General features: G+C 65.7%; 90 protein-coding genes, 2 tRNA genes, 1 pseudogene and 2 riboswitches (2 of these 95 cut by a window edge). Of the genes and pseudogenes, 50 read left to right on the top strand and 43 right to left on the bottom strand.

Annotated features, from left to right (window positions below; genetic code table 11):
* Positions 1-1,245: the 5' portion of an ABC transporter ATP-binding protein gene (locus F8O09_RS10310; RefSeq protein WP_158055224.1), read on the bottom strand. It extends 1,230 nt beyond the left edge of the window; 1,245 of the gene's 2,475 nt are visible here — the first part of the coding sequence; the start codon lies at positions 1,243-1,245; its stop codon lies off the left edge, out of view.
* A 184-nt stretch (positions 1,246-1,429) separates the two neighbouring features.
* Here F8O09_RS10310 and hisS point away from each other — a divergent pair, with 184 nt between their 5' ends.
* The 8 genes from hisS (at position 1,430) to F8O09_RS10270 (ending at position 9,787) form a co-directional block, all read left to right on the top strand.
* A complete protein-coding gene (hisS, locus tag F8O09_RS10305; RefSeq protein WP_158055223.1) occupies positions 1,430-2,785 on the top strand; it encodes a histidine--tRNA ligase in 1,356 nt (451 codons plus the stop codon).
* Positions 2,786-2,944: 159 nt separating this feature from the next.
* Positions 2,945-4,021 (top strand): methionine ABC transporter ATP-binding protein, encoded by a 1,077-nt coding sequence (locus tag F8O09_RS10300; RefSeq protein WP_158055222.1) that lies wholly within the window; start codon positions 2,945-2,947, stop codon positions 4,019-4,021.
* Positions 4,018-4,764, top strand: coding sequence for a methionine ABC transporter permease (locus F8O09_RS10295; protein ID WP_158055221.1), 747 nt, complete (start codon positions 4,018-4,020; stop codon positions 4,762-4,764). The genes F8O09_RS10300 and F8O09_RS10295 overlap by 4 nt, the downstream gene beginning before the upstream one ends.
* A 53-nt stretch (positions 4,765-4,817) precedes the next feature.
* The gene (locus tag F8O09_RS10290) at positions 4,818-5,639 is read left to right on the top strand and encodes a MetQ/NlpA family ABC transporter substrate-binding protein (protein ID WP_158032116.1); all 822 of its coding nucleotides are present in this window, start codon (positions 4,818-4,820) and stop codon (positions 5,637-5,639) included.
* A 336-nt stretch (positions 5,640-5,975) separates the two neighbouring features.
* Entirely contained in the window at positions 5,976-7,253 is a 1,278-nt protein-coding gene (gene eno / locus F8O09_RS10285) for a phosphopyruvate hydratase (protein ID WP_158032115.1), read from the top strand.
* A gap of 15 nt (positions 7,254-7,268) precedes the next feature.
* Positions 7,269-7,772: an FtsB family cell division protein gene (locus F8O09_RS10280; protein ID WP_158032114.1), complete on the top strand. Its 504-nt coding sequence runs from the start codon at positions 7,269-7,271 to the stop codon at positions 7,770-7,772.
* A 41-nt stretch (positions 7,773-7,813) separates the two neighbouring features.
* Positions 7,814-8,293, top strand: a complete 480-nt coding sequence (locus F8O09_RS10275; protein ID WP_158032167.1) for a DUF501 domain-containing protein — start codon at positions 7,814-7,816, stop codon at positions 8,291-8,293.
* A 75-nt stretch (positions 8,294-8,368) separates the two neighbouring features.
* Positions 8,369-9,787 carry an NAD(P)/FAD-dependent oxidoreductase gene (locus tag F8O09_RS10270; RefSeq protein WP_158055220.1) on the top strand — a complete coding sequence of 473 codons (1,419 nt, stop codon included), beginning with the start codon at positions 8,369-8,371 and terminating at the stop codon, positions 9,785-9,787.
* Positions 9,788-10,070: 283 nt separating this feature from the next.
* On the opposite strand, the gene F8O09_RS10265 is transcribed toward F8O09_RS10270, so the two are convergent.
* Together F8O09_RS10265 and F8O09_RS10260 are read right to left on the bottom strand one after the other, a co-directional pair.
* On the bottom strand, positions 10,071-10,967 hold the full coding sequence (locus F8O09_RS10265) for a M48 family metalloprotease (protein ID WP_158055219.1): 897 nt from the start codon (positions 10,965-10,967) through the stop codon (positions 10,071-10,073).
* An 8-nt stretch (positions 10,968-10,975) separates the two neighbouring features.
* The gene (locus F8O09_RS10260) at positions 10,976-11,578 is read right to left on the bottom strand and encodes a LemA family protein (RefSeq protein ID WP_158055218.1); all 603 of its coding nucleotides are present in this window, start codon (positions 11,576-11,578) and stop codon (positions 10,976-10,978) included.
* A gap of 108 nt (positions 11,579-11,686) precedes the next feature.
* Between F8O09_RS10260 and F8O09_RS10255 the strand changes: the two genes are divergently transcribed.
* Positions 11,687-11,760, top strand: a tRNA-Leu gene (locus F8O09_RS10255).
* 153 nt (positions 11,761-11,913) lie between these two features.
* Here the strand turns inward: F8O09_RS10255 and F8O09_RS10250 are convergent.
* The 3 genes from F8O09_RS10250 to F8O09_RS10240 all read right to left on the bottom strand — a co-directional run bounded on the left by F8O09_RS10250 (position 11,914) and on the right by F8O09_RS10240 (position 15,349).
* A complete protein-coding gene (locus F8O09_RS10250; RefSeq protein WP_158055217.1) occupies positions 11,914-13,548 on the bottom strand; it encodes an MFS transporter in 1,635 nt (544 codons plus the stop codon).
* Entirely contained in the window at positions 13,548-14,561 is a 1,014-nt protein-coding gene (glsA, locus tag F8O09_RS10245) for a glutaminase A (protein ID WP_158055216.1), read from the bottom strand. The genes F8O09_RS10250 and glsA overlap by 1 nt, the downstream gene beginning before the upstream one ends.
* Positions 14,562-14,656: 95 nt before the next feature.
* On the bottom strand, positions 14,657-15,349 hold the full coding sequence (locus tag F8O09_RS10240; protein WP_158055215.1) for a hypothetical protein: 693 nt from the start codon (positions 15,347-15,349) through the stop codon (positions 14,657-14,659).
* A 212-nt stretch (positions 15,350-15,561) separates the two neighbouring features.
* On the opposite strand from F8O09_RS10240, the gene F8O09_RS10235 reads away from it, so the two are divergent.
* On the top strand, positions 15,562-16,356 hold the full coding sequence (locus F8O09_RS10235) for an NADPH-dependent oxidoreductase (protein WP_158032107.1): 795 nt from the start codon (positions 15,562-15,564) through the stop codon (positions 16,354-16,356).
* A 46-nt stretch (positions 16,357-16,402) separates the two neighbouring features.
* Here F8O09_RS10235 and F8O09_RS10450 read toward each other — a convergent pair whose 3' ends face one another.
* Positions 16,403-16,834 (bottom strand): helix-turn-helix domain-containing protein, encoded by a 432-nt coding sequence (locus F8O09_RS10450; RefSeq protein WP_225733005.1) that lies wholly within the window; start codon positions 16,832-16,834, stop codon positions 16,403-16,405.
* 599 nt (positions 16,835-17,433) lie between these two features.
* On the opposite strand from F8O09_RS10450, the gene F8O09_RS10225 reads away from it, so the two are divergent.
* Positions 17,434-20,748 carry an immunoglobulin-like domain-containing protein gene (locus F8O09_RS10225; protein ID WP_192497657.1) on the top strand — a complete coding sequence of 1,105 codons (3,315 nt, stop codon included), beginning with the start codon at positions 17,434-17,436 and terminating at the stop codon, positions 20,746-20,748.
* 120 nt (positions 20,749-20,868) lie between these two features.
* Here F8O09_RS10225 and F8O09_RS10680 read toward each other — a convergent pair whose 3' ends face one another.
* Positions 20,869-21,198 carry a helix-turn-helix transcriptional regulator gene (locus tag F8O09_RS10680; protein WP_192497656.1) on the bottom strand — a complete coding sequence of 110 codons (330 nt, stop codon included), beginning with the start codon at positions 21,196-21,198 and terminating at the stop codon, positions 20,869-20,871.
* A gap of 659 nt (positions 21,199-21,857) precedes the next feature.
* Between F8O09_RS10680 and F8O09_RS10215 the strand changes: the two genes are divergently transcribed.
* The 7 genes from F8O09_RS10215 to F8O09_RS10185 all read left to right on the top strand — a co-directional run bounded on the left by F8O09_RS10215 (position 21,858) and on the right by F8O09_RS10185 (position 31,944).
* Positions 21,858-22,850 carry an iron-siderophore ABC transporter substrate-binding protein gene (locus F8O09_RS10215; protein WP_158055211.1) on the top strand — a complete coding sequence of 331 codons (993 nt, stop codon included), beginning with the start codon at positions 21,858-21,860 and terminating at the stop codon, positions 22,848-22,850.
* 365 nt (positions 22,851-23,215) lie between these two features.
* Positions 23,216-25,231 carry a hypothetical protein gene (locus F8O09_RS10210; RefSeq protein ID WP_192497655.1) on the top strand — a complete coding sequence of 672 codons (2,016 nt, stop codon included), beginning with the start codon at positions 23,216-23,218 and terminating at the stop codon, positions 25,229-25,231.
* Positions 25,228-26,079: a hypothetical protein gene (locus F8O09_RS10205; RefSeq protein ID WP_158055209.1), complete on the top strand. Its 852-nt coding sequence runs from the start codon at positions 25,228-25,230 to the stop codon at positions 26,077-26,079. The genes F8O09_RS10210 and F8O09_RS10205 overlap by 4 nt, the downstream gene beginning before the upstream one ends.
* 218 nt (positions 26,080-26,297) lie before the next feature.
* Positions 26,298-28,664, top strand: coding sequence for a YncE family protein (locus F8O09_RS10200; RefSeq protein WP_158055208.1), 2,367 nt, complete (start codon positions 26,298-26,300; stop codon positions 28,662-28,664).
* 57 nt (positions 28,665-28,721) lie between these two features.
* Complete coding sequence (locus F8O09_RS10195; protein ID WP_158055207.1) at positions 28,722-29,840, top strand: FecCD family ABC transporter permease; 1,119 nt, start codon at positions 28,722-28,724, stop codon at positions 29,838-29,840.
* Entirely contained in the window at positions 29,837-31,033 is a 1,197-nt protein-coding gene (locus F8O09_RS10190) for a FecCD family ABC transporter permease (protein ID WP_225732994.1), read from the top strand. Before F8O09_RS10195 ends, F8O09_RS10190 begins: the two co-directional genes overlap by 4 nt.
* The gene (locus F8O09_RS10185) at positions 31,030-31,944 is read left to right on the top strand and encodes an ABC transporter ATP-binding protein (protein WP_158055206.1); all 915 of its coding nucleotides are present in this window, start codon (positions 31,030-31,032) and stop codon (positions 31,942-31,944) included. Before F8O09_RS10190 ends, F8O09_RS10185 begins: the two co-directional genes overlap by 4 nt.
* A gap of 409 nt (positions 31,945-32,353) precedes the next feature.
* Here F8O09_RS10185 and F8O09_RS10180 read toward each other — a convergent pair whose 3' ends face one another.
* Positions 32,354-33,079: an SDR family oxidoreductase gene (locus F8O09_RS10180; protein ID WP_158055205.1), complete on the bottom strand. Its 726-nt coding sequence runs from the start codon at positions 33,077-33,079 to the stop codon at positions 32,354-32,356.
* The gene (locus F8O09_RS10175; RefSeq protein ID WP_158055204.1) at positions 33,076-33,717 is read right to left on the bottom strand and encodes an isochorismatase family protein; all 642 of its coding nucleotides are present in this window, start codon (positions 33,715-33,717) and stop codon (positions 33,076-33,078) included. The genes F8O09_RS10180 and F8O09_RS10175 overlap by 4 nt, the downstream gene beginning before the upstream one ends.
* Positions 33,718-34,310: 593 nt before the next feature.
* On the opposite strand from F8O09_RS10175, the gene F8O09_RS10170 reads away from it, so the two are divergent.
* From F8O09_RS10170 to ilvA, 4 genes are all read left to right on the top strand, one after another.
* The gene (locus F8O09_RS10170; RefSeq protein ID WP_158055203.1) at positions 34,311-35,666 is read left to right on the top strand and encodes an enterochelin esterase domain-containing protein; all 1,356 of its coding nucleotides are present in this window, start codon (positions 34,311-34,313) and stop codon (positions 35,664-35,666) included.
* Positions 35,667-35,675: 9 nt separating this feature from the next.
* Positions 35,676-36,239, top strand: a complete 564-nt coding sequence (locus tag F8O09_RS10165) for a nitroreductase family protein (RefSeq protein WP_158055202.1) — start codon at positions 35,676-35,678, stop codon at positions 36,237-36,239.
* A gap of 80 nt (positions 36,240-36,319) precedes the next feature.
* Entirely contained in the window at positions 36,320-37,633 is a 1,314-nt protein-coding gene (locus tag F8O09_RS10160) for an AI-2E family transporter (RefSeq protein ID WP_158032093.1), read from the top strand.
* A 177-nt stretch (positions 37,634-37,810) separates the two neighbouring features.
* Entirely contained in the window at positions 37,811-39,055 is a 1,245-nt protein-coding gene (gene ilvA / locus F8O09_RS10155) for a threonine ammonia-lyase (RefSeq protein WP_158055201.1), read from the top strand.
* 2 nt (positions 39,056-39,057) lie between these two features.
* Here ilvA and greA read toward each other — a convergent pair whose 3' ends face one another.
* Entirely contained in the window at positions 39,058-39,546 is a 489-nt protein-coding gene (gene greA / locus F8O09_RS10150; RefSeq protein ID WP_158032091.1) for a transcription elongation factor GreA, read from the bottom strand.
* A gap of 85 nt (positions 39,547-39,631) precedes the next feature.
* Positions 39,632-40,033: a DUF4307 domain-containing protein gene (locus F8O09_RS10145; protein WP_158032090.1), complete on the bottom strand. Its 402-nt coding sequence runs from the start codon at positions 40,031-40,033 to the stop codon at positions 39,632-39,634.
* 216 nt (positions 40,034-40,249) lie between these two features.
* On the opposite strand from F8O09_RS10145, the gene mca reads away from it, so the two are divergent.
* On the top strand, positions 40,250-41,299 hold the full coding sequence (gene mca, locus F8O09_RS10140) for a mycothiol conjugate amidase Mca (protein WP_225732993.1): 1,050 nt from the start codon (positions 40,250-40,252) through the stop codon (positions 41,297-41,299).
* A 53-nt stretch (positions 41,300-41,352) separates the two neighbouring features.
* On the top strand, positions 41,353-41,763 hold the full coding sequence (locus F8O09_RS10135) for a hypothetical protein (RefSeq protein ID WP_158032089.1): 411 nt from the start codon (positions 41,353-41,355) through the stop codon (positions 41,761-41,763).
* 452 nt (positions 41,764-42,215) lie between these two features.
* Here the strand turns inward: F8O09_RS10135 and F8O09_RS10130 are convergent, their stop codons facing one another.
* Entirely contained in the window at positions 42,216-42,992 is a 777-nt protein-coding gene (locus F8O09_RS10130) for an isoprenyl transferase (protein WP_158032088.1), read from the bottom strand.
* Positions 42,993-43,327: 335 nt separating this feature from the next.
* Here F8O09_RS10130 and trhA point away from each other — a divergent pair, with 335 nt between their 5' ends.
* Positions 43,328-43,939, top strand: a complete 612-nt coding sequence (trhA, locus tag F8O09_RS10125; protein ID WP_158032164.1) for a PAQR family membrane homeostasis protein TrhA — start codon at positions 43,328-43,330, stop codon at positions 43,937-43,939.
* Between the two features lie 15 nt (positions 43,940-43,954).
* Here the strand turns inward: trhA and F8O09_RS10120 are convergent, their stop codons facing one another.
* The 11 genes from F8O09_RS10120 to xseA form a co-directional block, all read right to left on the bottom strand.
* Entirely contained in the window at positions 43,955-49,114 is a 5,160-nt protein-coding gene (locus tag F8O09_RS10120; RefSeq protein ID WP_192497654.1) for an NAD-glutamate dehydrogenase, read from the bottom strand.
* 324 nt (positions 49,115-49,438) lie between these two features.
* Positions 49,439-50,020 (bottom strand): GNAT family N-acetyltransferase, encoded by a 582-nt coding sequence (locus tag F8O09_RS10115; RefSeq protein WP_158055199.1) that lies wholly within the window; start codon positions 50,018-50,020, stop codon positions 49,439-49,441.
* Positions 50,021-50,061: 41 nt separating this feature from the next.
* Positions 50,062-51,543: an aldehyde dehydrogenase family protein gene (locus F8O09_RS10110; protein WP_158055198.1), complete on the bottom strand. Its 1,482-nt coding sequence runs from the start codon at positions 51,541-51,543 to the stop codon at positions 50,062-50,064.
* A 337-nt stretch (positions 51,544-51,880) separates the two neighbouring features.
* On the bottom strand, positions 51,881-52,957 hold the full coding sequence (gene ychF, locus F8O09_RS10105; RefSeq protein ID WP_158055197.1) for a redox-regulated ATPase YchF: 1,077 nt from the start codon (positions 52,955-52,957) through the stop codon (positions 51,881-51,883).
* Positions 52,958-53,323: 366 nt separating this feature from the next.
* On the bottom strand, positions 53,324-53,944 hold the full coding sequence (locus tag F8O09_RS10100) for a hypothetical protein (RefSeq protein ID WP_158055196.1): 621 nt from the start codon (positions 53,942-53,944) through the stop codon (positions 53,324-53,326).
* Positions 53,945-54,559: 615 nt separating this feature from the next.
* A complete protein-coding gene (locus F8O09_RS10095) occupies positions 54,560-55,861 on the bottom strand; it encodes a PhoH family protein (RefSeq protein WP_225733004.1) in 1,302 nt (433 codons plus the stop codon).
* Between the two features lie 600 nt (positions 55,862-56,461).
* The gene (locus F8O09_RS10090; protein WP_225732992.1) at positions 56,462-57,853 is read right to left on the bottom strand and encodes a class II fumarate hydratase; all 1,392 of its coding nucleotides are present in this window, start codon (positions 57,851-57,853) and stop codon (positions 56,462-56,464) included.
* A gap of 67 nt (positions 57,854-57,920) precedes the next feature.
* Positions 57,921-58,592, bottom strand: coding sequence for a carbonic anhydrase (locus F8O09_RS10085; RefSeq protein WP_158032081.1), 672 nt, complete (start codon positions 58,590-58,592; stop codon positions 57,921-57,923).
* Positions 58,593-58,636: 44 nt separating this feature from the next.
* A complete protein-coding gene (locus tag F8O09_RS10080) occupies positions 58,637-59,305 on the bottom strand; it encodes a DUF4245 domain-containing protein (protein WP_158055195.1) in 669 nt (222 codons plus the stop codon).
* Positions 59,292-59,612 carry an exodeoxyribonuclease VII small subunit gene (locus F8O09_RS10075; RefSeq protein WP_158055194.1) on the bottom strand — a complete coding sequence of 107 codons (321 nt, stop codon included), beginning with the start codon at positions 59,610-59,612 and terminating at the stop codon, positions 59,292-59,294. Before F8O09_RS10075 ends, F8O09_RS10080 begins: the two co-directional genes overlap by 14 nt.
* A 10-nt stretch (positions 59,613-59,622) precedes the next feature.
* On the bottom strand, positions 59,623-60,882 hold the full coding sequence (gene xseA / locus F8O09_RS10070) for an exodeoxyribonuclease VII large subunit (protein ID WP_158032078.1): 1,260 nt from the start codon (positions 60,880-60,882) through the stop codon (positions 59,623-59,625).
* A 254-nt stretch (positions 60,883-61,136) separates the two neighbouring features.
* Here xseA and F8O09_RS10065 point away from each other — a divergent pair, with 254 nt between their 5' ends.
* Complete coding sequence (locus tag F8O09_RS10065) at positions 61,137-62,150, top strand: 4-hydroxy-3-methylbut-2-enyl diphosphate reductase (protein ID WP_225733003.1); 1,014 nt, start codon at positions 61,137-61,139, stop codon at positions 62,148-62,150.
* A 153-nt stretch (positions 62,151-62,303) separates the two neighbouring features.
* Here F8O09_RS10065 and F8O09_RS10060 read toward each other — a convergent pair whose 3' ends face one another.
* Positions 62,304-63,815, bottom strand: a complete 1,512-nt coding sequence (locus tag F8O09_RS10060) for a DEAD/DEAH box helicase (RefSeq protein ID WP_158055192.1) — start codon at positions 63,813-63,815, stop codon at positions 62,304-62,306.
* Between the two features lie 182 nt (positions 63,816-63,997).
* On the opposite strand from F8O09_RS10060, the gene F8O09_RS10055 reads away from it, so the two are divergent.
* Positions 63,998-64,762 (top strand): ferritin-like fold-containing protein, encoded by a 765-nt coding sequence (locus F8O09_RS10055; RefSeq protein WP_192497653.1) that lies wholly within the window; start codon positions 63,998-64,000, stop codon positions 64,760-64,762.
* A 63-nt stretch (positions 64,763-64,825) separates the two neighbouring features.
* On the opposite strand, the gene F8O09_RS10050 is transcribed toward F8O09_RS10055, so the two are convergent.
* The gene (locus F8O09_RS10050) at positions 64,826-65,050 is read right to left on the bottom strand and encodes a DUF3107 domain-containing protein (protein ID WP_158032074.1); all 225 of its coding nucleotides are present in this window, start codon (positions 65,048-65,050) and stop codon (positions 64,826-64,828) included.
* A gap of 207 nt (positions 65,051-65,257) precedes the next feature.
* Between F8O09_RS10050 and F8O09_RS10045 the strand changes: the two genes are divergently transcribed.
* Positions 65,258-68,647 (top strand): ATP-dependent helicase, encoded by a 3,390-nt coding sequence (locus tag F8O09_RS10045; protein WP_158055190.1) that lies wholly within the window; start codon positions 65,258-65,260, stop codon positions 68,645-68,647.
* Entirely contained in the window at positions 68,644-71,940 is a 3,297-nt protein-coding gene (locus tag F8O09_RS10040) for an ATP-dependent DNA helicase (protein ID WP_158055189.1), read from the top strand. The genes F8O09_RS10045 and F8O09_RS10040 overlap by 4 nt, the downstream gene beginning before the upstream one ends.
* Positions 71,941-71,979: 39 nt before the next feature.
* Here the strand turns inward: F8O09_RS10040 and F8O09_RS10035 are convergent, their stop codons facing one another.
* Positions 71,980-73,272 (bottom strand): phosphotransferase, encoded by a 1,293-nt coding sequence (locus F8O09_RS10035; protein WP_192497652.1) that lies wholly within the window; start codon positions 73,270-73,272, stop codon positions 71,980-71,982.
* 22 nt (positions 73,273-73,294) lie between these two features.
* On the opposite strand from F8O09_RS10035, the gene F8O09_RS10030 reads away from it, so the two are divergent.
* On the top strand, positions 73,295-74,968 hold the full coding sequence (locus F8O09_RS10030; RefSeq protein ID WP_158055187.1) for an ATP-dependent helicase: 1,674 nt from the start codon (positions 73,295-73,297) through the stop codon (positions 74,966-74,968).
* On the opposite strand, the gene F8O09_RS10025 is transcribed toward F8O09_RS10030, so the two are convergent.
* Both F8O09_RS10025 and F8O09_RS10020 read right to left on the bottom strand, forming a co-directional pair.
* Positions 74,937-76,049 carry a hypothetical protein gene (locus F8O09_RS10025; RefSeq protein WP_158055186.1) on the bottom strand — a complete coding sequence of 371 codons (1,113 nt, stop codon included), beginning with the start codon at positions 76,047-76,049 and terminating at the stop codon, positions 74,937-74,939. The two genes, F8O09_RS10030 and F8O09_RS10025, sit on opposite strands and share 32 nt — an antisense overlap.
* 61 nt (positions 76,050-76,110) lie before the next feature.
* Positions 76,111-77,475: a zinc-dependent metalloprotease gene (locus tag F8O09_RS10020; protein ID WP_158055185.1), complete on the bottom strand. Its 1,365-nt coding sequence runs from the start codon at positions 77,473-77,475 to the stop codon at positions 76,111-76,113.
* A gap of 50 nt (positions 77,476-77,525) precedes the next feature.
* On the opposite strand from F8O09_RS10020, the gene F8O09_RS10015 reads away from it, so the two are divergent.
* Both F8O09_RS10015 and F8O09_RS10010 read left to right on the top strand, forming a co-directional pair.
* A complete protein-coding gene (locus F8O09_RS10015; RefSeq protein ID WP_192496759.1) occupies positions 77,526-78,338 on the top strand; it encodes a PDZ domain-containing protein in 813 nt (270 codons plus the stop codon).
* Between the two features lie 169 nt (positions 78,339-78,507).
* Positions 78,508-81,393 (top strand): UPF0182 family protein, encoded by a 2,886-nt coding sequence (locus F8O09_RS10010; protein ID WP_318655756.1) that lies wholly within the window; start codon positions 78,508-78,510, stop codon positions 81,391-81,393.
* 85 nt (positions 81,394-81,478) lie between these two features.
* On the opposite strand, the gene F8O09_RS10005 is transcribed toward F8O09_RS10010, so the two are convergent.
* The 6 genes from F8O09_RS10005 to F8O09_RS09980 all read right to left on the bottom strand — a co-directional run bounded on the left by F8O09_RS10005 (position 81,479) and on the right by F8O09_RS09980 (position 90,245).
* Positions 81,479-83,854, bottom strand: a complete 2,376-nt coding sequence (locus tag F8O09_RS10005) for a hypothetical protein (protein ID WP_158055184.1) — start codon at positions 83,852-83,854, stop codon at positions 81,479-81,481.
* A gap of 98 nt (positions 83,855-83,952) precedes the next feature.
* On the bottom strand, positions 83,953-84,300 hold the full coding sequence (locus F8O09_RS10000; protein ID WP_158055183.1) for a TraR/DksA family transcriptional regulator: 348 nt from the start codon (positions 84,298-84,300) through the stop codon (positions 83,953-83,955).
* 142 nt (positions 84,301-84,442) lie between these two features.
* Positions 84,443-87,157, bottom strand: a complete 2,715-nt coding sequence (locus F8O09_RS09995) for an ABC transporter permease (protein WP_158055182.1) — start codon at positions 87,155-87,157, stop codon at positions 84,443-84,445.
* A 1-nt stretch (position 87,158) separates the two neighbouring features.
* Positions 87,159-87,947: an ABC transporter ATP-binding protein gene (locus F8O09_RS09990; RefSeq protein ID WP_158032063.1), complete on the bottom strand. Its 789-nt coding sequence runs from the start codon at positions 87,945-87,947 to the stop codon at positions 87,159-87,161.
* Positions 87,948-88,119: 172 nt separating this feature from the next.
* Positions 88,120-88,914 carry a response regulator transcription factor gene (locus tag F8O09_RS09985; RefSeq protein ID WP_158055181.1) on the bottom strand — a complete coding sequence of 265 codons (795 nt, stop codon included), beginning with the start codon at positions 88,912-88,914 and terminating at the stop codon, positions 88,120-88,122.
* Complete coding sequence (locus F8O09_RS09980; protein WP_225732991.1) at positions 88,911-90,245, bottom strand: sensor histidine kinase; 1,335 nt, start codon at positions 90,243-90,245, stop codon at positions 88,911-88,913. Before F8O09_RS09980 ends, F8O09_RS09985 begins: the two co-directional genes overlap by 4 nt.
* A 542-nt stretch (positions 90,246-90,787) precedes the next feature.
* Between F8O09_RS09980 and F8O09_RS09975 the strand changes: the two genes are divergently transcribed.
* Positions 90,788-90,861: transfer RNA gene (locus tag F8O09_RS09975), tRNA-Met, on the top strand.
* A 298-nt stretch (positions 90,862-91,159) separates the two neighbouring features.
* On the opposite strand, the gene F8O09_RS09970 is transcribed toward F8O09_RS09975, so the two are convergent.
* Together F8O09_RS09970 and F8O09_RS09965 are read right to left on the bottom strand one after the other, a co-directional pair.
* Complete coding sequence (locus F8O09_RS09970; protein WP_158055180.1) at positions 91,160-91,579, bottom strand: hypothetical protein; 420 nt, start codon at positions 91,577-91,579, stop codon at positions 91,160-91,162.
* Positions 91,580-91,830: 251 nt separating this feature from the next.
* Complete coding sequence (locus F8O09_RS09965; RefSeq protein ID WP_158055179.1) at positions 91,831-92,538, bottom strand: TenA family protein; 708 nt, start codon at positions 92,536-92,538, stop codon at positions 91,831-91,833.
* Positions 92,535-92,646, bottom strand: a riboswitch (TPP riboswitch). (Overlaps the previous gene by 4 nt.)
* A gap of 67 nt (positions 92,647-92,713) precedes the next feature.
* Here F8O09_RS09965 and F8O09_RS09960 point away from each other — a divergent pair.
* Both F8O09_RS09960 and F8O09_RS09955 read left to right on the top strand, forming a co-directional pair.
* Positions 92,714-93,178 (top strand): hypothetical protein, encoded by a 465-nt coding sequence (locus F8O09_RS09960; protein ID WP_158055178.1) that lies wholly within the window; start codon positions 92,714-92,716, stop codon positions 93,176-93,178.
* A 191-nt stretch (positions 93,179-93,369) separates the two neighbouring features.
* Complete coding sequence (locus F8O09_RS09955; RefSeq protein ID WP_158055177.1) at positions 93,370-93,873, top strand: FBP domain-containing protein; 504 nt, start codon at positions 93,370-93,372, stop codon at positions 93,871-93,873.
* Between the two features lie 2 nt (positions 93,874-93,875).
* On the opposite strand, the gene F8O09_RS09950 is transcribed toward F8O09_RS09955, so the two are convergent.
* Positions 93,876-95,132 carry a cation:proton antiporter gene (locus F8O09_RS09950; RefSeq protein ID WP_192497651.1) on the bottom strand — a complete coding sequence of 419 codons (1,257 nt, stop codon included), beginning with the start codon at positions 95,130-95,132 and terminating at the stop codon, positions 93,876-93,878.
* Between the two features lie 103 nt (positions 95,133-95,235).
* On the opposite strand from F8O09_RS09950, the gene F8O09_RS09945 reads away from it, so the two are divergent.
* From F8O09_RS09945 to F8O09_RS09910, 8 genes are all read left to right on the top strand, one after another.
* Positions 95,236-95,544 (top strand): DUF4342 domain-containing protein, encoded by a 309-nt coding sequence (locus F8O09_RS09945; RefSeq protein WP_158055175.1) that lies wholly within the window; start codon positions 95,236-95,238, stop codon positions 95,542-95,544.
* A 125-nt stretch (positions 95,545-95,669) separates the two neighbouring features.
* Positions 95,670-95,810, top strand: a riboswitch (FMN riboswitch).
* 103 nt (positions 95,811-95,913) lie between these two features.
* Positions 95,914-96,549 (top strand): riboflavin synthase, encoded by a 636-nt coding sequence (locus F8O09_RS09940; RefSeq protein ID WP_158055174.1) that lies wholly within the window; start codon positions 95,914-95,916, stop codon positions 96,547-96,549.
* A complete protein-coding gene (ribB, locus tag F8O09_RS09935) occupies positions 96,546-97,313 on the top strand; it encodes a 3,4-dihydroxy-2-butanone-4-phosphate synthase (RefSeq protein WP_158055173.1) in 768 nt (255 codons plus the stop codon). The genes F8O09_RS09940 and ribB overlap by 4 nt, the downstream gene beginning before the upstream one ends.
* Positions 97,310-97,825, top strand: coding sequence for a 6,7-dimethyl-8-ribityllumazine synthase (gene ribH / locus F8O09_RS09930; RefSeq protein WP_158055172.1), 516 nt, complete (start codon positions 97,310-97,312; stop codon positions 97,823-97,825). Before ribB ends, ribH begins: the two co-directional genes overlap by 4 nt.
* A gap of 113 nt (positions 97,826-97,938) precedes the next feature.
* Complete coding sequence (locus F8O09_RS09925) at positions 97,939-99,240, top strand: Mur ligase family protein (RefSeq protein ID WP_158055171.1); 1,302 nt, start codon at positions 97,939-97,941, stop codon at positions 99,238-99,240.
* Positions 99,241-99,245: 5 nt separating this feature from the next.
* The gene (locus F8O09_RS09920) at positions 99,246-100,250 is read left to right on the top strand and encodes a type 1 glutamine amidotransferase (RefSeq protein WP_225732990.1); all 1,005 of its coding nucleotides are present in this window, start codon (positions 99,246-99,248) and stop codon (positions 100,248-100,250) included.
* Positions 100,251-100,393: 143 nt separating this feature from the next.
* Entirely contained in the window at positions 100,394-100,762 is a 369-nt protein-coding gene (locus F8O09_RS09915) for a DUF485 domain-containing protein (RefSeq protein ID WP_192496756.1), read from the top strand.
* A gap of 3 nt (positions 100,763-100,765) precedes the next feature.
* Complete coding sequence (locus F8O09_RS09910; RefSeq protein WP_158032051.1) at positions 100,766-102,382, top strand: cation acetate symporter; 1,617 nt, start codon at positions 100,766-100,768, stop codon at positions 102,380-102,382.
* Between the two features lie 146 nt (positions 102,383-102,528).
* On the opposite strand, the gene pnuC is transcribed toward F8O09_RS09910, so the two are convergent.
* A complete protein-coding gene (pnuC, locus tag F8O09_RS09905; RefSeq protein WP_225733001.1) occupies positions 102,529-103,335 on the bottom strand; it encodes a nicotinamide riboside transporter PnuC in 807 nt (268 codons plus the stop codon).
* Positions 103,336-103,423: 88 nt separating this feature from the next.
* Between pnuC and gluQRS the strand changes: the two genes are divergently transcribed.
* From gluQRS to F8O09_RS09890, 3 genes are all read left to right on the top strand, one after another.
* Entirely contained in the window at positions 103,424-104,383 is a 960-nt protein-coding gene (gluQRS, locus tag F8O09_RS09900) for a tRNA glutamyl-Q(34) synthetase GluQRS (RefSeq protein ID WP_158055169.1), read from the top strand.
* Between the two features lie 55 nt (positions 104,384-104,438).
* Positions 104,439-105,869 carry a dipeptidase gene (locus tag F8O09_RS09895; RefSeq protein ID WP_225732989.1) on the top strand — a complete coding sequence of 477 codons (1,431 nt, stop codon included), beginning with the start codon at positions 104,439-104,441 and terminating at the stop codon, positions 105,867-105,869.
* Positions 105,870-105,984: 115 nt separating this feature from the next.
* On the top strand, positions 105,985-106,848 hold the full coding sequence (locus F8O09_RS09890) for a carbon-nitrogen hydrolase family protein (protein WP_225732988.1): 864 nt from the start codon (positions 105,985-105,987) through the stop codon (positions 106,846-106,848).
* On the opposite strand, the gene F8O09_RS09885 is transcribed toward F8O09_RS09890, so the two are convergent.
* Positions 106,828-108,057, bottom strand: coding sequence for an aminotransferase class I/II-fold pyridoxal phosphate-dependent enzyme (locus F8O09_RS09885; protein ID WP_158055168.1), 1,230 nt, complete (start codon positions 108,055-108,057; stop codon positions 106,828-106,830). The genes F8O09_RS09890 and F8O09_RS09885 overlap by 21 nt on opposite strands.
* A gap of 105 nt (positions 108,058-108,162) precedes the next feature.
* On the opposite strand from F8O09_RS09885, the gene F8O09_RS09880 reads away from it, so the two are divergent.
* Both F8O09_RS09880 and F8O09_RS09875 read left to right on the top strand, forming a co-directional pair.
* On the top strand, positions 108,163-109,776 hold the full coding sequence (locus F8O09_RS09880) for a S1C family serine protease (protein WP_158055167.1): 1,614 nt from the start codon (positions 108,163-108,165) through the stop codon (positions 109,774-109,776).
* Positions 109,777-109,822: 46 nt separating this feature from the next.
* Entirely contained in the window at positions 109,823-110,116 is a 294-nt protein-coding gene (locus F8O09_RS09875; RefSeq protein ID WP_158037296.1) for a DUF3039 domain-containing protein, read from the top strand.
* A gap of 59 nt (positions 110,117-110,175) precedes the next feature.
* On the opposite strand, the gene F8O09_RS09870 is transcribed toward F8O09_RS09875, so the two are convergent.
* The gene (locus tag F8O09_RS09870; RefSeq protein WP_158032045.1) at positions 110,176-111,507 is read right to left on the bottom strand and encodes a nicotinate phosphoribosyltransferase; all 1,332 of its coding nucleotides are present in this window, start codon (positions 111,505-111,507) and stop codon (positions 110,176-110,178) included.
* A gap of 95 nt (positions 111,508-111,602) precedes the next feature.
* Here F8O09_RS09870 and rdgB point away from each other — a divergent pair, with 95 nt between their 5' ends.
* Positions 111,603-112,214, top strand: coding sequence for an RdgB/HAM1 family non-canonical purine NTP pyrophosphatase (gene rdgB, locus F8O09_RS09865; protein ID WP_158055166.1), 612 nt, complete (start codon positions 111,603-111,605; stop codon positions 112,212-112,214).
* Between the two features lie 10 nt (positions 112,215-112,224).
* Here the strand turns inward: rdgB and F8O09_RS09860 are convergent, their stop codons facing one another.
* Positions 112,225-113,925, bottom strand: coding sequence for a long-chain-fatty-acid--CoA ligase (locus F8O09_RS09860; protein ID WP_158055246.1), 1,701 nt, complete (start codon positions 113,923-113,925; stop codon positions 112,225-112,227).
* Between the two features lie 178 nt (positions 113,926-114,103).
* Entirely contained in the window at positions 114,104-114,955 is an 852-nt protein-coding gene (locus F8O09_RS09855; RefSeq protein ID WP_158055165.1) for a YdcF family protein, read from the bottom strand.
* Between the two features lie 308 nt (positions 114,956-115,263).
* Between F8O09_RS09855 and F8O09_RS09850 the strand changes: the two are divergent.
* A pseudogene (locus F8O09_RS09850) lies at positions 115,264-115,343 on the top strand (ABC transporter ATP-binding protein); it runs 672 nt beyond the window's last position.

The following is a 115,343-nucleotide window of genomic DNA, read 5'->3' as shown; positions in this document are numbered from 1 at the left end:
GTCACCTGATCGCGGGGCCGCTTCGACTGCCTCTTCGGGAACCTCAGCGGTGGGCTGCTCGGCGAACTCGGCTGCCGCATCGGCGACTGACGCATCACGGGGAGATGCCGCAGCCATACGTGCGGTCGCTGCCTCGAACGGCGAAGGCCGCGATGCGGATTTCGCTGCTGCAGCAGGCTCTGCCGTCGCAGGCGCCTCGCTCGCAGATGACTCAGCAGCTGCCGGTGCGTCGTCGAGCGAGATCGGCGTCGCAATCAGCGGAAGCGCCGACGGATGTGTATCGACGTCGACGTCTGGATCGTACGTCGGTGTGGTGCGGGGGGATCCGCCGAGCTGAGGCTGCTCGGTGTCGTCACTCTGCTGCGCGAGGAGTGCGCTCGCCGCGGCCTCTTGCGGGGCGATCGGATTCGGCTCGGTCACTGGGGTCGGTGCGTCTTCCTCTGAGTTCTCTGAACTCTCTGATTCCTTTAGGCGCTCTGGCGCCGGTGCTGCTGCTGCGGGCGCAGACGATGCTGCATTCGCAGAGGGCTCAGACGCTGACGCCTTTGCTGCTTCGCCCGTGGACGGGGTCGCGACAGCCGAGGCCAGGGTGCCTGCAGCTGCATCGCCGCTCTCGGAGGTCTGTTCCTCGACTGCTGTCACGTCATCGGGCTGTGTCTCAGCAAGGGTCGTCGAGGCCGCATTCGAGGTCTCTGAGGCATTGGGCTTGGCGGCATCGACGTCGGCGGGTTTCACCGCGTCAGCGACATCGGCCGCACCCTCATGATGCTCATGCAGCGGGTCGGGTGCTCCAGCGGGCCGGCGGGCGCGAGCCGCACGCAGGATGCGGGCAGCATCCGCCGCAGCCTGACCGCTGTCATAGACGGGGCGCTCGGGCATCGCCGGCGGAACGAACCGATCACCCGGCTGTGTCGCCGCACCGGAGACCTGCGGGCCGTGCGCGTCGAGGCCGGCCTCAGCCGCACTCGGCACGTCGGGCTTCTGCCCACCTGCGGCTGAACCGCCGTCAGCGTCGGCTTCGGGTACGTCGATCGACTGCGGGTCGACTGGGTCAGCGGATGCGATGAAGCCCTCGGGCTCGCCGATGGGCGCCGTCTGTGGATGCGGTTCGTTCGCAGGCCGATCGGCATCGACCGCGGAGGGGCCAGGCTCGGGCACCTCGACGGTCGTCTCGGCCTTGGTGCGCTTGCGCCAGCCGAAAAGACCGCGCTTGTGCTCGTGCGCGTCGTTCTCGTTGTTCGCCATGCTCCGCCTCACTGATCGGGTTCAGACACCTGTCTGAACATTCAGCCTAAGCATGAACCTCTGACATACTCTGTTCCTCTTCGGCGTGCCCCGCACATTCCGCGTGTGAAATCCACAGCGCGCAGGCGTTCTGCACCGGCTTTCGGAGCAGCCGACCGGTCGGCGCGTGGCATGATAGACAATCATGGCTCAGCAGATCAATCCGCCTCGCGGCATGCGCGACTTCCTGCCCGCTGACAAAGCACGCCGAGAGCGTGTGCTGTCCACGATTCTCGACACCTACCGTCGACACGGGTTCACCCAGATCGAGACGCCGGTGCTCGAAGAGCTGAGCAGGCTGACCTCGGGCATGGGTGGCGACAACGAAAAACTGGCCTTTCGCGTGCTGCGTCGCGGGCTCACCCCCGAGAAGCTGCAGCACGCGCTTGAGACGGGCGACGAAGCCGACCTCTCAGATCTCGGCCTGCGCTTCGACCTGACCGTGCCTCTGGCGCGCTACTACGCCTCGCATCACGCCGAGCTGCCTAAGGTGTTCCGTTCGATTCAGGCCGGTCCGGTCTGGCGGGCCGAGCGCCCGCAGAAGGGCCGCTACCGCCAGTTCGTACAGTGCGACATCGACATTCTGGGCGAGCCGAGCGTGCTCGCCGAGCTCGAACTCATCACCGCGACCTCGGCGGCGCTCGCTGAGCTGGGGCTCACCGGGGCGACCATCCGCATCAACGACCGCGGCATCCTCAATGCGATTCTGGCCGACTCGGGCTTTGCCGAGGCCGATACCGCTCGCGTGCTGATCAGCATCGACAAGCTCGACAAGATCGGTGCCGATGGCGTGCTCGCCGAACTGCGTGACGCCGGCCTTGGCGCCCAGGCAGAGCGTCTGGGAGGCTTTCTCGAGCGTGTGGAACAGCTCGGGCTGCAGCCGCTCAGCCGCGAGGCGATCACGACGGCGCTCGGCGACATTGAGGCACCCGCGGCGGTGGAGAATCTGGTCACCATCGCAGACGCACTCGCTGCGACGACCGCGGGCGACGCATCCGCCGCAACCACGGCTGCTGCCGCCGGTGTGCGCCGCAAGGGCGCGCCGGCAGCAGCGAAGCTCGTCTTCGACCCGACCCTCGTGCGCGGCATGGGCTACTACACCGGTACGATCTTCGAGATCTCGCACCCCTCGTCGAAGTCGTCCGTCGGCGGCGGCGGCCGCTACGACGGCATGATCGGACGCTTCTTGGGGCAGCAGGTTCCGGCAGCCGGGTTCTCGATCGGCTTCGAGCGCATCATCGATCTCGTCGACGATTCGGCGTCGGGCCCCGAGGGCGGCCTCGTGCTGCTCGCCGACCGCAGAGCCGCTGCCGCGAATCTCATCGTGATCAAGGCGCAGGCTCTCGCGCAGACCGACCACACACGTGTCGACATTGTCACCGAGCCCAAGAAGGCGGGCAGGCTGCTCGACGAGCTGGCGGCCGACGGGTACACGCACTTCGCACGCGTTCCGGCGGATGCCACGTCACTCGCCGAGATCGAGGTGCGCTCGCTGGGCTGAGCGCGATGAACGTCTGAACGACGACGGAATCTCGAGCTGCGTTCGTGCACGCCCGGCCTCCTGCTGCGTGCATCGTTCGCAGGTGCGGGAAACGTCACACTCCGTCACATTCTCGGTCGTGATTGGGGGCTCGTGGCCCAGTACGGCTAATCTTTGCGAGTGATCACCGCTTCTCATCTCTACAAAACCTACGGCTCGGGTGCTGCCGCCGTGCACGCGCTCGACGACGTGAGCCTCACCGTCGCCGACGGCGAAATCTTCGGGGTAATCGGGCAGAGCGGCGCTGGCAAGAGCACGCTGCTGCGCACGATCAACGCGCTGGAGCGCCCCGATCGCGGCAGCGTCATCGTGGGCGATCGCGAAGTCACCGCGCTGACCGGCAGTGCCCTGCGTGCTGCCCGTCATGAGATCGGCATGGTGTTTCAGCACTTCAACCTGGTGGGCAACCGAACGGTGCAGCAGAACGTCGAGTTCGCGCTCGAAGCCGTCGGCGTGCGCGGCCGTGAGCGTTCCTCGCGAGCTCGCGACATGCTCGATCTGGTGGGCCTTGCCGATCGCGGCGGGCACTATCCGGCGCAGCTCTCGGGCGGGCAGAAGCAGCGCGTGGGCATCGCACGGGCGCTCGCAGGCGAACCGAAGGTTCTGCTCTCTGACGAGGCGACGAGCGCACTCGACCCCGCAACCACGCGTTCGATTCTCGAGCTCTTTCGCCGCATCAATCGCGAACTCGGGCTGACCGTGCTGCTCATCACCCACGAGATGGACGTCGTCAAGGGGGTATGCGACTCGGCTGCGCTGATGGAGCACGGTCGCATACTCGAGCAGGGGCGGCTTCTCGATCTGATCGCGACTCCAGGGTCGAAGCTCGCGCGCGAGCTCTTCCCCCTCGGCGTCGATCAGGCGGAGGCATCGAGCGCGCTCGGGCAGACCGTCGTCGATGTCACCTTTGGCGGCGGTGAGGTCGGTCAGGCCGTCATCGCACGGCTCGCACGCCGACGCAGTCTCGACGTCAGCATCCTCGGAGCGATGATCGAGCGCATCGCCGGCCAGTCGGTCGGCCGCACACGGCTCGCGCTGCCTGTAGTCGGTGCCGAGGCAGAGGCCGCGATCGCAGAGCTCAAGGCAGAAGGGCTGATCGTCGATGTGCTTTCGGGCGGAGCCGCCGCGTCCGCGTCGTCCGCCGCGCACATCGCGAACCCCGAAACGGCGTACACCGATGAGGAGGCCGGCCGATGATTGACATGAACGACCCGAAATTCTGGCCGAATCTCTTCGACGTGGTGCTCGAAGGCACCGGCGAGACCCTGTACATGGTGCTGATCGCGACGATCATCACCGTGATCGTGGGGCTGCCGCTCGGCGTGCTGCTCGTGGCCACCGAACGCAACGGCTTTCTGAGCAGCATCTTCGGCTCGCGTGCGCTGGCTCGCGTGTTGAACGCCGTGCTCTCTTTCATCGTGAACCTGGGGCGATCGGTGCCGTTCGTGATTCTGATGATCGCGCTCATCCCCGTGACCCGGTGGCTGGTCGGGTCGTTCATCGGCACCGGCCCGGCGATCGTGCCGCTCACGCTGGTGGCGATTCCCTTCTTCGCGCGGCTCGTCGAGATCGCGGTCAAAGAGGTCGACCCAGGGCTGTTCGAGGCATCCGAGTCGCTGGGCGCGAGTCGCTGGCAGCTCGTGCGCCGTGTGATTCTGCCTGAGGCGATGCCGGCGATCGTGCTCGGCCTGGCCACCACGTTCACGTCGATCGTCAACTTCTCGGCGATGGTCGGCGTGGTCGGCGGCGGCGGGCTGGGCAACGTCGCGCTGAGCTATGGCTGGCAGCGCTACAGCTGGATGCATGTGGTCGTCGTGATCGTCGTGCTCTTCGCCATCGTGCAGATCGCCCAGCTCATCGCGAACTTCGCCGCCCGCCGGCTGAGCCGCCAAGACGCAGGACGCACCGAGACCGTGCAGAAAAACCTCGAGACCGCCTGAACGCCAGGCGCTCGAAACCCGTTCGACCAATAAGAAAACAGGAGAGACACATCATGAACAGACTCACCAAACGACTGCTCGCAGCCGGTGCCATCGTTGCCGCGGCGGTCAGCATGACGGCCTGCAGCAGTGGGTCTGGGTCGTCGAACGACGGCAGCAGCCTGGGCACGATCAAGGTCGGCGCGCTGCCCACTCCGGCCGGTGACATTCTCAAGTTCGTTGCCGACGGCCAGGCGAAAGACGCCGGGCTCGACCTGCAGTACGTCGAGTTCAGCGACTACAACACGCCGAACCCTGCGCTCGCAGACGGCTCGGTCGACGCCAACCTGTTTCAGCACCAGGCCTTCCTCGACAACTCGAACAAGAGCAACGGCACTGATCTGGTGAGCGTCGGCACGATCTACCTGCCGGCCGCCGGTTTCTACTCGAAGAAGGTTGACAGTCTCGACGCGCTGGAGAACGGCAGCACGGTGGCCATTCCCAATGACCCGACCAACGAGGGTCGCGCACTCGAGCTGCTCGCTGCGAACAAGGTGATCGAGATTCCCGAGGGAGCCACCTCGGCGAGCGAGATCTCATCGAACCCGCGAGAGCTGAAGTTCGAAGAGCTGGACAACCCGACACTGGCCCGCGCCGTCGACGATTCGAACATCGACGCGGCCTTCGTCACCTCGACGTTCGCACTGGGTGCGGGGCTGACCGCCGACCAGGCGATCATCCTCGAGACCACCGAGAAGTACGCCAACGTGCTGGCGACTCGTCCTGAGCTCAAAGACGACGCGCGCGTGCAGAAGCTGCACGAGCTGCTGACCAGCGATGAGACGAAGAAGCACATCTCTGACACCTGGCAGGGTCAGGTGCTGCCGCTCAGCTGAGTGCGCCGATCGTCTGATTGACGACGGATGCCCGGGGCACGTTCGCGTGCACCCGGGCATCTCTGCGTGGCGGGGCAGGCCTGGCGTGGCGTGGCGGGGCGAGGCGGTGCCGTGTGCGGGATGCGCAGGGCAACGTGCTCTGCGGACGGGCGCCGTGCGACGGGGGCCGGAGACCCATCGGTGGTGGGCCGGGTCTGGCGAAGACAACGTAGACTGTTGAGAGAACCCGTATCAGCATCGACTGTCGCTCTGCGGCGGCGCATGGCTGCCCGCGGGTTTCACACAGAGATCACGAGCCGAAGACATCACCTTCGGAGACCCTGAGAGGCATTCAGCATGGCAGGCATCGTTTCGGTTTCAGCACGCGAGATCCTGGACTCGCGCGGCAACCCCACCGTCGAGGCAGAGGTCACCCTCGACGACGGCACCCTCGGTCGCGCAGACGTTCCCTCGGGTGCGTCCACCGGCCAGTTCGAGGCTGTGGAGCGTCGTGACGGCGGCGACCGCTACCTGGGCAAGGGAGTGCTGGGCGCAGTCGAGTCGGTGAACACCGAGATCAGCGATCTGCTCGCCGGGCGTGACGCCGCAGACCAGCAGGGCATCGACGAGGCGCTCATCGCCCTCGACGGCACCCCGAACAAGGCTCGCCTCGGCGCCAACGCCATTCTCGGCGCATCGCTCGCCGTGGCACGAGCCAACGCTCTGTCGAAGCAGCAGGAGCTCTACATCTCGGTCGGCGGCGACGCCGCGGTCACTCTGCCCGTTCCCATGATGAACATTCTCAACGGCGGCGCACATGCCGACTCGAACGTCGATTTCCAGGAGTTCATGATCGCCCCGATCGGCGCGAAGAGCTTCGCCGAGGCGTTGCGCTGGGGCAGCGAGGTCTATCACACCCTCAAATCGGTGCTCAAAGAGCAGAAGCTCAGCACCGGCCTGGGCGACGAGGGCGGCTTCGCACCGAGCCTCGGGCACAACGCCGACGCCTTCGCCGTCATCACCGAGGCGATCGAACGTGCCGGCTACCAGCTGGGCAGCGACATCGCGCTGGCACTCGACGCCGCATCCAGCGAATTCTTCAGCGACGGCAGCTATCACTTCGAAGGCGAATCGCGTGATTCGCAGTGGCTCATCGACTACTACGACAGCCTGGTCAGCGAGTACCCGGTGGTCTCGATCGAGGACGGTCTCGATGAGAACGACTGGGCCGGCTGGAGCGCCCTGACCGCCAAGCTCGGCGATCGCGTGCAGCTGGTGGGCGACGACCTGTTCGTCACGAACCCAGAGCGCCTGCAGCGCGGCATCGACGACCAGGCGGGCAACTCGATTCTGGTCAAAGTGAATCAGATCGGTTCGCTCACCGAGGCGCTGCGTGCCGTCGAACTCGCTCAGACGAACGGCTACAGCGCCATGATGTCGCATCGCTCGGGCGAGACCGAAGACACCACGATCGCCGACCTGGCCGTCGCCACCAACTGCGGTCAGATCAAGACCGGCGCCCCGGCACGCAGCGAGCGTGTCGCCAAGTACAACCAGCTGCTGCGCATCGAGCAGCAGCTCGGCGACCGCGCGGTCTACGCAGGTGCAACGGCGTTTCCCCGGTTTGCGAAGTAAGCAGCGCGACTGCAGATGAGCGAACAGCGACAGGGGCGGCGGTTTCCAGCGTTCCCCGTGATTCTCACGGTGGCGCTGGTCGCCGCCGCCCTGCTGCTGACGCCGAACATTCGCCTCTACGTCGAGCAGCAGCAGCAGAAACAGCAGCTGCAGGCCGAGGTCGACCAGCAGCGCAGCGAACTCGGCGAGCTGCAGCAGGAGCGTGCACGCTGGGACGATCCCGCGTACATTCGCGCGCAGACGCGCCAACGCCTCTATTTCGTGGTGCCGGGCGAGACGACCTATGTCGTGGTCGACGGCGACCAGGCGAAGAGCGCCGATGACCGCGCGCACCAGACGCCGAGCCAGAGCGTGACCAGCAGCGATCAGAAGTGGACCGATCTGTTGGGGTCGTCGATCGTCCAGGCGGGTGTCGGAGACCAGCCACTCGACGGCGACCAGACGCAGAGCGGCGCCGGTCAGCCTCCCTCAAACGACGGCGACCAAGGCGGACAGAACGACCAGCAGGAGCAGCAGTGACCGAAGCACAATACGAGGTGAGCGAGCGCGACCTCGAGATTATGAGCGAGCAGCTCGGCCGGCCGGTACGGTCGGTCGTCGCGGTGGCCGCACGCACCGGCGACGGCACTCCCACCGTGGTCAGCACCGCCCCGCGGCTGGCCGATGGCACGCCGTTTCCGACCTTCTACTACCTGACGCATCCGGGGCTGACCGCTGCGGTCTCGAATCTCGAGGCCATCGGACGCATGAACGACTTCAACGAGATGCTCGCCGCCGACGAAGAGCTTGCCGAACGCTACCGACATGCGCATGCGGCCTATATCGCCGACCGCGAAGAGTTCGGCGAGGTGCCCGAGATCGCCGGCGTCTCAGCAGGAGGCATGCCGACTCGTGTGAAGTGTCTGCACGCGCTGGTGGGGCACGCCCTGGCCGCCGGACCGGGCGTGAACCCAATCGGTGACCTGGTGCTCGAACAGGTAGGCTGGGACAACCTCCATGGCACCTGCGCGCGGCCCCGCGTGCAACCTGATGCAATCTGAGACGGTCCCGAGACCTCGCAGGCGCTTTGGAGTAGATTGATCCATGTTCGTCAACAAGTCTGCAAAAGGAACGTCGTGACCAAGATCCTGATCATTGGTGGTGGCTACGCGGGTTTCTACACCGCGCGCACACTCGAGAAGCTGCTGAACCCCGGCGAGGCCGAGGTAACTCTGGTCGATGCTCGACCCTATATGACCTACCAGCCCTTCCTTCCTGAGGTCGCGGCCGGGTCGATCGAGCCTCGCCACGTCCTGGTGCCGCACCGTCGCCACCTGAGCCGTACGAACCTCATCAACGCCAAGGTGACCGCTATCTCGAACGCTGACAAGCAGGTCACCGTTCAGGCCGAGGGAGGTGCCCCCTACGAGCTGGACTATGACGTCCTCGTCGTCACGCTGGGCGCTGTCTCTCGCACCTTCCCGATTCCGGGCATCGCCGAGAACGCGATCGGTCTGAAGTCGGTCGAAGAGGCCGAGTGGATTCGCAACAAGATCACCACCAACTTAGACCGTGCGGCGAACCTCCCCGTCGGCCCCGAGCGTCAGCGTCTGCTGACCTTCGTCGTCGTCGGCGGCGGCTTCGCAGGTATCGAGGGCTTCGCAGAGGTGCGCGGCCTGGCCACCAAACTGCTGAAGTTCTACCCGCAGATCAGCGAGAGCGAGCTGGAGTTCCACCTCATCGAGGCCGCTGACCGCATCATGCCTGAGGTTTCGCTCGAAACCGCGAAGTGGGTCATCGACGACCTCAAGAACCGGCACGCGACGATTCACCTCGAGACGCAGGTGACCAGCGCGGTCGACGGCATCGTCGAGACCTCGAAGGGTGACAAGTACCCGACCGACGTGATCATCTGGACCGCTGGTCAGATGGCCAACCCGGTGCTGCGCAACAGCGACCTGCCGCTTGAGCCTCGTGGCCGTCTGCGCCTGCGCGCCGATCTGCGCGCCGAGACCGACGACGGCGTGCTCGAGAACGTGTGGGGCGCCGGCGACTCGACGCAGGTTCCCGACGTGACCGGTAACGGCCTGCCGTTCGACGGATCCTGCGTGCCGAACGCGCAGCACGCGGTGCGTCAGGCGAAACGCCTGGGCAAGAACATCGTGGCCTCACTGCGTGGCGATGCCCCCATCGACTATGTGCACAAGCCTGCTGGCGCGGTTGCCGGTCTGGGCGTCGGCAACGGCGTGTTCACGGGTGGACAGAAGAAGTTCTCGCTCAAGGGCTTCCCGGCGTGGGTGTTCCACCGCGGCTACCACGGTCTGGCGATTCCGATGTGGGAGCGCAAGTTCCGCGTGTTCGGCGACTGGTGGCACCAGATGTGGATCGGTCGCGACCTCGCGACCACCAGCCACGGCGTCGAGCCTCGTGCCTTCTTCGAGGAGTTCGCCTCGCGCCCGCGGCCGAAGCCGGCCGAGGCTGAGAAGCCGGCCGAGAGCAAGGCAGCAGACAAGGCCGCTGACGCCAAGCCTGCCGAGAAGGCCGCTGCGAAGTAGACCCTGCTGCCGGTAGCCACCGACGTAGGCGGTTGCAGCAGGTTCTGTCGAGCTGACGTGGAGAGGCCCCGCACTGTGAAGTGCGGGGCCTCTCCACGTTTGAGCGGGTACCCGGGCCCGCGCAGGGCTGCGGCAGGCGAAGTGGTCCAGCGCGAAGAACTCGTCCACACAGGTTTTGAACGGGTGAGCAGTATTCGTGGTTCTGCGCGTCGGTTCCCACACAAAGTGTCGATCGGACGCGCGCGTCACCGATGAGAGCTTCGGCTCTGCCCGACGTCAGCCTTCAGAACTTGTCGGCACTGTTCAGCAGGCGGCGTATGCGGTCGGGAATCGGCGGGTGCGTCGCGAACAGTCTGTCGACGAATCCGCTTTTCAACGGGTCTGCGATGTACATGTGAGCCATCGCCGAGTTCTGCCGCACCAGTGGCTGTGAGTACCGTTGCAGCTTGTCGAGCGCACTCGCCAGGGCCTCGGGGTCACGCGTGGTGAGCGCCCCGGTCGCATCGGCCAGATACTCGCGCTGTCGCGACACGGCCAGCTGCACCATCGTCGCCGCTAGGGGAGCCAGCACGGCTGCAGCGATGCCGACCACCAGCATGATCGGGTTGCCACCGCCGTTGTTGTTATTGCGGTTGCCGCCGGTCATCCCGCTCCAGAAAGACATGCGCATCAAGATGTCAGCGACCATGCCGATCGCCGCGACCAGCCCGAACACGATCATGTTCAACCTGATGTCGTAGTTGCGCACGTGTCCCATCTCGTGGGCCATGACCCCGGTGAGCTCCCGATCGGTCATCAGCTCGAGGATGCCGCTGGTCGCACACACGATGGCATGCTCAGGGTCGCGGCCGGTCGCGAACGCGTTGGGCGCGGGGTCGTCCATGATGTAGACCTTGGGCATCGGGGTGCCCGTGGTGATGGCGAGGTTCTCGACGATGCGCCACAGTCGAGGGTTCTCTGCCTTGGTGATCTCACGCGCCCCGCTCATGGCGACAGCAGCACGGCCCGCCATGAAGTACTGAATCACTGCATAGATGCTTGCTCCGACGAGAGCCCAGATGGTGATCGTCCAATTGCCGAAGAGCAGGCTCGCGGCGTATCCGAGCACCGCGATCAACACGATGAACATCAGGATGATGAACACCGTGTTGACCTTATTGCGGCGGATGGCTCGATACATGGATCAGGTCAGAACTGGACGCGCGGCGGCTCGGCGATCGCGCTGGGGTTGTCGACCTCGAAGAACTCGCGGCTGGTGAAGCCGAAGGCGCCCGCGATGATGTTGGTCGGGAAGGTCTGAATCTTGGTGTTCAGCTCGCGCACGCCTCCGTTGTAGAAGCGGCGTGACGCTTGAATCTTGTCTTCGGTGTCGACGAGCTCCTGCTGCAGATGCAGAAAGTTCTGGTTCGCCTTGAGGTCGGGATACGCCTCGGCCACGGCGAACAGACTCTTCAGTGCCTCCTGCAGATGCCCCTCGGCCACGGTAGCCTCTGCGGGTGTGGCTGCGTTGACCGTCTCGGAACGCGCCTGCGTGACGGCTTCGAACACGCCCTTCTCGTGTGCCGCGTACCCCTTGACGGTCTCGATCAGGTTCGGCAGCAGGTCGGCTCGCCGTTTCAGCTGCACGGTGATGTCGCTCCAGGCTTCGTCGACGCGCACGCGCAGACGAACCAGAGCGTTGTACGTGGCCCATAGCCAGATGCCGATGATCACGACGATCGCGATCACGACAATGAGGGTGATCCATCCAGCGCCCACAATGATCTCCTTGTTCAAGTCATCAGCGGACATGGTGCCCGCTAGCTTAACTCTACAGAGACCGTCTTTCGCAGCCACTAAGATGTCAGAGCAGGCGATGCGCTCGCAGCGGAATGTCGCTGCAGATCTCGCTCGTACCGGGCCCCCATAGCCCAATTGGCAGAGGCAGCCGACTTAAAATCGGCCCAGTGTCGGTTCGAACCCGACTGGGGGTACAGATCTGCCGCCCTCGAACTCTCCGGGCGAAGCCTTGGCAGCGCAAGCCTGGTCACAGCACCACGGCACCGCTCGTCAGAGCAGAGACTCCGACGGGAATGATTCGCTCAGAAAGCGACCCTCATCGTCCTCATCGTTCTCGGGCAGGCTGATCAGCTGCCTGTCGATGCGGCATCGGGAGCAGGAATCTCATGCGGTCGGTAGCGGGGCAGGCGTGAGGCGGGGAGGATGGCGATCGCACTGAGACCAGCGAGGATGAGCAGGCCCAGTTTGAGAGCGCGCAGACGCTGCTCCTCGTTGAGCTGAACCGCTGCCTCGACCTGAGCTCCGGTCGCGTCGGTCTGCGACAGGACCTCTTCGAGCCGATCGTTCGACACGAAGTTGACGCTGTCGAGATCGACCTGTGTCACGAGATCGTCAGGGAGTTCGGGGTGCTCCGCCACGGCGCGGCCGACGCCGACGCTCAAGAGAGCGACCAGCAGTGCGCCGACGACGGCGGTGCCCACCGCCGAGGCAAGGTTCTGCGTGCTTCCGCGAATCGACCCGACGTCTCCAGCGAGTTCGGCCGGTGCAGCGGTGACGAGAACGTTGAACATGAGAGTCACGAGGGCACCCTGGCCGATGCCGAAGACGATGAGTCCGAGGATGGTCGGCAGTGTCTCCCAATTGTTCGTGACCACGAAAGAGAGCCACACCAGCGCGCAGGTCGTGAGTACGAACGCTGCCATGCCGATGGTCCGAGGACTGAAGCGCTTGTAGAAGCGCACAACCAGTGTCGCAGTGATGAACACTGTCAGGTTGAACGGCATCATGGCAAGCGAGGTCTCGAACGGGGTGCGCCCCTGCACAATCTGGATGTACATGGGAACGGTGAAGTTCAGGGCCGCCTCAAGCGCGACAACGACGAACATCGCATACACGGCTGCTCGCTCAGATGGGGAGCCGAGCACCGAGAGGTCGACGAGGGGAACCTTGCCCTGACGCATCCGTCGCCGTGTCCATGCGAAGAATGCCTGGCCGAAGATGATGCCGAAGACGATGAGCATCGGCGCCGGGGAGATTCCCAGGACGTCGAAAGGCGCACCTGGTGTGGCGAAGAATGCGCCCCACCCGTTGAGATTGTTGAAGCCGAGGGTCAGCAGCATGATCGACAGACCGATGAGGGCCGAGGCGACGAGGTCGATTCTGATACCCGCATCCCCCTTGTCCGAGCGCAGCTTGAAGCTGAAGAGGAACACGGCGATCGCGAGAGCGAGCACGATCATGAAGACCGGTCGCCAGCCGACCAGCGTGCCGAGCGTTCCTCCGATCAGGAAGGCGCTGATGCCTGACAGCGCACGAGCCGACCCGAGAGAGCCGATCGCGGTCGCCTGCTGGTCGCCGCTGTAGTTCTCTGCGATCAGCGCGACCAGTGAAGGCACGATGATCGCCGCCGCGGCACCTGCGAGACACTGACCAGCGATCGCCCAGCCGACTGAAGGCGCCAGAATCATCATCAGCGACGATCCGGCGAACACGACGATGACGCAGCGAAAAATGAGCACCCATCCGACGCGCTGCCCGAGCTTTGCGCCGGTCATGACCAACGCCGCGACAACCAAGCCGTACACCACGATGGTGGTGCTCGCGGTGGTGGGCGGAACCCCGAAGTCAGCGACCATGCCGCCAATTGAGATCGGCAGCGCTGCAACGTTGAATGACATGAGAATCTGAGCGAGGAAGAGACCGATCAGAGGAACCCATGATCGCTTCGTCTCTGATTGAAGCGTCTCTGCGGTGGCGGTCATCAGGCGACCTTTCCTGTCTGTCGTTTGCTGTCGGAGGCGAAGAGATTCAGGCCCAGTGCCCGAGAGAGATATGCAATCGCACGCTGGCCGCGCACACTGTTTCCTGCGGAGTTCAGGCGCGGGGAGAACGCGCCGATGGAGCCCTTGCCGGGAGCGATCGCGACGATGCCCCCTGCCACACCTGATTTCGCAGGAATCCCGATCTCGAACAGCCATTCGCCTGACCGTTCGTACATTCCGCTCGCGGCGAGCACCGAGAGCGTGTCTCTGCAGACCTCGGCCGATACGACCTGCTCACCCGTCACCGGGTTCATGCCTCCGTCGGCGAGCGTCGCCCCCATCACTGAGAGATCGTGCGAGGTGACGAGCATCGCGCACTGCCGGGTATAGATGTCGACCATGTCCAAAGGGTCGTGGTCGAGGCGTCCATAGCTTTCGAGCAGTCGGGCGATGCCTTTGTTGCGAGAGTTGGTCTTCATCTCTGAGGCATAGACCTCACCGTCCATGGTCAGCTGGCGACCTGCGAAAGTCGAAAGGCCGGTGCGAATCAGCTCCCATTGCTCTGCGGGCGTGGCTCCGGGCATCATCGCGGTCGTCGCGATCGCCCCAGCATTGACCATGGGGTTCATCGGGTGGCCGCCGTTGAGTTCGAGTGCCATCACGGAGTTGAAAGGCAGACCGGTGTTGTCGACGCCGACTCTCTCTTTGACGACTGCATGGCCATAGGCTTCGCACACCAGTGCGTACACGAATGCCTTGGAGACCGACTGGATGGAGAACGAGTAGTCGCTGTCGCCAGCATCGTGTGTAGCGCCGTTCACCTCGCTGACTGACAGGCCGAACAGCGCCGGATCCGCCTTGGCCAGCGCGGGAATGTAGTCGGCCACCCGTCCGTCGTCCAATTGGCGATAGCGCTCATAGGCGGTGGTCGTCAGCGAAGCGACCTCGGCCTCCCCGGGAAGATGCCCGGTCGACACCTGTTGATCGACCGTCTGAGATTCTGAAGTGATCATGACTACGCCTCTTCGTATCCGTAAAACAGAGAAATGCGCTCGTGAGAATCGACGACTGAGGAGAAGTGCGCGGGGGAGATCTCTTCAGGCGCCGGTCAGCTGGCCTGACGCATCGGAGCGGTCTCTTGTGCCAGAATCCCCTGGGCTCGCGCACCGGGTGCGCCCGTGGACTGAGCCTCGTCGGTCGCGGCAGCCCCATGGGCATCGGCCTCTGTCGTGCCCTGCATGATGGCTGGCGTGCCGGATGTGTCGGGTGAGGCCGTGTTGCGAGTGCTGCGCGACCACCATGAGGTCCAGGAATGCGACCGCGGAGACTCCGCCTCTGCTGTGCGGCGCGCAGCACGGGTCTGTCCGGTGACCTGGGTCGCAGCTGCCGATGACGATGCGGATGCGGTGGTCGGCTGCACGTGGGACGGCGAGTTCGTCGCAGCTTGAGCCGGCGATGCGTGAGGGACTGAACTGGCGGCTGCCTTAGCCGCGGTCTTTCGCCTGGGTTTCTGCCAGACGCTCTTCTTTGCCTCAGTCGGGGCAGGAGTGACGGCTGCGGCACCGGCGGAGGCAGGTGCACGTGCACCTGCAGAACGAGATGTCTGCGCTGCGGCTTTCGCGCGCTTCTCGCGTTCGAGCCTGGCGCGACGCTGAGCCTTCTCGTGCTCGTATTCGCGCAGGGCGGTGCGTGTGCCAGACCGCACGGCTTCACGAATGACCACGTACATGAGCAGCAGCCCGACGACGATGACGAGCAGCGAACCGGCCACGATGAGCAGGATGAAAGCGACCGTAGTCACATCGTTGTTCTCCATAACTCGCCTCCCCGTCTGAGAAGAGTCTATGAGAAGCCTCTGACATTGCGCGCGACATGCCGACGACAGTGATCGAATCGTTACGGAACGACGTGTCGCACAGGTCGTAGAATCTGCTGCGTGACGGTTCGTCGCCGTCGCGCGACCAGCGCCGCGCCGTCCCGGGCGCTCAGACGACGTGATGAACGGAGAGCACAATGCCTGCACAGAAGTCGACATCGGCAGACGAAGTGAACTCAGCACCCAACGCGACGATCGCCGCGCAGCTCGCACACCGCAGCATCCGCGCGTACACGGCAGAGCCGGTCGACGAGTCGACCATGCAGACGCTGCTCGACGTCGCGTCACAGGCGGCGACCAGCAGCTTCTACCAGCAGCGAACGATCATCCGAGTGAAAGACCCAGAGGTGCGTCAGCGCATCTTCGAGTCGTCGGGTCAGCCCTACGTCGGCGGCGACCGGGGCGAGCTGCTCGTCTTCGTCGTCGATCTGTACCGCAACGCACAGATTCGCGAGCGGCAGGGACGAAGCCTCGATCCGCTCGAGACCACCGCCCTGTTTCTGCAAGGCGTCGAAGACATCCTGATCGCGGCGCAGAACGTGGTCGTGGCCGCTGAATCACTTGGACTCGGCACCGTCTACTTGGGCAGCATCGGGGGAGACCCCCGTAAAGTCATTGACGCGTTGCAGCTGCCGACTCGCACGTTTCCTCTGGTCGGACTGCTGATCGGCCACCCTGACCAGGAGCCGCAGCTCAAGCCGCGCCTGCCCAAAGAGATCACGGTCGGCGTTGACGCATACCCAGATCTCACCGACCACGATGACGCGCTCGCAGCCTACGACGAGATCGTGCAGACCTACTATGACCTTCGCGACACCAGCCGTCGCATCGATTCGTTCTCACACCAGATCGCCACAAAGCCAGGCAGCGGGGCGGCCGAGAAGGCTCCTCTGCTGGAAGTGCTCCACGAGCAGCGGCTTGCGCTGCGCTAGTAGCCGACGTGCGGCCAGCGCTTTGAAGAGCGACTGACGAAGGCGGTCAGGCTGAGCGGCGGATGTCCGAGTTCCGTTCGGCGGCCGGCTGCCGGGGCAATTCGATCAGCTCGCAACTCTGCCTCAGCAGTGCCGATGGCAACATCCCGATCTGCTGTCGAAATGCCTGGGCGAACGCTGAGGCCGAGGTATAGCCCGCGGCGGCCCCGAGCACGGCGAGATCAGTGCCGGCCGTCAGACGTTCGAGGGCGTACAGCGCGCGCGCCCGCTGACGATAGGCGCTGAAGGTCATTCCAGTCTCCCGCTGAAAGCTGCGCTGAACGGTCTTGCTGCTCACCCCGAGGGCTGCGGCGAATTGTGCGGCGGTACGACTGTCGGCGGGGCACTCGCGAAGCTGCTGTGCGATCCACTCGGCGTCTTCTGACCTCGCGCAGGGAACCTGTGCCGTGATGACCTCGCAGCTGCTTATCGCGGACATGAGTGCCTGCGTGCTGGCTCCGCACGCGCGCAGACACAGGCCGCGATGCTCGACTGAATCGCACCCGTGCAGCAGCTGATGAGAGATACGCTGCAGAATCTGATGCTGAACCTCGTCATCGACGAGCAGAGCTGTGAGCGATGAAGGCGCGAGATCGAAGAGGGACTCAGCAGTGGATGCGTGGGCGGTCACTGGCAGCATCGTCAAAGAGTGCGTGAGCTGCCCGTCGAGCTGGTCGGCAGCAGCGACGTCTGCGGGCACCCAGAGAACGACACGTGGGGTGACCACATGTTCGACAGAGGCAAGGGCGACTCGATGCTGCCCTTCGAGAGCGAGTATGACTGTGCCGATTCGATGCGCCAGCTCGAGTGTCCGATTGGCTTGATCTGGCTGTCGGATGCCATGCACCTGTGCTCGAGATGCAGAATTTCTTCTTATCGAGTTCACAGAGATGGCCTCCTTTGCCAAGCTGGTGCAGGTCCGTCCTGAGTTCTGAGGTAAGCCTCGCCTGCATGCACGCGCATCAATATAGCAAGGTCTGCCTCTCTAACGACAGAGGATTGTCGACTGCCAATACGAAAGAAGGAAGTGGCGTACAGATGACAGCTGTCAATCATGTGGGCTCTGTATCGAATCGACGAGGCAGATCATTCCTGCGTCGAGCCGGTGCGGGTACCCTCGGCCTCGCGCTTGCCGCAAGCGGCGCGCTAATCGCTCCACTGCAGGCGTCGGCTGCAGATGAGGCATCGCAGATCACCCCGGTCACACGTGACATCGCGATCACGTCAGAGAAGACGCAGAGCATCCCCGGGCAGTATCAGATTGCCTACTCGTCGTCGCAGGATGCGCTCTATGTCACGGGCTCGGTCGGACGACCGCCGATCGTGACCAGCACGATTGCCAAGCTCGATCCCAAGACCCTCAAGGTCGAGGCTCTCGCAGAGCTGCCGACCATTGCTCGTGACGAGACCAAAGACGGCGTCGTCTCGCACGCAGGCGTCAAGCGTCTGGGCGCATACGGCATCGACGTTGACGACGCGAACGGGCAGGTCTGGGTCACCAATACTCGAGACAACCAGGTGTCATCCTTCGACCTCAACACGCTGGGCAAGGTCTGGAGCAGCTACGACGAGAACTCCACCGTGCGCGATCAGGATGAGGTCGTGACGACGACTGACAATACTGGTGCAACGAAGTCGACGACCTACAAGGCCGGCACGACCAAGGTGGAGCAGGAACTCTCTCACCCGCGTGAAGTCATCGTCGATGAGAAGCGGGGCTTCGTCTACGTCTCTGCAGCTGCACGCGGCGGAGACAACAGCCATGGTGTCCAGGTGTACGACGCCAAGACGCATGAGCAGGTCAAGAGCATCGAGACCGGTGAAGGCACCGTGACCATGGGATTCGCTCTCGATGAGGCGAACGGCAAGCTCTACACGAGCGACATGTCACTGAACAAGATCTACGAGATCGATCTCGAGAAGCAGGAGATCTCGAAGAGAATTGATCTTCAGACGAAGACCGACGGCAAGACGTTCAGCTCGTCGAACGTCGCCATCGACGCGAAACTGGGTGAGGTCTACACCGCGAACCAAGGCGGTGGCGCACTCGCGCTGCAGGCGTACGACATCAACACCGGTGCGCTTAAGTACGAGGTGAATACCGGCAACAGTGCTCTGGCTGTGGCTGTCGATCAGGAAAAGCACCTGATCTATGCGGCAGACTTCAAAGACGGCACGGTCTCGGTCGTCGACGGTCTGAGCCACGGTGTCATCAACACGGTGAAGATCGCTGACAAATCAGCAAACCACCTCGTCGTGGCCGACGGCAGCGCCTTCGTCGTTGACAAGGCCGGACGAAACCAGAACGCGACCATTCCGTACGCGCTCGATATTCTCACTGGCAAGTCGATCAGTGCCAACACCGAGGTCAAAGGCTCAACGGCGGATCCCACGCCAGTCAACGCCGATGACATCACGAAGATCACTCCGGGCAAGACCACTGCTCGCGTCTATGCACAGAACACCAAGCAGGTCATCCCGGGCGATACCGAACAGCCACTTGTGGTCTCGGGCAGTGGATTCGAGCCGAACCAGCACCTTGCGGTGAAGATCGATCGTGATGCATACGGGCAGATCGCCGCGGATGACGGCGAGGACGCGCCCAATGCAACCCGCGCGCGAATCGTAACGGACGCAAACGGCAGCTTCACGAATGAGAAGATCACGGTTCCGGCGAAGACTTCGGCAGGCGTTCCTACGACTGCCGGCGAGCACACGCTCTTTCTGCTCGACAACGAGCCGGTGACATCTGTGCAGGCGCCGTTCCAGACCACGGCGGCAGCTGTGGCACCGGGAGAAACCCATCAGTCGAAGCCCTATGGCAATAATGAGCAGGGGAAGCTTCGCCAGATCACGTGGACTGACCAGGTGACCGCAGACGGCAATATCGTGGTGACCGGCAGCAACTGGCTGAACAAGGCAGGCACCGGTGGTGCCCGTGTTGCCTTCAAGGTCAAGACTCCAGCGGGTACCTTCCTCACTTCGAAGTATCCTGTGGAGAACACTGGTGAGAACGCAGCTCCAGATGATTGGAAAGCTCGTCAGGTCAATGCGATCGCTCAGGCAGACGGCTCGGGGAACTTCTCTGTGAGCATTCCTGTGCCGACAACGGCGAACTCGGACGTCTCGTCCGACCTCAAACCCGGAGACCGTTTTGACGTGCAGCTGCTTTCGGGGAGTCTGTCGGTGGACCAAACCGGGAACCTTCTTGACCCGCAAGGTGCAGGTGCCTTTGGGCCTGTTTCGGTGGTGAGCGAAGGCACCCCGCCTGTTCCGGGTGACGTCACTCCTCAGGGCTTCCAGCCCGCGACCTCCGTACCGACGATCATTCCGTTCCAGGGGTATCCCGAGTCGCTCACCGGAGGCCCTGACGTCACGGCTCCGGAGCTGACTGTTCCCGCCGATCAGACGGTGAACGTGGGCGATGCGTTTGATTCGAAGGCTGGTGTTTCGGCCAAGGATGCTGTCGATGGCGATCTGACTGACAAGGTCGTTGTTGAGGGTACGGTGGATACCTCGAAGGTGGGCGAGTATACGCTGACCTATTCGGTGAAGGATGCTGCCGGCAACGAGACGACCAAGTCGGTCACTGTCACTGTTGCTGACAAGACGGCTCCGGAGCTGACTGTTCCCGCCGATCAGACGGTGAACGTGGGCGATGCGTTTGATCCGAAGGCTGGTGTTTCGGCTAAGGACAACGTCGATGGCGATCTGACTGACAAGGTCGTTGTTGAGGGTACGGTGGATACCTCGAAGGTGGGCGAGTACACGCTGACCTATTCGGTGAAAGATGCTGCCGGCAACGAAACGAAGAAGTCGGTCACCGTCACTGTCGAGGTCATTCCGCCTACTGCCACGTATGCACACTCGGACGATCTGACAGATCAGAACCGTGGCGGTGTGTCGCTGGTATCCCTTAATGGCACGGTGGCAACGCTGAAGGTGGAGGCTCCCAACGTCCAGGAAGGCGAGTCGCTCTACGTCTACGGCTACTCGACGCCTCAGGGTCTCGGCTGGGCGAAGCTGACCGACGGTCAGATCGCGATCGACGTCGCGAAACTCGGCGTCGGCGATCACAAGCTTGCCGTGCAGAAGGCTGACGGAGACTTCCTCGGTTGGGCTGGCATCACTGTGCCTGAGACGGATGAGAATCAGGGCGCGACTCCTGACCAGAATGATTCTGGCGAGCAGGCCCCGGTCAAGCCCGGCCAGGATGGCAAGGATGCGACCGGCACGCAGAACTCGGGCACGCTTGCGCACACGGGTGCAGGCGTTGCGGGTGTGCTCGGAGGTGTGGCGCTGTTGATCGTTGGCGCCGGTGCTCTCCTGGCCGTGCGTCGTCGTCGCGCCTAGCCATTTGGGTCTCGCGCATAGGGTTGAACTGCCCTGAGAGCGTGTGACTCTCGGCACTCAAGTGTGGGGTCGAAGGTGTTCTCATCTTCGGCCCCACACTTTCTGTTTGGGAGGCGTCCGTTATTCGGGCTGCTCGTTGAAGGCGTATCCGTATGCTGCCGGAGGGGCCCCGAACGTTCTGCGGAATGCTGCGAGAAAACTGGTCGTCGACCTGTACCCGCATTGCAGCGCCACGTCTGTGAGTGAGACGTTCTGGTCGAGGAGTTTCAAGGCCAGGCGCATCCGCACCCGCAGAGTGTACTGTGCGACAGTGCAGCCGGATTCGGCTCGGAATCGGCGGAGCAGCGTGCGGGTGCTGGTGCCGCTATCTGCGGCCCACTGAGTCAATGAGGGCGGGGATGCCGGCTGCCTTTCGATGGCGATCGCCAGCTCGCGTGCGGTCGCGTTCACTGGCTGCGTGACTGATACCTGCGGTCGTCCGACCCTCCGTAGTGCATCAACTACAGGCTGCACGTCAAGCTGAGCGCCTCGAAGCCGGCCAGAAATGTACGTGAGAATGCTGGTCCGCAGATCCACGTCCACAGGAACGACTCTCGGCAGCTCTGGCAGGGACTGAGCGCCGTGCGCTACGGTCGGCACCGCGACTCGAAAGAGAGGGCTGTGCCGCGCTGGTTCGACGCGAAAACTCGTTGACGCCGGAACCCAGACGGCCTGTGTTGGTCCGGCAGGCCATCGCTCGGCATTGACGACGACCTCCAGCTCGCCCGTAGGCGGCCAGAACAACGAGTGCGCATGGGCTTGCACCTAATCAGGCTCCCGAACTGTCGGCGTCATCACCAGGCCGATGTGTAAGGAAGTACACACTGAGGTCGGATGATTCAAAAAATGTCTCTTTAGCATAGTCATTCTGTCGGATCAGAATCTACGGGGCCCTGGCCTTGGGAGCATCTTTCAGAACGGTTTGACTAGACCGGCATGTGTCTCTGCCTATAGGGCGGTGGTAGCCGTCAGGTGAGTGCCTGACAGGCTGAAGAATTGGAGGTCACAGTCTCGTGTCATCACGCCGTGAAGGTTCTGCAACTGCCCGACGCCGCAGAGGCGCAGCTCGAATGATCGGTCTCTTCGCCGCGCTTGCTGTCTCTTTGGGGCTCGCGGGCTGCGGTGTCGTCTCAGGTGGCAGCTCCGACAGCACCGCTGATGCACAAGGAAACCGCACCATCACAGACTCAACCGGCGCGGAGGTGACGATTCCGGCCTCCCCGAAGAAGGTCGTCACCCTGAGCGAGCCGACACTTGACGGTGCGCTCGCCTTAGATGTGACACCAGCGGGAACGACCTCAGGCCGCGGGCAGAAGACAGCGCCGGGATACCTCGGAGACCGCGCTGCGAGCATTCCGATCGTCAGCGATGTCGCGAACCCCAACTTCGAAGAGATCGGCAAACTCAAGCCCGATCTGATTCTCACCGATGGCACGAGCATCAACGACGATGCACAGATTCAGCAGCTCAAGGCGATCGCCCCCGTGGTGGTCGCAGGCGAGGCCGGTGGCTCTTGGCGAGACAACTTCGGCATCGTGGCCGATGCGCTGAACAAAGCCGATGACGGTAAGAAGGTCGTTCAGAACTACGACGACCATGTCCAGCAGGTCAAATCAGGTCTCGGCACCTACCAGGACAAGACGTTCTCCATCGTTCGCTGGCAGGGCAACACGGCATCGCTGATCTTGAAAGAGCTCCTGCCCGGGCAGGCTCTCGAAGACCTCGGCCTCAAGCGTCCCGAGAACCAGGACCGAGCTGGTGCCGGTCACTCCGAGCCGGTCTCGCTCGAGAACCTGAGCGAGATCGACGCTGACTACATGTTCTTCGGCACGCTTGGCGGCTCATCCGTCGGCAACGCGGATGCCGGCGGTGCGACCGACGAGCAGGGCGCGAAGGATGCGCTGCGTCAGGCCGTAGCCGTGCCCGGGTTCACCGATCTCAACGTCTACAAACAGCAGCATGTCTTTCTGGTCGACGGGTCCCGGTGGACATCGACCGGCGGTCCGATCCTGATGGACTCGCTGATCACTGATGTGCAGCAGAAACTCGACGGAGCTCAGTGATGCAGAAGAGAGTCAAAGATACGAGACACGACGTGAGCGTGCTCGACCGATCATTCACCGCCGTTCGCAACCTCACCGCATTCGCCGCAGCTGGCCTGTTGGCGCTTGGTGCGCTCGGCGCAATGCCGGCTTCGGCTGCGACGGGAGCGTCAGGAGAGACTGACGGTGGGAGCGTGCAAATCCTTGGCAGCGGATCTCCAGCGGAATCGCTGCAGACCATTCGAGCAGTGTCCGATAGCGCTGCAGCGCAGGATGATCGCTGCGAGGATCTGACAACGCAGGGCACCCCGAGACCAAACGGACAGGACCAGGGCTCTATCGCGGTTTCCAACTGTCGCAAGGTCAGCCCGGGCGATGCGATCACTGTGACCGGTCAGGGAATGGCTCAGCGCCCTGAAGGAACGGGGCAACTCACCTTCAAGATCGACGACGTCAATGATGATGATCACACGCGTTTGGCTGCCGAACAGCCGAACGGCAAAATCGATCAGGGTGGTGTGACAGTCACCGATACCCGATACCTGCCCAATGCGAACGGTGACATGTCCGTTGAGCTCAGGCTCAGCCCGAGTCTCTCAGATGGTGTGCACTGGGTGCGCGTCTTGGGCGGTTCCGGTGACGGTGGCGAGGGAGTCAGCCAGTACGCGAAGTTCCTGGTCGGGCCCAAACCCGACACGTCCAGCCCCTCCGTCGCGCCCGAACCTGGGAGTACCATCACCAGCGGCTACAGTGCGACGTTTGAGCTCAGCGGATTCACGAAATCTGCAGGGCAGACGGCCGCCCTCGTCCTCCAAGAAGACAGGCCCAACGGGCAGTCTTGGCCGCTGACCGCAGCAGACGTCGCGAAGACGGTGCTCTCGTCAGATGGCGCTGCAACCGTCGCTGTGACAATTCCCAAGGGGCTGGCCTCGGGCAGCTATCTTCTGACAGCCAAGACAGATGGAGAAGAAGCTGCGTCCCAGCCGTTCGCTGTGGAACGTGCGCAAGCACCCGTCTTCACCCAACGGATGCAGCCGCAGACCGTGGCCGACAAAGGCGATGGAAAGTTCGAGACTGAGGTGAACCTTGATGCGTCGCCGATCCCCAGCGTGGTGTGGGAGCGTTCGCACGATTCTGGCGTCACGTGGCAGAGGATTCAAGGCCCGGATTCGCAACGAGGGGCCCTGACTGCGAACCTCCCTGGGAGAATGTCACCCGATCAGAACGGCGATCTCTACCGGGTGACAGCGACCAATGACGAAGGGATAGCGCAGAACATCGCACCGTTGATTCTGGCGACCGGTGGCGGCTCGAACGGAGTATCCGGAGGAATCAGAGAAGAAGGTTGGAACTGCCGAACCCAAGACGTGACGACCGCAGCGGAGCCCCAGCTGAAACTCTGCATGGTCAAAGCCGTAGCCGAGCAAGGCCGACTCCACTTAGAGGGGCGGGGGTGGAAGACTGCGGACGGAGACCTTGGCTCATGCTTCGCTGTGAAGTTCGAGGACGGCAAGGTTGAGCCATCGAATCCGCCCAAGACGGACTCTTCCAATACCTGCAGCGGCGGTGGCACCGTCAGCAACATCTTCAGTTACTTCAAAGCCGATGACAACGGTGATTTCGTCGTCGATGTTCCGATTCCGACCCGGGCGAACTCTTCCACGCTCGCAGCCGCCGGCAGCGAGTGGAAGACCGGTGAATCACACGAGGTCACCCTGCTGACCGGTAGCTCACGCAGCGGCGATCGCGGCCGTTCCGTCAAACTCGAATTCGGCATCGGCACAGATTCGCCCGACCCGCGCCCGCAGCCGCAGGATGGCGGCGCGTCCGATACGGTCGTCGTGCAGCAGGCGTCAGGGAGCACCGGCAACAGCAACCTCACGCTGAAGGCGTCAGGCAACAGCCTCGTGAGCATCGGCGAAGCCGCGGCGGGGCAACGCCCGTTGATCACCCCGGCGGCTCCGGTGCTGGCCGAAGACGACCTGACCGATCTCAACCGTGGCGACGTCGAAGTTGAACAGGACGGCACGGTTCTGACGACCACGTTCAACAGTCTCGAACCTGGTGACTGGGTGTATCTGCACACATGGCCCGGCCCACAGGGAGTGGACTGGCTGCAGCTCGACGCAGAGAAGAAGGTGCGGTTCGACATCGTCGATCTTGAGCCGGGAGACCACAAGTTCAGCTTCGTCGGGCAGCAGGGAGAACTCGTCGGCTGGGTCGACGGCAACCTGCCAGGAGAGAGCAGCCGCAAGAGCTTCGAGAACACAAAGCCGGTTGCAGGGCTGGTCACCCCCACGAACTGGAACGGCCCGCTGCTTATCGCAGCCTTCGGAACGTTGGCCCTGGGGCTCGCGGCGACCACGATTCTCGGCATCGCACGCAGCAGGAGGTCGGCATGAGGCACAACAGCGATGAGACCCAAACGAACCGCGACCCGGCACGCAGCTGGGTGCGCATCGGCCGGCGGATGCTGGCTGCGGCGGCCGCGACGCTTGCGTTGACCTTCGGCGCCTCTTCGATTGCATCCGCTCTGCCTCCGGCGGGGGCGAGCCCAGACAGTCCGGGTACGAGTTCTACGGTCAGCTCTCGCTCGGTGAGCGCTGGGGAGCCTCTCTCATTCACTGTGACCGGGTTCCCCGCGAACCGTCAGATCAGTGTCAAGATCGCTGACGGCCAATACTGCGGCCAGGGTGTTCGCTATGGGTCGTGCGTCGTGACCCGCGTGCAGAGTGACGCCAGCGGGCGGGCCAGCGGAACGATCGTGATCCCGAATGATCTCACCGCTGGCTCTTATTGGCTGCGTTTTCTGACAGACACACCTGCGACCTCCAACCGTGGAAACAGCGAGTTCAAAGTCGTTCCCAAGAGCGCTTCGTCGGCACAGGGAGGAAGCGCGACGGTCGAAGGCGGCGGGTCGGCCATGACCCAGCAGGTCGAGCAGCAGAAGACCGTCGGCGACGGGGCCGTATTGATGGTGCCGGCTCCAGACCCGGCTCAGGCCGCCAAATCGGTGACCGACGACGAGCTGCCGATCGCGGGCGGGGCCTCCAACGGCGGAAGCAGCAGCGTGGATTCCTCGGCTGCTGCAGACAGCAGTGAGGCGGCACAGTCGGCAGATCACACGGCATTCTCCAAGCCCGGCTTTCCGTGGGCTGGCACGGTCGTCTTCGCCGTGACGCTGCTGCTGGTCGCAGCGGGAGTCATCGCGGTTCTCGTCTGGCCGGTGAGGTCGAAACGGCCTGAATGAGAGCAGTGGGGGGCTCACCGTCTATAGCGGACCGTACGGCCCAACAGACACGTGGTTCACGTCGAGAGCGTCAAGCTTGTGGAGAGCTCTGTCTGTGCACATATCGCAACCCATCTGCAACGCGAATTTCGCTCTGGCGCAGTCAGGGCTCGAGGCGTAGAGTCTCATCGTTCAGCGGCTGATAATTAGGCTGCACTAACTCATAGAAGTCGGGAATGATGTCAAAGAACACTACGCAGAACCGAACCGTTCGACGAAGTGCCGCGATCACCGGCGCAGGGGCGCTTCTCGCTCTCACCTTGACGGCCGGAGGCGGGCTGATCGCCAATGCCGCTCCCGTGAGCGGAGCATCCTTCGGCCCGGCGGCTGCTGCTGCAGAAGTCGCGGCCACGCCACAGATCACGCTCGACAAGACCAGCGTGGGTCTTGACGGCGCGACCATTCACGTCACTGGCACAGGGGTCGCTCCAGACCCAGAAGGCAACCCTCGTCAGTGGTTCGCCGTCAAACTGCTCACCGGCGGAACGGGCGTCGTGCTGCCGAACCAGGAAGCCGGCACATGGGATGCCAGTGGCTTCCTCAAGATCTCGGACGCGAAGTACCTGCCCGATGCCAACGGGAACTTCGCATTTGATCTGGTCGTTCCATCGCTGAAAGCCGGCAGCTACACCGTGCAGATCCTCGGCGGCAACGGCGGTGGGTCTTCGATGAATCCGAAGGCGACCTTCACCGCCGAGCCGCAGGCGACAGAGGCCACAATGTACCTTGACGAGGTTCTCGTTGCAGACAACAAGGTCAGCGTTTGGGTCTTCGGCAAGAAGCTGCCGAAGGATTCGAAGCTTACAGCGCAGTTGGACGGCAAGAAGGTTCCCGGTACGTGGATGCTCAACAGCAAACCCACCGACGTGATCGGCCCGGACAACGATGCAGGCGACTTCAACCATCGTGTGCTGCTCGACGCCGGGGCGGCTCTGGCAGGCTCAGAGCATGTGCTCACCATCACGAACTCGCTCGATAACAGCACGTACGACATCCCCTTCACCGCTGTGCCGTCCACGGTAGACAGCTCATTCAACACGCCGAGTCAGGGTGCTCAGGGCGATATCACCTTTGGCAACCTGCCTCAGGGGGCGAAGGTGACCGGAATCGGGCCCGACGGCGCAAACTGGCTGGGCACTGACCAGACTGCTGTCGCAGGCGCCGACAATCGTGCGAAGATCTCGTTCACGATTCCTGCGGATGCTCCTGTGGGCCAGGACATCAGGGTCGCGTATCGGGTGGGCGAGAAGAACCTGAGTGTCGACCTTGGGCAGAAGGTCACGCCCAACAACGCCGAGATCAACGCAGACAAATTCACTGTCACGCATGCGACTGGACCGCAGGGACTGTACCAGTTGGTGGACGACAAGAAGACCGGCAGCCTGTTCGCCACGTTCACACAGTGGGGCAAACAGACCGGCGTCGCCAAGATCGATCCGAAGACGCTCGCAGTGCTGCAGACCGGCCCGGCTGCAAAGACCGCAGAGGGTGCGGACATCCAGGTCTTCGGCATCGGCATCGACAACTCAGCGCGGAAAGTCGTCGCCAGTGCGACCAGCGGTAATGGCATCGTCGTCTACGACGCTGATGACCTGACGAAGGCGCCGGTCTACGTTCAGGGAGGTCCAGAGCTCAATCATGCTCGAGACGTCGCTGTGGACGAGACAAGTCACAAAGCGTATGTGGGGTCGTCACTGTCGAACACGATCGGGGTCTTCGATCTCAATGAGAACAAATATGTCGACACGATCGCTCTTGGAACCGAGGAGGAACCGTTCACTGGGGTTATGAGCTTCGACTTCGACGAGGCGACCGGTGATCTTTACACGACCTCGCTCTCAGGCGGTCGTGCAGCGAAGGTTGAGACCCGCAACGGCAACAAGGCGACCTACTATCAACTTGGAGAGCTGTCCAGTGCGTCAGGCACCGCCTTCGACCCGGTCAAGAAGCAGTTGTTCATCGCGGCTCAGGGCAACAGCGACGTCACCGTCGTCGACACGGTCAGCGGCAAGGTCGTCAAAAGCATTCCGACTGGTGGCGGCGCACTCAATCTCTTCTTCGATCCGGTGCATCGCTTCGTCTACTCGGCCAACCGCACCGGTGGCACCGTGAGCGTCATCGATGCCGACTCGTTGGAGCGTGTCGGCAACCTCGATGCGGGACAGTACCCCAACGATGTGACCGTCACTCCTGACGGCGTCGCGTACGCGGTCAACAAGGCAGACGAGAACAACCAGATCTTCCGCATCGATCCGACCGGCTTCCCCGTGAAGAAGGACGACGACAAGGAACACGACAACGGAGCGGGCACAGGCGACAATGACACGAAGCCTGACGCCAAGACACCCGCTAATGACACGAACCACGCTGACCTCAATCAGAGCGGCAACGCTGGTGACAACAGCAACGCCGCGCAGGCGAACGGCAGTGAGGGCAAACTGGCTCGCACCGGTCTCGATGAGGGGCTCCTCATCGCAGGTGGCGCAGCTGTCATCGCTGCAGGGGCCATCCTGGTCGCTCAGCGTCGCCTTCGCCGGCATGGCTGAGAGTATGTCTGCCGACTGGTCAGATGTTTGCACGGCTTGGCAAGGTAACATCCAACCATGACCCAAGTCGCACCCACATCGAGTGCCCGCGCCCCTGGCGCGGGCACTCCCGGGTCTGGCTCCCCGTCGAAGCCGAGCGCGACGACTGATCACAGACCAGGCCCCAAAGAGATCCATCGCCCAGGCGCCGTCAGAGTCGCCGCCCTTGCGGGTGTGCTCGTCGCCTTGGCGCTCGCCGTGCTGCTGAGCCTCTCACTCGGGTCGAAAGACATTCCGCTTGGCGAGACCTGGCGTCTGCTGCTCGCCCCAGACGGCAGCCAGAACTCGGTCGTGCTGCAGGAGCTGCGCATTCCGCGCACTGCGATGGGTCTCATCGTCGGCGTCGCGCTCGGCGTGGCAGGAGCCCTCATGCAGTCACTCACGCGCAACCCGCTCGCCGACCCCGGCATCCTCGGTGTCAATGCGGGCGCCTCGTTCGCCGTCGTGCTCGCCGTCGCGCTGACCGGCATCAGCGGCATCAGCTTCTACCTGTGGTTCGCCTTCGCCGGCGCCGCCGTCGCCTCGGCCGCGGTCTACGCGCTGGGTGCCAGCGGGCGCTCGTCTGCGACCCCGGTGCGCCTCGCTCTGGCCGGCGTCGCGATCAGCGCGGCACTGCAGGCACTCACCGAGGCCGTCATCCTCGGCAACCAGGTGGCCTTCAACGAGTTTCGCTTCTGGGTCGCCGGGTCGTTGGAAGGCCGCGGCTGGGATGTGCTCGTGCTCGTGTTGCCGTTCATCGTCGTCGGGCTGATCATCGCGCTGCTGCTGTCGCCCTCGCTCAACGCCCTCGCCCTCGGCGACGAGACCGGCAAGGCGCTCGGCGTGCGGGTCAAGAGCACCCGCGTGTTCACCATGATCGCCGTCACCCTGCTCGCCGGAGCCGCCACGGCCGCCGTCGGCCCGATCGGCTTCGTCGGCCTCGCCGTGCCGTTTCTCGCGCGCTGGCTGGTGGGCACCGATCAGCGGTGGGTGACCGTGTTCAGCGCGATGCTGGGCCCGGTCTGGCTGCTGACGGCGGATGTCGTCTCGCGTCTGCTGGTTCGGCCGGACGAAGTGCAGGTCGGCATCATCGCCTCACTGATCGGCGCCCCGATCTTCGTGCTCATCGTGCGCAGAAAGAAGATCGCAGCACTATGAGCCAGACACCCGTGAAACCCGCCGATCGCGGCCCCCAGCCGAAGGTGCCCAGCCAGGCGAAGGTGCCCAGCCAGCGTGACATGGCATCCGCCGCACACCTGTCGCTGATCACGCCGACGCCCGAACAGGAGCAGCAGGTCAGGGCCAGCCTGCGCCAGGCGCACTCGCACTGGAGCCTCGGCCCGATCACGCTGCGCTTCGAACGCCGAGGCGCGATCGTCTATCTGATTCTGGTCATCGCGATTCTGACCGTCGGCACCGTCAGCGTGCTGCTCGGCGACTACGACATCTCGGTCGGCGACGTGTTCGGCGCGATCTTCGGCACGCAGCGGTTCGATGACCCGCTGGTGCCCTACTTCGTGAACCAGGTGCGCCTGCCGCGCGTGGTCAGCGGCATTCTGGTCGGCATGGCGCTCGGCACCTCGGGCGCGATCTTCCAAGTGCTCAGCGGCAACCCGCTCGGTTCGCCCGACATCATCGGGTTCACCCGTGGCTCGGCCACCGGCGCGATTCTGGCGATCATGTTCTTCGGCGGCTCGACCCCGATCGTGGCGGCGGGGGCGATCGGCGGCGGCCTGATCACGGCAGCCATCGTGTACGGGCTCTCGTGGCGCGGCGGAGTCGCCGGCTACCGCCTCGTGCTGGTGGGAATCGGTGTGGGCGCGGTGCTTGCCGCGATCAATTCGCTGCTCATCGTGAAGGCCGATCTCGCCGCAGCCCAGAAGGCCCAGCAGTGGATGGCCGGGTCGCTGAATGCTTCGCTGTGGCCGCAGTCCGGCATGATCGCGGTCGCGCTCGTGCTGCTGCTGCCTGCGGCGTGGAGCCAGTTTCGTGCGATGACGCTGATGCCGCTGGGCGACCCGCTTGCGATCGGGCTCGGCGTGCGGGTCGAGCGCTCGCGTCTGGTGATGGTCGTCGTCGGTGTGGCGCTGATGGCCGTGGCCGTCGCGGCCGCCGGCCCGATCTCGTTCGTAGCGCTCGCCGCGCCGCACCTTGTGCGGCGCATCACTCGCACGCCCGGTGTCGGGCTGATCGGCGCAGGGCTCATGGGCGCGTTCTTGGTGCTGGTGTCAGACCTGATCGCCCGGCGCATCTTCGCGCCGAACGAGTTGGCGGTCGGCGTGGTCACGGGATCCCTCGGCGGCATCTATCTGGTTATCCTGCTGGCCATGGAATGGAGGAAACGCGTATGAGCGCATCCACCGAACACGCAGCGTCCCAAACGGGCGTGACCGCAGCGGCACAGGCGGGCCCGACCCCAGCGGCGCAGGCGAGTGGAGCATCCGCCGCAACGTCGCGGCTGCGCACTGAGAGGCTCGTCACCGGATACGGCAATGCGAAGACCGGGCGCGAGATTCTGCATGAGGTTTCCGTCGAGATTCCCGAGGGGGAGCTCACGGTCATCGTCGGGCCGAACGCGTGCGGCAAGTCGACGCTGCTGAAGTCGATGGCGCGGATGCTGCCGCCGCGCACCGGATCGGTGTGGCTCGACGAGCAGCAGATCACGGACTATGCGCCGAAGGAGGTCGCCCGACGGCTCGGGCTGCTGCCGCAGAACCCGATTGCGCCGGAGGGCATCATCGTGTCTGATCTGGTGGCGCGGGGGCGGTTTCCGCATCAGAACCTGCTGAAGCAGTGGACGCCTGCCGACGAGCGCGCCGTCATCGAGGCGATGGCCGCGGCGAACGTATCTGACCTGGCCGACCGCACGATCGACCAGCTCTCGGGCGGCCAGCGGCAGCGGGTGTGGATCGCGATGGCGCTGGCGCAGCAGACGCCGCTGCTGCTGCTCGACGAGCCGACCACGTACCTGGACATCGCTCACCAGGTCGAGGTGCTGAACCTGGCTCGTCGGCTGCACCGCAGCGGTCGCACGGTCGTGGCGGTGCTGCACGAGCTGAACCTGGCGTTTCGGTACGCGACGCATCTGATCGTGATGAAGGGCGGCATCGTGGTGACACACGGGGCGCCCCAAGAGATCGTGACGTCGGAGCTGATCGAAGAGGTGTTCGGGCTGCCCAACGCGATCATCGAAGACCCGATCAGCGGTACGCCCCTTGTGGTGCCGCGCATCGAGGAGTCTGACGAGCCGGCCGGGGAGTAGGGGGCGGCCGGTTCACTGCCGAAGAACTGGCTGAGGGCTTCTGCTGATCGGGTCATGGGGAGTGCTGGTCCTTTCCGATCGAGACATGGGTTTTGTCGCTCCAGACGATCGAGACATGCCAAGTTCCATGTCTGGATGCTCGGGGCCGACATTTGGGGCGACTGGGCAGCTGGACTCTGGATGGTGGGACGGCGGACGTGGGACATTTGGGGCGGCTGGACGCTGTGGTGCGGCTATGAGACGGACGGACGCTCTGCGCTGGGAGGCACCCGAGCATCCGCCGCCCGACCCGACTGCCCACCGACTGCCCACCGACTGCCCCCACCGACTGCCCCCACCGACTGCCCCACTAACTGCACGCGACTCGGACACCGACTGCGACCCCGCCGGCGATCGCCCCCGCGATCCGTCAGCGCTGGCTTGCGCCGCCGTCGACGATCAGCTCTTGCAAGGTGATGTGGCGGGCCTCATCCGAGACGAGAAAAGCCACTGCTGCGGCGATGTCGATGGGCTCGGCGATGCGTCCCAGGGGGATTCCGGCCTTGAACGCATCAGGCACCCCGGCGACGATCTGAGCCGGATTCTGCAGATCGCCGATCATCGGCGTGCGCGTCGTGCCCGGTGCGACGACGTTGCAGCGAATGCCATGCGGCCCCAGCTCGAGCCCGAGCGACCGCGTGACCTGGCTGGCCGCAGCCTTCGAAGCAGCGTAGGCAGCCATGTCGGCGCGCGGAACGACCGCCGAATTCGACGCGATCGTGATGATCACTCCGCTGCGGTGCTCGATCATCGGCCCGGCGACCGCCTTGGCGAACAGGAACGGTGCCCGGGCGTTGATTTCGAAGAGCCGGTTCCACGTCTCGATGTCGGTCTCGATCGCGGGGCCGTGTGCGAAGACACCAGCGCAGTTCACCAGCACGTCGACGCGGCCGTTCTGGTGCTGCGCCTCGTCGACGACGCGGGCGATCTCGTCTGGCTGGCGGATGTCCCCGTTCAGATAGCGCACGCCGTCGACCGGCGATGTCGGTGCGACCGAGTCGGTGCCGGTCACTCGAATGCCGTCGTCGTGCAGGCGACGGACGACGGCTGTGCCGATGCCTCCCGCGGCGCCGGTGATGAGGGCGTGGCGAGTCATTCTGTGCCACAGCTCAGCTCGGCGGCTGCGGTGTCAGCGTCGACGACCCGGGCGCAGCGTTCGGCGGCGTAGGCGAGTGCCTGCTGGTGGTGCGCGGCGGAGAAGTCGGCGAGGGCGTCGCCGATGAGGAACGGCTGGATGTCTTTCATGAAGGCAGACAACGCGGTGGCGAGGCAGCCGATGTGTGCATAGACCCCGACGACGATCAGCTGGTCTCGGCCGGTGCGCTGCAGCCGGTCGGTGAGGTCGGTGCGTTCGAATGCGTCGTAGCGCCACTTTGTCATGATTTGGGCCTCGTCGACTGAGCCGAGGGAATCGATGAGGCGAGCTTCGTCGTCGGTCTGCAGGCCAGGGCCCCAGAAGTCGGTCAGCAGGGCGCGACGTTGAGCATCCTGCGCTGGAGGCTGAGCGCTGTAGACCACCGGCACGCCGTGGGCGACGGCTATGTCGCGCAGCCGGACGATGTTATCGACGGCAGTGTTGAGAGCGGCCGACTCGGGTGGGTAGGACGACAGGAAATGCTGCTGCATGTCGTGCACGAGCAGCATGGCGCGTGCCGGATCGATGTTCCAGCTCACCCGGTTTGAGGGAAGTTCGGTCGGGCACGGTGGTACGTAGTCGACGATGGCATCCAACATGCGATCTCGGTCGCCTCTCGTGTGGGAAATATTGGACAGGCTCACCTTAGTCGACATTCGTGCTGCGGGCACCTGCCTCGGGTTGGGCGTCTGCGCTGTGGGCTGCGAGTGTGCAGAACGTGTTGAGCAGCCGTCGAGTGTGCAGAACGTGCGGGTGTTAGCGAGTGATGGGCACAGGTTCTGTACTTTCGCGAACGGTATCCCGGCTGCGAGCCGCGTCTGAGGATCGAGGGCACGGAAAAGTCGTCTCCCGGGATCGAGGCATGGGAAATGTCGTTTGTGGGCGTCGAGACATGCCAAGTTCCATGTCTGGATGCTGTGGTGCAGCATTTGGGGCGGCTGGATGCCAGGAGCGGGTCGATTGGGGGCAGGTGGCTGCCCGGCGTGGGGGAGTCGGGGCGGATGGGGGCTGTGAGCGGTTGAGCGCGGCCGAGTCCCGTTGAGCCCGGCCGAGTCCGGTTGCATGCGGTTGCACACTGCGAGGTGCATCTGCGCATGGCCAGAGCCCGACCACCGTGCCAGAATGAGCGGGTGAGCAAACAACGGGTGAATGCGCAGTGAAGAGCGTCGCCGAACCAACAGGGGAGCTGAAGATGAGCCCTGCCAGGCGGCATCCGCCGAAGACTCGCCGCCCAGAACCGGCACCGCTGACCACCAGCCCGTTGATCGCCGGGCTCGAAGCCCGCATCGCTGACCTGCTCCGGCATCCTGACGGCATACGCACGCCGCAGACGCTCGCCGACGAGTTTCGGGCCGAGCACCCGGTGAGCCCGGTGTTCGAGCATCTGCCCGCCACTCCCGAGCATCCCGACGCCCCAGACGATCCCGATCACCGCATCGTCACTTTCGTTCTGCATGACGCCGCGGCCGAGCAGGTGCTGCTCTTCATCAACCGCATCACCGACGAGACCGATCTCGACCGGTCGCTGATGCATCGCATCCCCGGTACCGACCTGTGGCACCTCAGCTATCTCATGCGACGCGACTGGATTGCCTCGTACAGCTACCAGATCGCGCTGCCGGGGGCACCGGTCCCGTGGCAGGGGCTTGATCAGCGCGGCATCCGCGAGGTGCTCGACCACGGGCTGCCCGACCCGCGCAACCTGCGCCAGATCACGAACCGGGCTGGGGTGCGCATGTCGGTCGTGGCGCTGCGGCACGCGCCGTCCGAAGAATGGCGGGCGCCTCGCGACGACGTTCCCGAGGGCACGCTGGCCGAGCACCTCGGCCCGGACGACCGTCGCCTCTGGGTCTACGAGCCCAGCGCGCTCGAAGTGGCGAAGCCTGGCCGCACACATCAGGCGCTCGCCGACGCCGGCGCCCAGGCGATGCTCGCCGGCCAGCAGCTGCCCCTGCTCATCGTGCTCGACGGCGACGTCTGGGCGGGCGTGCAACCGCTGCCGACCATCCTCGACAACATGATCGCCGAGGGAGTGATCCCTCCGCTGCTGGCCGTCTTCGTCGACAGCGCCGACCGCGAACGCCGCTGGGACGAGCTCGACGAGCACGGCGGTATCGTCGACTGGCTCGCAGACCGCCTGCGCCCGTGGGTGGTCGAGCACTGGGGTGCGGCTCTGAGCTGGGACCCTCACCGCACCGTCGTCGCCGGCCAGAGCCTGGGCGGTCTCGCCGCGATCGCTGCCGTGGTGCGGCGTCCCGACGTGTTCGGCGGCGCGATCAGCCAGTCTGCCGCGCTGTGGCAGCCGGATGTCGCGCTCGAGGCCGCCGCCCGGCCGCCGGTGGGTGCGCGCATCGACCTGCAGGTGGGCCTGCAGGAGTGGGTGCTGCTCGAACCGACGCGCGCGCTGGCGGCTCAGCTGAGCGAAGCGGGCGTGGACGTCACGCTCACCGAAGTGAACGGCGGCCATGATTACGCATGGTGGCGTCGCACTCTGGCCACCGCGATCGAGCATCAGTTCGGCGACGACCCGGTGCATGTTCGCCGCTAGGCTGAGAGCATGAGCTTTCGAACCAAAGACGGCAAGCGGCTGGCAAAGACTCTGCGCGCGCGGGCATCGCAGCCACGCGTGGGCGAGCGGGCACCCAGCGACAAGCAGCTGCGCCAGTATCTGAAATCGGCAGGCAATGCTGCCGATCACTCCGGGCTGCGTCCGTGGCGCATGATCACGCTGCGCGGCGACGAGCGCTCCCTGCTGGGTGCTGCGATGAGCGAGGCTCACGGTGACAAGCGCCCGAGCACGAAGCCGCTGCGTGCGCCCCTGCTGATCGCGGTGGTCGGCAGCTACCGTGCTGACAAGTACTACAAGGTGCCGCAGTGGGAGCAGCTCGCGGTGGCCGTCGAGGTCGTGCACGGGCTGCAGCTGCTGCTGCAGACCGAAGGGTGGGGTTCTTTCTGGCGCACCGGGCGCGTCGTCGAAGAGGCTGCCGTGCGTGAGTTCCATGGCTTGGGTAAGCACGAACAGCTGCTTGGGTGGCTCTATGTCGGTGAGATGACCGATCGTCCCAAAGTCGCCCGCAAACGTTCGCTGCCGGATGCCTCGCTCACCTCGCTGCGCGGCTGACGGCCGCGTGGCATGTCACTGCGCTGTGAAGGGTCGCGTGTGGCACGGTGGTGTCTGCGCGCACGACTAGAATACTGAGCATGTCAGCAGACTCAGGTCGAGACCGGTCGTCGGATCGCGAGAGCGAGTTCGTGCCCCTGGGCGTGCGCATCGCCGCCGGCTGGAGCTGGCGGGTGATCATCATCGTGGCGGCTGTCGCACTGATCGTCTGGACGGTCGTGCAGATCAGACTCGTGGTGATCCCCGTGGTGGTCGCCGTGCTCTTCGCCTCACTGCTGCGTCCGCTCGTGCTCTGGCTGCGCCGGCACGGCATGCATCTCTGGCTTGCGGTGGCACTGGTCGAACTCGGCTTCCTGGCCATCGTCGCCGGGCTGTTCTGGACGATCGCCACCCAGCTCAGCCGCGGCCTGAACGGGCTGATAGAGCACTCAGAGAACGCCTACCGCGAACTCAAGACCTTCCTGCTCGACTCGCCGCTGCACATCACCGAAGACGACATCAACAGCTACCTCGGCGGGCTGTGGCATTCGGCGCAGCAGGACAGCCACGCGATCGTCAGTGGCGCGCTCTCGGTGGGCACCACTGCCGGGCACATCGCCACCGGCGTGCTGCTCGTGCTCTTCTCGCTGATCTTCTTTCTCGCCGATGGGCGAACCATCTTCTTCTGGGCCATGCGCCTGGTGCCGACGCGGGTGCGCGCGGCGGTCTCTGGGGCCGGCCACGCGGGCTGGCGCACGCTGTCGAGCTATGTGCGCGTGCAGATTCTGGTGGCCGCCTGCGACGCGGTCGGCATCGGCATCGGTGCCGCGATCCTTGGTCTGCCCATGGTGGTGCCACTGTCGATTCTGGTGTTCATGGGATCGTTCGTGCCCTTCGTCGGCGCGATCGTCTCGGGCATTCTGGTCTGCGTCGTGGCCTTGGTCTACAAGGGATGGATCATCGCGTTCATCATGCTCGCTGTCGTCATCGCGGTGCAGCAGCTCGAGAGCCACGTGATGCAGCCGCTGATCATGGGCAATGCGGTCAAGGTGCACCCGCTCGGCGTGGTGCTCTCTGTGGCCATCGGCACGATGCTCGCCGGCATTCCCGGTGCGCTCTTCGCGGTTCCCTTCGTCGCGGTGACGAACCGCATCGTCAACTACTTCGGCGACCGTGACTGGGAGACCGATCTCTTCGCCCAGGGCGTGCAGCTGACCATCGATGACAACTCTGGCAGGTCGTCGTTCACCGGTCCGCATGCGGCGAAGAAAGACGCAGCCGTGGTCGCAGCGGCCGTAGCCAACGGGCTCAGCGATGGGGCATCCGTCGCTGCAGACGCCCACGATGCGGGCACCTCGAACGAAGACGGGCCCGAAGACGAGAACGGCGACGGGCCGAGAATTACCAAGGGCTGAGCGCCCTGCGCCAGCCCGCACCAAGCCTCCTTGCAGACGCAGTCGGCTGCTGCGCCTGCCTTCGAACCGACCGGCCGGTATTCTGGGAACGTCGCAGCATTGCATGCATGGTTCAGCCCATCTGCACACGGTGCCGCGTGTGACCGGTGAAATCGCACGAAAGCAGAAGAACTTCACATGACCACACCAACAGGACTCGCCGCGGCACCTTCGCTGCAAGAGATTGAACGAGCACGCGCCAACGTCTCGCAGATTGCCAAGATCACTCCGATCGAGCGGTCGAAGGCTTTGGGCGCCGAGCTCGGTCACGAGGTGTTCATCAAATGCGAGAACCTGCAGCGCACCGGAGCCTACAAAGTGCGCGGGGCGTACACCAAGCTGCTCTCGCTGACTGACGAAGAACGTGCCCACGGAGTCGTCGCAGCTTCGGCGGGCAACCACGCGCAGGGCGTCGCGATGGCGGCTCGTGAGCTGGGCATCAAAGCGACGATCTTCATGCCGATCGGTGTGGCGCTGCCCAAGCTGCAGGCCACCCGGCGCTACGGAGCCGAAGTGGTGCTCGAAGGCGACATCTTCGACCGCACCCTGGCTGCGGCCAAGGCGTTCAGCGCCGAGACCGGTGCCACGTTCATCCCGCCGTACGACGACCCGAGAGTGATCGCCGGCGCCGGAACGATCGGGCTCGAGATTCTCGACCAGCAGCCCGACGTCGAGACCGTCGTCGTGCCGATCGGTGGGGGAGGCCTCATCTCGGGCGTCGCCGCAGCGGTGAAGCAGAAGGCGCAGCTGCTTGGCCATCGCATCCGTGTGGTGGGGGTGCAGTCAGACCGCGCCAGCTCGTATCTGCCCTCGCTCGAGGCGGGGCACCCCGTGACCGTACCGGTGCATCCGAGCATCGCTGACGGCATCGCGGTCGGCCGCCCGGGAACGTTGAACTTCGAGATCATCCGCGATCTCGTCGACGAGATCGTGACGGTGCGCGATGAAGAGATCGCGCGGGCCATCGTGCTGATGCTCGAGCGTGCGAAGCTCGTCGTCGAGCCGGCGGGTGCGGCTGCCCCCGCGGCGATTCTCGCGGGCAAGGTGCACAGCGCCGGCACGACCGTCGCGATCGCATCGGGTGGCAACATCGACCCGCTGCTGCTGCAGCAGATCATCCAGTACGGTCTGGTCGAGCTGTCGCGCTACGCCACCATCTCAGTGATGCTGCCTGACCGGCCGGGGCAGCTGCAGATCATTTCGGAGCACGTGGCCGGCCAGGATGCGAATGTGGTCGAAGTGCTGCACACGCGGCACGGCAAGGGCTTCGACATCGGTGCGGTCGAACTGCAGATCTCGGTCGAGACGAAGGGTGAGGAGCACCTGCAGCAGGTGCTCAACAGTCTGCGCGAGATCGGGTACGATCCGCAGATCGTGCGGTGAGCCTACTCGCCTGAGTAGGTCTCGACCGAGACGATCTCGACCTGCATGGTCTTGCCGTTGGGAGCCTCGTACGAGACGGTCTCGCCGGCCTTGTGATTCACAACGGCGCCGCCCAGGGGGCTCGCTTCGCTGAAGACCTTGATGTCGCCGCTGGCGATCTCACGGTTGCCGAGCAGAAAGCGCAGCTCGCGACCGGCGACGTTGGCTGTGACGACGGTTCCCCGAGCGGCGCGGCCGTCTTCTACCTCGACGGTGCCGACCTGCGCGTTGTGCAGCAGCGCCTCGAGCTCGCGAATGCGCCCCTCGAACTTGCCCTGCTCGTCTTTCGCAGCATGATAGCCGCCGTTCTCTCGAAGGTCGCCCTCTTCGCGCGCCTCTTCGATGCGCTTCGCGATGTCGCGGCGCCAGGGGCCGCGCAGATGGTCGAGCTCTTCGTGCAGGCGGTCGTATGCCTCCTGCGTCAGCCAGGTTCCCTCTTGCTGATCAGCCATTGCACTCTCCTCAGATGACTAAAGGCCAATTGTACCCCCACCCTCTGACAGGGAGTGGCCGCTCGTGCAGTCTGCGAACGGCGGGTCAGACGATCCAGCAGCTGTCGACCGAACCGGCCATGGCCGGCTGTACGGTCTTCACGGTGACCTCAATGGTGCGGCTCTGCGCGTCAGCTGCCGGCACGTCGACGTACTTCCACCCGACCTGACTCTGGCCTTCGCCACGGGCGTCGACCGCACAGCGCGTCGTAGTGCCTGGGGCGACGTTGAGCGTGAACCGCACGGTCGCATTGCCGTGATCGTCGATCGCCGACGTCGTCGTCTTGGCCTGCACCGAGGCCATCGGCTGCGAAGCAGAGAACCAGGCGAGCGCAATGATCGAGAGCACGATGAGTGCCGAGCCGAGCCAGATCCAGCCGCGGCGACTCAGCCGACGGGGAGCCCGGCCGTAGCGCTCCTGCAGCATCGCACTGTTGCCTGCACTCATGCTCCGACCCTCACCTTGTCTCGACAGCCACTCCGCTTGAGTCTATCTGTGTCAGTGCGGGTCAGACACGTCGGGAACGATGCGGGTCAGACACGTCGGGAACGATCGCAGCCGACCACTCTGATTACACTTGAGTCTGCGCACGCGAGTGACGATGCGTCCGGCGACGGACGCGCGCCCCGCCCAGTGCGCGAACGCAGCTGAGGAGGCCCGCCAGTGACACTTCGCCTGATGGCCGTGCACGCGCATCCCGACGACGAGTCGAGCAAAGGGGCTGCCACATTCGCACACTATGCGCAGGCCGGAGCCAGCGTCACGGTGGTCAGCTGCACCGGCGGTGAGAGCGGCTCGGTGCTCAACCCGGGCCTGCGTCGCATTGCGTGGGCCGAACGCGACATCGCCGGTCTGCGCCACACCGAGATGGCGGCTGCCCGCGACATCCTCGGTGTCGACCACATCTGGCTCGGCTACCGTGACAGCGGCCTGCCTGACCCCGGCGAGACGGTGCCGCCGCTCTCATTCGCATCTCTGCCCATCGAGCTCACCGTGCAGCCGCTCATCCGGGCGATCCGTCGCATCCGCCCCCACGTGCTCATCACCTACGACGAGAACGGCGGCTACCCGCACCCCGACCACATTCGCTGCCATGAGGTGAGCGTGCACGCGCTGCGCGCGGCTGCCGATGCCACCGTGCACCCGGATCTCGGGCCGGCGTGGCAGGTGCAGAAGCTGTACTACGACCGCATCCAGAACTACCAGCGCTTTCAGGCGGTGCACGCGGCGATGGCCGCTGACATCAGCGAGACCTGCAGCAGCGGGGCGAACGGCTGCGAGGGAGGCGATGGCGCCGTCGAGCGAACCGCTGAGGCTGACGAGCGGGCTGCGGCCGCCGCTCGGGTCGGCGAGGTCGCGGAGCTGTTTCGGGAACGGCCGCTCAAGGTCACGACCCAGGTGGAGTGCGGGGAGTGCTTCGAGACGCGCGATGCGGCGCTGCGCTCGCATGAGAGTCAGGTCGCGCCAGACAGCCCGTTCTTCTTTCTGCCCAACGACCTGCAACGACGGGTGTGGCCCCACGAGGATTACCAGCTGGTCGACTCGCGGGTGCCGACCGCGATTCCCGAGCACGACCTCTTTGCCGGTGTCGTGGATGACGGTGCTGGCATCGGGGACGCTGGTGCTGGTTCTGATGCGGGTGCAGGTGCGGGCGCAGGTTCTGGTGCGACGAGCGATGCCGCTGCCGGAGTCGATGGGGGCGTGGGCGCCTGAGGCCCTGCAGTGTGACAGATTGATCGTGCCCCGACCGTGAGAGACTAGAGACCATGACTGTGCTGCCTGAAACCGTGACTTCGGCTCTGCCGATCGCTGACGCTTGGAGTGCCGAGACGGAGACCAGCCCCTCGCCGTCGCCGACTGACCAGCCTCAGCAGGATCAGCAGCAGATCGGCGCCGGACCGGGCGCCTTCTTCGCGATCTTCGTCATCGCCATACTCGTGGCTCTTCTGGTCTTCGACCTGGTTCGGCGACTGCGACGTATGCGCTACCGTCGTGAGGCGCGGGTCGAGCTGGCTGAGAAGTACGGTGTGGTCGAAGAGGAGTTCCCCGAAGGGCTCGACGAAGACGATGAGCCGGTTGATCCGTTCGAGCGTAAGAAGCGGCAGATCGCCGAGCGCGATGCCAAGTTCGAGGCTCGTGCTGCCCGCCGCGAGGCCAAGCGCAGGAACCGCGGCTAGGGGCGTCTGACCTGGCTTTGGTCTGGGCGGTTGTGGCGCTCAGGACTGGGCGGTGCGGTTGGCAGGTGCGAGGCTGTTGAGCGGTGGCGGGTCTTCGTCGCTGCTCTGCCCACTGAAAGCCCGGCTGTTGCCATTGTGCTGCGGCTAAGCCTCCGACTGCTGCCCGTTGTTCGGCCGCGTTCGATCCAGTCGATTCCTGTCCCGCTGCATCCGCCCGTCACAAGTGTTGGCCAGACTCATCGAGCCGTCTCAAATGTCTGTCAGCGCGATCGAGGCATGCCAAGTTCCATGTCTGGATGCTGTGGAGCGTCGTTTGGGGCGTCTGGATGCGCCGCCGTGCCGGCCATCCCGCTGTACCGGCCCTTCCTACTGTTCCTACCATTCCGACCGTCGGGGCAGCCTAGGCGCCATCCGGCCATCCAGCCAACCAGGCCGCCCGCCAGAGCGACCGATCAGCTGCCGAAGCGCCGCTGCCGCAGGGCATACGCCCGCAGCGCGCGCAAGAAGTCGACCCGGCGAAAATCGGGCCACAGCACGTCAGCGAAGTAGAACTCGCTGTGCGCCGCCTGCCAGAGCAGAAAGTCGCTCAGCCGCTGCTCTCCAGAGGTGCGCAGAATCAGGTCGGGGTCGGGCTGGCTGCCCGTGTAGAGATGGCTCGCGATCTCGCTCTCGCTGACCTTCGCGGCGAACTGCGCCAGCGACCGCCCCTGATCTTCCCAGTCACGGGCGGCCAGGCGCACCGCATCCACAATCTCACGGCGACCGCCGTAGCCGACCGCGAGATTCACCTGCATGCCGGTGGCGTCGGCGGTGCGCGCCTCGGCCGACTGCAGCGCCTCGACCAGCTCACGCGGCAGATCGTCGATGCTGCCCACATGATGAATGCGCCAGTCGCTGCAGCGCGAGATCTCGTCGGTGAGATCGATGATGATCTGTATCAGCTGGGTGAGCTCGTCGGTTCCGCGGTGGCTGAGATTGTCGGTCGACAGCAGATACAGCGTCACGATGCCGATGCCGAGCCCGTCACACCACCCGAGGAACTCTCGGATCACGGCGGCTCCGGCGCGATGCCCGGTCGCCGCCTGGGAGTTCTGTTTCTGCGCCCAGCGACGGTTGCCGTCCAGAATCACCGCCACATGCTGCGGAGGAGTCTGCTGCCTCAGCTGCTTCTCAAGACGACGCTCGTAGATGCGATACAGCAGAGGGGTGCGATGTGCGGTACTGGACACTCCCCCAACGATACCCAATTGCAGGCGGTCGCGGGCTGGCCGCTGATCCGCTCGCGAGTAAACTGTGGCCCATGAGCGACCAGACACGGGGGCAGGGTGTGGGGGCTGGCACGGGGGACGCGCAGGGCAGGCCGAGTGAGAGAGCCGCGGCTGAGGGCTCTGCGGCGGATGCCGAGAGCCTGATTCGAGCAGAGCCTGCCGGTGCACGGCCGGCTGAGTGCGCTGCCGTCAACGGCACTGAGCAGGAGGTCGAGCGTGCCGTTCAGGCCGAGGAACCTCGACTGCCGCACCTGCCGATCACCGAGGTCACCCGCGAGATCCGTGGCGACAAACCCATGCTGCGCGGGTGGCTGCATGCAGTGAGCTTTCCGTTGGCGCTGGCCAGCGGCATCGTGCTGATCACCCTGGCGCACGGACTGTGGCCGAAGCTGGCCTGCGCCGTCTACATGGCCTCGTCGATCATGCTCTTCGGCAATTCGGCGGTCTATCACATCTTCAACTGGGGGCCGCGAGTGAAGCTGGTGCTCAAACGCATCGACCACTCGAACATCCTGCTGCTGATCGCAGGTACGTACACGCCGCTCGCCACGATGACGCTGCCGCCGACGCAGGCGAGAACGCTGCTGCTGATCGTCTGGAGCGCGGCGCTCGCCGGCATCCTCTTCAGGGTGTTCTGGATCGGCGCGCCCCGCTGGCTCTATGTGGTGATCTACCTGCTGCTGGGGTGGGGCGCCGTCATGTACGTGCCGGCGTTCTACCGGGCGAACCCGGCGACGATGATCCTCGTGATCGTGGGCGGTCTGCTGTACAGCATCGGGGCCGTGGTCTATGCGCTGAAGAAGCCGAATCCGTTTCCGAAGGTGTTCGGGTTCCACGAGGTGTTCCACTCGTTCACGGTGCTGGCCTTCGCCTGCCACGCCGTGGCGATCTACCTTGTGACGGTGTGACCACGGCCCCTCGGCTCACAGCACGGTGCGCAGCAGTCGCAGCGCCACCACGAGCGGCGAGGCATCTCCGGTGGGAGCCTCGGAGAGTCGGTTCGCCAGCGCCCGCACACGGTCGATGGTGCCGGCATGCTGCGCCTCCCACGCATCGAGCCGAGCTGAGGCGGTGTCACGCTGGTCGCCGTGCTGCGACGCCTCGACCGTCTGCAGAGCGCTGCCCGTGATCTGGCGCAGCACCCCGTAGACATCTTGGCGCAGCGACGAGCGTGCGAGCGTCTGCCACAGGTCGTGCCGTGGCAGACGGCTGACCAGCTGCAGCAGCTGCTCGAGGTGGTACCGGCGCAACGCCAGGAACTCGACTGCTGCCGCGTGTTCGAGTGCCGCATCCGACGCGTCGGACCCGCCTGCGGCATCCGCCGACGAGGGCGAAGCCTGCGCCTCGTCGACCAGGTCGACCACACCGATGAGATGCACCTCTTCGAGAGCGAATGCGCTGCGCTCGGCGACGGTGGCCGGCACCCCGGCATCGACCAGGCCGGCCTCGGTGCGCTGCTCGTGCTCACCGTGATGCAGAGCCGGCAGCTCGCTGCGCAGTCGGGCCAGCGGCCGCACGTACCGCTCGCGCAGCTGCGGCACGTCGAGTCGCTCGCTGTGCGTTTCGAGCAGCAGACGAACGCCGCGGCCGAGTGCCCGTTTGAAGCGGATCAGCATGCCGTCCTGCGTCTCGGTCGAGACGGCGTTGTCGGTGGCCGCGATGTCGCCGAAGACGGTGTCGACTTCGAAAGCCTCACGAATGACCGCCCATGCCCGCACCACCTGCGCCGGGTCGTCGCTGGTCTCTTCGATCACGCTGAACACGAACTGCACGCCACCGTGGTCGACGATGTCGTTGGCCAGAGTCGTGGCCTTGATCTCGCGCGCCAGCGGATGCCGTTCGAGCGCCTCGCCGTAGCGGGTGACCACTTCGGGCGGAAAGTACTCGCGCAGCAGCTGGTCTGTCCACGGTTCGTCAGGCACGCTCGACTCAAGAATCGAATGCTTCAGCGTGATCTTGGCGTACGAGAGCACGATCGCGAGCTCAGGCGAGGTGAGGCCCTCACCGGCGGCGATGCGTCGATCGAACTCGCTGTCTTCTGGCAGATACTCGAGGGCGCGATCGAGCACACCGCTGGCCTCCCAGGCAGCGACCAGCCGCTGGTACGAGGGCATCAGCTCACCACGATCGCGCTCGAGGCCGAGTGCGCGGTTCTGCCGGTAGTTGTCGGTGAGCACCAGCTGCGCGACTTCGTCGGTCATCGACGAGAGCAGCTCGTTGCGCTCGTCGAAGGTCAGCACGTGGCCGTCGGCCTGCGGTGACGCGAGCAGAATCTTGAGGTTCACTTCGCGGTCTGAGGTGTCGACGCCGGCCGAGTTGTCGATGGCGTCGGTGTTCAGCCGGATGCCATGCTCGGCTGCCTCGACGCGCCCGGCCTGACTGAACCCCAAGTTGCCGCCTTCGCCGACCACTCGCACGCGCAGGTCGCGCCCGTCGACGCGGATCGCGTCGTTGGCCCGGTCGCCGATCTCTGCGTCTGATTCGCTGCTGGCTTTGACGTATGTGCCGATGCCGCCGTTGTAGAGCAGATCGGTCGGCGCGGTCAGCACCGCCTTGATCAGCTCGTTCGGCGTGAGCGTGGCCGGGGCCTCGCCGTCGCGGTCGAGCCCCAGTGCCGCGGCGACCTCAGACGAGATTGGCACCGCCTTCGACGCCCGCGAGTAGACGCCGCCGCCCTCACTGATCAGTTCGGGGCTGTAGTCGGCCCACGACGAGCCGGGCTTCTCGAAGAGGCGCAGACGCTCGTTCCAGGCCGCCTCGGCGTCAGGCTGCGGGTCGAGGAAGATGTCGCGGTGGTCGAACGCTGCGACAAGACGGATGCTGTGGCTGCGCAGCAGCCCGTTGCCGAACACGTCGCCAGACATGTCTCCGATGCCGACCGCGGTGAACGGGTCGGTCGCCACGTCGACGCCGAGCTCGCGGAAGTGCCGTTCGACCGAGGTCCAGGCTCCGCGGGCGGTGATGCCCATGGTTTTGTGGTCGTAGCCGTGCGAGCCGCCTGACGCGAAGGCGTCCTGCAGCCAGAACCCGTAGGCGACGGCGATCTCGTTCGCGGTGTCTGAGAAGCGGGCGGTGCCTTTGTCTGCGGCGACGACCAGATACGGGTCGTCGGGGTCGTACGCGACCACGGCTTCTGGATGCGTGACCGTGCCTGCCGCCAGGTCGCGGTTGTCGGTGACGTCGAGCATGCCGCTGATGAACAGTCGGTAGGCGTCTTGGCCGGCTGACATCCACGCGCCGCGGTCGACGCTCGGGTCGGGCAGACGCTTCGGGTAGAAGCCGCCCTTGGCACCCGTAGGCACGATGACCGCGTTCTTGACGACCTGTGCCTTGACCAGGCCGAGCACCTCGGTGCGAAAGTCTTCGCGCCGATCGGACCAGCGCAGACCGCCGCGGGCGACCTGGCCGAAACGCAGGTGCACGCCCTCGACCTCGGGGGAGTAGACCCAGAGCTCGAAGAGCGGCACCGGCTGAGGCACGCCGCTGATGCGCCGCGGCTCGATCTTGAAGGTGATCTGCGGCTTGGGCGATCCGTCGGCGGAAAACTGATACGCGCTGGTGCGCACCGTGGCGATCACCGCTTCGGTGAGCCGGCGCAGCACCGTGTCGATGTCGAGGCTGGTGATCTTCGTCAGCGCCTGTTCGATGTCGGTCTGGATGGCGAGCACGCGTTCGCGGCGTTCGTCGATCGTGCCGCCGACGGCCGGGTCGAACGACTGCTCGAACAGCTCGACGAGAGCCAGTGTGATGTCGGCGTGGTCGACGAGGGTTCTGGCGATGAACGTCGTCGAGTAGGCGAGCCCGATCTGCCGCAGGTAGCGCACGTAGGCGCGCAGTACACTGACCTCACGCCAGGTCGCACGAGTGGTGGTGACCAGACGGTCGAGCGGGTCGGACTCGACCCAGCCCAGCCAGGCCGCCGCGAACGCCTCGACGAAGTCGGCCGCGAGGCTGTCAAGAGTGTCAGCTGCGCGCACCCCGTAGTCGTGCACGTAGACCGGGGAGTGGCCCGGGCCGGTCTGCACCACGAATGGGTGTTCGTTGACGACCTCGACACCGAGGTTCGTGAAGATCGGCAGCACCTCTGACAGTGCGATCGGCTCGTCGTGAAAGACTTTCACGTGCGCTTCGCCGTCATCGTCTCGATACAGCCGCAGGGAGAGCCGGTCGGCATGCGCGATGGCGCTCGGCGCCGGTGTGCGAACGACGCCCTCGGCCTCGAAGATGGAGGTCGGCGAGGTCTCGGCCGAAGCATCCGCCGGCTTCGCCGTCACGGCTGCGGGCGACGTGTTCAGCGCGCCCGGCAGTGCCGACTCGGGCGATGCGACCGCATACAGATGCGGCAGATCTGCCAGAGCTTCAGCGGGCGTGAAGGCCTCGCGATAGCTGTCGGGGAACGCCTGCCGCAGCTGTCGGGCGACGGACGCCGCGGCGATCTGGCCCGAGCGGCTCGCCACCAGCTCGGCGAGCTGATCGTGCCAGGTGCGGGTGAGCCCGATGATGCGCGCGTGCAGAGCATCGATGTCGGCATCGGGCAGCAGCTCGCCCGGTTTCAGACGTGCGACGAAGTAGAGTCGCGCCAGCGCCGAGTCGGACATACGCGACTCGTGCTCGACATAGGCAGCGTGATAGGTCTGCTGAAGCAGGTCTGAGATGCCCAGACGCACCTGCGTGTTGAACGCGTCGCGGGGCAGATAGACGAGTGCCGTCACGAACCGCTCATAGGGGTCGGTGCGAAGGAACACCCAGCTGCGCCGCCGCTCGGCGACCTGCCGCAGAATCAGCACGTTGTGTCGCAGCGTGTCTGTGTCGGCCTGGAACAGCTCGTCGCGGGGGTATGTCTCGAGCAGGGCGAGCACATCGCGGCCGTTGTGGCTGTCGGTGCGAAAGCCGCTGCGTTCGAGCACGTTCTGCACCTTGTCGGCGACGACCGGGATGCTCAGCACCGACTGTGTGTAGCTGGTCAGCGTGAACAGGCCGAGAAAGCGGCGCTCGCCGTCGACCCGGCCGAACGCGTCGAAGCGCTTGACGCCGATGTAGTCGAGGAATGCATCGCGGTGCACCGTCGACCGAGAGTTGGCCTTGGTGATGATGAGCACATCGCGCTCGCGGGCCTTCTCGAGGTTTTTGCGCAGCAGCGGCTTCGGCGCAGGGGCGGCCGACGCGGTGTCCGACTTCGGGGTCACGGCGCCGTCGCGGGGGCGGAAGAGGCCGAGCCCAGTGCCGGTGACCCGCTGCAGAGCGTCGTTGCCGTCGACGGTGACGAGGTCGTACTCCTGATAACCGAAGAAAGTAAAGTTGTCGTCGTCGAGCCACTCGAGGAATCGCGAGGCCTGTGCGGAGCTCTCTTCGAGCCCGAGCGGGGGAGCGGCTCGCAGCTCGGCGCTGATGCGCTGAGCCTGCGCTCGCATGAGCGGCCAGTCGTCGTTGACCAGCGTCACATCGGCCATGACCTTCTCGATCGCCTGAACGAGGGCCTGCCGCACGTCGTCGTGCGCGATCAGCTCAGTGCTGACATAGACCCACGATTCGACGGTGACTTCGTGGCCAGGCTGGGGCAGCACGAAAGACTCGGTGCGGGCGGTGGCCGTGGGCGGGCTGATCACCGACACGACCTGGCCGTCGGAGTCGCGCGTGACGACGAACGTCGGGTGCACCACCGCGTGCACATCGATGTGCTGCCGGCCGAGCTCGGCGAGCACAGAGTCGACGATGAACGGCTTGTCTGGCGTCACGATGAGCAGCGCGCCGCTGAGCTGCCCGTCTGAATCGGGAGCGGCCGGGCTGGTGAAGCGCACCAGCGACTCCCCGTGGGCGCGAGTGGATGCGAGGTCGAGATGGTCTTGGACGACCTCGGCGAGCAGCGCGCCCCCGATAGAGGTCACATCCTGGTCGCCGAGCGCACGAGTGTACCTGGAGAGCAGATCGGCGAGGTCGTTCACGGCGTCGAGCGTCGGAGCGTCAGACGTGCTCTGCGTGAGGATCTTTCGAGCCTCGGCGAGCACGCTGTCGCGCGCTTCGGTGTCGGTGCCCTGCGCCTCTTCGTCGAAGTGGGTGGGGGTCGTCGTGGCTTCGCCGTTCACGTGTTCCTCCTGGATCACTCTGAATCGTTCTGAATCACTCAGTAGTCTGACACCGGGCCACAGCGAGCACGCGGAGGCCACGGTGCTTCCGGTCATGCATCACCCTACCCATTGCCACGGACACGAGGCGTCAGGCGGTGATTCGTATATCGCCGAGATGGCCATTGCGTCGGATGCGCAGAGAGGGTATGCGTCGCGACGCATGTTGGCGACGGCAGTATCTGTTTGCGTGCGGATGTGTGCAGAAAGAGCGGGCGCGACGACGGAGCGGATGCGAATGCGAAGCCTGACTCACTGTGTCGGCCTGGCTGGTGTCCGAGCCGATCAGCCCTTGAGATCGAGGCGCATCAGGGCGCGGTCGAAGTGCTGCCCGCGCAGCATGACCTGCTCATAGTGCACGACGGCGAACCCCTGCCGCTCGAAGACCGGAATCGCGACCAGACTCACGTGAGAGGTGAGCTCGACGGCGCCGTGATCCCGGGCGCTCGCGATTGCAGCGGCCAGCAACCGGGTGGCGATGCCCTGCCTGCCATGGTCGGGGTCGACGAAGAGGTGGTCGACGTAGCCTGAGTCGCGAAAGTCGACGTATCCGACGACATGTTCGACTGGGCTCGGGGATGCCGCACCGGGGTCGGCGACGGTCATGAGCCCCTTCTGACTCTCGTCATCAGCGCCGGAATCGGCTGCGACCGCGACCAGCGTGTGATGCGCCGTGCGATCGGCATTCCAGCGGTGCACAGAGCCGCCGCCTGCCGCCCAGGCTGTTCGCTGCTCTGGGGTGTAGCGCGAACCGGCGGTGATTCTGACGGCACGCGAGAAGACCTCACGGGTCGCGGCGGCATCCGCCGAGGAATACGGCCGAATGCGCACTGCAGACGCTGCAGCGGACTGCACGGAGGCGGACATAGCCGAAGTCTACCGACCCCGTCTTTCAGACGCGTGGCGGCTCAGCCACGGCGCTGCAGCCTTCCGACCAGGTTGAGCAGACGATCGTTCGTGCCCGGATTCAGCAGACGGAGGGTGTCGGGACGCAGCGGTTTGGTGAGCACCGGTTTCAGATGCGAGAACCGGCGGAACGAGTGCACGCCGTGGTAGGCGCCCATGCCGCTGGCGCCGACACCGCCGAACGGCAGTGCGCCGATGCCTGCGTGCACGATGGCTGCACCGTTCACTTGAGCCCCGGCCGAGGTGTGCTGAGCGAAGTAGGCGCGTGTGGCCGCGTCGCCGAAGACGTAGAGCGCGAGGGGCTTGTCCCAGGCGTTGATGACGCGGGCGGCCTCCTCTTTGGAGGACACGGTCAGAATAGGCAGGATCGGGCCGAAGATCTCTTCGCGCAGCAGCTGGAACGGGGCGTCGTCGCCGATCACCGTCTCGTCGAGGTTCGGGAACGTCACAACGGTCGGCTCGATGTAGAGATCGTCGCGGTCGGTGCGCCCGCCGAACTCGACGTTGCCCTCTTCGAGCATTGCGGCGAGTCGATCGAAGTGGCGCTCAGAGACGATGTGCCCGTATTCGCGGCCTGCGGCGGGGTCTGCGCCCCAGATGTCGGCGACCGCCTCGCGCAGGGCGGCGACCAGTGGGTGCACGCGATCGGGCGTCGTCAGCACAAAGTCTGGCGCGACGCAGGTCTGGCCGGCGTTGGTGAACTTCGCCCAGGCCAGTCGGCGGGTCACCTCGGTGAGCTGCCGGTCGTCGTCGACCCAGACCGGCGACTTGCCGCCGAGCTCGAGCGTCACCGGGGTGAGGTTCTGGGCAGCGGCCTCCATGACGATTCTGCCGACGCGACCCGAGCCGGTGAAGACGATGTGGTCGAAGCGCTCTTTGAGCGCGTTCTGGGCGACGTCGACGGCGCCGAGCAGCACGTGCACCGCGCCGTCGGGGAAGTACTGGGGGATCAGCCGCGCAATTGTCTCGGCGGTGTGCGGCGCGTCGGGGCTTGGCACGAGCACTGCGCTGTTGCCGGCCGCGAGCACCCCGACGAGCGGGTCGAGGGTGAGGTTCACCGGGTAGTTCCACGGTGACATCACCAGGATGACCCCGAGTGGCTCTGGCACGATCCTGGCTGATGCCGGCCAGATGAGGGGGCCGGCGCTGACCGACTTCGGGGCCATCCAGCGGCGCAGGTGTTTCTGTGCGTGTGCGGCCTCTCCGATCGTGACGTCGATCTCTGTGATTCCGGCTTCGCGGCGGCCTTTGTGCAGGTCGGCGAAGAGCGCTGCTTCGAATTCGCTGCGGTGCTCTTCGAGCAGTCGGCGCACGGCGCTGACGTTTCGTCGGCGGGAGGCCAGAGACTTGGTGGCGCCTGACTCGAATGCTGCGCGTGCGGCTGAGACTGCCGCGGTGACGTCTGACGGTGTGGCTGTTGGAATTGGGGCTGTTGGAGTTGTGGCGGCGTGTGAGACTCTCGGAGTTAGGACGGTTGTGCTCATGATCCGAGGCTAATGCTGTAGCAAAACGAAGCCAATCAGTTTCGTAGATAAGCGTCGAGTTGCCGTGGAAGGCGGCTGATCTCCGGTCTGAGCGACCTCCCAGCACCACGGCGAGAGAAGACGGCGTTGTAGCCAGGAATCTCAATATCTCGCCCAAGCGCAGAGAATTCAGGACCTCAGGAGCCTGAACGATTCCACGCACCTCAATCTCACCCAAGCACAGCGGGCTCAGATCCCGAGCCGGGTACAGCAGGTACGGAGTATGGGAAAGCTGCGGCACTCTGCGGGCTGATGCCGATGATGCGGAGCAGAGTCGCGCATCCGCCGTTGCAGCAGACTAGACGTTGAAGCGGAACTCGACCACGTCGCCGTCTTGCATGACGTAGTCTTTGCCCTCCATGCGCACCTTGCCCTCAGCCTTTGCCTCGTGCATGGAACCCGCAGCGTCGAGGTCGTCGAACGAGACGATCTCTGCCTTGATGAAGCCCTTTTCGAAGTCAGTGTGGATCACGCCGGCGGCCTGCGGAGCCGTCCAGCCCTGGTGGATCGTCCAGGCTCGGGCCTCTTTCGGGCCAGCTGTCAGATAGGTCTGCAGGCCGAGTGCCTGGAAGCCGATGCGGGCGAGCTGGTCGAGGCCGCTCTCTTCCTGGCCGATGGTGGTCAGCAGCTCGTGCGCCTCTTCGGCGGAGAGGTCGATGAGCTCGCTCTCCATCTGGGCGTCGAGGAGGATGGCCTTGGCCGGGGCGACGACTGCCTCGAGCTCGGCCCGCTTGGCGTCATCGGTGAGCACGGCCTCGTCGACGTTGAACACGTAGACGATGGGCTTCGAAGTGAGCAGGCCGAGCTCTTTGATCTCGTCGAGGTCGATGTCTTTGGCCGTCGAGAGGGGTTCACCCTGGTCGAGGTGGGCTTTCGCGGCAAGTGCGGCGTCGAGCACTGACTTGTCGATCTTTTTGCCCTTGACCTCTTTCTCGTAGCGCGTGATCGCCTTTTCGAGGGTCTGGAGATCGGCGAGCACGAGCTCGGTGAGGATGGTCTCGATGTCGCGCTTCGCATCGACGCTGCCGTCGACATGCACGACGTCGGGGTCGCTGAAGCCGCGGCTCACGAGGGCGATCGCATCTGCTTCGCGGATGTTGGCGAGGAACTGGTTGCCGAGCCCTTCACCTTCGCTGGCGCCCTTGACGATGCCGGCGATGTCGACGAACGACACCGGCGCGGGTACGAGCTTCTCGCTCTGGAAGATCTCGGCGAGGCGGTCGAGCCGCTTATCGGGCAGGTTGACCACGCCCACGTTCGGTTCGATCGTCGCGAACGGGTAGTTCGCCGCAAGAACGGTGTTCTTGGTCAGTGCATTGAAGAGGGTCGACTTGCCTACGTTGGGCAGTCCCACGATTCCGATTGTCAGCGCCACGAGGGTCAAGTCTAGCCGGTGTGGGACGAAGGCGTTGGGCTGGTCTGCGTTGCCGAGCAGGAGCGTTTTGGCCGGTCGCCTGAGCTGTGCAGGAGCATCTTTGCCCAGACTCTCCGCCGTGCAGGAGCAGATGCATCGCACAGGAGCAAGTTTCGTGACTGCAATGCTCCCACTTGAGCGGAATGCTCCTGCTCGACACTACTGCTCTGAGTTGCTCCGTTGCTCCTGTTCGGACGCTTTTTGCTGTAAAGACGACTGCCCGCACCAAAAGCAGGGGAGAAGGACGAGTACCTGTGGCAGAGCTGGGACGACGGTGAGACTGTCTGTGCTCGTGGAGAATCTCTTTCAGAGAACTCAGTCGCGCGCTCAAACGGTCTGTGGAACTCGTGGCCTCAGCTTTTCAGGACAGAACCGCGCGAGCAGGGTCTCGATGCTGCTGAGTACTAGATCCCAGTCATAGATGATCTGCGCAAAGGTAAACCGCAGTGGAATGATTCCAAGCTGAGCAGATCGCGCAGCCTTGGCGTGATCTTTGACATATCGCCCTGGTTCGGCGTGGCCCCGGCCATCCGCTTCGAGCGAGACGACCCCCTCGATGAGCAGATCAAGTCGTTCACGACTCGGCAGCCGAACCTGGATCTTGACGTCATAGCCGAGAATCCTCAGGCGGACGCGCGGGAATGACTCGATGATTGACTCGGAGTCTGCATCACTGAAGGCCAACACCTGTCGTCCGTTCGGAGTGCGTGAAAGCTCTGCGTGAATCTGGTCTTCTCTCAGTGCCGATTTCACAGGCAGTCTGCTGTTGCGGGCGGTGTGCAGGAGTCCGTCTACGACGGCAACCGCATCTGCAAGCTCAAGCCGCTTCAGCGTGTGCTGGAGAGCCTGCGGCCAAGGGACGATTCCAAATGGAGCTTCTGGCATGGCTGCGCGGTGCACGTAGTGGGTGTGCAGGCGCTCGCGCCTGATGGGTGCTGTGTGGCTCACCTGCACAATATGGCCGTAGGCGTCGGGAGGAATTCGACCGCCCCAGCGTGACAGCGCGTGCGGGCCACTGAGAAGACCGCCAAGGGACACTGCTCTGAGCACGTGAGGATCTGGCGCTGGAACAGTCTGCACCCAACCTCTGCGGATGGTTCTAATGAGTCCCTGTCGTCGTGCTCGCGCGACGTCTGCGCGTGAAACACCTTGTAGAAGGAGCCAGCGCACTTGGACGACGCCGGTAGGTACCAGAGCGAGTAGGTCTTGCATGAAACCACATTGCCCTCATCTCGCACCCAGGCGCTGGGGAACACGTCTGATGTGGACGCCTACGCGGCATCTGCAGGTTGTGCAGAGCGGGCGTGCACCGAGTTCTACGGGCGACGATGCGACGTTGGTGACCCGGCATCCGCACAAATGCGATCAGCGCGGCATCAATCTCTCTCACCAGACCAGACTCTGAGACCGGCCATGCTGGCACTTGCCGTCGAACACGGGTTGAGGGCCACGTCGCTTGCCCCAGCAGGAGCAGATGCGTTGAGGAGGAGCGCTTCTCACCGTACGAATGCTCCCATACGGCACATCTGCTCCTGCTCGACGCACCTGCTCCCCGGGGCCAGGCTAGAAATCCTCGAGCACCTCGGTCACCAGGCCCGCGATCTCGCTGCGTTCGCTGCGCGTGAGCGTCACATGCCCGAACAGCGGGTGCCCCTTCAGCTTCTCGACCACCGAGGTGATGCCGTCGTGCCGGCCGACCCGCAGATTGTCGCGCTGATTCACGTCGTGCGTCAGCACCACACGTGAGTTCTGCCCGATGCGGCTGAGCACTGTCAGCAGCACATTGCGTTCAAGCGACTGCGCCTCGTCCACGATCACGAACGCGTCGTGCAGCGACCGACCGCGAATATGCGTCAGCGGCAGCACCTCGACGAGCTCGCGCGCCACGATCTCGTCAAGCACCTGTGGTGACACCACGGCGCTGAGCGTGTCGAACACCGCCTGGCCCCACGGGTTCATCTTCTCGTCGCGATCGCCCGGCAGGTACCCGAGCTCCTGCCCACCGACCGCATACAGCGGCCGAAACACCATCACTTTGCGGTGCTGCTCACGCTCGAGCACAGCCTCCAGCCCCGCGCACAGCGCCAGCGCCGACTTGCCCGTACCCGCCCGGCCGCCGAGCGACACGATGCCCACGCTCGGATCGAGCAGCAGATCGATCGCCAGCCGCTGCTCCGCGCTGCGCCCGTGCAGCCCGAAGACATCGCGGTCGCCCGACACCATCTTGACCTGCCCGTCGGCGAGCAGGCGCCCGAGACCCGAACCGCGGGCCGACGACAGCACCAGCCCCGTGTTCACCGGCAGACCCTCTGTGCCTTCCAGATCGACCCGATCCTCGTTGTACAGCGCCGACATCTGATCGTCGGTCATGTGCAGCTCGGCGAGCCCGGTCCATCCGGTGTCGACGACCTGCTCGGCGCGATACTCGTCGGCTGCAAGACCCAGCGCCGACGCCTTCACCCGCATCGGCATGTCTTTCGACACCACCACGACGTCGCAGCCCTCGATCGACAGATTCTGTGCGACCGCCAGTATGCGCGAGTCGTTCGTCGATCCGCTGCTCTGAAACCCGCTCGGCAGCGCTGCCATGCTGGAATGGTTCAGCTCGACGCGCAGCGACCCGCCCTCGTCGCCGATGGGCACGGCAAAGTCGAGGCGTTCGTGTTCACTGCGCAGATCGTCGAGATTCCGCAGCGCCCGACGTGCGTAGTATCCGAGCTCCGGGTCGTGCCGTTTGCCCTCCAGCTCGGTCACGACCACGATCGGAATCACCACTTCGTGCTCGGCGAACCGGAAGATCGCGTCGGGATCGCTGATCAGCACCGACGTGTCGATCACGTACGTGCGCTGCCCCGTGCCATTCAGCTCTGTGTGATCGGCGGCGGCGAACTCGCTGGGGGCGTTGTCCGTTCTGCCGTGCGCTGCCCGATCGGCATTCCGGTTCGATGCCTGCACGTGGTGTGCGGATGCGATGGTCTGCCCGCCTTCGACGGTCGCGCTGGTCGACTCGCTGCGGTGGGATGTAGTGGCCACGTTGACTCCTCAGACGACTGATGCGTGAGGGGCCGCTGCCTTCCTTTCGGGAGGGGAGGCCCTACCCGCGCCGATCGGGTGATCGGTTGCCTTGAGCCTACAAGCAGAAAGGCCGCGAGACCGGTTCATTCGGGGTGTGACCGCATGACGCTCTGGTGAACTCTGAGCGACGTCCATGTTGCCTGCCGCTGACGGTGCATATCTCGTGATCGCGTCGAGTCGCTGCGCTAACGGCTGCGCCAACGGCCGTGTCATCGGCTGCGCCATTTTACCGAGCCGTCGGTCTGTGACGCAGAGATGCTCAGCACACTCTGAACATCAGATCCGGGCTGATCAGAATGGGCCGTGATCGAGGGAAGTGCCGTGCACAGAAAACGGGGAGTGGCCGGCGCCTGATCGGGCGCCGGCCACTCCCCGCAGGAAGCGTGTGAATCAGAGGTTGGGCGAGGTCATCGACAGCACGTCGAGGGCCTTGTCAAGCTGCTCTTCGGTGATCTCTCCGCGCTCGACGAAGCCGAGAGCGATGGTCGCCTCACGCACGGTGACCTTGTTGGCCACGGCGTACTTGGCGATCTTCGCTGCGTTCTCATAGCCGATCACGCGGTTCAGCGGCGTGACGATCGACGGTGACGACTCTGCCAGCTGGCGAGCACGCTCGACGTTGACCTTGATGCCGTCGACGGTCTTAACCGCGAGCAGGTGCGTCGAGTTCGTGAGCAGACGGATCGACTCCAGCAGGGCATTGGCGATCACCGGAATCTGCACGTTGAGCTCGAAGTTGCCCGAGGCACCAGCCCAGGTCGCAACCGTGTCGTTGCCGATGACGCGCGAGGCGACCTGCAGCACCGCCTCGGGAATCACCGGGTTGACCTTTCCGGGCATGATCGATGAGCCAGGCTGCAGATCGGGCAGGTGCAGCTCGCCCAGACCGGCGTTGGGGCCTGATGACGCCCAGCGCAGATCGTTCTGAATCTTGATCAGGCTGACGGCGATGGTGCGCAGTGCGCCCGACGCCTCGACCAGTGCGTCACGTGCTCCCTGAGCCTCGAAGTGGTCTTTCGCCTCGGTGATGGGCAGCCCGGTGTCTTCGCGCAGCAGCTCGATGACCTTCTGCGGAAAGCCCTTGGGTGTGTTGATGCCGGTGCCGGTGGCCGTGCCGCCGAGCGGCACCTCTGCGACTCGTGGCAGAGCGGCCTCGACGCGCTCGATGCCCAGACGAATCTGACGTGCGTAGCCGCCGAACTCCTGACCGACGGTGACCGGTGTGGCGTCCATCAGATGGGTGCGGCCGGCCTTGACGACGTCCTTCCATTCGTCGCGCTTCGCTTCGAGCGAGCGAGCGAGTTCGTCGAGCGACGGAATGAGGTCGTCGAGCAGCGCGCCGGTGACGGCCACGTGCACCGAGGTCGGGAACACATCGTTCGACGACTGCGAGGCGTTCACGTTGTCGTTCGGGTGCACGGGCTTGCCGAGTGCCTGCGACGCGAGCGTGGCCAGCACCTCGTTGGTGTTCATGTTCGACGAAGTGCCCGAACCCGTCTGGTACACGTCGATCGGAAAGTGCTGATCGTACTCGCCGGTGACGACCTTGTCAGCGGCGTCGGCGATCGCCTGCGCGATGTCACGGTCGAGAATGCCGAGTTCGGCGTTCGCCAGGGCTGCGGCCTTCTTGATGTGCGCCAGCGCGGCGATGTGCCGGTGCTCCAGTCCGGTTCCCGAGATCGGGAAGTTCTCGACGGCTCGCTGCGTCTGCGCGCCGTAGAGCGCGTCAGCAGGAACCCTGACCTCTCCCATGGTGTCGTGCTCGATGCGGTATTCGGTCACTGTTACAGCCTTTCTTTCTGTTCTGTGCTGCGTTGCACGTGCAGCTTCGAGGTGGATGCGGCGGGGGTCAGTGTGACAGTTCGCGTCCGGCGTTGCTCGCGGTTGTCTGTCCGATGTCGAGGCCGCGAGCGGTGATGGGCCGCACGCGTGAGGTGCTCAGATCGTAGATGGCGCCGACGACGGCGGTCTCGCCCCGGGTCACTGCAGCGGCGACGAGTTCAGAACGCTCCATGATCGCCTGCACCGTGTTCTCGACCTGCAGCTCGCCGATGTGTCGCGGCGAGGAGTCGCCGTCGCGCTCGGCCTGCGTGACCGCCGGTTTGATGCGGTGCAGCAGCTCTTCGAGAAAATAGCCGGGAGGCGTCGGCTGTGCCGGGTCGGCGGCCGCGATGGCTCCGGCGATCGCGCCGCAGCTCTCGTGGCCCATGACCATCACGAGGGGAACGTGCAGCGAGCCGACCGCGAACTCGATCGATCCGAGGATGCTGGTGCCGATGACTGCGCCGGCGTTGCGAACCACGAAGAGGTCGCCGAGGCCTACGTCGAACACGATCTCGGCAGGCACACGGGAGTCACCGCAGCCCAAGATGACGGCTTTGGGAGACTGCCCGGTCAGAAGCTCCTGCCGGCGAGCCTCATCGCGATGCGGGTGGCGACAGCGCATCGTGGCGAAGCGATCGTTGCCCTCCTGCAGGTCGTTCCACACCTCTTGGGGCGTACCAAGATCCAGCTCGCTCATGGCTCTCCTTTGTGCCGGTGTGCGACGGTTCGTCCGATCGGGGGTCAGCTGTTCAGCGAGGTCAAAGTCGCGTCGATCAGCTGGGCGAACTCGTCGTCATCGGCTGTTCCGTTGAAGATCAGTGTAGTTCCCGAGACCTCGGTGGTCAGCGCGTAGTTGTTCTGTCCCTTCTGAAAGTCGGGGGAGTCGCGCTGGTCATAGACGGTGAACGTGTGGCCGGAGAGGTCGATCTGCCCGGTCGGACGTCGGCCGTCGAGGTCTTGGCTGACCCAGGTCGGGTTCGCGCCCTTGACCTGCTCGAAGCGGATGTACTGGTGTTTCGGCGTGAGGAATCCGATCGTCCACACCTGCAGCTGGTTCGTCGGCTCCTGGTCGATGTCGGCACGATTCGCCTGCCAACCGGAGCCCGGCTCGGGAACGGCGAGGCGCCAGTCGACGGTCGGCTGGATGCCCTGTGCCGTGCTCTGGTAGTCGACAGCATTGTGCATCGGCGAGTCGTCTCGCGGCACCACGACGAGCATCAGTACGAGGACTCCCACGCACGCGATGATCGCCAGAATCAGATTGCGCAGCGTCTGCTGGGCGCGGTGCTTCTTGGCCGAATCAGAGGCCTGCGACGGCACCGGGCCGCGCGGAGGCTCCCCTGCGCCGGACTGCGTCGATGTTGTTGCTGCTGCTGGAACAGTGGACTCTGTCTGATCAGAAGACGTCATCGTCGCCTGGGGTCGTCGCGGGCGCGCCGGTTGCGTCTTGGTCGGCTGCCCCCGGTTCAGCGGCACCGGCTGTTGCAGCGCTCTGCTGACCGGCGACGGAGGCCTCTTGTGCGGCTTCGAGGCGCTGGCGGGCACCGGTCAGCCACTGCTCGCAGCGGTCGGCGAGGGCCGTGCCGCGCTCCCAGAGTTCGAGCGACTCTTCGAGGGTCGCACCGCCCTGCTCGAGACGGTTGACCGTCTCGGCCAACTGGTCGCGGGCGGTCTCGTATGAGAGGTCGGCGACCTCTTGTGCGTAGTCGTGAGCCATGATCGACAGTCTACTTTCTCTCTGATGCGGCGAGATGATGGTCTGAAATCTGGTCGACGGTGCTCTGCAGCTCGCCTTCGGCGAACAGCACCGTGATCTGCTGCCCGACGGCCGCATCGGCCGCGTTCGTGAGCACGGTACCGTCATCACGCCGGGCGATTGAGTACCCGCGCCTGAGCGTGGCGAGAGGCGACAGCGCGACGAGGTGCCCACGCAGAGCCTCGATCTGACTGTGCCCGCGCTCGAGCGTGCGAACGAAGAGCTCGGAAGACCGATCTCGCAGCCGATTGACGTCTTCGGCACGTTCGTGCAGCATCCACTCGGGGTCGCGCATGACCGGGCGGCTGCGAAGCTGCACCAGTCGTTCGTGCTCGTTGCGCAGACGACCGCTCATCGCGGTCAGCAGCCGGGTGCGCGCCTGCGTGGCGCGCAGCAGCTCGTCAGAGACGTCTGGCACCACGCGCTTGGCGGCGTCGGTCGGAGTCGACGCACGCAGATCAGCGACCTCGTCGAGCAGGGGACGATCGTTCTCGTGGCCGATGGCGCTGACGATCGGCGTGTGTGCTGCGGCCGCTGTGCGCAGCACCCGTTCGTCGCTGAAGCCGAGCAGATGCTGAAAGTCGCCGCCGCCGCGGGCGATGATGATGACCTCGACCTCAGGGTCGGCGTCGAGCTGCTGGATCGCGGCCACGACTTCGTCAGGCACGCGTTCGCCTTGAACGGCGGTGTGGATGGTGCGGAAGCGCACAGCCGGCCAGCGCAGGGCGGAGTTGCGCAGCACGTCTTTCTCAGCGTCTGAGTTCGCTCCCGTGATGAGCCCGATCATGCCCGGCAGAAACGGCAGGCGCCGCTTGCGGTCGGTTGAGAAGAGTCCCTCGGCAGCCAGCTGCCGGCGCAGGCGTTCGAGCCGTTCGAGCAGCTCGCCCAGCCCTGCATGGCGCAGCTGTGAGGTCACGAAGGTGAGTGAGCCGCCCTTGGGCCAGTAATTCGGTGTGAAGAGCCCGACGACGCGGTCGCCCTGGCTGAACTCGCCGAGATCGATGCGTCGAGCGGTCGACGACCAGATGGCGAACGAGAACGTGGCGTCCTGCTCGAGGTCTTTGAGCTTGCCGAAGACGTTGCCACCGCGCACGTTCCACTGGGTGATCTCGCCTTCGACCCAGATGCCGCCGAGACGGTCGATGTAGCCCTTGAGCTGTTTCGCCACTCGCGCGACCGACCAAGGTGCGTCGGCCGTCGCTGGGCCGTCGTGCTGAACCTGCTCGCTCATCGTGCTCCTGTCTCATGTCGTCCGTGCTGCGGCAACACCATGTCTGGTTCGCCACACGGCCCGCCGCTCAGCCCACACGGCCCGCCGCTCTGCCAGCAGCTCGTGCCGCCGCGCCTCCTCTGACAGCTGGCCGCGTGCCGAGCGCGCAGTCAGCTGCTGCGGCAACGGTGGCACCGTATCATGGGGGTGTGACACCAGAAGCCGCGAACGATCCCGTCTTCGTGCCGACTCCACGCGTTCCCCGCGCAGCGCCGGTGCTGCCGGTGATCGCTGATGATGACAGTCTGCCCCCTCGACGGGTGCTGCTGGCAGCCCCACGCGGATACTGTGCAGGAGTCGACCGCGCCGTTGTGGCTGTGCAGAGAGCGCTCAAGATCTATGGTGCCCCCGTCTACGTGCGCAAACAGATCGTGCACAACAGGCATGTCGTCGCAGAACTCGAGCAAGACGGAGCCGTCTTCGTCGAAGAACTCGACGAGGTGCCTGTCGGTGCCCACGTCGTCTTCAGCGCACACGGCGTCGCGCCGAGCGTCGTCGCCGAGGCCGAACAACGAGAGCTGCAGGCCATCGACGCCACGTGCCCGCTCGTCACCAAAGTGCATCGCGAGGCGAAGCGATACGCGAAACAGGACTACGACATCCTCTTGATCGGCCACCGCGGCCACGAAGAGGTCGAAGGCACCTCGGGCGAGGCCCCCGACCACGTGCAGATCGTGAACGATCCCAGCGAGGTCGACAAGGTGGTTGTGCGTGACCCGGCGAAGACCGTCTGGCTCAGCCAGACCACTCTCTCGGTCGACGAGACCATGCGCACGGTCGAGCGGCTGCGCGAGCGCTTTCCCGAGCTGGTCAGCCCACCGAGCGACGACATCTGCTACGCCACGTCGAACCGTCAGATTGCGATCAAGAACATCGCGGCGCGCTCCGATCTGGTGCTGGTCGTCGGCTCGTCCAACTCGTCGAACACGATGCGGCTCGTCGATGTCGCCCTCGATCACGGCGCTCGGACCGCGCACCGCATTGACTTCGCACATGAGATCGAGCCGGAGTGGCTCGCCGGAGTGCGCACCATCGGCATCACCTCGGGAGCCTCGGTGCCCGATGTGCTCGTCGACGAAGTGCTGGCCGCGCTCGCCGAAGCCGGCTGGCGCGACGTCGAAGAGGTGCGCACCGACGAAGAGGACCTCACGTTCTCACTGCCCAAGGAGCTGCGTCGCGATCTGGCGGCCGCAGGCGAGGAGACCGGGCTGGGCGGTCACGACCGCTGAACCTGGACGCCCGCTGACCCGGACGCCCGCCTGCCCCGACCGATGAGGCCGCTGAACGCCCACGGTGAGGTTCGCAGAAACGCGGGCGATCCGAAGACGCACACACCCATCGTGCATCTCGAATCGCCCGCGCTGCGTGCAGGTCAGGTTCGGCTATTCGGCTGAGGAGCCGGCCTGCTGACCGCTGCCCTGTGCGGCCTCGCCACCCTGACCATGGCTGCGACGGCGGCGACGGCGACGGGGCTTCGTGGTCGCGCCCGCCTGCTCCTGCTTCGTCTCGTCCTGCTGCCCGGCGTTCGAACGGTGGGCATCGCGCTGCCCGTCATGGTGCCGATCGCGGTCTCCATGCTCGCGTCCGCGGCCGTTGCCGCCGCGCCCGCCACGGCGTCCGTCATGCGAGGCCTGGCCGTCGCGACCGCCGCGCCCGCCGCGATCATGACCGCCACGCGAGCTGTGACGCTCGTTGCTGCGCGTCGAGGCCTTGAGTCGACCGGTGGCGTCTTCGGGAATGCTCAGGTCGCTGAACAGGTGCGGTGACGTCGAGTAGGTCTCGGTCGGCTCGGGCTGGCCGAAGTCGAGGGCCTTGTTGATCATGCCCCAGCGGGCGACGTCCTCCCAGTCGACGAAGGTGACCGCGATGCCATGCTTGCCGGCGCGGCCGGTGCGGCCCACGCGGTGCAGATAGTCTTTCTCGTCTTCGGGGATGCTGTGGTTGATCACATGGGTGACGTCGTCGACGTCGATGCCGCGAGCGGCAACATCGGTGGCGACCAGCACGTCGGCCTCGCCGTTGCGGAACTTGTTGAGGTTGCGCTCGCGCTGATCCTGGTTGAGGTCGCCGTGCACGGCGACGGCCTTGAACCCTCTGTCGTCGAGCTCGTCGGCCAGACGGCTCGCGGCGCGCTTGGTGCGGGTGAAGATGACGGTGCGTCCGCGGCCCTCGGCCTGCAGGATGCGACCGATGATCTCGTCTTTGTCGAGCGGGTGCGCGCGGTAGACGAAGTGGTCGATGTTGGCCTGGGTGAGGCCTTCGTCAGGATCGACGACCTGCACATGGATGGGGTGCGTCATGAAGCGGCGGCTCAGCGACACGATCGCTCCCGGCATGGTCGCCGAGAACAGCATGGTCTGGCGCACGTCGGGCAGCTTCGAGAAGATGCGCTCGACGTCGGGCAGAAAGCCCAGGTCGAGCATCTTGTCGGCTTCGTCGAGCACGACGAAGCGCACCCGACCGAGCTGCAGAATGTGCTGCTGGTTCAGGTCGAGCAGGCGGCCGGGGGTGCCGACGACGATCTGCGCGCCATCGTTCAGTGCGGCGATCTGATCGTCATATGACTTGCCGCCGTAGATCGCGGCGATCTTGACGTCGGGGCGGTGCGAAGCGGCGAACAGCAGGTCTTCGTACACCTGCTGTGCGAGCTCGCGGGTGGGCACGACCACGAGGGCCTGCACATGGTCTTCGGGGTGCTCGCCGAGCTCCTGCAGCACGGGAAGTCCGAAACCCAGAGTCTTGCCGGTGCCGGTCTTGGCCTGGCCGATGATGTCGTTGCCCTTGAGGGCGAGGGGGATGGCCTGTTCCTGAATGGGGAAGGCCGAATCGAAGCCCTTCTCGTCAAGGGCCGAGACGATGGTGTCGTCGATGTTCAGTTCTCTGAAGGTGGTCACGTGTGTTCTTTCATCTGCGCGCCGATCGGTGCTCGCGGGTCGGGAACGACGTGTGCGTCGCGTCACCGACCGGGCACCCAAGGCGCTGATCTCCACTGCCTGTCATCAGGCATCACCCCGATTCTACCGGGTCAGCGGCCGTTTGCCATCGGGCTGCACCGACTGCGGGTACGATTAAGCGCGTGTTCAAACTCTTTCGTCGCCGCCAGAAGGGCACCGAGCTGCGTGTTCGTTCGCGCTCGGAGTCTGCCCACACGTCTCGCCCGACGAACGTGCGCATCGACTTTCTCGCCCCGGACTCCGAGGTGCTGGTCGGCACGCTCGCCTATTTCAAACTGGCTGCGTTCGAGTATCTGACCGGCGTGCTGCCGCTCATCGAGCAGCCTGACCTGCGTGCACAGACCGCTTCGGTCGCCGAAGAGCTGCTGACTCGGCATCGTCACTATCGAGGTGCGTTCGGTCAGGGCGACAGCGATCTGACCTTCGGCGGCGTGCAGGTGCATCAGGCCGACTCCGACGAACTGTGGTCTCGGCTCAGCCCGAATCTGTGGCAGGAGGCGGTGCTCGCCGTCTATCTGGTAGACGGGTTCGCCGACGACTTCGTGGCACGGCTCGGCAAGGGTGCGAAACTGCGCACGGGCCTGCGCTGGCCGGTCGCCGAGCGCTCCGAAGCGGATGCCGCGCTTGCGGTGCTCGCACAGGAGATCGAGCGCACGGACTGGCTGGCCGATCGGCTGGCGATGTGGGGGCGTCGCCTGGTGGGCGATTCGCTGCTGTGGTGCCGCGCGCTCATGGTGCTGCCGGATCCGGTGCTGCGTGCGCTGCGTGACACATCGCTGCATCGCGATGACGAAGTGCAGCAGGTGATCTCGCAGATCGAGGCGGTGCACGCCGACCTCATCGCGGGCCACACGGCGCGCATGGAGAGGCTCGGGCTCACCGCCTAGCGTTTTCGCGTCTCCTGTCAGGTCGGCGAGCCCGCAGCCTCAGCTGCTCGGGATGCTGCCTGGTCAGGAGACGAAGCCGACGCGGCGGGTCTCCTGCGGGCCGACCTCGACGTAGGCGATGCCGGCTGAGGGCACGACGAAGAGGCGCCCCTTGTCATCGATCAGTTTGAGCACGCCGTGCTCATCGGCGATGGCTGTGCTGACCGCATCGGTCACCTCTTCCGGCTTCTGAGCCGATTCGAAGCTGAGCTCACGAGCGCTCTGTCGAACACCGATTCTGACCTCCATAGGGACTCCTCACTCTGGTCTGCGAAACGCTCATATCGAGCAGTCTCAAGACGACGACATGCGGGTCTCAGTCTAGGTCACCGCCGATCATGGGGCCGACGGAGTCAGACCTCTCAGGGGCCATTTCCGCTCTCGGCGCACAAATCGCATCGCTCACCTGGCAGAGCCCACATGAGTCGTGTCGGAGGGGTGCCGTACCGTTGAGACATGCCCGAGATCAGATTCACCACCAGTGCCTCCGCACCAGACCGGGTGCTCGACCGATCTGCGCTCGACGCGTCGCAGCTGCAGGTGATCGAGCGCTCACGGCAGAGCCATCTTCGTGTGCTGGGCGCCCCGGGAACAGGAAAGACGACCGCGCTCGCCGCCACGGTGCTCGACGCCCTCGACCGGGGCGTGCGCCCTGAGCAGATCTTGGTGATCGCCTCGTCGAGGCAGTCTGCGGCATCGCTGTCGACGCTGATCGACGCCGGGCTGCGCGACGTGTCGGCGAGCTCGCTCGTGCGCACGGCGGCGTCGCTCGCCTTCGAAGTGCTGCGCGCGGTGGCGCTGGCGCACGGCCAGACGCCGCCACGTCTGCTGACCGGTGGTGAGCAGGATCGCCTGCTGCAAGAGCTGTTGCAGGGCCATGAGACGGCGGATGTCGCAGGCGGTGCACTGCCCTGGCCGCCGGTGATCGGGCCCGAAGTGCGCGAGCTGCGCGGGTTCCGCACCGAGCTGCGAGAGCTCTTCGGCCGTGCGCATGAATACGCAGTGACCCCACAGGGCCTGGCAGAGCTCGGGCAGACGACGAACCGTGCCGAATGGGCGGCCGGCGCTCAGCTCTTCGACGAGTACCTCGCCGTGAAGAAGGCGATCGAAGAGACCGCGACGGCCTATGACTCCAGCGAACTCGTCTCAGCAGCGGCCGAGGTGCTGGCCGACCACCCTCCTGCAGAGCTCGGGTGTCTGCGACTGGTGCTCGTCGACGACCTCCAAGAGAGCACTGCCGCGCTGATCGGGCTGCTCCGGCCGCTCGTGCAGCGTGGCGCCCGGCTGGTGACCTTCGGCGATCCCGATCAGGCGACCAACGGGTTCCGCGGTGGTCGCCCCGATCTCGTCGCACGTCTGCACGACGAGATCGGCGTGCGTGCCGAGCAGGTCGTGCTCGAGAAGAGCCATCGGCTGCACGGCCAGCTTGCCCATGCCGTCAGCGAGATCATGCAGCACATCGGTACGGCATCCGCCGGCGAACAGCGCCGGGCGCTGCAGGCGGCGGTCGAACGCCCAGAGACTGCCCAAAACCCAGAAGCTGTCGAAGACACCGAGGCTGTCGAAGACATCGAGACTGCCGAGAGCCAGACTGACGCCGGGTCAGCGCCGACGACTGAGACGAACACGAAGTCTGCAGGCCAAGGTGCCGGCAGAATCGCAGCGAAATCGTTTGCGACGTCGAGCGACGAGATCACCGGCGTGGCCGGCGTGCTGCGCCGGCGACATCTCGAAGAGCATCTGCCTTGGGCGCAGATGGCGATCGTGACGCGGTCGTCAGGCGAGCTTGAGCAGCTCTCTCGACAGCTCGCGGCAGCAGGCGTTCCGGTCTCGCTCTCGGGCGTCTCGGGAGCGCTGCGCGACGAGGCGGTGAACCTCGATCTGCTGCGCACCGTCGAGGTCGGCTGCGGGCTGCGCGAACTCGACGAGCAGGTCGTCACCGAACTGCTGACCGGGCCGCTCGGCGGGCTCGACGGCGTGCACCTCCGGCGTGTGCGGCGTGCGCTGCGCGAACACGAACTGGCCGGGGGTGGCGAGCGGCGCGCCTCCGAACTGCTCGTCGACGCGGTGCACAGCGGCACCGAGCTGCCGCACGCCGGGCCGCTGGCCGGGGCAATCGCACAAGTCGACCGGCTCGCCGCCCTGCTGAGCGAGATCGCACACGGCAACGAGCGTCAGGCTCCGGCGGTCGAGCTGCTCTGGCTGGCCTGGCAGAGTGCCGGGGTCGCCGACGAGTGGCGCGAACAGGCGCTCAGCGGCGGGGTCGCCGCCGTCGATGCGAACCGCAGACTCGACGCCGTCGTCGCGCTCTTCGCCTCGGCACAGCGTCATGTCGAACGCTTTCCCGAAGCAGATGCCGGCGAGTTCGTCGAACAGCAGCTGCAGCAGAGCGTGCCCGAAGACTCGCTCGCCCATACGGGGCGTCGGGACGCCGTGTTCCTGGGGTCGGCGTCAGCGACGATCGGCCTCGAGTTCGACACAGTCGTGGTGATGGGGCTGCAAGACGGTGCCTGGCCGAACACCCGTCAGCGCAATACGCTGCTCGGCGCCGAACACCTCGTCGAGACGGTGCGCGGTCAGCACGACGTCGACCGCCGTCGAGAGGTGCTGCACGACGAGCTGCGCATGTTCGTGCAGGCGCTGAGCCGTGCGCGCTCGCATGTGCTGCTGACCACGGTGATCGACGAAGACAACGCGCCGAGCATGATGCTCAGAATGCTCGACGACATCGTCAGCACTGAACCGGCCGAAGGCGAAGAGTACGGCTGGTACACCCTGCGCGGCGTGGTCGGCACGCTCAGACACCGACTCAACGAGCATCCGGACGACCAGATCGCCGCTCGGGCGCTGGTCGTGCTCGCGCACGCCGATGTGCGCGGAGCATCTCCGATCGAATGGTCCGGGCTGGCCGACCTGAGCACGACCGAACCGCTCACCGAGCTCGATCCGTTCGCCGGCGACCTCGACGCTCCGCCCGCAGACGAGACTGTCGACAGCAGCGGGAGTCAGGAGGCAGTCGCAGCGACAGCGGCAGAAGCCGTCGAAGGGCCTCTGGTACGGGTCTCTCCCTCGTCGCTGCAGATGTTCCAGAACGATCCGCTCGCCTGGTTCCTCGGGCACATCGGGGTCGACAGCGGAGGGATGTCCACCGGCATCGGCACGCTGATACACGAGGCCTTTCAGAAGGCCGAAGAAGAGCACCACCGTGATCTCGATCGTCTGGTCGGCCAGGTGCGCTCGCGGTGGGGCGAGCTCGACTTCGAGACGCCATGGCAGTCGCGCATGATGCTCGACGACGTCACCAATCGGCTGCGCAACATGCGTTCGTACATGCTTGACGCCGACAAGATCGGGGCGCGGGCGATCGCCGTCGAAGAGGGGTTCACCGCCGAGTGCGGCATCGCTGAGATCGTCGGAACCGTCGACCGCATCGAACAGCTGCCAGACGGGGCCGTCCGCATCATCGATCTCAAGACCGGCAAGCCTTTCAAAGAGGCCGAGGTGGCCGAGAACCTGCAGCTGCTGGCCTATCAGGTCGCTGTGGCCGCCGGAGCGGTCAACGGAGTCGACGCCTCGAAGCTGCAGCAGGCGATGCTCGTCTTCGTCGGCGGAGACCGCAAGAGCTACAAGCCGCTCGTGCAGGCGGCCCTCGACGCGCAGCAGCTCGCCAACGCACGTACCCTGGTAGACCAGCTCGCTCGGGGGATGGCCGGCAGTGAGTTCTGGGCCGACCTCGCCCGCACGAAACAGGGAGACGGCAGCGCGGCGACCACGCACATCCACACGCTCGGCGAGACCACGATGCCGGCTCGACAGCCGGTGCAGCACATTCAGGAGGCACAATGACGCAGCGAATCAGCGCGGCTCGCATCGCTGAGGCCGTCGGCATCTTTCCGCCGACTGAGGAGCAGCGTCGAGTCATCGAGCACGAGGGCGACCAGCCTGCACTGGTGATCGCCGGCGCAGGTGCGGGCAAGACCGAGACGATGTCGCGTCGTGTGGTCTGGCTGGTGGCCAACGGGGTGGTCTCTCCAGACCAGGTGCTCGGACTCACATTCACCCGCAAGGCCGCCAGCGAGCTGTCGTCGCGCATCGACGGGGCGCTGCGGGCCCTCGTGCGCTCCGGGCTGGTCGACTCGGTCGACCTGAGCGAGCCGCCGTCTGTGTCGACCTACAACTCGTTCGCCAACATGCTCTTTCAGGACAACGCCCTGCGCATCGGTCGTGAGCCCGACTCGACGCTGCTCACCGAGGCCGGCGCCTGGGGGCTGGCCCACGAGGTCGTGCTCGCCTCTGACGATGAAGAGGCGCTCTACGAACTCGGCAAGTCGCCGACCCGAGTCGCCGAGATGCTGCTCACTCTCACGCATGCCATGATCGACAACAACGCCGAGCCAGATGACGTGCTGCGCTTCGCGCAGGAGTTCGCCAGGCTGTCCGAACTGCCGCCCAAACCGCGCGCTCGCAAGCCTGGGCCGGGCAAAGAGGTCACCGACAGCGTCTCGGCGGTGCAGAGTCTGCAGACGCTGGTGCCGCTCGCGGTCGAGTACCAGCGGCGCAAGCGCGAACGCGGGCTCATCGAGTACGCCGATCAGGTCGCCCTGGCGCTCGAAGCGATCAGGCGTGACCCGAGCGCGGCCGAGCCGTATCGGCAGCAGTTCGACGCCGTGCTGCTCGACGAATACCAAGACACGTCGGTGTCGCAGACCCGGCTGCTCAGCACGCTTTTTCATGGGCAGCGGGTCATGGCAGTCGGTGACCCGAACCAGTCGATATACGGCTGGCGCGGAGCGAGCAGTGAGAATCTCGAGGGCTTTCACCGCGACTTCGGCACCGAGGGTGCTCCGACGAACTTCGAGCTGGCGACGAGCTGGCGCAACAGCCGAAGCATCCTCGACGTCGCCAATGCCTTGGTCGCCGATGCCGGTGCCGATTCGTCGGTGCCCGTGGTGCGGCTGCAGTCACGGTCGGGAGCCCCAGACGGGGTGGTGCAGGTGTCGGTGTCGGCCGATCTCGAGGCTGAGGCAGATGCGGTCGCTGCCTGGATGCGCGATCGCATGTCCGACACGTCCACCGGCTCGGTGCTGTTTCGCGCGCGTGCGCTGATGCCGGTCTTCGCGCAGGCGCTGGCCCGAGCCGGAGTGCCGCACGAGATCGTGGGCTTCGCCGGTGTGCTCGAAGCGCCCGAGGTAGTCGACCTGCTCAGTGCACTGCGCGTCGTGCACAGCGCCGACGCCGACAACTCGTTGGTGCGACTGCTGGCCGGTGCCAGGTGGCGGGTCGGCCCCGCCGACCTGCAGGCGCTCGGCAGCCTCGCCAGACAGCTGGCGAGCTATGACGCCGATCTGCAGAAGCTGGCCCCGGCAGTGCGCGAACAGCTCAGGCAGTCGGTCGCCCGAGACGACCACGCCACGCTCGTCGACGCCCTCGATCTGATGGTCTCCGGAGGGCCTCGCGTCGAGCGTCTCATCACCCGCGCCGGGTTCTCGCGAACAGGCGTGCATCGGCTGCATGCCGCGGGCGCGCTGCTGCGCTCGCTGCGCAGCCAGGCGCACCTGCCGCTCACCGAGTTCATGCGACTGGTCATCGAACGTCTGGGCATCGACGTCGAGCTGCGGGCCAACGAGAGCCTGCGTCGACCGATGCAGAATCTCGATGCGCTGCTCGCGAAGGCGAGCGAATACATGCACAGCGCTCCGGCCAGCACACTCGGCGGGTTCCTCTCATGGATCGCCCAGGTCGAACGCCGAGAGCGTCTCTCGATTGAAGGGGCTCAAGCGCAGCAAGGCGTCGTGCAGCTGCTGACGGTGCATGCGGCCAAAGGGCTGGAATGGAATCACGTCGCGGTTCCGCGACTCGTCCAAGGTGAAATGCCGGCACGTCTGACTTCGACCAAGGGGTGGCTGTCAGCCGGTGAGCTGCCCTACGAGTTTCGCGGTGACCGCCTCGATCTGCCCGAGCTGGCCTGGCGCACCGCGGCCGATGCCACTGAGTTCGGCGAGACGCTCGAGGCGTTCGGCGAACACGAGAAGCGTCGTCATCTCGACGAAGAACGCCGTATCGCCTACGTCGCATTCACCCGCGGACGCGACGACCTGCTGCTCTCCTGCTCCGCCTACCGGGCCGAGCGAGCTGGAGCGCGCACGCCGAGCGTCTTTCTCAGCGAGCTGGTCGAACGCGGCGTGCTGACCGATTTCTCGGACGAATTCACGGGGCAGCCCGAACCGGTCGACCACGGTGTCGACCAGTTTCCATGGCCACAGGATCCGCTCGGCGCGCGCCGGGCATCGGTCGCTGCTGCTGCGGCGGCTGTCGAAGCCGTCGAATCGGCGCCCGACGCCGCAGCGCTGGGCGCCGACCCTGCCACGTGGCCTGACATCGGCGGTTGGAAGGTGCCGATCGAAGCGCTGCTGAAGGAACGCGCCGATGCCGGCCGTGGGCTCAGCATCGAACTGCCGAGTCGCGTCGCCGCATCGCGCATGCATGAGTTCCTCACCGACCCCGTGGCCGTCGCGGCACAGCTGTATCGGCCGATGCCCACCGAACCGCACCGCGAGACCCGCGTCGGCACGCTCTTTCACGAATGGGTCGAACGGCGCTACCGGGTCAGCGACCAGGAGTTCTCGCTGACGACGGAGTCCCTCTTCGACGATCTGCAGCCGACGTCGGCCTTCGACGAGCAGGGCCGCCTCCGCGCCGACGGGCTCGATTCCGAGGAACGCCCCGGCACCGCGCCCACCGTGCTCGACGAACAGGCGAGCGCCCAGCTCGCACGGCTGCAAGAGACGTTCGAACGCAGCCGGTGGGCAACCGCACAGCCGGTCGCCGTCGAGACGCAGATCCGTCTGCCACTGGGCGACGTGCAGACCGTCTGCAAACTCGACGCGGTGTTCCGCACCGACGAGGGCTACGAAGTCGTGGACTGGAAGACCGGCCGGGCCCCGCAGACCGCGGGCGAACTCGAAGAGCGACAGATTCAGCTGGCGCTCTACCGTCTGGCCTGGGCGCAGCATGCCGGCGTCGACGTGGCCGACGTCTCGGCACGGTTCTACTACGTCGCAGACGACCGGGAGATCGCACCGTCACGTTTTTTCACGGCTGACGAGCTCGCCGAACGGTGGGCGACCATCGCCTCGTGATGCGGCGGCAGGTGCCGTGCCAGATGCGGTTCGCGCCGGTCAGGCGCGTGTGGCAGGAGACTCCGGCGCGTCGTCTTCGACGATCGTGGCGTTCTCCTCGTTCGCCGCAGCACGGTGCGAGTCGTCGCCGTCCGTCTCGTCGGCATCGGCCTCAGCGCGGTCGCCTGCGTCCGGGGCTTCACCGTCGTCTTCGATGACTTCGGCGACGACGACCTCGTCGGTCTCCTCTTCGACGACGATCTCGATCGGCTCGGTCACCACAATCGGTTCCTTCGGCTGCTCCGCCGAATCAGAATGACCACCGGAGTGCTCCGCGCTGTCCGCACCTCGCTCGGCACGGAAGTCGTCAGGCGTGCCTGGTTCGGCATCCGCCGTCGGCCGCTCGGCTTCGAAGATCGGGTCGGTCAGCAGCAGGCGATAGTTGCCGTCGACCAGATCGGCCAGATCCTGCAGCATGTGCTTGGCGTCTTCGGTGATCTTGGCGTCTTCGCCGTCGACTCCGTGCAGCAGCCACTTGGCCACCTGCAGCTCGGCATAGAGCGTGGCGCGACGGCGCAGCGACTTGAGCGCACCCTCGCCGCGGGCCGACCCGTAGGCGTCGAAGACCGCATCGACAGCCTGAAGCACAGCCGAGTGCATCAGCCATGAGAAGTCGAGGGCCGGATCTGAGATGCGCAGCCCGCCCCAGTTCAGCACGCCTGAGACCTCGTCGGCCTCGATCAGCACCGCCTGGTCGTCGAGCTCGCCGTGCACCACGGTCGGCTCGAACTCCCACAGGCCGTCGTCGTCGATCGCCGCAAGCCAGCGGTCGAGCAGCGCGCGCGGCACCAGGCGCGTCTTCTCGGCGCGCACGATGATCGTTCGCGAGCGTTCGCGAACCACCTCTGGATGCTCATGCGGCAGCCCGTAGTCGTCGACGAAGCCGGTGGGCAGCGTGTGCAGCGCAGCCAGCGCGCGGCCGAGGGATGCGGTGGTCGGGGAGTCGCGGTTGAGGTCGGCGATGTCGATGAGCACGCCCGGAATATACGTGTAGATCAGCGCGGCCGTTCCGGAGAACTCGACGCGACCAGCCTCGCTGGGCACCTGGAAGGGCAGCCGGGTGCGGATGCCTGCGCTGAGGGCGCTGAGCGACTTCAGCTCCTCTTCGAGATGACGGTAGGCGGTCGGGGAGTTGGGCACTCGGATGATGAAGTGCCGGTTCTGGCCGTCGGCCACCACGGCAGAGTCGTAGTCACCGGTGGTGCCGGCGGTGTGCATCGCGACCGACGTGACCTCGAGGCCGGGAAGTGCCGAAGCGGCGAGTGCAGCTAATGTGAGAGGGGACCGACTCATGTGACCAGAGTAGAGGACGAGGATGCCGTCACCAGCGACCGCCACGCACAACGACCTGCTCGGCGGGCTCGACGTGCAGCAGCGTACGGTCGCCGAGGCGCTCACGGGGCCGGTTCGCGTGCTCGCGGGCGCAGGCACCGGCAAGACGCGGGCCATCACGCATCGCATCGCCTGGGGCATTCAGCAGCAGATCTATCAGCCGAGCTCAGTGCTCGCGCTCACCTTCACCAGTCGTGCAGCGGCCGAGATGCGGCTGCGTCTGCAGCGACTCGGTCTGCCTCCGGTCGCCGCCCGCACCTTTCACGCCGCCGCCCTCGCGCAGCTGCGGCACTTCTGGCCTCGTGTGCTGGGCACCAGACTTCCGAACCTGCTGACCTCCAAGGCACCGGTGATCGCCGAGGCGGCGGCGGCCTGCGGAATCGAGAGCATCGACACCGCTCGACTGCGTGACCTCTCGTCGCAGATCGAGTGGCGCAAAGTTCGGTCGCTGACGGTCGAACGATATCTGCTGAGCGACCACGCCGGAGTGGACGGTCTCGCCGACGAACAGGTCGCGGCGATCATGATGCGGTACGAACGGCTGAAAGAGCAGCGCCGCAGCATCGACTTCGAAGACGTGCTTCTGGCGATGACCGGGATGCTGCGCCAGGAGCCGGTCGTCGCCGACGAAGTGCGCGATCAGTACCGCTTCTTCGTCGTCGACGAGTACCAGGACGTCTCGCCCGTGCAGCACGACCTGCTTCGCGAATGGATGGGGCGGCGCCGGGATTTGTGCGTGGTGGGAGATCCCAGCCAGACGATCTACTCGTTCTCCGGAGCCGATCCGCGCTACCTGCTCGACTTCGAGAACGAGTTCGCCGGCACGACGTCGATCGAGATGAGCCGCAACTATCGCTCGACTGCACCGATCGTGGCGCTGGCCAACCGCATTATGGCCGGCAGACCCGGGGCCGTGCAGCTGCACTCGCCGACCGCCGGGCCGACACCGATGCTCAACAGCGCCTCAGACGAGTCGCAGGAGGCCACACTGGTCGCAGCCCGCATCCGCGCGCAGATCGCCTCAGGCGAGAGCCCGGGCGAGATCGCGGTGCTGATGCGCGTCAACGGGCAGACCGCCCGCTACGAGCAGGCGCTCGCTGACGCCGGAGTGCCCTACAGGCTGCGCAGCGCCACCCCGTTCTTCTCGCGTCGCGAGGTGGTCGACACCATGCTGCTGATCGGGGTCGCCGCGGCCTCGACGCCCGAAGCGCTCGCGTTGCCGGCCGTGCTCAAAGCGATCGGCGAAGCCGGCTGGAAGGCAGAGCCGCCGTCGCAGGCCGGTGCCGTGCGCGAGCGGTGGGAGTCGCTCGACGCGATTCGTCGTCTCTGCGTCGACGCCGGCGAGCGAACGCAGCTGGCAGTCTTCAATCGTGAGCTGATCGAACGGCGTGAGCAGAAGCATCCGCCGCCCACCGAGACGGTCATGATCTCGACGATTCACGCCGCCAAGGGCTTGGAATGGGACCACGTGCATGTCGTGGGTCTCACCGACGACTACCTGCCGTTCGGCGGCGGCACCGACGCGGCACAGATCGACGAAGAGCGGCGACTGCTGTACGTCGCGGTCACGAGAGCGCGCCGCACACTGCACCTGTCGTATCCCGAACGCGTGGCCGGTCGCGTGGTCAGGCCGTCGAGGTTTCTCTCGGAGCGCTGAGCGTCTCGTCGAAGGGCTGATCACGGCAGAGGCATCGCGGATGCGGTTCGTGCGGCAGCAGCCGTGTCTGCCCGTCGTGCACCACGACGCGTCGGTTCCAGACCTGAGAGAGCAGGTTCGGAGCGGCCATCAGAGCATCGAGGACGCAGCGCACTGCCAGCGAAGTGGCCAGTGCGACATCAGTGGCCAGCGGGGCGAGGCGGGCGCGTCGCCACATCTGATCACAGAGGAGCGCCCAGTCATCGATCTGATCGCGAGCGTGCTGATGCACGCAGCCGAGGCAGCCCGTCTGGCCCGGCACGACCAGAGGCCCGACGACGATGGCGCCCGTTGCGGTGGCCCATACGCTCAGGTGCACGCGATCGTCGCGCAGCAGAGGCGTCCACTGTGCGGGATGCGGCGGGCCGTAGCCGCAGACGATCGTCAGATCGTCGCGGGAGTCGCCGCCGTTCGTGATCGCACAGCCGTAGAGATCGGCGATCTGCGCGTCGTGCTTGTGCCACGCGCCAGGCGAGACCGGCTGGCGCAGCGCCGACTCAGCGGGCAGCTCGCGGCATCGGTCGGCCGGGTGCGGCGAGCCGTCGAGCCCGTACGGCACCGCGGGGTCGGGCAGATGGCGCAGCGACGTGCAGCCGCTCGCTGCCAGGGTGCGCAGAACAGCCGCAGGCAGCGACCCATGCCCGGTCACGGCGACCTGTGCTCGCCGAACGCGTTCGGCTGCGCGATGGTGTTCGGAGAGCGTGTGCGAGGGGCGCACACTCCACAGTCGATGCAGGCTCAGCGGCTGCGGGGTGCGCTGGCAACGCTCACCGAGCTGCGTGAGCAGACCTTCGACGGATGCCGGCGTCAGCCCGCCCTGCGCGCCCAGTCGGTGCAGCTCGTCGTCGGTCACACCGCCCTGCAGTGCGATGAGAAGCGACTCGATGCCGGGAGTCGTGTCGTCGAAGACGACAGGCTGCTGCAGACCGACCTGCAACCGCCCACCTGCGCGCCAGAGCAGCGGATGCTTCGGGTGCAGCTGAAGCGTCGACGGGCCGAGAAGCGGCGGTGAGGCTGATGAGGCGGGCGTTCGAGTGCTCATGCTGCGAGTATGCGAGAGAACGCTCGACGGTGCGAACTATTCTCCACAGGCTCGGCGACGACTAATCCTGCTTTGGGGCGTCGCCCTCGGAGCCGTCGTCCGGCTTCGGCGAATCGGGCAGGTCGCCTTCGAGCAGACGGGCGAGATCACGATCGAAGTCAGTCTGCTCGTCGCCGCGAGCACGGCTGATGAACGCCTCGGGGGCATCCAGTTCGTCGGTGGTCGGAAGGAGATCGGGGTGCTGCCAGATCGCGTCGCGGTCGGCGCTGCCCAGTGCGTCGGTCACCTTGGACCACAGCGCTGCGGCCTTGCGCAGCTGGCGAGGGCGGAACTCGAGGCCGATGAGCGTGCCGAAGGCATGCTCAGCCGGGCCGCCGATCGCTCGACGGCGGGTGACGGCCTCCGCAACAGCCGCACCTTTCGGCAGCCGACGCACGGCGGCGCCGGTCACGGTGTCGACCCAGCCTTCGATGAGTGCGAGCAGCAGCTCGATGCGCGCCAGCGCCGCGTTCTGATCGTCGGTGCGCGGAGGGATGAGCTCGCCGCGCTGCACGGCTCCGCGCAGCGAGTCGAGATCAGAGGGGTCGATCTCGCCGCCGAGAGACTCGATGCGGCTCACGTCGATCTGAATGCCGCGGGCATACGAGGTGATGGCGCTGGTGAGCTCGCTGGTCAGCCAGGGAGCGTGTCGGAAGAGCGCGACATGCGCCAGCTCACGCGTGGCCAGGAAGATCGTGATCTCTTCGACCGGCACTTCGAGACCCTGTGAGAACTCGTGAATGTTCTGCGGCAGCAGCGCCGGCTCGTTGTCAGGCATCGCGGGGATGCCGATCTCGTTGGCCGAGACCGTCTCTGCTGCGAGCTGGCCGACGACCTGGCCGAGCTGGACGACGAAGACGGTCGTCGCCATGGCGCGCATGACCTGCACAGCCTGGCCCAATGAGGCCCGCATCTCTTCTGGAAGGTTGCTGCGCAGCGCCTCGAGCAGCGCCTCGGCGACGCTGCCCGCGACCGGTTCGCAGAGCTGCTGCCAGAACGGCAGGGTCTCACGTGCCCACTCGGTGCGGCTCATCACGCGGCCGGTCGAGACCGGCTCGAACGCAGTGGCCTCGCTCAGCCAGAGCCGAGCGATGTCGAAGGCGTTGGACGCACGGGTGCGGTCGTCATCGGTGAGCACGACCTCGGCGGCATGAGCGACCTGCTGCGCGCGCTCGCGGGCCTGCGACCAGTCGACCTGACCGGGAGGGGTCGCCGCGGCCTGCTGGATGGAGGCGATGATCGAAGCGATCGCGTTCTGGTCGATGGGGAGTCCGGCTGCCTTTGCGAGCCCTTCGGAATCACCGCTGAGGAGCTGCTTCAGCAGACGCTGGAACTCGTCGTCGGAGCCGTCGTCCTGTGGTTCGGATGGATTCTCAGGGGAAACCATGGAGACCTCCTTGGTGTTCGTCACAACGGTACACTAGTGTGATTCACGCCATGCCCATCGCTCGTCACCGCCTGAGCCGACTCGCGACCATCGTCGCCGCCGGAGCGCTGATCATCTGCGCCTTCACGCCGAGTCCGTATGTGATTCGCGAAGAAGGACCTGCCTATGACGTGCTCGGCACGGTGACCGACGAAGGGCAGACCGAGACCAAAACGGTGCTCGACATCACCGGCGCACCGACGTATCCGACGACCGGCAGCCTGTACATGCTGACCGTTCGCGTGCTCGGCAGCCCTCGGGCTCAGCCTAACTGGGTGCAGACGGCCTCCGCCTGGGTCGATCCGACGCGAACGGTGCTGCCGCTCGACGCCGTGTACCCGCCAGGACAGACGGTCGACGACCAGGAACGCGAGACCACCGAGCAGATGACGACCTCCCAGCAGGCGGCCGTCGACGCAGCCCTGAACCACCTCGGGCTCGAGGATGCCGAGAGCAAGCCACAGGTGCAGATCAGTCTCGACAAAGTCGGGGGACCTAGCGCCGGCATGATGTTCTCGCTCGGCATCATCGACAAGCTCACCCCCGGCTCGATGACCGGCGGTGAGACGATCGCAGGAACTGGCACCATCGATGCCGCCGGCCATGTCGGGCCGATCGGCGGCATTCGTCAGAAGGTGCTCACCGCTCGCGATCACGGAGCGCCCTGGTTTCTGGCCCCCGAAGCCAACTGCGCCGAACTGGCCGGCGGCATCCCCGATTCCGTGACGGTCGTCTCGGTCGCCTCGCTCGACGACGCGCTGCATGCACTCGACACCATCTCGACGACGAAGAGCGTCGCCGGGCTGCCTCAGTGCGCACGCTGACCACCGTCAGCCTGCAGCGAAATACGCCGCTCGACTGGCCGGGTGTCAGCGGGTGCTGGCTAGAATGACATGACGCATTGACCGAGCAGCACCGGCCACCCCCGCGAAGGAGCGCACTATCGTGTCTGACCCCCGTAGCCCTGTGACACACCCCAACAGAACTCGCCGGGTGGCTGTGATCAGCATCATCGCGCTGGCCGTGATCGTCGCTCTGCTCTTCGCCGCCTCTGCCGTTTGGACCGATGTGCTCTGGTACCGACAGGTGGGCTTTCTCAACGTGCTGACCACTCAGTGGTTCGCCGGCGGGCTGATGGGGCTGATCGGCTTCGTGCTTCTCGCCGGACCGCTCTGGGTGAGCGTCTGGTTCGCCTTTCGCTCACGGCCGACCTATGTGCGTGTGAACGCCACACTCGATCAGTATCAGCAGGTGCTCGAACCACTGCGCAAGGGCATCACGTGGGGCATCCCGATCCTCTTCGGCCTGTTCGGCGCACTCTACTTCGCGAGTCGGTGGACGACCGCCGCGCTCTGGATCAACGGCGGCACCACCGGTGAGACTGACCCCCAGTTTGGGCTGGACACCGGCTTCTACCTGTTCCAGCTGCCCTTCTACCAGCAGCTGGTCGGCTACCTGCTCTTCTCCGTGCTGCTCAGCGGCATCGTGTTCGTCGCGATCTCGTATCTCTACGGATCGATCCGCATCGAGAACCGTCGCCTGCGAGTGGCCAAGGGCACGCGCGTGCAGCTCGCCGTGACCATCGCCGTCTATGTGGCGCTGCACGCCGTGCGCCTGTGGCTCGAGCGCTATCAGCAGCTGACCGACCCGCAGGGGCTGTTCACCGGCGCGGGATACTCGGGCGTCAACGCCCAGATTCCGGGCCGCACCATTCTGGTCGCCGTCGCAGTGCTGGTGGCCCTCGGGTTCGTGTTCGCCGCAGTCACCGGTCGCTGGCGCATCCCGGTCGTGGGCGCGGCCGTTCTGGTGGCGACCTCGCTGCTGATCGGCGTGGCCTACCCATGGGGCGTGCAGACCTTCGTCGTGAAGCCGAGCGAGCGCAGCCTCGAGGCCGAGTACCTGCAGCGCAACATCAATGCCACGCGTGAGGCCTATGGCATCGACAAAGTGAACGTGCAGCCCTACAACGCCGTCACCGATGCCAAGGCCGGTGCGCTGCGCAGCGATGTCGACACCACGGCATCGATCCGCCTGCTCGACCCCGATCTGGTGAGCGACACGTTCCGACAGCTGCAGCAGTACAAGCAGTACTACCAGTTCGGCTCGAAGCTCGACGTCGATCGCTACAAGATCGACGGTCAGAGCGTCGACACCGTGCTGTCGGTGCGCGAGCTCAGTCAGCAGCCCAGCGACTCCTGGTACAACAACTCGATCGTGTACACCCATGGCTACGGCGTGGTCGCCGCCTACGGCAACCAGGTCACCTCAGACGGCAAGCCGATCTTCTTCGAGGGAGGCATTCCCACCAGCGGCGATCTCGGGTCGTTCGAGCCGCGCATCTACTTCGGCGAGAAGTCGCCGGCCTATTCGATCGTAGGTGCGCCTGAGGGCGAGTCGCCCCGTGAGCTCGACTACCCGTCGGGCAGCAGCGCGAATCCCGACGAAGGCGAGCAGAACGAGTCGAATCAGACGTACACCACGTTCTCGGGCGACGGAGGGCCGAAGCTCGACAACGCGCTGACCCGTCTGCTCTACTCCATGAAGTTCGGATCGATCGAGATTCTGACCTCGAACGCGGTCAGCAACTCCTCGCAGATTCTCTACGACCGCAGCCCGATCGATCGCGTGCAGAAAGTCGCGCCGTATCTGACTCTCGACCAGGATCCCTACCCGGCGGTCGTCGACGGTCGTGTGCAGTGGGTGGTCGACGGCTACACCACGAGCGATCAGTACCCCTACTCGCAGCAGCAGAGCTACCGTCAGGCCATCAACGACGGGGCGTCATCTGCTGCTCGGCCAGCAACCGACACCATCAACTACATGCGCAACTCCATCAAGGCGACGGTCGATGCGTACGACGGATCGGTCACGCTCTACGCGTGGGATCAGGAAGACCCTGTGCTGCAGGCGTGGCAGAAGGTCTTTCCGAACACCGTCAAGTCGGCAGACGAGATGAGTTCGGCGCTGCTCTCACACGTGCGGTACCCGACCGACATGTTCAAGGCTCAGCGCAACGTGCTCGGCACCTACCATGTGACCGACGCCGGTTCGTTCTACTCGCGTGAAGACGCCTGGCAGGTTCCTGCAGATCCGCAGTCCGGCTCGGACACCTCGACGAAGCAGCCGCCGTACTACCTGTCGATGCGTCTTCCCGGGCAGACCGACACGGCGTTCTCTCTGTACAGCACCTTCATTCCGATTCAGCAGAGTTCGGGCGGCTCGCGAAACGTGCTGCGCGGCTATCTGGCCGCCAACGGCGATGGCGAAGGGGCCGACGGCAAGCGAAGCGAAGACTACGGCAAGCTGACGCTGTTGAGACTGCCAGGAGAGACCAACGTGCCCGGTCCCGGCCAGGTTCAGAACCTCTTCGACTCGGACAACACCGTGTCGACACAGCTGAACCTGCTGCGTCAGGGTCAGACCACGGTGAGCAGCGGCAACCTGCTGACGCTGCCGGTCGGCGGCGGCCTGCTCTACGTGCAGCCGGTCTACGTGCGCTCGACGGGCGAGACCTCATACCCGCTGCTGCGCAAGATCCTGGTCTCGTTCGGTGACAAGGTCGCCTTCGAAGACACGCTCGACAAAGCGCTCGACGACATCTTCGGCGGTGACTCGGGTGCGATCGTCGGGCAGAACGGCCCCGGGCAGGCAGGGCCGTCGTCCGACGGGCAGTCTGCGGCGCCGACCGACAACGGGCAGTCCACAGACGGTGGCACGAGCAGTTCGTCGAATCCTGCGGTCGCGCAGGCGCTCAAAGACGCCAAGACGGCGTTGGACGCCCGTGAACAGGCTCGTGTCTCCGGTGACTGGGCAGCGTTCGGTACGGCCGACAAACAGCTGCAGGATGCCCTGCAGCGGGCGATCAGCGCGCAGCAGTGACGCGGCGTTCTCCGCAACGGTGAACAGCGGCAGCCGGAACCCTCAGTACAGGGTTCCGGCTGCCGCTTCTTCTGTTCGTGGATAGTCACGGACGTCGTCTGCGCAGTACGGCGCCCGTCCCGAGAACAATCATCGAGACTCCGGCGGCGACCCAGATCACCGGAGCTGGGACACCGGTGGCGGCGAGGGCAGTCTCCGTCGACGCCACGGGTGCGATGTGCTCGGCAGGTGGGGCCGGTTCGCCGTCGACGGGCGGCACCGGTGGCGGCACCGCGACCACGGTCTCGCCGTCAGCGCCGCACTCGCCCTCGTGCAGCATGGTCGTCTGTGCCGGCCCGTGAGCGTCAGACGCCCCAGAGGTGTCAGTTCCGGCGTCAGACGTTCGCGTGACGGCGGTCGAGAGATGATGACGGAAGCCGTACGTGCCTGGATCTCTGATCGTTACCGGTTCAGAGACGTAGTCGCCCGGTTTCGTCACCGCAATGGGCTTCGGCTGCGTCCACATCGGTGCCAGACACACTGGCTGTGCGCCTCCGTCAGTCGAGTCGTCGAACCGGTACAGCGAGAACGACAGCTCGGTGCGCACATTCTCCGACCTGTTCGAGGTCGGGATGGTTCCGGCCACCGTCGCGGTGTCTGTCGTCTGCTCTCCGGTGACGAGATTCCTTGCGGTCTTCGTCGTCGCGGTCGGACGAGTGAGTGCGATCGTCTCGTGCGGCAGCAGATGTCTGCCCTGCCAGCGTTCCGTGCTCGGTGATCGGTCAATGTGCTCGACCCAGTACAGGTTCGGCCAGACGTCTTCGCCGACGAAGCGCGACCACGGCACGTCGACGGGTTCGGTTGACACTGTTTCGTTTCCGGTGATCGTCGTCGACACCGTCGCCAGTCGCTCGGCGTCGGCGGGAGCTTCTGAGAGCCCCTCGGCATGCGCTGGTTCGTGCGACATCCACAGCTCCGACACCACAGTGAGCTCGGCAGCCGGATCGTTGCCGCTCACCGAGATCAGATCGGTCACCTGGCCGTCGACGATCTCTGACGCCTGCGTCACCACCCTCGGTCGCCAGGGAACGACCGTCTGTTCTCGCTCGGCATGGAAGTCTGCGATGAAGTCTGCGGCAAAGCGGTCGCGAAACTGGTGCGGCTGGTCGGCCACACGGAAGGAGACCACGGGGTAGAACCAGCCTGATCGATCAACGACCCGCTTCGACGAGACGATGAGATCGCCCGGGCCGGTCGCGGTCGCCTGCACCCGGTCGAAGTGCTCTGCTTCGGCAGGCGGCTTCGGCGAACGAGGCAGAGGCCGCGGCGAGTAGTACCAGTCAACGGCGAAGGTCGCGGGGAGCGATCCTGAACCGTCGAGAGCAGGCAGCCAGGGCACCTCGCCGTCAGCGCGCACATGCAGTGTGTCGACGAGCGGGGCGCCCATCTGAGGCAGGTCGTCTTCGCTGGCGTCGTCGTGACGCCACGTCTGTGCCGTCGTATCTGCCGCAGGCTGGAACTGGCTGACCACCGCAACGGTCGCCTCGGCAGAGATCGCGACGTTCTCGGCCGAGGCGACGAGGCGCTGTGCACCGTCGACGGTCGGCCTCGCGATGAGCAGATGCGTGCTCGGCACCGCACGGGCGACCTTGACAGTGATGTCTCCGCGGCCTATCGACCGAATGGTCTTCGTGGTGTCCTGAGCGAACCGCAGCTCAGCCGTGCCGGTCTCATCCCAGACGCCGGGGCCGGTGATCGTGGCGACCACGTCACCGGGCATAGCCTCTCCCGAGCGCCCCCGCGGTGTCTGCAGGGCGGCCTCGACTCTCTGCCCGGCGTGCTGAGATGTCAGCTCGGGGTCGGCAAGCGTGTGCGGCCCACCGAATCTGCCGGCCTCCTGCCACATATGGTCGGCGAGCTCGGCGGTGTCTTGGGTGAGCTGTTCGCCGTTGCGCAGGCTGAACCCGACCCCGGTGTGCAGATGCAGCGCGCGATAGACCGCGCGTGCGGTGAACTCGTCATCGGTGTCACCCCACGTGGCCAGCACGTAGGCCGCACGCTCCAGCACCTCGCCAGACAGATCGACACCGTTGCCACTGCTGAACGACGACTCTGGCACCCAATCCGTGTAGGAGAAGTCGCCGTCGATGGGCGAGGGCATGCCAGGGTCGAACGCGCACCACGCGATGCGCCCGTCGTCGAGCCGGAACGAACCCATCCACACCGGCACGTTGCCGTACTCATAGCGGCCAGCATGCGTCGAGCCTCCGCCGAGAGCGTGGGCCGGCGTCGCCAGAGCCGGGAGCATCGGCGCGAGCATGAGCAGCATCATGAACGCCGCAACGACCACCGCCGACCAGGGGCGGCGTGCAGAGAGCACTGAAACTGATCGCAGACCGTCGTCTGGTGCGTTCGGCGGATGCTCGTCAGAGCTCGGTCCCGACCTGTCGGACTGCGTGGTGCGCGTGACGAATTCGTTCATGATGTGCCTTTCCGAGAACGGATGATTCGGCACGAGACTAAGAAGGCGGCAACCTGAAACAGGGTGTGGGAAAGACCGTTGTGAACGGATTCAACGAGTCAGGAGCGCTGTGCGCAGTCGATGCACAGCGTCGCAGCAGGGCGCACCGCCAGACGCCGCGGATCGATCGGGCGGCCGCAGCGGGCGCAGATCCCGTAGGTTCCGAGGCGGGCGCGACGCACTGCATCCTCAAGCGCCACACGCTCGGCCTGTGCCGCCTCGAGCACTGCCGCAGCCTTCGACCACTCGAACGAAACCGGCACGCCCTCGGGGTCGTGTTCGTCGTCAGACTCACCGCCGGCCTGCAGACGTCGCACCTCGGCGAGCTGCGCGGCTGCCCGACGTTCGCGCTCCTGCGCGGCCACCAGCCGGTCATGCAGGTCGGCGATCAGCGCATCTGGTGTCATATCTGCGATTCTGCCACGTGCTCGGAGCGCAGCAGCGACACAGGAACAGCCCCGCGAGCGCCGCGCACGCAGACGACGGCGGTGTCACGGGAGACGTTCCCGAGACACCGCCGTCGCGCGCCTGGCGGTCTGCTGCGCAGGCCTACTCGCTGGCGAGCCCCTGGACCGGCGACAGCCTGGCCGCACGCCGGGCCGGGAGCACCGAGGCCAGCAGCCCGACCATCACGGCGATCACCACGAACAGCAGATACTGCACCCACGGCAGCTGCCACGAGATCTCGACACCGGTTCCGATCGTCTGCCCGAACAGAATGCCCACGCCGAGCAGCCCGTACGCCGTGCCGAGCACCAGGCCGATCGTCGTCGCCACGATCGACACCAGCACCGACTCCATGCCGAGCATCGCCCGCAGCTGACGCTTCGTGAGACCGAGCGCTCGCAGCAGGGCGTTCTCACGCACCCGTTCGATCACCGACAGCGACAGCGTGTTCGTCACCCCGATCACCGCGATGACCACCGCGATCGCGAGCAGACCGGTCACGATCGACAGCAGCACGTCGATGATCTGCTCATACATCAGCTTTTCGAGCTGGGCGGGCGACACGTAGTCGTCGGGCATGATCGTGCCGATCTGCTCGGCCACATGCTGCACCGCCTGGGCGTCGAGACCCGGGGCGAGCTGCATGATGATGCTGGTCGTGGTGACGGGCACCCCGATCTCACTCGCCACCCGATCGAGCGTGGGCTCGTCGACCAGTGCGCCGAAGTACGGGTTCTTCATGCCGTGCTGCAGATGCAGAGACGCGGTTCGTCCGTCGGGCCCGGTCATGCTGATCTCTCCGCCGGGCACGCTTGCGTCAGGCAGCGCCTCGTCGACGACGGTCACTGTGTCAGGAGAGGTCGCCGGCAGAGGAGCCTTCGCCACCTGCTGCCAGGACTGCGGATCGACCGCCTCGAGCTGGGTGAGCTGTGTCGAGGTCGGGGCGTTCTGCCCGACGAACGACGCAGAGTCGCCCACGACGATGCCCTGCACAGTGCCGACCGACTGCACATCGTCGATCGCGGCGAGCCGCTGCACGCGATCGTCGATCCACTGCTGGTCGGTGCTCGCCTCACGACTCTGCGGAGTCAGAAACACTTTGACGTCGACCGGTCGGGCCTCGTCCACGGCCGTGAGCAGGGTCGCCTTGGCCACCGACGCGCCGGTGAACACGGTGGTCACCAGCGTGACGCCGATGAGCAGTGCGGATGCCGTTGCCGCAGTGCGTCGCGGATTCCGAGACGCGTTGAGGGTCGCCATCTGCCCCGGCACACCGGTCAGCGCGAGCAGCGAGCCGATCACCCGCACCAGCGGCGGCACGATCACGATTGCGAGCAGGACCACGCCGACGATGCTCAGCGCTGAGCCGAGCACGCCGCCGCCGAGGCCGAGCAGCAGCTGCTGCTCGGCAGAGTCTTCGGACACCGGCCGGTGCGCGGTCGTCCAGCCGTACCACTGCAGTGCGGTGCCGGCGACGAAGAGCACGAGGCCGACGATCACCCGGGCGCGACCGGCGCGGGTCTTGGTCGGAGAGGCCAGTTCGGGTCGCAGCGCTGCGAGAGGCGCCACCCGCGTCGCCGAGCGCGCCGGCTGCCAGGCGGCGATCAATGTGATCACCACGCCGGCGAGTATGCCGACCACGACCGATGAGACCGGCACTGACAGCTCGGTGAGCATGCTGTTGCCGCTCGAACGCGAGAGGGCGACGGCGCCCGACATCATCAGCGTCGCGACGACCACGCCGAGCACCGAGGCGACCACGCTCATCACCAGCGCCTCGAGCAGCACGCTGCCACGCACCTGCCCGCGACTGGCGCCGAGGCAGCGCAGCATCGCGAGTTCGCGAGTGCGCTGTGCCACGATCACCGAGAAGGTGTTCGAGATGACGAGCACGCACACGATCAGCGCGATCACGGCGAAGGCGAGCAGCATTCCGGTCAGCACATCGGTCTGCCCGGTGAACTGCTTGAGCTGATCGGCGACGACCTGCTCCGTGGTGCGCACCCTGACGGTGTCGCCCGCTGCCGCCGGGGTCGCCGACGAGATCGCCCCGGCCACCGCATCCCGCACCTGGTCGGGCGAGACGCCGGCCTTGGCCTGCACCCGGATGCTCGTCATCGGCAGCAGGTCGTCGGTGGCCGCCGGGGTCGAGCTGACATCAGAGGGCATGGTGCTCATGAGCGCGGCCAGCAGCGAACTCTCAGACAATGCCACTTGGGGCGCCATGCCGCTGCCCGGGGAGCTGCTCGTCTCGGTGAGTCCGACCAGCGTGACCTCGACTGGCGATCCACCCGTGCTCGCGAACCGCACCTGGTCGCCCACGTGCAGCCCGAGCTGGTCGGCGCCCTTCGCATCCATCGTCATCTGGCCGTCGCCGGTCACCCATGCGCCGGCGACCAGTGCGTGTGGGCGCAGCGGCGTCGGCAGCTGCACACTGGCAGACACGGGCTGGCTGCGCCCATCGTGCGCAAGAGCGAGCGAGGCGGTCTGATCGGCCCCGACCGCCTCGACCTGCGGCAGGTGCTGCACCGCGTGCAGCTGACCGACGGTGAGCCGTGCGGCGGATGCTCCGCCTGCGCCCGCCTCGTCGCCACCGTCGTCGCCGTGGTCGGCGTCGTTCGCGCCGGCAGGCTGCGGCTCGACGAGCACGTCGGCATTGGTCAGATCCGAGCCCAGCGTGTTCCGCAGCGTCTGCTGAAAGGAGGCGTTGAGCATGAGCGTCGCCGCGACGAACGCGACGGCGAGCACCACCGCAATGGCGACGGCGACAAGGCGCGACCAGTGTGCGCGCAGAGTGGAGAGAGTCGTGCGCAGCATCTCACGCCCCCAGCCGGCTGAGCGCCTGCATGATCTGGTCGGTGTCGGCTCCGCGCAGGTCGTCGGCGATGCGCCCGTCGACGATCACCAGCACACGGTCGGCATACGAAGCGGCGACCGGGTCGTGGGTCACCATGATGATGGTCTGACTCATCTCACGGGTGCTGCGGCGCAGCAGCGTGAGCACCTCGGCACCCGACGTCGAGTCGAGGTTGCCGGTCGGTTCGTCGGCGAAGATCACATCGGGGCGAGTGAGCAGGGCGCGGGCGATCGCCACGCGCTGCTGCTGACCGCCGCTGAGTTCGCTCGGGCGGTGCTTCAGCCGCTTCTGCAGACCGAGGCGGTGCACGACCTCGGCGAACCACTCCTGATCGACGCGCTGTCGGGCGAGACGAGCGGGCAACGTGATGTTCTGCTCGGTGGTCAGCGTGGGCACGAGGTTGAACGACTGAAAGACGAAGCCCACCTGGTCGCGGCGCAGTTGGGTGAGCTGGCGGTCGTGCAGGCCGGTCACCTCGGTGCCGCCGATCCAGGCCTGTCCCGAGGTCGCGGTGTCGAGACCGGCGAGCACGTGCATCAGCGATGACTTGCCCGAGCCCGACGGGCCCATGATGGCGGTGAACTCGCCACGACCGAAACGCACGTCGACGTGGTCGATGGCGGTGACCTGGGTGTCGCCGCGGCCGTAGACCTTGAACAGGTCGACGGCGCGCACGGCGGTCTCGACGCTGTCGGCTGTGCGCGCTGAGATGGTGCGAACCGGGATGGTCGGGTCTGAATCCGGGGTCATGACGCTCCTCTGTGGTGTTCGGCCGAGCGAGCCTGCTGCGACCTGATACCCACAGCATCGTCGAGCACGTCGGCGTGCGCGTCATGCCGAAGGAGGATTCTCGAGAGCTCATCCTGTAGGAGGAGATCCCCTGATCGGGGTGTGCCTGCCTGCGCTCAGCAGATCGTCGCCATCAGCCGAACTCAGGCGCGGGCGCCGCGATGCCCGCGTGGAAGGCCTGTACCACGGCCTGCACGCGATCCCGCGCATCGAGCTTCAGCAGCACGTGGCCCACGTGCGTCTTCACCGTGGTCTCGGACAGATGCAGTCGGGCGGCGATCTCGGCGTTCGACAGCGCTTCGCTCATCAGCACCAGAACCTCGCGTTCTCGTGGTGTGAGCGTCGCGATCGCGGCGCGGGCGGATGCGGTGCTCGGGAGGTCTGCGGGCGCGGGGGAGCGGGGCGGGCGAGCTCCGGCATCCGCCGCCGCTCTGGTCTGCAGCATCGGTACGACGTGCGCCAGCAGGCGACGCGTCATCGACGGCGAGATCACGGCATCGCCGCGGCACACGGTGCGAATGGCCGTGAGCAGCTCTTCGGGACGGGCGTCTTTGAGCAGAAAGCCGCTGGCTCCCGCCTCGATCGCCCGCAGCACGTATTCGTCGAGGTCGAAGGTGGTGAGCACGATCACCCGCGTCTCGGGGTGGTCGGCGAGCACTCGGGCCGTCGCAGCGATGCCGTCCATGATCGGCATGCGCACGTCCATCAGCACGACGTCGGCGGGGTGCGCTCGCAGCTTTTCGACGGCATCCCGCCCGTTGTCTGCCTGCACGGTGACCGTGAGATCTGGCTGGGAGTCGACCAGCATGCCCAGCCCGCCGCGCACGAGCGCCTGGTCGTCGACGATCGCGACGTCGATGTGCGAAGCGTCGTTTCGCGACGTTTCTGCCGGGCCGGTCTGTGCGCGATCGAAGGCGGGCGTGGTCATGAGGCTCCGTTCTCGTAGGGCAGCGTCGCGTGCACGCTGAAGCCGCCGCCGGCGCGCGGGCCCGCCTGCACACTTCCGTCATAGAGGGCGAGGCGTTCGCGCATGCCGCGCAGGCCGTTGCCTGCTCCGTCGTCGCTGCTCAGGGCGCCACGACCGTCGTCGTCGATCTGCAGCTGCAGCATCTGTTCGCCCCAGCGCAGAGTCACGGTCGCCTGCGGTTCGGGGCCCGCGTGTTTGAGGATGTTGGTGAGGGCCTCCTGCACCACCCGGTAGGCCACGAGCTGGGCGCCGGCGGTGAGACGATCGGCGCGGGTGGCGTCGCCGCTGACGGTGAGCTTCGCGCGGGTGCCTGACAGCTGCACGGTGTCGACGAGGTCGGGGATGTCGGCGATGGTGGGCATCGGCCGTGTCTCGGCGCCGGAGTCGTCGTGCAGCACCCCTAAGAGGCGTCGCATCTCGTGCAGCGACGAACGACCGGTCTCGGCGATGGTCTCGAGGGTGCGGCGGGCGACCTCGGGATCGTTCTGCGACGCGTAGCGGGCGCCGTCGGCCTGAGTGATCATCACCGAGAGTGAGTGAGCGACGACGTCGTGCATCTCGCGGGCGATGCGGGCGCGTTCGTCTGCTGCGGCGAGGTCGCGTTCCTGCTGCTGCTGAATCTCGAGACGTTCGGCGTGCTCGCGCAGTTCGCGCTGCTGACTGATGCGGTTGCGGGTGATCGCACCGAGCAGCCAGGCCGCGGTGACCGATGCGGCGATGAAGCCGAAGAAGATGGTGACGGCCAGGACGATCTGGAACAGCGGCTGTGCAGGTTCCTGAATCCCCTCTGCGGAGTCGGTCGATGTCAGCACCGGCATCGCACGGTACCGCACGATGAGGGCGGCGGCACCGGCGATCGCCAGCCAGAACCCGCTGATCGAAGCCCATCGTGGGGCGTAGGCGGCCAGTGCATAGACCATCATGAGCACGAGTGCGTCGGCGGGCACCACCTGCACGCCGAGTGCGACCTGCACCACGCAGACCGAGGCCATCGCGATCGCAGCCGGCACGGTACGGGTGCGCCGCCAGATCAGCGGCAGCGTGACGAGCACTGAGATGAGAAAGCCTGTCCAGGTGTCGTTCTGCCAGTTCGTGCGGTCGAAGGTGCTGCCAACGCCCACCAGGGCGAAGGGCAGAACCAGAATCGCCGAGAGCGCGGCGACCAACAGCGTGTCGACCAGCTGCACATGGCTCGCGAACCAGTGCAGCACGCGACCGACCATTCCTCGGCGCGGGCGATGGGCGAACGCCGTCGTCGCTGTCAGCGGTGCTGCTCTGGGTGCTGCTGCCATCGGTAGTGCTGCGCGTGCTGCTGCTGTTGCTGGTGCTGCTGGTGTACTTGCTGACGGTGTGCCTGCTGGGGCTGTCCGTGCTGTCGCCTCTGAAGTCACTGCTGAAGCATCCTCGGCGGGCACTGGAATCCGGACGGCCGGAGTCGGCTCGGATTCTGAGTTCGAGGTCGTCGGTCTGCTCACATCCTCAACTGTAGGGTGCGGCTCCATGCACCGGGTCATCCCACAGGAGGAGGTTTCGCTCAGCGCCGCCGCCGCCCGCCCTCGCCACCCCGCCTCTGCCACTTTTCCAGTCTCCGCCCTGGCGCTGCCTCGTCTTCCGCTGCCGGTCTTCCACAGCAAACCCAGCCATACCCGCATCCAGACATGGGAAATGCACGCCTGAGACATCGATCCATGTCAAGTTCCATGTCTGGATGCCACAGGCCGGCATCTGCCATGTCTCGATGCGGAAAGAAAAGGGGAAAGAGGCGGACGAGTCAGCCCCGAACCGGCGCAGGGTGGACGCAGACGCACATCGGTGCTACTGTTGTCTCTTGTGCCGCGGGGTGGAGCAGTTCGGTAGCTCGCCGGGCTCATAACCCGGAGGTCGTTGGTTCAAATCCAGCCCCCGCAACAGATGCGCCGACGCGGTGCGCAGAAGGTCGGAAACCCAATTGGGCTTCCGACCTTCTGCATTTCTCGGCCGGGGCCCGACCTGCCAGCACTCACAAGGTCTGGCCGGCCAGCGCTCACCGGCTGGTACTCACACAGTCTGTGTCGCATGTGCCAGAGCCCACCAGCCGGCAGGTCACCGCAGCTCGTACGACTGATCGAAGAAGTCGAGCTGCAGCATGCAGCCCAAAACTCTGCCTCTGAACAGCTCACCGGTCGGCCCGTATAAAGGCATCAGAGTCGTGGCTATGGGATGCCGCTCACGGGCGCAGGGTGACCTCAGCGGCAGTCGGTCCGCCGCAACGCTCGTTCCCGCCGGTCAGTCGCCAGTCTGGCGAGACCAGCCTCTCCTCGAGCACAGATCCATCGCTGCCGATGAGCTGGACAAGCAGGGGTTCCTCGGGATAACTCAGTGTCGCAGTCCAGACGGCTACCTCGTCTGAGGATTTCTCGGCGCTGACGATGTTCGGATCGACGTCGAGTGGTGCGTCATCCGGGCAATTGCCTCCACCGCAGACCCGCACTTTCTGCACTGCCCGGGCTTCGTCCTCGACATGAACGGTCAGTGTTTGCATATATCCGACGGCCGAGCATGCGGTGCCGCATCCAGTGAGGCTGAGCGACGCACAGACGGTCACGCCCAAAGTCGAGATCCATGCACCCGGACGTCGAAAGACCATGCTCTGAGTCTATGCTGACAGCACTCACCTCCGAGTTCTGACTCCCGAGGACGATGGGCTTAACCCGTCCCCTGAGATTCGGCATTGCGGCAAACTCAGGATCTCAAAGAGTGCGAGACAGGGCCGCAGAACGATTACATACGCTGATTCGCCCCAGAAGCTCGCTTCGTTCTGACTCAGCGGGAGTACTCGCTCACCGGCTGGTACTCACCAGCCCTTGTCGTATGCACCAGAGTCCACCAGCCGGCAGGTCACCGCAGCTCGTACGACTGATCGAAGAAGTCGAGCTCGAGCTGCACCGTGCGTCCGAAGAACTCCCGAGCCTCGGAGGCATGGGCCGGGCCGACACGATCGAGTTCGCTGCGCAGAAACTCGACCAGCTGTCTGAACGGCGGGTTGTCGTGCAGCGTGATCCACTCTGCATGCACGAAGTTTGCGGGTGCCTGCTCGGGTGCGCGCATTGCCCAGCTCAGATACGACCACTCCGACACCAGCAGCACCGAGAGAATGATGGTGTAGTTCCGGGTGTCCGCGGCATCGCGAAAGACCCGTTTGAATCCGGCAGTGGCCGCCGTGTCAGGAATCTTCGCGCGGTCGGCCTCGCTCACCCCGAACTTTGCGAAGCAGCGCAGAAAGTACGTGCTCTCGTCGCCCGCTACGTCGCCGGCGAACGCGGCGAGCCGCAGTCGCGCATCCAACGTGTCGGCGCTGGCCACAGCCGCCCCGATCAGAGCCAGAAAGCCGTCGAGAAAGCGGTGATCCTGAATCAGGTACCGGCACATCACCGAGTCGTCGATCGAACCGTCGAACAGCTCTGAGACGAAGCGGTGCCCGACGACCGCCTGCCAGTTGGCCGCGTTGTCGTCGCGCAGCGAGTCGGTGAAGCGTTCTCCGGCGGATGCTCCGCCCGCGCGGGCAGCAGACGTCTCGTTGTGATCGTGCGTGGTGGTTGCGTGCATGAATGACTCCCATTCTTCCTTCGCCGGCATGACCCGGACAGGTTCGACGGTCGCAGGCGTCAGCAGCCCGATCTCAGCCCCGTGACCGGGGCACCCGTGTGGTACTGACGAGCGTAGCAGCAGGCGCAGGGCGGCTCGATTACGCTGGCAGCACGTCCCGAGAGAAAGACCGCACATGGCAGACACAGACCACACTGACGGGTTCAGCGCGAGCGAGCGCGCGGCGATGCGCCAGCGCGCCGAAGAGCTGCGCTCGATCAGCGGCGTCAAAGGCGCGGCGAAGCGGGCGCGCGAATACGAGGCGTGTGTTGCGGCGATCGACGCGCTCGACGGGCTCGACGCGGTGATCGCGCAGCGTCTGCACGTGATCGTGGCCGACGAGGCTCCGCATCTCGAGGCCAAGACCTGGTACGGGTTCCCGTCGTACGCCAGTGACGGCAAAGTCATCGTGTTCCTGCAGCCGTCGTCCAAGTTCGACACTCGGTATGCGACGCTCGGCTTCAGCGAAGACGCGCAGCTCGACGACGGTGCGATCTGGCCGACCTCGTTCGCCCTCGCGGCCTGGAACGATGCGGTGGATGCTCAGGTGCGTGCGCTGGTGCGTCGCGCTGCGGGGCATCTGAGTAGACTGTCCGCGTGAACTACCGAGAGCTGTATGCGCAGCGCGAGGAGGTCGTCGGCGAAGCACTCGCCGACGACGATTAGCGCGGATGCTCCCACCGTGCCTGACATCCGGCCAGGCGCGGCGGTCGAGCGACCCTGATCACTCACTCACATTTCTCCCGGCGAAGCGGCGTCTCTGCGATGCCGCGCGCCGTGAAAGGCATACTCATGCGGACTCTCACCGAATCCTTCATCCGCTCTTCGTTCGTCAACGCCTCACGGCGAGAGACGAAAGAGCTCACATTTCGCGACGACTTCGCCGCGCTCACGGACGAAGACTGGCAGCAGCTCGACTACCTGGGCTGGCGCGACCCGAAGTATGCGCGACGCGCCTATGTCGTGCTGCCGCGCATCGACGGCGACCCGGTCGGCGTGCTGCTGACGCGTGCCGCGGCCGCCCCTCGCACACCGACCATGTGCCATTGGTGCCGTGACGTGCGGCTGCCGAACCCGGTCGTGCTCTGGAGCGCGAAGCGCGCCGGGGCCGCGGGGCGCCGTGGCGACACCGTCGGCACCTTGATCTGCGACGACTTTCAGTGCTCGCATAACGTGCGCAACGACCCGCCGGCGTTCTACAAGGGATACGACGTGCTCGCCGCGCGTCAGCAGCGCATCGACGACCTGCGCACACGGGTCGCCGGCTTCGCCGAGTCTCTGCTCGGCGCCGCCTGAGCTCAGCCCAGCGTGGTGACGAACGGAGTGTCTCCCGGGTCTTCATCTCGGGAGGCACTCGCCGCGTCGCCGCGCTGACCGCCTGTGCTCGTCTGCCCCTGGGCCTTGTGCAGCGTGGCGCCGACGACGGGTCCGATAATCACGGAGAGCAGGCCGCCGCCGATCAGTGCGGCTGCCAGACCGCTGCCGATGATCTGCTGCGAGACGGCCAGTGTGGATGCTGCGACGATGATCGGCAGTGCGGTGCCGGTGTACGCAGCCAGTGCAAACCGTGACCGGGCCGAGGAGCCTCGTGCCGCGGTGAGCATTCCGGGCAGGCCGCGCACGACGAACAGCGCGAGCGTCGAACTCACGGTGATGAGCAGAAGAATCGGCGACGCGAACAGGGCCTGCAGATCGAAGCCGAGGCCGGCGTTGATGAAGAAGATCGGCACGAGCAGCCCGAAGCCGATGCCCTGCAGTTTCGATTCGACGAATGCGGCATCCTCGTGCGGGGCGTCCGAGAGCAGCACGCGCAGCACCATGCCCGCAGTGAACGCGCCCAGCAGGGTGTCGATGCCCAACAGCAGATCGAGGGCTATCAGGACGCCCATGATCATGATCACGAGGCGCAGGGCGAACTGGCTGCTGGTGTGCTGGGTCTCGCGGATGAACCGGTGCAGTCGGGCATGCGGAATGCGATTCGCCAGCCACAGCAGAAACACGGCGATCACGGCGAAGATGACGAGCACAAGCAGGGACGTGCTCAGCGTGCGCCCCGAGAGCAGCAGCGACATCATGATCAGCGGCAGAAACTCTCCGACCGCACCGTTGGCCACGACCGACGTCGCGAAGGGTGACCCCAGATCGCCCGCATCCTTCAGAATGGGCAGCAGCATGCCCACGGCGGTCGACGACAGCGCGATCGCGACGACCGGGGCGACGGCGGCTCCGGCCGCCACCGAGCCGAGGGCGAAGAGCACGGCGAAAGAGATCACCCAGGCACCTGCCGCTCGTCGCAGCGGTCGGCCGGTGATCGCGCGCACGTCGATCTCGGTGCCGGCGAGCAGAAAGAGAAAGGCGCCGCCGAGTTCGGAGAGCACCGAGATCATCTCGTTCGGCTGAATGAGCCCGAGCACCGCAGGCCCGGCGATCACGCCCAGCACGATCTCGATCGCGGGCAGCGGCACCGGCGCGATCCGTCCGATGAAGCGGGTGATGAGCGTCGCGACGACGGCAAGAATGGGGAGCAGGGCGATGCTGAGCGTGAGATGCTGCACGACTCTCAGTCTATGCACAGCAGGCGAGGCAGCCTGGGCGAGCATCCGTCAGCCCCGCCTGACACAATGAAGGCAGTACGGCTTTCGCAACGAGAGGAACCTCATGACCCGTTTCGAAGAGTTCAAAGTCACCGGCGGGCAGCTGCTCGATCAGGTGAAGCAGCTGCTGCACGAAGGCAATGTGCGTTCGATCGCTGTGAAGAGCAAAGAGGGCCGTGTCATCGTGCAGTTCCCGCTGACGCTCGGCGTCGTCGGCGTCGCGCTCGCCCCAGTGCTCGCGGCGGTCGGCGCCGTCGCGGCTCTGGTCACGGAGTGCACCATCGTGGTCGAGCGCGACGAGAGCGCGCCCCCGCGCACGATCAAGGTCGATCCGGTCGATGATGCGGAGGCGAAAGAAGACTCCGCCTCGTAGCGTTCGGATCGTCTGCGCTGAGGCGTTTGCGCGCTCTGTGCCGTGCATCGGTGGTGCGCTCATCAGAGAGACCAGCGGACGGTGTTGTCTGGCCTGCGCCTGCGGCGCATAATGGTGTCAGCAACAAGTGCTCACGGGGTCGGTGAAATTCCGAGCCGGCGGTGACAGTCCGCGACCCGTTCCTACTCGTCGAAGTGATGAGGCAGACGGTTGAGCCGGTGAAATTCCGGTGCCGACAGTGAGAGTCTGGATGGGAGTAAGCACTTGCGGCCTGCGACGTCTGACGTCGTCATCCGCAGCACCCGAAATGGGGTTCGATGACGAACGACGAAGTCGCACCGCATGCTCCCGTGGGCCGGGAAGGAACACATGTTCACCGGTCTCATCGAGGCGCGAGGAGTTCTCTTCGCGCTGCAGCCACACGACCGCTCAGTCGACGTCACTCTCGCAGATGTGCCGTTCGCTGCCACGCTCCGACGTGGTGACTCCGTCGCGGTCAACGGCGTCTGCCTGACCGTGCTCGAACACGACGACGCGTCGTTCACCGCAGACGTGATGGCCGAGACGCTGCAGCGCACCACCTTGGGCGGGATCGTTCCCGGTACCGGCGTGAATCTCGAGCGCGCTCTGCAGGCCGATGCTCGCTTGGGCGGGCATATCGTGCAGGGGCATATCGATGCCGTCGCCGAGGTGCTCGCGACCGACACGGTCGGCGAGCAGCTCGTGTTGCGCCTGTCGCTCACCCCTGACGTCGCCGACTTGGTCGTCTTCAAGGGGTCGATCGCCGTCAACGGCGTCTCTCTCACCGTGAGCGCCCGCAGCGACGACTGGTTCGAAGTGTCGCTCATTCCGCAGACCCAGAGCGACACCGATCTCGGCTCGCTGAGCGCGGGAGACCGCGTGAACATCGAGACCGATGTGCTCGCGCGCCACGTGCAGCAGCTGCTGCAGGCCCAAGGAGTGCTGCAGACATCCGTGTACGATGCCCAGGAGGTCGCACGATGACCGTCACATCTCAGACCGGCGCTCCAGTCGCCACCAGCGCCATCGACCTGGATCGCATCGCGGTGACTCTGCGCTCCGCCGTCGAGGCGCTGCGCAGGGGACTCCCCGTGCTCGTCGCCGATGACGAAGGGCGTGAGAACGAAGGCGACGCCATCATCTCGGCGGCCATGGCGACGCCGGAATGGATCGGCTGGATGATTCGGCACACCTCGGGCTACCTGTGCGCACCGATGACCGAAGAACTCGCAGATCGCCTTGACCTGCCGCCGATGGTCGCGCACAATCAAGACCCCAAGCGCACCGCCTACACGGTGACCGTCGACGCCGCCGAGGGTGTCACGACCGGAATCTCGGCGACTGACCGGTGCCGCACGCTCAACGTGCTGGCCGACCCGGCGTCCACGGCCGACTCGGTGCTGCGCCCCGGCCACATCGTGCCGCTGCGCGCTCGCGACGGCGGCGTGTTGGTGCGTGGCGGGCACACCGAGTCGGGTGTCGACCTGATGCACCTGGCGGGGCTGCCAGCCGTGGCGGCCATCGGCGAGATGGTGCACGACGACGGCGAGATGATGCGCTTTCCCGACTTGGTGCTCATCGGTGCGGAGTACGGGCTGCCGGTGCTCACGGTGGCCCAGATCGCGGCTTGGCGCCGCGCGCATCCAGAGAACGCCCCGATGAGCGGGCTGGCGACACCCGGAGCCACGCCCTCGATCGCAGATCAGCAGAACATGATTCAGCACGAACGAGAGCAGGTACAGGCATGAGTCGAGCAGGAGCCCCCAAGCAGCGCATCTCCGAAGCGGTCGCAGACGATATGGAAGGTGGTCGGAGCCGGGCATCGCACGACGTGCGCGTCACCGTCGTCGCAGCCAGCTGGCACGAGCAGGTCATGAGCGGTCTGATCGCCGGGGCCGAGCGCACGCTCAGTGAGGCGGGCGTGCGGTGGTGCACGGTGCGAGTGCCGGGCAGCTTCGAACTGCCGCTGGCAGCGCAGGCGGCCTTCGACGGCGGTGCGGATGCCGTGGTGGCGCTGGGCGTGGTGATCCGCGGCGGCACGCCGCACTTTGACTTCGTCTGCGAAGCCGCCACCGACGGGCTGACGCGAGTCGCCCTCGACAAGGGGCGTCCGGTCGGGTTCGGGCTGCTCACCTGCGATGACGAGCAGCAGGCGATCGATCGTGCCGGCGGGCCCGGCGCGTCCGAAGACAAAGGAGCGGAGGCTGCCGCAGCGGCTCTCGACCTGCAGCGGCAGCTCGGCGTGCTGCGACACGGGTGACCTGCCTGACGTTTCATGCGATCTGTGCGGTTCGTACGAAACGACGCGGAGTAATCGGGAAACCGGGGAAGTCGCCGAGGCGATGTCGGCGGCTCCGCCTACAATGAAGAACCATGAGCAATCCCGTCGTCGTCGCAATCGGTCGCCTGACTCAGGCGGTCGCTCGCCTGCGCGGAGGCGGCTCGGCGCTGCCGGGATATGTGGTCGAGAGACTCGCACCGCATTTCATGGATCAGACCTTGGGACAGCTGCCGCAAGGGGTGGTCTTGGTCAGCGGCACGAACGGCAAGACCACCACGACGAAGATGATCGTCGAGCTGCTGGCGGCGCAGGGGCTTCGCGTCTTCAGCAACAAATCCGGGTCGAACTTCACCCGCGGAGTGGTCGCCAGTCTGATCAGCGAGGTCGACTGGCGAGGCGAACTCGCCGCAGACATCGCCGTGCTCGAGCTCGACGAGGCTCATGCGCTGCACTTCATCGACAAAGTGAGACCACGGGTCTCGGTGCTGCTCAACGTGATGCGCGACCAGCTCGACCGCTTCGGTGAGATCGACACCACGGCGCAGCTGCTGACGAAGGTCGCGCAGGCCACGACTGAGACGGTCGTGCTGAACCGTGACGATCCCCGAGTGCGGGCCATCGCCGATCAGGTCGCCCCTGAGACGCAGGTGCGCTACTTCGGCTATGCACATCAGCTTGCCGAGCTCTTTCCCGACGACGACAGCCTGCATGAGTCTCGTGACGCGCACACCGGCTCGGCTCTGGCCGTTCCCACAGCACCTGCCGATGTGCAGCTCACCGAGGTGAAAGGGCAGCAGGCCGTCTATACCATCGACGATGAGCGGTACACGGTCGATCTGCAGCTGTCCGGCGTGCACAACGCGCTGAACGCTGCGGCGGCGCTCGCCGGTGCCCGCGCTGCTGCGACCGAGGCGCATCCGCTGCGCACCCCGGGGCTGATCGCCGCCCTCGGGCAGGTCCAAGCCGCTTTCGGCCGAGGCGAGACGTTCGACGTCGGGGGCAGACCGGTTCGGTTCTCCCTGGTCAAGAACCCGTCCGGCTTCCGCTCCTCGCTGCGGTCGCTCGGCGGCCCCGATGAGGCCGTCATGATCGCGATCAACGACGACTACGCAGACGGGCGAGACATGAGCTGGCTCTGGGATGTCGACTTCAGCGCTCTGCGCGAGCGCGGGGTCAGCACGGTCAGCGGCGTGCGGGCATGGGATATGGCCCTGCGCCTGCAGTACGATCTGGTTGCAGCCGATCGCGTCGAGCCGGCCCTGAGCGCCGCTCTCGACGGTTTTCTGACCGACTCGAGCGGGCACCCGGCACGTATCTTCTGCACCTACACAGCTATGCTGCAGCTGCGTCGCGAGATGGCGCGATACACCACGGTGACTCGGATCGGAGAATGACGAGCATGAAACAGCCGTCCAAGAACCAGACATCGAAGAGCAGCGACGTCGCGAACGAGGCACGAACGACCGAGCTGCTGATCTATCGCGAAGAGATCGCACTGCTGTGGTCGCCGAGCGCGGCCGCTTCTGCGACGTCTGATCAGGCAGAGGCAGAATCGGCGGCAACCGACGTCGAGCCCGCTGAGGCGCCGAAGCCGTCGTCTGCCGAAGTGGTCGTGCACCGGCCTGTCGACACCTCGTTCATGGACGAACCGGTGACCTCAGTGACGCCGGGGTCAGACATCGGACGACCGGTCGACATCCTGCAGCTCTACCCAGACGAGATGAACATCTACGGTGACTGGGGCAACACCCTGACGCTGGTGCGACGGCTGGAGTGGATGGGATTCGTCCCGCGCGTGCACGATCTGCACGTCGGCGGGCCACTCCCGCGTCGAGCTGACATCGTGATCGGCGGCGGTGGGCAGGATTCCGGCCAGGCCAAGGTCTATCGAGATCTGCTCGACCGCCAGCAGTGGGTGCAGGCGATGGTCGACATCGGCACCCCCATGCTGCTGGTCTGCGGCATGTACCAGCTCTTCGGCCGAAGCTTCGACACCATCGGCGGCCAGCAGCTGCAGGGCATCGGCGTGCTCGACGTTCGTACCAAAGGCGAGAGTCAGCGGTTGGTCGGCAACGTCGTGGTCGAGAGCGAGCAGTTCGGCACGATCATCGGGTTCGAGAACCACAGCGGGCAAACGTTTCTCGGTGACGGCGTGCAGCCGCTCGGCACCGTGCACAGCGGTCACGGCGCAGGCAACAACGGGCAGGACGGCACTGAGGGCGCTCGAGTCGCCAACGTGGTGGGCACCTATCTGCATGGCTCAGTGCTGCCCAAGAATCCACGCCTGGCCGACTACCTGATCGGAGCGGCGCTTGCGAACCGCTATGGGATGATGCAGGTGCCCGAGGTCGACGACCCCTACGTCGAACAGGCTCGCGCGGTCGCTCTGACACGCCCTCGCTGACTGCTCTGAGGCAGCAGTGCGCCGTGTGACACGGCGTGTCTCCCCTCACGGAACCACGTGTATACGATGCGCGTATACGATTCGCCACCCCTGATCGCTCTCGGTACATTGAGGGAAAATGACCGCCGAGGCAAGGAGGCCCCGTGGCGAACAAAGAGTTTGTCGACACACGACGAGGTGAGATCGACTACATCGCAGTTCAGGCATCGCCTGAGTTCATCAGTCTGAAGAAGAAGCACCGTCGCTTCGTTCTGCCCGTGCTGCTGGTGGCGTTGATCTGGTACTTCGGATTCGTGATCGTTGCCATCACTCAGCCCAAGCTGATGGCCACGCCCGTGTTCGGGCACGTCAATTTGGGCATCATACTGGGGCTGGCACAGTTCGTGACCACGTTCGCGATCACCATGTGGTACGTCTCATTCGCCAACCGCAAGCTTGACCCAGACTCGGAGCACCTGCGTGCAGAGCTGACCGCCGCGGAGCAGACCGTCACCGCAGGCAAGGGGGAGTAGAACATGACCGATGTGCTGATTCAGAGCAATGCGGTGACCGAGAACAACCCGATTCTCAACATCATCATCTTCATGCTGTTCGTCGGCGTCACGATGTTCATCGTGATTCGCGTGAGCCGCAGAGGCAACAAGTCGGCTGACGACTTCTACGCCGGAGGCCGTGGATTCAGCGGCACTCAGAACGGTACGGCCATCGCCGGCGACTACCTGTCGGCGGCCTCGTTTCTGGGCATCACCGGTGCGATCGCCGTGAGCGGCTACGACGGGTTCCTGTATTCGATCGGGTTCCTGGTGGCGTGGCTGGTCGCGCTGCTGCTCGTCGCCGAGCTGATGCGCAACACCGGCAAGTTCACGATGGCCGATGTGCTGTCGTTCCGCCTGAAGCAGCGTCCCGTGCGCATGGCTGCGGCGATCAGCACGCTGGCGGTGACGTTCTTCTATCTGCTGGCGCAGATGGCTGGAGCGGGTGGTCTGGTGTCACTGCTGCTCGGCATCAGCGACAAACTCGGGCAGTCGATCGTCATCACCATCGTCGGCGTGCTGATGATCGTCTATGTGCTGATCGGCGGCATGAAGGGCACCACTTGGGTGCAGATCATCAAGGCGATCCTGCTGATCGCAGGTGCCGGCGCGATGACGATCTGGGTGTTGGCACTCAACGGCTTCAGCCTCGACCTGCTGCTGGGTCGTGCCGTCGAGGCGGCGAACGGCAACGAAGCCATTCTCGCGCCCGGTCTGAAGTACAAAAACCCGGCCGACTTCATCTCTCTGGGCGCCGCGCTGGTGCTGGGCACCGCTGGTCTGCCACACGTGCTGATGCGCTTCTACACGGTTCCCACCGCCAAAGAGGCCCGAAAATCCGTGGTCTGGGCGATCTGGCTGATCGGCCTGTTCTACGTCTTCACCCTGGTTCTCGGCTACGGTGCCGGCTACCTGATCGGCCCTGACACCATCAAGGCTGCGCCCGGCGGTGTCAACTCCGCAGCTCCGCTGCTCGCCATGCAGCTCGGCGGGCCTCTGCTGATGGGCTTCATCTCGGCGGTGGCGTTCGCGACGATCCTGGCGGTGGTGGCCGGCCTGGCGATCACTGCGGCAGCCTCGTTCGCGCACGACATCTACTCCAACGTGCTCAAGAAGGGGCAGCACGTCCCGCCCGAGACAGAAGTCAAGATCGGTCGCAACACAGTCGTGGTGATTGGTGTGCTCGCAATCTTGGGCGGCATCGGCGCACAGGGGCAGAACGTGGCGTTCCTCGTCGCGCTCGCCTTCGCCGTGGCGGCCAGCGCCAACCTGCCGACGATCGTGTTCTCGCTCTTCTGGAAGGGCTTCACCACCCGAGGCGCGGTCTGGAGCATGTACGGCGGTCTCATCGTCACGCTGCTGCTGATCATCTTCTCTCCGGTGATGAGCGGAACGTCCACGTCGATGCTGGGAGACGGCGTGAACTTCGCCTGGTTCCCGCTTGAGAACCCAGGCATCATCTCGATCCCAGCGGGCTTCTTCCTCGGCTGGCTCGGATCCGTCATCCCGGCCAAAGAGAAAGAAGATCCCAAGCTCGAGGCCGAGATGGACGTGCGATCCCTCACCGGCTTCGGTGCTGAGGGCGCGGTCGAACACTGATCGCAGACGCGTGATCGCATGATCGCGTGAGACAGCAGGGGCGCAGCAGCCGTGCAAGACGGGTGTTGCGCCCCTGCTGCGTGCCTGCCGGGTTCGGTGAGTGCAGGCGAGAGCCGGTTCTCGACCCTTTCGGCCGTTCGCATGACTCAGTGGGAGAGGCGACGGCGTCGATCGACCCGACGCCAGACGAAGAATCCCGTCAGGGTGAATACTCCATAGAAGATGTACATCACTGCGGTCGCATAGTATCCGGCGCTCAGCAGCAGGGGCACCCCGACGACGTCGACCGCCACCCAGATCAGCCAGAACTCGACCCAGCGGCGAGCCATCCCGTAGGTCGCCAGCAGAGACCCGACGAACGTCCAGGCATCGGCCCACACCGGCTCATACGACCCAAGCAGCCGGAACAGCGGAGTCAGTGCGATCGTGCCCACCACCATCAGGGTCACCAAGACGGCGCGCTGACGTGCGGTGGCCCATACCGGCGACACCCCGGCCTCGCCGTGGGGCTTTGTGCTGTGCTCGGCGTCGGCTCCTGTCGGCGTGCCAACGCGCAGTCGGTCGGTCGACACTGCCTGTCCGACCAGACTCGCCGCCTCCGCAGCACTGGTCCCGCTGGGCCCGGTCTCCGCACTCGCCGAGGCCGGTCTGCGCTGGCGTGAGCTCTGATGCCACTGCCGCCAGCCCCAGATCGAGACGGCGATGAACATGATCTGCCGTCCGGCCTGCCCCAGCAGGGTCGCTGCCTCACCATGCGACAGAATCGCGCCCAGAAAGACTGAGAAGAGCAGGGCATTGCCGATGATGCCCACCGGCCATGCCCACACTCTGCGACGCATGCCTCCGAGGGCGCTGGCCAGACCGAACACGTTGCCCACGACCTCGCGCAGCACCAGGGGTTTGAGGTCGCCCAGTGGAATCGTTGCGTTGTAGAGCCAAGAGATGCTGTCGATGAGAGACACTGTCGCCTTTCCGAGCCGAATGCCGAGCGCCATGCTACACCGGGCGGCTCGCGGCAGATCGACTGCTACCGTGAGTTCCATGTTCGCTCATTCCGCTGGCTGCGGCCGCTATGCGCCGAGTCCCAGCGGAGACCTGCACATCGGCAACCTGCGCACCGCCGTGCTCGCGTGGCTCTTCGCGCGCTCGACCGGCCGCCGTTTCATGCTGCGCGTCGAAGACCTCGACCGTCAGCGCTCGCGTGACCCTCAGCCGCAGATCGACGATCTCGGCCGCCTCGGCCTGGACTGGGACGGGCCGATCTCAGTGCAGTCCGAACACCTCGATCGGTTCGATGCGGCGCTCGACGACCTGCGGCGGCGCGGGTTGGTCTACGAGTGCTTCTGCACCCGTCGTGAGATTGCCGACGCCGTGCGGGCACCGCATGGCATCCCCGGTCAGTACCCGGGAACCTGCCGAGAGCTCAGTGAGGCCGAACGCATCCGTCGACGTCGAGACCGGCCGCCTGCGCTGCGTCTGCGTGCCGACACCGATGTCGAGAGCGTGCACGATCTGCTGCACGGTGACGTCACCGGAGCGGTCGACGATTTCGTGCTGCGTCGCGCCGACGGAGCCTACGCCTACAATTTCGCGGTGGTCGTCGACGATGGATGGTCGGGTGTCGACCAAGTGGTGCGCGGCGACGACCTGCTGTCCTCGGCACCGAGACAGGCGATGCTGGCGAGGATGCTGGGGCAGCGCCCGCCCGAATACGCGCATGTGCCGCTGGTCGTCAATGCCGCAGGGCAGCGACTGGCCAAGCGGGACGGCGCGGTCACCCTCCGTCGGCTGGAGGCGGCCGGTCACACGAGCGGTGAGGTGCTCCGCTGGATCGCAGTCTCTCTTGGCACGGCGGTCGATGTCGGCGAGAGTGAAGCCGAGATCAGACGAGAGGCCCCAGGCCAGAAGCCGGCGGCTCTGCTGCGACGCATGCTCGAGACTTTCGACCCGGTCGCACTGCCTCTGCAGCCGTGGACGTTCGTCAGCCCCGACGCAGCGTGACCGCGTGGCAAGATGGAGGCGCAAGCACCGCATCCGTCTGCGAACAGGAGAGCACGTGTCAGAACAGAGCCATGAGCCCATCGACCTCGAGGCGGCCCTCGGTCTGCCGCAGACGACGATCAGCGCGCTGATCGCCGCGGTTCGAGCCCAGCAGCCACGGGCGCTCGCCGAGCTCGGCGAGCTGGTGGCCTTTCCTTCGGTCGCCGACCCGGCGCAGTTCGACTGGCAGCACTCACGTGATGCGGCACAGTGGCTGCTCGCCCAGCTGCGCGAGGCGGGCATCGACGACGCACACACCGTCGACACCGTCGACGGCAGCCAGACCGTCGTCGGGCACGCCCCCGCACCGGCCGGAGCGCCGACGGTGCTGCTCTACGGACACTACGATGTGCAGCCGCCGCTTGACGAGGGGCTGTGGCAGACACCGCCCTTCGTGCTCACCGAACGCGACGACGGACGACTCTACGGGCGTGGCGCGGCCGACTGCAAAGGCAACCTGGTCGCACATCTGGCCGTGCTCCGTGCGCTGCGAGAGCAGTTCGATGGGCTGCCCATCGGTGTGCGGGTGATCTTCGAGGGCTCGGAGGAACAAGGCGGCAGCGGACTTGCCGACTACCTGAACCAGCACCCCGAAGACTTCGCCGCAGACGTGATGATCATCCTCGATTCGGGCAACGCAGCAACCGGTGAGCCGACGCTGACGGTGTCGCTGCGCGGAGTCGCCGACCTCACAGTAAGCGTCGACACTTTCCCGGTCGCTCTGCATTCCGGGCAGTTCGGCGGTGCTGCGCCAGATGCGCTGCAGGCGCTGATACGCATGCTCGACTCACTGCGAGACGAGCACGGAGACCTCACTGTCGAAGGCATCGACGCGACACAGCACTGGAACGGCGTCGCCTACCCCGAACAGCGGTTCCGCACAGACGCCGGGCTCGAGCCCGGCGTCGACGTGATCGGCTCGGGCAGCGTCGCCGACCAGCTCTGGGCCCGCCCGACAGTGACGGTGCTCGGTGTCGATGCACCCTCGGTCGTCGGCTCGACGGCCGCGGTGCAGGGTCACGCGGCTGCCCGTCTGAACCTGCGCGTGCCGCCGGGCATGTCGGCGTCAGCGGCGCAGGACGCACTGGCCGCGCACCTCTACGCGGTCGCGCCGTGGGGTGTGCAGGTGAACGTGACCTCAGGCGGAACAGGCGAGGGCTTCGCGGCAGACACGACGACGCCCGCCTATGGCATGCTCGGAGCCGCGCTCAGCCGAGCCTTCGAGCGCGACGTGGTCTTCGCCGGCAGCGGCGGTGCGATCCCGCTGACCAACGAGCTCAGCGAACGCTTTCCCGAGGCCGAGATCGCGCTGTTCGGCGTCGAGGATCCGGCGGCCGCGATTCATGCACCGAACGAGAGCGTCGCCCCCAGCGAGATCGAAGGGGTGTCGATCGCCGAGGCGCTCTTTCTCGCAGGTCTCGCGTCGCGACCTGTCGCCGCCGCCTGAGCCGTCGCTCGTCGCCTGCGGGTAGTATGCCCGGTCACGGGTCTGCGCGCGCTCGTCCCGCTGCCCGATAGACTGAGCCGGTGCGCGCCTGCAGCAGGCGTGGGGAAGGATCGCTGTGGCCACTCCGGAGGACTCACTCTGGCTGAACAACACCGTCACGATCGCCGCCGGGCAGTTCGGCCCGACGACCGACAAACAGGAGAACCTGCGGCAGATCACGATGTATGTGCAGGAGGCCGCCGACCGTGACGCCTCACTGATCGTCTTTCCCGAGTACGCCTCGTACTTCAACGGGCGTCTGGGCGCAGACTACGTCGCCAACGCAGAATCGCTCGACGGACCCTTCGTCACGACTCTGGGGCGCCTTGCTCGCGAACATCGAATGCACATCGTGGCGGGACTCGTCGCCGAGAGCGAGGTCGCCGACAAGTTCTCGAACACCGTCGTGGCCGTCGGCCCAGACGGAGACATCGAGTGTTCGTACAGCAAGGTGCACCTGTTCGACGCGTTCGGGCACAGAGAGTCCGACTGGGTGGTGCGCGGTTCGCTGGAGGGCAGCGCTCCGGTGTTCGAAGTCGACGGCGTCTCAGTGGGGCTGCAGACCTGTTATGACCTGCGGTTCCCGGAGCTGACTCGCCGCATCGTCGATGCCGGCGTCGAACTGGTGGCGATTCCCTCGCAGTGGGTGGGCGGCCCGCTGAAAGAGCATCACTGGAACACGCTGGTGCAGGCCCGTGCCATCGAGAACACCGTCTATGTGCTGGCAGCGGGGCAGTCGATCCCACACGGCATCGGTCGCTCGCTGATCGTCGATCCCATGGGCGTCGTGCTTTCGGCCACCGGCGCGGAGAGCGCCTTTCTCAGCACCGAGATCAGTCTGGAGCGCATCGCCCAGGTGCGTGCGAACAATCCCGCACTGCAGATGCGCCGCCTCGACGTCGTCGTTCCAGACGACGGCTCAGCCGCGCAGTCGCTCTAGGCGCTCGGCGGCATCCTGCAGCACGGCATCCCGCTTGCTGAATGCGAACCGCAGATACGGGCGGTACAGCTCCGCATTCTCGGGCGCTGCGAAGGCAGTGAGCGGAATCGCGACGACCCCGCAACGTTCGGGCATGACACGCGCCAGTTCGGTCGCATCGTCGAATCCCAAGGGGCTCCCGTCGGCGACGCAGAAGTACGAAGCGGCGGCGGGGCTGCTGTCGAACCCAGCTGCGACGAGTCCGCCATGCAGGATGTCGCGGCCGTGCTGCAGCCCGCATCGTATCTGCTCGTAGTCGCTGTTGGGCAGCCGCAGGCCGGTCGCGACAGCAGGCTGGAACGGTGCGCCGGTGGTGAACGTCAGGAACTGTTTCACCGTCTGCACCGCTTGGCGCAGATGAGCAGGAGCGGTCAGCCAGCCGATCTTCCACCCAGTCACTGAGAACGTCTTGCCAGCAGATGAGACCGTGATCGAACGGTCGGAGGCTCCTGGAATCTGCGCGATGCTGGTGTGCCGGGCATCGTCGAAGACCAGGTGCTCGTAGACCTCGTCGGTGACGATCAAAGCGTCGAAGCGCTCGGCCAGCTCGACGATGCGGGTCAGCGCGGCACGACCGATCACGGTGCCGGTCGGGTTGTGGGGGTTGTTCAACAGGATGACGCGGGTGCGTTCGGAGAACGCCTGCTCGAGTCGGTCGAGGTCGAGATCGAATGTGGGCGGCGTCAGGGGCACGCGCACTTGACGCGCGCCGGCCATGGCGATGAGAGCGGTGTATGCGTCGTAGCAGGGCTCGAGCGTGATGACCTCGTCACCGGGGCCGGTCAGTGCGAGCAGCGTCGCTGCCAGCGCCTCGGTGGCGCCTGTGGTGATCAGCACCTCGCTGTCGGGGTCGACGTCGAGACCGTAGAAGCGTTGTTGATGCTCGGCGACGGCGAGACGAAGGTCGGCGAGGCCTGGGCCCGGCGCGTACTGGTTCACGCCGTCGGCGATCGCCTGCCGGGCCACGTCGAGCACGATCTGCGGGCCAGAAGCATCGGGGAAGCCCTGACCGAGGTTGACGGAGCCGGTCTCGATTGCGAGATTGGTCATCTCTGCGAAGACCGTCGGAGCCGGTTGGCCTTTGTCATTCAGCAGACCGACCGCTGCCGCAACGTGTCGCCAGGGCTGTGTGCGCTCCTCGTGCGGGGCGCAATCCTCGTGTGAAGTCATGGCCATAACTCTAGACTCGGTCGCAACAGGATTTTGCTCAGCTTTGACACAGGCGCTTCATAACATGCAGGTGCACGGTGGGTATGTACGAGAGGAACGATTCTTATGACTCCGGAAGATCAGGACGCTCGGTCGCCTCAGGCCGAGCCCGCACGCCAAGAGGCCGCAGCGTCGCAGCAGGTTCCCCCTCGCCAGCCGTTCTCCGAGCAGCCGACCACTCCGCTGCCCCCGGTCTATGCTGCGCCGCCGACTTCTGCACCGGTCTTCGCACCGGGGCAGTCGGACTCTGCCGGCGCACCGGCGCAGCCGACGGCTCAGACGCCGCAATACCCAGAGCAGCAGACGCAGCGGTTTCCGACCGAAGCGTACCCGACCCAGCCGCTGAACGATCCGAGCGCGTCTGCCGGTGGCGGCTTCGGCGGCGGAGACGGTCTCAACGGCGGCTCTGTCGACGGTGCAGACGGCCAACCCGGCACCGCGAAGCGCAGCGGCGGTTCGATCGCCAAAGTGGTCGGCATCGCGGCGCTCGTCTCGGCGCTGGTCGGCGGCGGCACAGGTGCCGCCATCGGCTGGCAGGTCTCGAATCATGGTGAGCCTTCGGTGAGCGCCAGCTCGGGCAGCTCGAACGTCACGATCAACAACCCGCAGAGTGTGACACAGATCACCGCCGCGGCTGCGAAGGCGAGCCCCTCGGTGGTTACGATCTCGGCCACCACCGGCAGCGAGTCCGGCACCGGCTCGGGGGTCGTGCTCGACAACTCCGGCCACATCGTGACGAACACGCACGTGGTCACCCTCGACGGCGCGTCGTCGAAGGCGCAGCTCAGCGTCACACTGAGCGACGGCAGCATCTACGAGGCGTCAGTCGTGGGGCTCGATCCGACCACTGACCTCGCCGTCATCCAGATCAAGAACCCGCCGGCACTGACCCCGATCACCATCGCCGACTCGGCCAAGCTCAACGTCGGCGACACGGCGGTGGCCATCGGCGCCCCGCAGGGGCTGCAGAACACCGTCACCAGCGGTATCGTCTCGGCGCTCAATCGTGCGATCTCGCTGAGCTCGTCGGCTGCTCAGGACGGAAACGAGGGCGAAGACGGCAGCACCGATCAGGGAAACGGCTTCGACTTCTGGAACAACTTCGGCTCAGGCGGCGGCAGTCAGCAGCAGCAGCCTCGCTCGCAGAGCGGCAGCTCGTCGGCGGCAGACAACTCGATCTATCTGTCCGTGATCCAGACCGATGCGGCGATCAACCCCGGCAACTCGGGCGGGCCGCTGGTGAACGATGCCGGCGAGCTGATCGGGCTCAACGTGGCGATCGCCACCGCCACGAGTTCGTCCGGGCAGTCGAGCTCGTCAGGCAGCATCGGCCTGGGGTTCGCGATTCCGGCCAACGTCGTCAAGCGTGTGACCGGCGAGCTCATGGCGAGCGGCAAGGCAGAGCACGGGCAGCTGGGCGCGACGGTCAGCAGCGCCACGGCCCAGGACGGCGCCACCGGCGCTCTGATCAAGGATGTGACCAGTGGAGGGCCTGCAGATCAGGCCGGTCTGCGTGCGGGCGACATCATCACCAAGGTCGACGACGTGCGCATCACAAGTTCGTCGCACCTCATCGGCACTGTGCGTCAGAACGGTCCCGGCACTAAGATCACGGTTGAGTACGTGCGCAACGGCCAGACGCAGAGCACCGAGATCACCCTTGAGGCTTCGGCGCAATGACGAAGTCCGGCCGAGGCGAGCACGGCTCGGACGGAAGGAACCGATCATGACGTCGATCACGGATCACTCTGGAGACGACGATCCGCTGCGCGAGCTCGAGCGTGAGTTCGACTCGGGCAGCGTCGCCGTGCTCGAGCGTGAGATGCAGGAGCTCGAAGAAGACGGCGACCACGATCGCTTCGCACACTATGTGCAGAAAGAGAAGATCATGGAGTCGGCCGTCAACGGCACTCCGGTGCGCGCGCTGTGCGGCAAGATCTGGACGCCCGGGCGCGACCCGAGCAAGTTTCCGGTCTGCCCTGAGTGCAAAGAGATCTACGAGCGTATGCGCGACGAGTGACCGCTGACCTCTGTCGCGTCAGCGGTCACTCGTAGAGACCGGCTGCTCGAAAAGGCTGGCTACTCGAAAAGGCTGGGGATGGCCGGGTCGCCCTTCGAGAGACGGCGACCGTTGGCCGGCAGCTCCTGCAGCACCTCTTGGTGGTGTTCGCGCGCAGCGCGTGTGCCGTTCACCCCGACGTACGCCTGATTGGCCTCGCCCTTCGTGATCAGCGGCACCAGCAGCGAACGGTCGTTCGCGTCGCGGGCCGCAGACTTCTCGACCGCGATGATCTCGGCTGTTGCGCGCCCTCGCGCGTTGATCCGACGTGCGGCATCCTTGCGCCCGCCTTGGTGCGCCTTGCCTGCACTGGTCTTCTGCACCGGTGTCCAGGAGCCGTCGGCGTTCTGTCGGCTGGTCAGTTTGTAGACCATGCCTGCTGTGGGATGCCCTGAACCGGTCAGCACCGACGTGCCCACGCCGTAGCTGTCGACCGGGCACGCCTGCAGCGCGGCGAGCGCGTATTCGTCCAGATCGTTCGTGACGGTGATCTTCGTCTCGGTGGCGCCGAGGCTGTCGAGCTGCTGACGAACCGCGGCGACCGTGCTTGAGAGGTCTCCGGAGTCGATGCGCACCCCGCCGAGCTTCGGCCCGGCGACGCGCACCGCGGTCTCGACACCCTGTGTGATGTCGTAGGTGTCGACGAGCAGCGTCGTATCGACGCCCATCGCTTCGATCTGCGCACGGAACGCCGCCTCCTCGCTGTCGTGCAGCAGCGTCCAGGCGTGGGCAGCGGTGCCCATCGTGGGGATGCCCCAGCGGCGTCCCGCCTCGAGGTTGGAGCTGGCCGCGAAACCGGCGATGTAGGCGGCACGAGTGCCGGCGACGGCCGCGATCTCGTTCATGCGTCGCGAGCCCATCTCGGCGAGTGGGCGCCCGTGGGCTGCGGTGAACATGCGGCTGGCGGCGCTCGCGACGGCGGAGTCGTAGTTGTATACGCTCAGCGCCAGAGTCTCGAGCACGACGCCGTGAGCGAAGTCGGTCTCGAAGGTCAGCAGGGGAGAGTGGTTGAAGTAGAGCTCGCCCTCGCGATAGCCGAAGGCGTTGCCGTCGAAACGGTAGTCGGCCAGCCAGTCGACGGTATCGGGGCGCACCACTTTGCCATCGCGCAGAAAGCGCAGCTGTTCGTCGGTGAAGCGGAAGTCACGCACCGCTTCGAGCAGGCGACCGGTGCCGGCAACCACGCCGTATCGTCGCCCGTTCGGCAGGCGGCGCGCGAAGAGCTCGAACAGACTCGGGACGTCTGCGGTGCCGTCGTGCAGGGCTGCGTCGAGCATGGTGAGCTCGTAACGGTCGGTGAGCAGAGCGGTCGATGCCGCCGTGGTGATGGAAGACACGTTCGTGGTGCGCATGAAGTCACTCTACACGCAAGTGCACCTGTTCAGACATGTATTTTGGGGAGCGTTCTCGTCGTGCCTGGACATCGGCCCGTGAGACAATTGGCCGCATGGGCCAGTCATTGATTCTCGCCAGTCACAACGCGCACAAGCTCACAGAGTTTCGCCGCATCGTCGCTCAGGCACTGCCTGGCGCCGAAGTCGAGTCGTACGAGGGGCCTGAACCCGTCGAGAGCGGGGTCACCTTCGAAGAGAACGCGCTGATCAAAGCCCGGGCCGCCGCCCGTCACGACGGGAGACCCACGTTCGCCGACGACAGCGGCATCGCCGTCGACGTGCTGGGCGGGTCGCCCGGCATTTTCTCTGCGCGCTGGGGAGGAACACAGGCCGGCGACGAGTTCAACCGTCGACTCCTGCTGCAGCAGCTCGCCGACGTCCCCGACGAGCATCGTGCAGCCGAGTTCGTCTGCGCCATCGCGCTGGTGATTCCCTCAGAGGCAGGGCTGCCCCAGCGGGAGCACACCGTCATCGGGCGCTGGCCGGGCAGTCTGCTGCGTGACGAGCGCGGCGACGGCGGCTTCGGCTACGATCCGATCTTCCTGCCGCGCGGCGAGCACCGCTCGTCGGCAGAGCTCAGCGCCGACGAGAAGAACTCGCTCTCGCATCGCGCCCGCGCCTTTCGGGCGCTGGTGCCGATTCTGCGTGACGAGTTCGGAGCCTGAACCCGAAGGTTCAGCTCACTGCGGGAGTGCTCGTTGCGAACAGCTGCTCGCGCACCGCACGGCGCAGCACCTTGCCGAGCATCGAGGTCGGCAGAGACTCGACCACGACGAACGCGCGCGGCACCTTGTACCGCGCCAGCGTGCGCCGGCAGTGCTCCGCCAGCGTCTCGCGGTCGAGAGCGGCTCCGTCGCGCAGCACCAGAGCTGCGGTGACCCGTTCGTTGCCGCTCTCAAGTCGCTCCCCGACGACGGCGGCGGCACGAACGTCGTGATGGGTGCACAGCACCGCCTCGACCTCTGAAGGCGAAACGTTGAAGCCGCCGGTCACGATGAGCTCTTTGCTGCGGTCGACGATGCTGAGGTAGCCGTCTTCGGCCTGCACCACGATGTCGCCGGTGCGCAGCCACTCGCCGTCGATCAGTGTCTCTGCGGTGAGCTCCGGGCGCTGCCAGTAGCCGGCGAAGACCTGCGGGCCGCGTACCAGCAGCTCGCCCTCGCTGCCCGGCGCAGCATCCGCGTGCGGGTCGTCAATCTCGGCGATGCGGATGTCGGTGCTCGGAAACGGCACGCCCACGGTGCCCGGGCGGCGGCTCGGGCCGATCGGATTGCCTGCGATGATCGGAGACGCCTCGGTCATGCCGTAGCCCTCGACGAGCAGCCCGCCGCTGAGACGCTCCCAGCGGTCGACCAGATCGGTGTGCAGCGTCATGGCACCGCTGATCGAGAATCGCACCGAGTGCAGATCGACGCGACCGGCTTCGGCCGCCGAGCAGAGGCGATCGTAGATCGGCGGCACGGCTGGCAGAAAGGTGATGGGCCGTCGACGCTGTGCGGCGATCAGCAAGTCGAGGTCGAACTTTGGCTGCAGCGCCAGCGTCGCGCCCATGGCGATGCCGTAGGCGAGGCAGAGGGTGAGCCCGTAGGCGTGGAAGAAAGGGAGCACGCAGGCGAAGACCTCTTGGCCGCGCCGCAGGCCCGGCACCCATGCCTCGCCCATCAGCTCGTTCGAACGCAGATTGCGGTGGGTCAGCATGGCCGCCTTCGGACGGCCTGTGGTGCCAGAGGTGTACTGCAGGGCGGCGAGATCGCCGAGTGCCGGCATCGGCCAGTCGGCAGGGACCGGCGCGGTGAGCTCGGTGAGGTCGTGAAAGCTCAGCACGGCCGCCTCACCCGGAGATGACAGGGCGGCGCGCATCGTGCGCGCCCGGCTGATCGGCAGGCGCAGCGCGAGGCGGGAGCGCAGCGGCAGCGCCTCGATGAGGTTGACCGCGATCAGGTGCTCGGGGCGACGGTCGGCCGGGAAACCGGCGACGAGGTCGGCGACGGAATCCCACACGATCGCCACTCGGGCGCCGTGGTCGGCGAACTGTGCGCCGAGCTCGGCGGCGGTGTACTGCGGGTTGTGCTCGACCACGACCGCACCGATGCGCAGTACGGCATAGAACGCGACGACGTGCTGCGGGCAGTTCGGCATCACAAGGGCCACGCGGTCTCCGCGCTCCACGCCGAGGTCGAGCAGGGCCTGTGCGAGCCCATGCACCTGGGCGCCGAGGTCGGCATAGGTGAGCGTGCCGCCGAGGAAGTCTGTGGCGACTCGTTGGGAATACGTCGTGACGCTGCGCTCGAAGGCGTGCGAGAGCGTGTCATAGCGCTCGGGAATGTCAGCGGGGACGCCCTCAGCGTAGGAATCGATCCACGGGCGAGATGTCATGGTCACGGATACCTCCAGATGTGCGTGTCGAAGAGGCGGGGACTGGGCGTCTCCGCTGACGTCGACCTGCTTTCAGAGTATCGGGGCACAACTTGTGAGATTCCTGTCTTTGCACAGAAACGACGGTCTGTGTTCGGAGATTACCTCCAAAGTCGTCGTGTGAGGAGCCTTCGGCGAATCAGAGTCGGAAGATTGCAACGACCGCGCCGACGAGCATCGGCAGCGCGAGCAGCCCGAGCATCGTGACGTTGAGCGCCAGACTGTCGCGCAGCACGGCGATGAACTCACGGATCGTGGCGCTGGGGCGATAGTAGCGAGCCGTGTGGCCGCCGACTGCCTGCCCTGGGATGCCCAGACGGCGCAGCAGCATTGCGGCACGAAACGCATGGTAGTCGCTGGTGGTCGCCACGAGGGGGCCGCGTACGTCGCGTGCCTGCAGCAGGTCTTGGGAGAACCGCAGGTTCTGCTCTGTGGTGCGGGAACGGTCTTCGATCGCGATCTGATCATCAGGCACGCCGAGCGCCCGCAGCCGCTCAGCCATGGCATCCGCCTCGCTGCGTGGCTCGTCAGGCCCCTGCCCGCCCGACGCCACCATCAGCGGGGCCCGCCCATCGTGCTTCAGGCAGCGCTCGCGCACCCTGAGGCCGGCACGAATGCGCTGTTCGATCAGGGGAGTGACCTCGCCGTCGCGCAGACCGGCGCCCAAGACGATCACCGCGGCCGCACGCTCGGAGCGATGCCACGCCACGGAGGCGTAGACCAGCGAGTAGAGCAGATAGGCGGTGAATGCGAAGGCCACGTAGCCGATCGGCGGCAGCAGCAGAATCAGCCAGATCATCGTCCACTGGCTCTGAGCCAGAACGGCAGCGACGCAGGCTGCGGTGTATGCCAGCATCGCGAGGCCGGTCGCCAGCGACAGCAGATTGGCGAGTGTGCGCTGCTCGCGTCGCAGCATGGTGAGACCGTTGACGATGAGGTAGAGGGTCAGCACCAGCACCATCAGCAGCATCGCTCCCAGCAGAGAGAGCATGACCCAGCCGAGAATCGGAGAGCCGCTGTCGCTCTCGCCTGCGGGCGCACCAGAGCGATTGCGGTGGGCACGGTCATCGCGAGAGCCGCGAGCCAGAGCACCCCGGTGCGCAGCATCCGGGCATCGCGCACGAAGCAGAACACGCCACTGGCAGCGAGCACGATGGGAACGATCATGATGAGCCTCTCGGTGGAACGCCCTTCAGCGTATGGTCTGGGGGCACACGGACGGATCGTTCTCAAGGATGAGACGCAGAGATCAGCCTGCAGGCCGATGTGCCGCTGAGCGCGACGGCGGATTCTGGAACCATGAATGATACGAATTCGCAACCAGCCGGCGACGCGCGGCTGACCGCACTGAACTTGGTGAAGATCTATCACGACCCCGA

The organism is Pseudoclavibacter sp. CFCC 11306 (assembly GCF_008831235.1).
GTDB lineage: Bacteria > Actinomycetota > Actinomycetes > Actinomycetales > Microbacteriaceae > Pseudoclavibacter_A.
This window is presented reverse-complemented; position numbering and strand designations above follow the sequence as displayed.

Coding starts and splice junctions, on each gene's coding strand:
- F8O09_RS10045 (WP_158055190.1), top strand. CDS start 65,258: ATGCCCGAGATCAGATTCACCACCAGTGCCTCCGCACCAGACCGGGTG.
- F8O09_RS09860 (WP_158055246.1), bottom strand. CDS start 113,925: ATGACATCTCGCCCGTGGATCGATTCCTACGCTGAGGGCGTCCCCGCT.
- F8O09_RS09870 (WP_158032045.1), bottom strand. CDS start 111,507: ATGCGCACCACGAACGTGTCTTCCATCACCACGGCGGCATCGACCGCT.
- F8O09_RS09885 (WP_158055168.1), bottom strand. CDS start 108,057: ATGACTTCACACGAGGATTGCGCCCCGCACGAGGAGCGCACACAGCCC.
- ilvA (WP_158055201.1), top strand. CDS start 37,811: ATGACCACACCAACAGGACTCGCCGCGGCACCTTCGCTGCAAGAGATT.
- F8O09_RS10085 (WP_158032081.1), bottom strand. CDS start 58,592: ATGAGCGAGCTGGATCTTGGTACGCCCCAAGAGGTGTGGAACGACCTG.
- F8O09_RS10000 (WP_158055183.1), bottom strand. CDS start 84,300: ATGACACCAGATGCGCTGATCGCCGACCTGCATGACCGGCTGGTGGCC.
- F8O09_RS10180 (WP_158055205.1), bottom strand. CDS start 33,079: ATGACTCGCCACGCCCTCATCACCGGCGCCGCGGGAGGCATCGGCACA.
- trhA (WP_158032164.1), top strand. CDS start 43,328: ATGCTGCGCGGGTGGCTGCATGCAGTGAGCTTTCCGTTGGCGCTGGCC.
- F8O09_RS10160 (WP_158032093.1), top strand. CDS start 36,320: ATGTCAGCAGACTCAGGTCGAGACCGGTCGTCGGATCGCGAGAGCGAG.
- F8O09_RS09980 (WP_225732991.1), bottom strand. CDS start 90,245: ATGGCAGCAGCACCCAGAGCAGCACCGCTGACAGCGACGACGGCGTTC.
- F8O09_RS09940 (WP_158055174.1), top strand. CDS start 95,914: ATGTTCACCGGTCTCATCGAGGCGCGAGGAGTTCTCTTCGCGCTGCAG.
- F8O09_RS10035 (WP_192497652.1), bottom strand. CDS start 73,272: ATGAGTCGGTCCCCTCTCACATTAGCTGCACTCGCCGCTTCGGCACTT.
- F8O09_RS10040 (WP_158055189.1), top strand. CDS start 68,644: ATGACGCAGCGAATCAGCGCGGCTCGCATCGCTGAGGCCGTCGGCATC.
- F8O09_RS10215 (WP_158055211.1), top strand. CDS start 21,858: ATGATCGGTCTCTTCGCCGCGCTTGCTGTCTCTTTGGGGCTCGCGGGC.
- F8O09_RS10290 (WP_158032116.1), top strand. CDS start 4,818: ATGAACAGACTCACCAAACGACTGCTCGCAGCCGGTGCCATCGTTGCC.
- F8O09_RS10050 (WP_158032074.1), bottom strand. CDS start 65,050: ATGGAGGTCAGAATCGGTGTTCGACAGAGCGCTCGTGAGCTCAGCTTC.
- rdgB (WP_158055166.1), top strand. CDS start 111,603: ATGGGCCAGTCATTGATTCTCGCCAGTCACAACGCGCACAAGCTCACA.
- greA (WP_158032091.1), bottom strand. CDS start 39,546: ATGGCTGATCAGCAAGAGGGAACCTGGCTGACGCAGGAGGCATACGAC.
- F8O09_RS09920 (WP_225732990.1), top strand. CDS start 99,246: ATGAAACAGCCGTCCAAGAACCAGACATCGAAGAGCAGCGACGTCGCG.
- F8O09_RS10200 (WP_158055208.1), top strand. CDS start 26,298: ATGTCAAAGAACACTACGCAGAACCGAACCGTTCGACGAAGTGCCGCG.
- F8O09_RS10110 (WP_158055198.1), bottom strand. CDS start 51,543: ATGAGCACAACCGTCCTAACTCCGAGAGTCTCACACGCCGCCACAACT.
- F8O09_RS09965 (WP_158055179.1), bottom strand. CDS start 92,538: ATGCACGCAACCACCACGCACGATCACAACGAGACGTCTGCTGCCCGC.
- F8O09_RS10265 (WP_158055219.1), bottom strand. CDS start 10,967: ATGTATCGAGCCATCCGCCGCAATAAGGTCAACACGGTGTTCATCATC.
- F8O09_RS09945 (WP_158055175.1), top strand. CDS start 95,236: ATGACCCGTTTCGAAGAGTTCAAAGTCACCGGCGGGCAGCTGCTCGAT.
- gluQRS (WP_158055169.1), top strand. CDS start 103,424: ATGTTCGCTCATTCCGCTGGCTGCGGCCGCTATGCGCCGAGTCCCAGC.
- F8O09_RS10235 (WP_158032107.1), top strand. CDS start 15,562: ATGCCTGCACAGAAGTCGACATCGGCAGACGAAGTGAACTCAGCACCC.
- F8O09_RS10080 (WP_158055195.1), bottom strand. CDS start 59,305: ATGACGTCTTCTGATCAGACAGAGTCCACTGTTCCAGCAGCAGCAACA.
- F8O09_RS10075 (WP_158055194.1), bottom strand. CDS start 59,612: ATGGCTCACGACTACGCACAAGAGGTCGCCGACCTCTCATACGAGACC.
- F8O09_RS09910 (WP_158032051.1), top strand. CDS start 100,766: ATGACCGATGTGCTGATTCAGAGCAATGCGGTGACCGAGAACAACCCG.
- F8O09_RS10260 (WP_158055218.1), bottom strand. CDS start 11,578: ATGTCCGCTGATGACTTGAACAAGGAGATCATTGTGGGCGCTGGATGG.
- F8O09_RS10025 (WP_158055186.1), bottom strand. CDS start 76,049: ATGAGCACTCGAACGCCCGCCTCATCAGCCTCACCGCCGCTTCTCGGC.
- F8O09_RS10280 (WP_158032114.1), top strand. CDS start 7,269: ATGAGCGAACAGCGACAGGGGCGGCGGTTTCCAGCGTTCCCCGTGATT.
- F8O09_RS10015 (WP_192496759.1), top strand. CDS start 77,526: ATGCCCATCGCTCGTCACCGCCTGAGCCGACTCGCGACCATCGTCGCC.
- F8O09_RS09990 (WP_158032063.1), bottom strand. CDS start 87,947: ATGACCCCGGATTCAGACCCGACCATCCCGGTTCGCACCATCTCAGCG.
- F8O09_RS10170 (WP_158055203.1), top strand. CDS start 34,311: ATGAGCCCTGCCAGGCGGCATCCGCCGAAGACTCGCCGCCCAGAACCG.
- F8O09_RS09960 (WP_158055178.1), top strand. CDS start 92,714: ATGGCAGACACAGACCACACTGACGGGTTCAGCGCGAGCGAGCGCGCG.
- F8O09_RS10275 (WP_158032167.1), top strand. CDS start 7,814: ATGAGCGAGCAGCTCGGCCGGCCGGTACGGTCGGTCGTCGCGGTGGCC.
- ribH (WP_158055172.1), top strand. CDS start 97,310: ATGAGTCGAGCAGGAGCCCCCAAGCAGCGCATCTCCGAAGCGGTCGCA.
- F8O09_RS10295 (WP_158055221.1), top strand. CDS start 4,018: ATGATTGACATGAACGACCCGAAATTCTGGCCGAATCTCTTCGACGTG.
- hisS (WP_158055223.1), top strand. CDS start 1,430: ATGGCTCAGCAGATCAATCCGCCTCGCGGCATGCGCGACTTCCTGCCC.
- F8O09_RS10020 (WP_158055185.1), bottom strand. CDS start 77,475: ATGGTTTCCCCTGAGAATCCATCCGAACCACAGGACGACGGCTCCGAC.
- F8O09_RS10250 (WP_158055217.1), bottom strand. CDS start 13,548: ATGACCGCCACCGCAGAGACGCTTCAATCAGAGACGAAGCGATCATGG.
- F8O09_RS09970 (WP_158055180.1), bottom strand. CDS start 91,579: ATGGTCTTTCGACGTCCGGGTGCATGGATCTCGACTTTGGGCGTGACC.
- F8O09_RS10145 (WP_158032090.1), bottom strand. CDS start 40,033: ATGAGTGCAGGCAACAGTGCGATGCTGCAGGAGCGCTACGGCCGGGCT.
- F8O09_RS10190 (WP_225732994.1), top strand. CDS start 29,837: ATGAGCCAGACACCCGTGAAACCCGCCGATCGCGGCCCCCAGCCGAAG.
- F8O09_RS09925 (WP_158055171.1), top strand. CDS start 97,939: ATGAGCAATCCCGTCGTCGTCGCAATCGGTCGCCTGACTCAGGCGGTC.
- F8O09_RS10115 (WP_158055199.1), bottom strand. CDS start 50,020: ATGTCCGCCTCCGTGCAGTCCGCTGCAGCGTCTGCAGTGCGCATTCGG.
- F8O09_RS10030 (WP_158055187.1), top strand. CDS start 73,295: ATGCCGTCACCAGCGACCGCCACGCACAACGACCTGCTCGGCGGGCTC.
- F8O09_RS09875 (WP_158037296.1), top strand. CDS start 109,823: ATGACGTCGATCACGGATCACTCTGGAGACGACGATCCGCTGCGCGAG.
- F8O09_RS10165 (WP_158055202.1), top strand. CDS start 35,676: ATGAGCTTTCGAACCAAAGACGGCAAGCGGCTGGCAAAGACTCTGCGC.
- F8O09_RS10225 (WP_192497657.1), top strand. CDS start 17,434: ATGACAGCTGTCAATCATGTGGGCTCTGTATCGAATCGACGAGGCAGA.
- F8O09_RS10195 (WP_158055207.1), top strand. CDS start 28,722: ATGACCCAAGTCGCACCCACATCGAGTGCCCGCGCCCCTGGCGCGGGC.
- xseA (WP_158032078.1), bottom strand. CDS start 60,882: ATGAGCGAGCAGGTTCAGCACGACGGCCCAGCGACGGCCGACGCACCT.
- F8O09_RS10205 (WP_158055209.1), top strand. CDS start 25,228: ATGAGGCACAACAGCGATGAGACCCAAACGAACCGCGACCCGGCACGC.
- eno (WP_158032115.1), top strand. CDS start 5,976: ATGGCAGGCATCGTTTCGGTTTCAGCACGCGAGATCCTGGACTCGCGC.
- glsA (WP_158055216.1), bottom strand. CDS start 14,561: ATGATCACTTCAGAATCTCAGACGGTCGATCAACAGGTGTCGACCGGG.
- F8O09_RS10450 (WP_225733005.1), bottom strand. CDS start 16,834: ATGTCCGCGATAAGCAGCTGCGAGGTCATCACGGCACAGGTTCCCTGC.
- F8O09_RS10185 (WP_158055206.1), top strand. CDS start 31,030: ATGAGCGCATCCACCGAACACGCAGCGTCCCAAACGGGCGTGACCGCA.
- F8O09_RS09880 (WP_158055167.1), top strand. CDS start 108,163: ATGACTCCGGAAGATCAGGACGCTCGGTCGCCTCAGGCCGAGCCCGCA.
- F8O09_RS10175 (WP_158055204.1), bottom strand. CDS start 33,717: ATGTTGGATGCCATCGTCGACTACGTACCACCGTGCCCGACCGAACTT.
- F8O09_RS10135 (WP_158032089.1), top strand. CDS start 41,353: ATGACTGTGCTGCCTGAAACCGTGACTTCGGCTCTGCCGATCGCTGAC.
- F8O09_RS09955 (WP_158055177.1), top strand. CDS start 93,370: ATGCGGACTCTCACCGAATCCTTCATCCGCTCTTCGTTCGTCAACGCC.
- F8O09_RS09985 (WP_158055181.1), bottom strand. CDS start 88,914: ATGACCACGCCCGCCTTCGATCGCGCACAGACCGGCCCGGCAGAAACG.
- F8O09_RS09995 (WP_158055182.1), bottom strand. CDS start 87,157: ATGCTGCGCACGACTCTCTCCACTCTGCGCGCACACTGGTCGCGCCTT.
- F8O09_RS09855 (WP_158055165.1), bottom strand. CDS start 114,955: ATGCTCTCTCTGCTGGGAGCGATGCTGCTGATGGTGCTGGTGCTGACC.
- F8O09_RS10005 (WP_158055184.1), bottom strand. CDS start 83,854: ATGAACGAATTCGTCACGCGCACCACGCAGTCCGACAGGTCGGGACCG.
- ribB (WP_158055173.1), top strand. CDS start 96,546: ATGACCGTCACATCTCAGACCGGCGCTCCAGTCGCCACCAGCGCCATC.